This window comes from Phenylobacterium sp., from assembly GCF_004297125.1.
In the GTDB taxonomy this organism is placed as follows: Bacteria; Pseudomonadota; Alphaproteobacteria; order Caulobacterales; family Caulobacteraceae; genus Phenylobacterium.
In genome coordinates this window covers 1-90468 of record NZ_SCVD01000015.1, presented here as the reverse complement: position 1 = coordinate 90468, position 90468 = coordinate 1, and the positions used below count along the sequence as shown (strand labels likewise).

Genomic DNA, 90468 nt, shown 5'->3' with positions numbered 1-90468 from the left:
GGCCGGCCGGCTGCGCAACTTGATCAGCTCCACCGCCCGGCCGCTACCGCCGGCGCTTGAGATCAGCTACCAACCCCCTGGGCTCTCATAATGATCGAGGGACCAAAGGGGGGCAGGTCATGCGCTATCCGTGGCAACGCGCAGAACTGCTTGTCTATCTCGAAGAACTGTCGGCCCAGATCCCCGGCAAGCGTGGGCGTCCGAGAGGCGGCAGGGCCAGATCGCTGGCATCGACGAGGTGATCCATTTCCTCTTCGACGACCACGACTTTGATGAGACGGAAGTTGGTGAATGTCTGTTGGATAAGAGCGAGGCGGCGTTAGTCCAGACGGTCAAACGTGAGCTTGATCGCATCATCCAGGAACTCCCAAAGGGAGGGGACGATGAGTACGTGGTCCATCCCAACTGGCCAACCGTCACCGCGGCTGCGGTTGCTGCACATTCAGCGATGAGCCGCCGCTGACGGAAAGGTCAGCTTTCCACCGAGGCTGTGTGAAAACCACGAAGCACCGTAGCCTTTGAGTAGGCTTCGGAGGCGGTGGATGGCGCGCTTCATCGAGGGTGAGGATCGGCGCCAGGGTGCGCTGCTTCCGGAATATCTGGACGATTACGTGTCGGAGGAGAACCCGGTCCGGGTGATCGACGTGTTCGTCGATGAGTTGGATCTGGCGGGGCTGGGGTTCGAGCGGGTGGTCGCAGCGGCGACGGGACGACCGGGCTACAATCCGGCGTCCATGCTGAAGCTCTACCTCTATGGCTATCTCAACCAGGTGGCGTCGAGCCGGCGGTTGGAGCGGGAGGCCCAGCGCAATACCGAGCTGATGTGGTTGCTGGGCAAGCTCGCCCCGGACTTCAAGACGATCGCCGACTTCCGGCGCGACAACGGCGAGGCGATCGGCGCCACATGCGCAGCGTTCGTGACGATCTGCCGGCAGGTCGGACTGCTGAGCGGCGGCGTGGTGGCGGTGGACGGCAGCCGCTTCAAGGCGGTGAACACCCGCGACAAGAACTTCACGCCAGGTGCGGTGCGCCGGCGGCTCGAACAGGCCGAGGCGGGCATCGAGCGGTATCTGCAAGCGCTCGACACGGCCGATCGGCAAGAGGGTGAGGAGGCGGCGTTCCGCAGCGATCGCATCCAGGCGCGGCTGGCGGCGCTGCGCCAGCAGGTCCGCGACCTGCGGCAGATGGAAGTCGCGCTCGCCGCCGCGCCCGACGGCCAGATCTCGCTCACCGACCCCGACGCCCGCGCCCTGGCGACCAACGGCAAGGGCACGGGGCTGGTCGGCTACAACGTCCAGGCCGCGGTCGATGCTGAGCATCACCTGGTGGTCGCCCACGAGGTGACCAACGAGGGCCACGACCGCTCGCAGCTCACCAACATGACGCGGCAGGCCAAGCGCGTCATGGCCGCCGACGATCTCAAGGTGCTGGCTGACCGCGGCTACTTCTCAAGCGAGGAGATCCTCGGCTGCGAGCAGGCCGGCGCGACGCCGTACGTGCCGCGGCCGCTGACGTCCGGGGCCAAGGCCGACGGCCGGTTCGGCAAGCAGGACTTCGTCTACATGCGCGAGCAGGACGCCTATCGCTGCCCCGCCGGCGAGGTGCTCGCCCGGCGCATGACGAGTATCGAGAAGGGCCTCACGCTGCACCGCTACTGGAACCTGTCCAGCTGTCGAAGCTGTGCGCTCAAGGCCCAGTGCACGCCGGCCAAGGAGCGGCGCGTCACCCGCTGGGAGCACGAAGACGTCCTCGAGGCGATGCAACACCGGCTGGATCGGGAGCCCCAAGCGATGCGCGTCCGACGCCAGACCGTCGAGCATGTCTTCGGGACGCTGAAGGCCTGGATGGGCGCCACCCACTTCAAGACCCGGAGGCTTCGCAACGTCGCCGCTGAGATGAGCCTCCAAGTACTCGCCTACAACCTGAAGCGCACGATCGCCATCGTCGGCGTCCGCCCCCTGATCGCGGCGATCCACGCCTGAGTGGCGCGCCTCATCGCAGCTCCTCCGATGCCCTCCCGCCAACGCGTTTCCACACAGCCTCCACCCATCTCTGAAGTTCGGAAGGTCTGTTTGTGGGTCTGGTGTATCCGTCAATGGCGATGGTTGATCGTGATCGAGATGCCGGCGAGCGATTCTAGAAGCTTGCCGTGATGTCCTGGTGTCCCAGCGTTTCCGACGGCGGACCGGCTGTCATGGACCGACTGGGCTTTGGCTGTCTTAGCGCCGATGCTGATCGCGAATCTCTATCGCCACGTACGTCAAGAGCGATATGCCGGAGATGCAGGCAACGTTGAAGACCCAGGTTTGATCTGCTCCGCCAACCAAACTGACGCCCAGCGCGATCACGCCGATGATAGGCACGATTAAGAGGGCGTCCCGTAGGCGAAGCGACATCAAGCGAGCTCCGGTGGCAATTCTTGTTAGCCGAACCGTCGCTAACGACCCGTAAGTGCGCCGCCACAAGAAGCGACCAGAAGTTGCTTAGGTCCAACAACCACCGTAGCTCTGACAAGCGGCGAAGTTTGGCCCGACAGCTAGCGCCGCTTGCTTGGACCCGCCTCCGGGTCTGCGCACCCGGCTCGGTGAGATCCGCCGAGCCGGGCAAGGCACACGATCAACGCCAGTGAGACGTTTCTTTCGGCCCTAGAAATGGAAATGGCGAAGGTCCGGCGGCGCCAAGTGGTCGATTTCGCCGTACATTCGCGCGAGCTTGGCTCTCACGCTCCAGTACCAGATCATGTCGCAGCCGTTGGGCAGCTGCGCGCCGCGCCGCCCGTTGCAATCGCGGTGTTTCAGAAGTCCGTTCCGCACGGTTTGGGCGCCGCCGAGATAGGCGGGGTCGTAGTGATCGAACGACGGCTGAAGCGGACTATTGGCAGGCACGTCTCCGTCGATGCTGACGGGAAGGCCGCAGCCGGCGCAGAGCCCGCCCTGCATTCGGTGCAGCACGCGCAGCAGCTTGGCGCGCCGTCGCCGCTCGCTGCGGAGGCTCATCGCTCTTCCCCGTCATCCTTCGGGAAGTAGGGGATCAGCCCTACGGCGCAGGCGCCGGCGAGGAGGCCACCGGCGCCCAGCCAGGCCCATCGCCAGTCGGTAGGCTGGTAGAGCACGAGGGTCATCGCCGACGTGCCGGTGGCGCCGCCGCCGATATAAGAGAGTGCGTAGAGGACGAAGCGGATCAGCCGTGTGCTGGCGCGACGGATGGCGGATGGTCCCGGCTGGGTATCGTGGGCCGTGTCGTCGCGGTGATCTGTGTCGGAAGGGGAAGGCAGTTGCACTGTGTGTTCCTTTGAAGCGCGTTCTCGCGCCCCCTCAGTCCCTTCCTTCCTCCTCTTCCTCCCGAGCATGGCCAGGACTCCGCGTCACCCGCCCATCTGCCAATCGCCACCCCGCTTCGGAACCCGCGCTCTCTCCCAACCTCGGTCGGCCCTGGACGGACGTTCAACCTGCCGCTGGAGGTCGAGAGCCGCCGACTTCTGGACGTCGCGATCGATAGCGCGAGGCAGGTCGTGAGCATCGTTGGTGTAGACGTACGCATGGAGCCGCGCCCGCGAGATCGCCACGTAGAAGGTGTCGCGAGCGGTGGTCTTGCGGTTGGTTTCGGCCTCGATCAGCACCCGGTCGACGGTGAGGCCCTGGCTGCTGTGCGCCGTGGTCGCATAGGCGCAGTCGATGTGAAGCGGCCGATCAAGCGGGAGCGTCACCTGCCGTTTGTCTGACTCGAGGACGACGGCGGCAGCGCTCACGTACGCCACGGTGAATCGGTCGCCATTCGCCAGATCCTTCGCCGCATCGTTGCGCGTGATGCGGACGACGTCGCCGCGCGCGAGCTCCTGCCGGACGGGCTCATACACGGAGACATTTCTCAGTTTGACCGGATCGATGCGGAGGCGATCGCCAGTCGCGCTTCGAAGCGTCAGCTTCTCGGCGACGGTGTCGACCACCGTGTAGACATCGCCCCGCTTCAGACCCAAGGCGCGATGGTCCTGCTCCGGCTGGATCCGGTCGCCGACATGGTAGTTCCGGGCGAACAGCCGCTCCTCCTGCGTGGTGTCGCGGCGGACCAGACACTCCAGCACCTTGCCCTGACCCGTCAGGCCCAGGGCCTCACGAACCCTGATGTTGATCTCGCGCCGCCCTTCATTCGTGTTGGAGATGAGAAGCGTCTCCGTCCGCGCCTCAGGAGAGAGGCGAACGTAGTCCTCGGCCATCGTGCGTCGCCGCGCCCCAGCGTCGCGGATTTCGATGACGTCGCCGAGTTTCTCGAGAGCGGCTTTGGTGGCGCCTTCGGCCGCCAGCCCCACAGCCTCGCGCAACAGCGGGTTGGATTGCCGCTGGATCTCCATCATCCCGGCCGTCGGCATGCCGGCGCGGACCAACTGATCGAAGGGCCGGCCGGCCTCAATGGCCTTGGTCTGCGCCCGGTCGCCGATCAGCACCACACGCGAGCCCGCCGCCTGGGCGGCCGCCAGCACCTTGGCCATCTGCCGTGCCGGGATCACGCCGGCTTCGTCGATCACCAGCACGGTTTTGTGGTCGAGGTTCGCGCGCTGGGAGCCCAGGAACGAGGCCACCGTCTTGGCCTCAAGCCCGAGCTCCCGCAGCGCCTTCACCTGTCCGCCATAAGGCGCGAGCATGCGCACCTTGTGGCCGGCATGTTCGACCTCGGCGCCCGCGGCCTTAAGCATGAAGCTCTTGCCGGTGCCAGCGAGCCCCTCGACGCCGACCACGCGGTTTGGGGTCGTCAAGATGACTCTGACCGCTTCCAATTGGCCCGCATTCAGCCGAGTCTGGAGCAGACGCCCGAGAGCGCTTTCGTCCTTGGCCAGCGGGGTGAGGGCGCCGCGTCCCTCCCGCTCAATCCGCAGTACCTTCTCTTCGCGCCCAATGGCCTGCGAGGTGGTGTAGCGTCGCGGGGCCTCGATGAGCCGGCCCGCCATGATGGCGTCCTGCACCAGCTCCAAGGCCACCGGCTCGCGCTGGCCCTCGGCCACCAGCTCGCGCACCAGATCATCGACTGTCCGAGCCGCTTCGGCCCGCTCGCCGGCGGCGAAGAAGCGCGGTGCTTCGGCGACAATCTCGCCATCCGCCACAGCCTCACGGATGGCGGCGAAGATCGCTCCCGGCCGCACCCCATCCATGCCGTACTCGAGCGCCTTGGCGACCAGGCGCTCGTTGGAGACGGCGGCGTCCCGCTCGCCGATGTGCCGCATGGCGGACGCCACGGCCAGACGCGCCTTGATGTGTTCAGCCACCTTGGCCGGCGACCAGAGACTCTGGACGATCTTGAAGAGGCCTCGGGCCCTCGGACCCGCCTGCAGGTCAAGCCCGACTTCACGGGCGCGTTCGCCCCACTCCGCATGGAGCTCGGCGCGGTCGAGATGGGGCTCTTTACGTCCCCGTGTCTCCATAGTCGCCGCTTGGCGCTCGGCTCTCGAAGCAGTTTCGCGGGTCAGGCCCTTGCGCGCCAGCTCCTCCTCGATCTCCCGGCTGCGCACGCTGAAGGCCTCGACCTGATTGCGGGAGAAGCGCGCCAGCTCGAACGTCCCCTGAGGCCCATACCGAAGCTCATGGCCGAGGTTCTCGAGTTCACGGGCGAGGTGCGCGCGGTACTCGGCGCCCATGTAGGCGGTGGCGCGGACGATCTCGTCGTTGTGCAGAGCCCGCCATTCGCCGTCCGCCCGACGGGTCAGGTTCATCACCACGGCGTGGGTGTGCAGGGCCGGGTCGTAGGCCCGTGTGGTCTCGTGGCGGAACTTGGCGATGATCAGGTTCCCGGTCGTCTCGACCTGCGAAATTCCATCGATCTTCTGCCGGGCCTGCGCACAGCGCTCCACGTCCTCCAGCGTTCGCGCCACGGCGCGGTCATGTGCTGCAACAACGGCGGTGTCACCGCCGATCAGCGCCAGCAACGACACGCTCTTGGGAGCCGAGAATGTCAGGTCGATGCCGATCCGGGTCTTGGCGTCGTCGCGGGTGGAGCGCCGGGCGGTCGACCCTGGATCGACCCGGCCCGCCAGGAGCTGGCGGAAACGGTCCGCCTCCACCTCGCCGACGAGACCTAGCAGCTCAGCGCCCTTGCCCTGCCAGACCTGCGCCTCACCCTCCTTGGCGTAGTAGTCGTCGGCGCCGTCGGCATAGTAGCTGGCGACGTCGCCGACGTCCTGCCGAGTGAGGACCTTGTGCGTCAGCATCAGCGGTCCTCCTTGGCGCGGCCCCAGACCCGAAGCCCGTGACGCTCGACGTCGCGCTGGGCCGCCTCCGTGTCTACGGGGCGACCGCGGCGCATGAAGCCCAGCACCTCGGCGACCATGCCCTGCAGCCTCAGCAGCCCATCGAGCACACGGTCGTCCGGTCGAGGACCATTTGCCCAGAAGAGAGCGAGCTCGGAGCGCAGGCCCTGCACCTGCAGATCGGCCCGATTGTAGTGCTCAAGCCGATGTCGGATTTCGTCGACGACGCTGCGTCCATTGGCCTGCGCGGTCGCACGGATTTCGGTGAGCAGCTCGCGCTCAAGGCGCACTTGGATGGGGTCTGCGAGGGGCATGGGGACCTGTATTGGGTCTGTACGTACAGACGTACGTTGAAAACGTTGGAGAAAATGACGTTCGCGCCGTAATGAGCGACTACGGTCTAGCCAGCCTCTGATCCGGCAAAGTGCCGCGAAATCAAAGGTCTACGCGCACCGCGAGGGTGCGTATGGTCTATCAGCCCATTTAAGGGCTTGGGCGAAGGTCAAGAGCGGGAAAGAGAGGCGTCCAGACCGGCCGACAGCCCTTGAGGGGTGTCGAATACGGGGAGGAGACGGTCGGAATACACCGAGGCGACAAGGGAGATACGGCCGGGATACGCCGAGGTGACACAATTGCACCAATGGGGCGAATGTTCGCGGTTCCAACCTGCGGATAGGTTGCATTGATAGCAACCGATCTACAATTGGCATCATGCGATCTACAGATCGCCACAGCTGATCTACAGATTGCCACAGCCGATCTACATTTGGTGGGGCCAGAGGCCGGCCCAGTGACGGGTGCCAAGGAGGCGGTCGGCCCTCTGCAGCGTCGGTCCCGTCCCGCTGGAGCGAGCCGAGGTACGAAGAAGCTACGATAAAGGTACGCACGAGCTACCCAGAAGTTAGCGCAATGGTGGGCCGCAGCCCGGCTGAACCGGGCCGTGGCCAATGGAAGTCCATGCATGGCCGTTCTCACAATGCGACAGCGTTGGGACGCGGCGGGAGCAGCCGCCGCGGCCGTCCCTGGCTGGTGTGCATTAGGCCTCGGCGCCGCCTCGAGAGGCGATCCAGTCGAGGATGTCAGCCAGACGCCAGGCGACGCGGCCGGGCGAGATCCGGATGGGGGCCGGCGCCTCTCCCGCTCGAACCAGGCGCCACCAGGTCGTGCGGCCGAGGTTGCCCACCATGGGGCGGAGGGTCTTCCAGCTGATCAGAGTATTGTTGGTGTAGTTCATTTTTGAACCTTGAAAGGCCACGAGGGCGCTGCATCGGTCATCGCCGACGGCCAATCATCTGAGGTTCGATTGAATTCACGCAAGTTCAGTAAGAACTGTGTGGGATAGAAATTAACGATACGTAGGATATCAAAATATCAATTTTGCGATTTTGATTGCGATGTATCCATTCGCGTGATGACCTGTGGGACAAATCAGCATCAACTGGCACGTGATTACGCCTGAGAAGAAATTGCAAGTCTTCCGGTCGGCGCGGAACCGGATGAACTTCACGGAGACGGCTTGAATTTACCTGCGACAGGCTGTCGCAATATTTTCTCGCTATTAGTTGTGTTTGCAAGTCCGCTTGCGCGGCGAAGTGATTCGTCAAGAGTGCTTCTGGTGAAACTTGATGGGCGAAGCGCTCGAGGGCGGTGGCCGCAAACGCGCAGCTTTGGCCCGCCCAGCTGGGCGGGCCTGCTCTGCCATCAGAGGCCGAGGTCCGGCTGATCTGACCCGGTTGCTGCCGTCTGCCGGCGATTGCCTCCAGCAGGGTTGGTGTCGCTGCCGCGGCGTTCGGAGCGACCGGCGAGGATCCTGACCTGACCGCCGGCGCGAGGCTGTACGACCACTTCGGTCGAGGTGCGTTCGGCGCCGTCGGCATCGGTCCACTTGCGAGTGCAGAGCCGACCCTCGATGAGGAGCATCGCGCCCTTAGTGGCGTGCGCCAGGTAGTTTGCCGAGCCATCGCCCCAGACGGTGACCCGGTGCCATTCGGTGCGCTCCTGGCGTTCGCCGGTCTCGCGATCCTTCCAGGTGTCGGTCGTGGCCAAGCGCAGGTTGGTGACCTTGGCGCCGTCGTTGAGGCTGCGGACTTCCGGGTCAGCGCCCAGGCGGCCGATCAGTTGGGTCTTGTTCAGCATGGTCTTGTCTCCGTTCCGAAGGCCGGGGAGCCCGGCCGCTCGCGGGGCCATCCCGCGATCACGGAGCCGTTGGACGCAGGGCAGGGCGGGACGCGAAATTCGAGCCCGGGGCGACCGGTCTGCAGGCCTGCGGCCGAAGATTGGTGGTTCCCGATCAGGCTCGCCTGCCGTGGCAGGTCGATTTCGCGCCAGGACCGCCCGCGTCAGGTTTCCGGGATCGATCGCGGGGGCCGCTTGCGGCTGGGCTTTCGCGATGTTGCATGGAGCGGCAAGGCCATGGACACGCGTCCTGATCGGTCGGTCCACCGTCGTCGGTTTCGGTCCCCGCACGATGGAGGCCCAAATGCGGCCGACCAAGTCCTCGGACCCTGCCGGTGAGCAGCGATAGAATTGCCGTTCAGCGAACGTGTTCGTTGTACATGCTGGGGCGCGGGCGGGGCGGGCCCCTGGACCCCGCAAGCGGGCTCGCTGGTTTCCTTCGTGATGGACTTCCTTGATGTGCCCGGCGCCTCCGGGACCCGCTATCGCTTCCGCCGGACCACTCTCGCAGAGTTGCCGGTCACCGCCGGCAACGTCATCGCCGTGAGTGGCTCACTGGGTAAGCCACCATATTTGCTGTGCGGAGCTGCGCGCAGCCTCAACCGGGCGGGGCCGGCCCTTATTGCCGCCATAGGTACCGCGCGCGGCCCGAAGCTCTTTATCCGGCTAAACGTCGCGGGCGTGGTTCGAGACGCCGAGCACGCCGACATCGTCGCGGCCGTCGAACCCGAGGCAGATCTGCCTAGACTCGACTAGAGCGCGCGTCGCGGCATCGGTGCGATCACGCAATAGGCTGTCAAGCGACCATCGCGCCGGTTCGTTGGTAGATCTGTGGGTACTTTGAGCCGAAGTCCGAGCCTACCGCGTAGGCCAGCATGGGTCCTGGCAGCTCCACCACAAGGACCGTCGCACTTGCGCTTGGCTTGGTTGAACGCTCGGACGCGTCGTCAACGTGGGAGGCGGCTTGCGACTTTCGCTACGCCGGCGCGTGCACAAACCTCATCCTTGTCGCCGCCTGGCGCGCCCCCGACGCCCAACGCGGCCACGATCGCCCCGTCCGCACGGAACGCGACCGCACCGGGCAGGGCCATGACGTTGCGCACCTGCGCGAGGCGGGGCGCATAGGGGTTGGTCTTCACGAGCTCGAACAGCGCGCCGGAGGTGTCGAAGCTGAACTCGGGGCCCAGCGTGATCACGGTGTAGGCCTTCTGGAAGCTCGACTCGCGGGTGTGGACCGTGGCGCCGTCGCCGCGGAGGACCACCTCGGGGATCCCATCCATATCCACGACCGTGGCCGTGACACGGTAGCCCTGGAGGCCGCACACCCGCACCGCTTCAGTGGCTGCTTCGAGCGCCAGGTTCAGGGGCAGGACGTAGTGATAGGCGCTCGTCGGTCGCGTATCGGACAGGGCCGGCGGGCTGAACGCCATCGCAGCGCAGAGGGCGCTCAAAGCAACCGTCGTCTTCATGTTTGATCCTTCGGCTGGAGGGCGGCGCCAATGGGCTCAGCCAGCGCCTTGGCTGCCTGGAGCAGATCCATTGGGTCGGTCTTTCGTTGGGCGAGGCGCGATCCTGTGCGCCGGACTATCGGGGCGGCAGATCGCCCAGATGGACGGCGAGCCGGTCTTCGACGTCGCCCGGCGCTTGGAAGCCCTTGTCGGTCAGCGCCTTGATCCCTTCCTGCGCGGCCGGGCGCCCCAACGAGGCGATGCAGGCCTCCCAGCCAGCGCCCAGTTCGACATCGGGCGATAGGCTGGTGTTCACCAGCCGCTTGGTCTGGGCGATCGCCCACTTGTCGAACCTGGCGATGCGGGTCGCGATCGCGTCGACGTGCGCCTCGAGCTCGGCGTCGGGAAGCGCCTTGTTGATGTACCCCCAGGCCTCGGCCTGATCGGCGCGGATGTCGTCCGAGGTGAGCAGCACCTCCATGGCGCGGTTGCGGCCGATGAGGCCGGGCAGGCGCGCCATCGGGCCGCCGCCGGCGACCATGCCGACGCCGACCTCCCATTGTGAGATGACAGCCTTCTCCTGGCTGGCGAACGCCATGTCGCAGGAGAGCACGATCTCGCTTCCGTTGCCGGTCGCCCGGCCTCGGATCAGTGCGATGGAGACGACCGGCGCGCGGGTCAGACGCACGAGGAAGTCCGGCCAGGGGGGCAGTCCCGTTGGGCCGGGCGGCAGGGCCAGCATGTCCTCGATCCGCGCCTTGAAATCGGAGTGGTTGAGGAAGAAGCCCTCGACGGCGCTGTCGAAGACCACGACGCGGAGCTGGGCGTCGGCCTCGATTGCGTCGATCAGAGCGCTGAACGCCTGGACCATGGGCGGCCCCATGACGTTGAGCGGCGGGTTGTCGAAGGTGATGCGCCAGTACGCCGGCGTGCGGCGCGCCACGCGGATCTGCGGCGTTGGGGTCTGGGCGTTCACGGAGAGGCCTTCCTGGCTACGAACTCGCGGGACATCCTTCAGATGTCATCCGGCCTCGGCGTGCGCGATTGGACGAAGGTATCGCTGATACCAAGGTGTCGGCCTTGAGGCGGAGGCGCCGCGCACAAGCGCGTCGGAGGGAAACGGGAGGTCTCAGACCACCGACCACACCTTGTAGACGGGACCCGATGGCGGCCGATGCCCGGCCCCGACGCCGACCAACTGGTTGAGCCAGGCGTAGCGAGGGTCAGCTGTCTCGAAGGTGGGCGTGATCCGGAAATAATACTCGGACGGATCGACGGGATCGCCCTGTGCGAGCCGATCCATCACATCGCCCGGCCCGTGGCGAAGCCCGCTGTACTGCATGCCTACAATCGCGCCGTCGTCGGTCTGTAGAACCAAGCGGCAATCGATGAGCCAGGCGCCGTCGCTCCGACGGAGCTGCCAGTCGGCGCCACCGTCCAGCACGTGTCCCGCGAAGCGATCCCCCTCGAAGCGCCCCCCGGTGACCACCCCGACCCTCCGCTCTCCGCCCGGGCCCGCACCAAAGCGTATCGGCGGGGCGACAATGAGCGTCATCGCCATCAGGGGCTCCAGTCGGAGCGTCTCCAGACCGGCGGGTAGGGCGATGGTCGACATCGAGGCGGTTCTCCCAGAGTACCTTGGCTGGATCCCGCGGGTGCGCCACGGGACGCTGTGGCGAGCGGGGGACTTCGCGGGACGAGCGAAACCATTCTGTGCTTTCTGCGACCCCGGAACCGCAGGGGCTCCTGCTCTAGGGTGGAAGGCGCGCCGTCGCCTTCAGGCCGACGATCGCCGCCGTCCGTCCCGGGGCGCCGCCGGGATTGGCGATGAGCTGGACATTGGGTTGCAGGGCCACGGCGCGGTTGAGCCGCACAGCGTAGAAGACCTCGCCGACGTACTCGGTCGCGATGCGGTCGGGCGTGAGGGCCCTCAGGCGGGGATTGCGCCGCGTGGCGCCCACCGCGATCCCCAGCTCGTCGCGTGGACGTCCTCCGAGCGGTCCGCGCCAGAACGCGCCGCCATAGACCTGCCGGTCGATCCGCGATGTGCGGCGATCCGCCTGGGCGGCGTTGAAGAACAACGTCACACCGGACCCGGCCTCGGCTGGCTCTGCAGGGCCCGTGACCTGCTGCTCGGCCATCACGTAGGCGCCTCCGCGGCCGTCCCCGTCTTTCGGGGCCTCGCCGGTGACGGCCCGCAGCTGGCCCTTCCGGTCGAGCATCAGGTCGGCGGCGCGCGAGGTGTCGTACCAGCCGCCGAGGCGGTAGCGCCCCGCGCGGCCATGGATCCGGGGCGTCCAGGCGGCCTCCACCGGGATCATCACGCCGGTCGCGCCCTTGAAGCGTCCGACCGTGAAGTCCTTCTCGAGATTGCGCGGATTCACCTCATAGAGGCCAAGCTGCACGTAGCCCCTGGCGCGTTTGTAGCGTCCGCGCGCGCCCCACTGGCTGACCGGCCAGTTGTACCAGTCGTCGCTCTCCATGTTGCCGGGCTGCGAGCCGCAGAACGTGAGGTTCTGGAAGGCGCATCGGAACGTCGCGAAGTCCTCGCCGAGCGTCAGCCGACCGACCTTGAGATCGGCGCCGCTGGAGCCGATCGCCTGCTGGTACCAGAGCTGGGTCAGCCGCCAGGTCTGGCCGCGCCCGTAGATCTCCTGGACTAGTTGTTGCGGTCGCAGGCCGGAGGCGGCGCCGAGGTCTTCGCCCCAGCGATAGGTGATGGTGGCCTGGACGGTCCCGCCCGTGACATCCAGCACCTCGCCGGCGTCGATCGTCGCGCCGAGATCGAACTGGCCGGCTTCCTTGGCGACACGGCGCCCGGGGCCGCTGACACTCCAGGCCGTCTCTGAGACGAGGCCGCCGGAGAGCGTGACGCCGTCCGGCAGGCGCGGGACCTCGGCGCAGGCCGCCGAACCCACGGCGGTCGCCGCGGCGGCGAGGGCTCCGCCGATCTGTCGAGGGGACATATTCGCGGTTCGACGTCCGCCGCAGCGCTAGGCGGACGGGCGCGCGTCGCGACGGGTCAGGGCCGCCCAGTCGGCGAACCCCTCGATCACCCGTTGCAGGAAGGCGCGCGCATCTGCGGTCGGCTTATCGCCGGGTCCGTCGAACATGGCCGCGGCGTCTCCGATGTAGGCCTCGGGCTGCTGCATGACCGGCATGTTGAGGAACACCAGGCTCTGGCGGATGTGATGGTTGGCCCCGAAGCCGCCGAGCTTGTAGGGCGACACGCTCACCACGGCGGTCGGCAGTCCGTCCCAGGGACTGGGATAATCAGGCCGCGACCCGACATCGATGGCGTTCTTGAGCCCGCCGGGGATGGAGCGGTTGTACTCCGGCGTGGTGATCAGCACCGCGTCAGCCGCGCGGATCTCGTCGCGGAAGCGGGTCCAGGCAGGCGGCGGCGCGGCGTCCAAGTCCTCGCTGTAAAGCGGCAGATCTCCGATCTCGACGATGCGGCATGCGAGACTGGGCGGCGCCAGGGCGATCAGGGCGCGGGCGATGCGCCGCGTTATGGAGGCCTTCCGGAGGCTTCCGACGAGTACGACGACATTCAGGGCGGCGGGCATGGGCGGTATCCCTTCTGAGGATGCTGGGGGCGAGGTGTGGGGAGGCCGCGGCGACCGCTGTGCGGCCCGGCTAGCTTGCGTTGGTGGGGGTTCGCGTCGGCATGATCCCTCTCCGGGCTCGGCCGACCCGGCGCGGCGCCGCTCGGTCTGAGGAGAGAGTTGGGCTGACGGGCGTCTGCTGAAATTGGACTTAGGTGTCGCCGACACCAAAGTCTCGGTCGGGCGTCGGAGGGTCAGCGGACGCGGCGCGCCCGCGCGGCGACACTGCCGACCAGCTCGATGAGGAGCGCCAACACGAGCGCCCCGCCGCCCACCAGGAAGAGCAGGGCGTAGTCGCCGCCCGATCGGCTGAGGAGCCAGGCCAGGCCGTAGGCGGCGGCCGCCTGCGCGGCGGCGAAGGCGGTGGTCGCCATGCGCCATGCCGATTTCTGCCCGGCCAGGCCTGGACCCGCGAGCTCATGCACCCGGCCCAGCACAAGCGGTACGATCCCGGGGGTGGCCGCGCCCATGAACAGGCTGGAGGCGATCAGCGCGGCCGGCGCGTGGGTGACCGCCGGCGCCAGGGTGGCCAGGGTTTCGAGCAGAAGCACGAGGCGCAAGGCGGGGCGATACCCGGCCCGGTCGGCCAGGTGTCCGCTGAGCAGGGGGCCGACCACCGCCCCCAGGCCGAAAACGATCCAGTAGACGGCGCCGGTCTGGACGCCCTGGCCCAGGCCGTGCGCCACGAACACCGACAGGAAGACCATATGTGGCACCAGCCCGATCGCGTTCAGGCCGTAGGTCGCGTGGAGCAGCCAGAGCTGCGGGCGGGGACGCCGCGCGCGTCGGAGCGTCGGCGACGCCTGGGCGGGGAGGCCGTGGGGCCATCCGGTCCAGGCGACGAGGGTCAGGATCGCGCTGGCGGTCGCAAGGCCGAGCCAGGCCGCCGTCAGGCCGTCGCTCAGCAGGAGCGGGACCAGCGTACCGGACGCTGCGACGCCCAGGCCGACCCCCATGAAGATGAAACCGCTGGCCAGGCCACGACGCGCGGGCGGCAGGTGGACCAGTATGGCCGGCGCCGCCAGGATCATGATCACCCCGCCACTCACCCCTGAGATCAGCCGCCAGGTGAAGAACCACGTGAAGCTGGCGGGGTAGGCGCAGGCAAACAGCGATGCCGTGCTCGCCGCCATCATCAGCCTCAGCGCCCAGGTGGGCGAGCGGCGGGCGGTCATGGGACCCGCGATGAGCACGCCGAGCAGGTAGCCGCCGAGGTTTGCGGCCGCGAGGTAGGTGGCCGCATCGGCGTCGAACCATCCCGCGGCAATCACGGCTGGCAGGAGGGGGGTGTAGGCGAAGCGCGCCAGGCCGATCCCAATCAGGCAGGCGCAGGCGCCGGAAAGGATCATTCGCCAGGCTGGCGGCGGCGCGTGCCCTCCCGCCGGCGCCGGTTCGGGCCGCAGGTGATCCCTGGAGGCTGGCGATGTCATGGAGGCGATCCGTACGTGGGGGCGGGCCTGAACCTGCGCGAGTGGGCTGGGAACCGGCGCACGGCAGGGGACGAGGGGCGAGGGTCCCGCGCAGCGCCGCCGATCAGTGGGGGAGGCGGTCCATGAATCCGAGGACCAGGACAGCGGCCTCGTCGAGGCGCTCATCCAGGGCGAAGTGGCCGGCGTCCAGGAGGTGTAGTTCCGCCTCGGGCAGGTCGCGCCGGTAGGCCTCGGCGCCGGGGACGGTGAAGGACGGGTCGTAGCGGCCCCAGAGCACGAGGGTCCTGGGCCGCTGAGCTCTCAGCCAGGCCTGCCAGGCAGGATAGGCCGCAACGTTCGTCTGGTAGTCGTAGAGGAGCGCGCCCTGAATCTCCCGGGCTCCGGGCCTCGACAACATGGCGAATTCGTCGGTCCACGCATCCGGGCTATAGCGCTCGGGGTTGGGGCTGCCGGCGACGTGTCGGAGCCGCGCGCCGTCCAGTGACATGAAGGCGTCGAGCTGATCCTGGTGGCCCGCGGGATCGCGCCAGAAGCTGGCGATCCCGGTCCACTTCGCGCCGAGGCCCTCGTCATAGGCGTTGGCGTTCTGCACGATCAGCGCCCGGACGCGGTCTGGCCGCGCGATCATCATGCGAAAGCCGACCGGTCCGCCATAGTCCTGAAGATAAAAGATGCATCGCTCGACGCCGAGCTGGTCGAGCAGCCCGCCCATGGTCCGGGCCAGGTGGTCGAAGGTGTAGGCGTAGCTCGATGGCGGCGGCGCCTCGCTGTGCCCGAAGCCCGGATAGTCCGGCGCGATGACGTGGTAGCGCACGGCCAGCAGGGGGATCAGTCCGTCGTACATCCGTGAGGACGAGGGGTAACCGTGCAGCAGCACGATGGTCGGCGCGTCCTTCGGCCCGGCCTCGCGGTAGAAGACGCTGACGCCGTCGACGCGCCTCTGGTGGTAGGTCGTGGTCGCCGAGGTAGACGGCTGAGGTCCCGGCCCCACCGCCGCAAGCGCGGCGGCCATGGCGATTGCGCTCAAGCTGGCCATCGGAGGACCTAAGGCTGCGGTTCGCGGTAGTCCGCGGCCCGCTCGTTGAGATGGTCCTCCAGGTCACCCGGCTTCTGCAGGCCGCGCGCCACCAGCGCGCCGACGCGCGCCTGGGCGGCCGGTCGCTGGACGGAGGTGATGAAGGCCTCCCAGCCCAGCCGGATTTCCTCGTCCGGCGGCAGGCTGGCCACGTCGACAAGCTGTTTGGTGTCGATGATCGCCTGATGGTCGAAGCCCGCGATGCGCGTCGCGAGACGATCGACGAACCCGTCGAGCTCGGCGTCGGGCAGGGCGCGGTTCACATAGCCGTACCGCTCGGCGAGGTCCCCGTTCAGGGCTTCGGCGCCGATGAGGATTTCGAGCGCGCGGCCCCGGCCGACGAGCCGGGGGAGGCGCGCCATCGGCCCGCCGCCCGGCGCGAAACCGGCGCCGACCTCGAACTGGGAAAGCATCGCCTTCTCGCGGCTCGCGAAGCGCATGTCGGTGGCCAGGACGATCTCACTGCCGATGCCGCTCGTGCGGCCGCGGATCGACGAGATGGTCACAGCCTTCAGCCGCGCGAGCCGCACCATGAAATCGGGCACCGGATGCATCCCGGTCGGCCCGGGGGCCATCCCCGTGGACTCCTCGAGCGGCTTCAGCAGGTCGTAGTGCGCCATGAAGTAGCCCGGGACCGCGCTGTCGAAGACCACGACCTTCACGCGTGGGTCCGCCTCGATCTGGTCGAGGATCTCGTCGAGCCGACGCATCTCGGCGGGCCCCACGATATTCAGAGGCGGGTTGGCGAAGGTGACCCGCCAGTAGGAGGGGGACCTGCGCGTCAGCCGGATGGTGTCGCTCGCCGACGGCGAGACGGCGCCCCCCGGCGAGGCGCCCTTGTCGGCGGCCAGGATCGGACCCGGCGCGCAAAGGGTCGCCGCCGCGAGGATCGCTGGAAATCGGAAGCTGGTTGAGGTGAGACCCATCGCGTCGCCTGCTGTCGGTGCGTCGGTTTTGACGCGGGCATCTGAGCCGACGAGCGGGCCGCGACCTATTGGACCTAGGTATCGGCGAGACCAAGGTGTCGGCCGCCCGGCCAGGCTTGCCGCCTTCGCGCCCGGCGGGCGGCACGAAATGCCCGGCTTCGGCGGGCGAGCGTGAGAACCCGCAAGCGATTCAGAAGCGATGTGAGGGCCTGAACCACGCCGCTCCGGATCGCCGGCGTTCGGCGGGCGCAATCGTAGCCCGAAAGGCCGAACGCAACGGAGCGACAGCTGGCTAGGGTTTGACGAGTCCCGCCAGGGCGAACTGGAAGACGGCGCCGGTCGGACTGTTCGGGGACACCCAGATGCGACCGCCATGCGCTTCAATGATCGATCGGCAGATCGACAGGCCCATACCCATGCCGGTTGGCTTGGTCGTGAAGAGCGGGTTGAAGATCTGCGCGAGGTGCTCCGCACCCACCCCGGCGCCGTTGTCGGAGACCGAAATACAGATCTCGTCGCCCTCATGGTTCTCCGAGCTGACCGTCAGCATCCGGGGCGCCGGGCGATTGGCCGTGGCTTCAGCCGCGTTCGTGAGGAGGTTCAGGAGGACCTGCTGGATCTGGGTCCGATCCCCGGCGACCTCGGCGGGATGGGCGTTGAGCGCCATCTCAACGCGGATATGTCGCCGTCGAAGGTCCCGGCGGATCAGGGCGACCGACTCAGCCGCGACCTGGTTCAGGTCGACGGCCGCCCCAGCGCGGCTGTCGCGCCTGAAGTTCGCCCGGATGCTGTCGATGATCGCACCTGCGCGGTGACCGTCGGCGGCGATCCGTCTCAGATCGCCCACTGCCTTGTCGACGTCCGGCGCGGGTCGGTCGAGCCGGCGAACGCCCGTGGCCGCCCGCATCACGATCGCCAGCAGCGGCTGCTTCAGCTCGTGCGCGATCATCGCCGCCAGGGCGTCCCCGGTGGCCAGCCGGGCTTCGCGTTCGTGCTGATGGGCGCGGACCGACTGCAGGAGGCGTCGGTAGAGGTTCGAGACCTCCACCAGAAGCACCGACAGGACCAGGCTGTTTGCGACAAGGTTCATGATCACGACGGTGTACCAGCCGACGCTGAAGCGGGCCGGAGAGCCGAAGAAGGAGATCGGAACGGCGGCGAGATGCACGGAAGCGACCACCAGCAGCCAGAGGCTGAGCACCGTGTTCCGAAGGGGCCAGAGCAGGATCACCGCAAGTCCATAGAGCGAGGCCATCGGCGCCCCGGCGTAGATGAGCCAGCCCGTGCTGAACCGCCGGCCGTCCGCCGCGACGATGGGCAGATGTCCGTCGCCCAGGATGCAGATGGCGCCCAGGACCAGCACCAGCGCGCACGTGCCCGCGATGCTCAGCAGAAGGCGGGAGTCGCCGGCAGGGGGCTGAGGGGCGGCCCTCTCACTCCGACTGAACAGCGCGAAGGCGACCAGGGACGCGGCGAGGCCGCAGTGCCTGAGGATATAGAGCCAGGCCGTGGTCTGCAGGCCGCCGATCAGCGCCCGGTCCGGCGCGAACACGCCGGGGAACGCCAGGAGGTAGGGGATGAGGATGAGCGCGGCGTAGAGGTAGCCGTTCGCGACCACCAGCAGGGGGCGACTGCGAAGGATGGAGTACTGGCAGAAGAACATCAGCGCCGTGACGAGATTGATCACGAACAGCGCCGATGTCTGGATCGGAACGAACGCCGGGGCCGGCGGCAGCTGCAGTTCGGCGAAGGGTCGCGTCAGCGCGAAAAGCGTCACCAGGATGCCCGGCACGACGGCGAACGCCGCGAGCCTGTGCCGCCGACCGGGGGCGGCGCTGGTCAGGACGAGAACATCTTCCGGGGGATCACTCGCGCCAGTCGCGTGCATGTCAGCCTTCGAAGGCGCCGCCGGGCGCAGACGAGGCTTCGGACGCGCCGTTCGTCGAACAACGTGGGCCTCCCGGCCATCATACGTATCTCACCCGTGGAATCGAGACGCCGCGTCAGGACGACGAGCGAGGACCTGTCCCGATGCGCGTGGCCTTGCCGAACGCCGATAGGGGCCGGCCACCCCAGCGCCACGGTAGAGCCCGCGCTCAGCCGGCGTTGTTCGGCCGGTTCAGGCCGAAGCGCGCGGCGGGCTGCGATCGCGAGAGGTTGGGGAAGAGCGCCTGGCGCGCGTCCTCATAGGCCTGCCAGTCCGCAGCGTCGGGCAGGGACGGCAGGGTGATGAGCTCGCCAAGGTCGAGACCCGCCAGTGCGGCGTCCACCGCGTCTTCGGGGCTCATCACGATCTCGGGCGGGAGATTGGCCAGCGGCGTCCCTGAGGCGGCCCAGAAGTCCGTGCCCACCGCCCCGGGCAGGACCGCCTGGACGCGCAGGCCCCGCGGCCCGAGCTCGTGGTGCAGCGATTGGGTGAGGGCGACTACGAAGGCCTTGGCGCCGCCGTAGACCCCGTTGAGGATCTCCGGGCCGATCGCCACGATCGACGCCATGTTGATGATCGTGCCGCCGCCGCGGGCGACGAAGGCGGGCGCCGCGGCATAGGTCAGGCGTGTCAGCGCCTCGACATTGAGGGCGATCATCCCGCGCATCACGCCGATGTCGGATTGCAGAAGCGGCGTGGCGGATCCGACGCCGGCGTTGTTGACGAGCATCGTGATGCGGCTGTCGGTCCGCAGCCTGGCCTCGATGTCGTCGACATGGTCGGCGCGCCGCAGGTCGCTGGTCAGCGTCTCCACCCGGCGCCCGGCGTCGAGGGCGATCCGCGCGGCCAGCGCCTCCAGCCGCGCGGAGTTGCGGGCGACGAGGATCAGGTCGAAGCCTCGGCGCGCCAGGCGGTCGGCGTAGATCGCCCCCATGCCTGCGGAGGCTCCAGTAACCAGCGCGACGCCCTTGGACGGGCTCGCAGTAGGCGAAGTGTGCAGCATCTCAGACCTTCACAGAGGGCGCGGGCCCGGGCCCGGTGTGGATCCAGAAGTGGCGCAGCCGCCGGCGCGCCGACATTGGACTTTGGTGTCGGCGATACCTTCGTCCTGATTGCCGCAGCGTCTCGCCGGACGAACCCTGGACCGGTGTTGCGCGGCGCGAACGACTGTCGCTCGCGGCGCAGCTCTACGGCGCGGGTCGGTGTCGCCCCACCTCTCGGGACACCGACGCAGGCCGGATCTGGCCGCGCCTCACAAGGAAGGTTCGAGACACATCATGTCCCAAGATACGAAGGTCGTCGTCATCACTGGCGCCTCCCAGGGCCTGGGCGCCGCGCTGCTGAAAGGCTACCGCGCCGAAGGCTGGAAGGTCGTCGCCAACTCGCGCTCGATCAAACCGTCGAGCGATCTCGACGTCGCCACGGTAGCCGGCGACATCGCCGACCCCGCCGTCGCCGAGCGCGTCGTCGCGACCGCCATCGAGAAGTTCGGCCGCATCGACACCCTGATCAACAACGCGGGCATCTTCACCGCCAAGCCGTTCACGGCCTTCACGCCCGAGGACTGGGCGGCCAATACCGGCACCAACCTCGCCGGCTTCTTCTTCGTCACCCAGGCGGCGATCCGCAGGATGGAACCGCAGGGGTCGGGCCACGTGGTCCAGATCTCGACGAGCCTGGTCGAGCAGCCGATCAAGGGCGTGCCCTCGGTGCTGGCCTCGCTCACCAAGGGCGGCCTCAACGCCGCCACCACGTCGCTGGCGATCGAGTACGCCGACAAGGGAATTCGCGTGAACGCGGTGGCGCTGGGCATCATCAAGACGCCGCTCCATCCGCCGGAGACCCACGCCGGCCTCGCGACCCTGCATCCGCTGGGCCGCCTCGGCGAAGTGGAGGAGGCGGTGCACGGCGTCCTCTACCTCGAGAACGCGGCGTTCGTGACGGGCGAGATCCTGCACGTCGATGGCGGCCAGTCCGCCGGCCACTGGTAACCTGGACGGCGGCCCGCACCGGCGGGCCTCCGCTCCCCCGGAAGGAGCGCCATCATGCCGATCGTCAACATCCTGCTGACCCGCGAGGGCTCGACCCCAGAGCGGGATTCCGTCACCCCAGAGGAGAAGGCCCGCCTGATCAAGGGGGTCAGCGACCTCCTGCTCGAGGTGCTGGGCAAGCCGCTCGAGTCCACCTTCGTGACCATCCAGGAGGTGGAGCTCGAAGGGTGGGGATGGGGCGGACTGCCGGCGCTGGAGTATCGCAAGCTGAGGGCGACGCCGCCGGGCGGCTAGGCGGCCGTGTCGCCTGAGGGCAGCGTTCGGGCCTCCGCCGCCAGTCCGACGAACGCGGACCGCAGGCGAGGCGCCGCGAAGTCCAGGAAGGCTCGCACCTTCGGCGAGGTCGCCCGCCCAGGTCGCCCAACGAGGTGGACGGGCAGGGGCTCCGGCTCGTCGCTAGCCAAGATGATCCGCAGCGCCCCGCGCCGAACCGCGTCCGCCACGTGATACGAGTAGAGCCGCGTCACGCCGAGCCCGGCCTCCGCCGACGCTGCGGCGGCCCGGACGCTGGTGACGAGCACCCTCGGCGTGAACGCTACGGTGCGCGGTGTCGTGGTCCCGGTCGCCGGCGGGAACACCCAACGGTCCTCACCGAAGTGGGACATGGCGACGATGTCGTGGTGCGCCAGGTCGGCTGGCCGCTCGATCTGCGAACGGGTCGCCAGGTAGCTGGGCGCGGCGACGACCACGCGACGAACGTCGGCCCCGACCCGGACCGCGACCAGGGAGGACGCGGCCAGGTCGCCGACCCTCAGGGCGAGGTCGATGCCTTCATCGACCAGACTGACCTGGCGATCGAAGAGCAGCAGCCGCGCGGACACCTGGGGATGGGCCAGCAGGAAAGCGTCCAGGATCGGCCTGAGGATTTCCTCTCCGCTGATCGGCGGCGCCGAGAGGGTCAGGACGCCGCGCGGCGTGGCGTCCCCAGCGGCCGCCTCGGCCGCCTCCAACTCGGCCAGCACGTGGCGGCAGACCGGCGCGTAACGCTCGCCGGCGTCGGTGAGCCGCATCGTGCGTGTCGTCCGGTGAAGGAGCGCCACGCCCACGTGCGATTCCAGGAAGGCGATGGCGCGGCTGACCGACGCCGGCGACCGCGTCATAACGCGGGCGGCGCCCGCGAGGCTGCCGGACTCGGCGGCGACCACGAAGACCTTCATGGCGTCCAGGCGATCCATCCCGACATCCCCTTCAGCGACGGGAAACAGCAGCGCGGGCGTCGGTGAGTTCGCGCGCCAGCGTCGCCATGAGATCGGCAGCCGGCAGGCCGCGTGCAAGCGGCGCGCCCTGGCCAGCCCACTGCGCGCCATAGCCGCCGTCGCCGCGCGCGCGGGCCGCCACGGCCAGCGCTTTTCCGGCGTCATAGGCGATCGGATAGTCGGGGATCGGCGTCTTCCCGGCCCCGCCCGCACTCAGGGCGGTGAACTGGTTCGGGAGACAGCGGGCCGGCCGGCCTGAGATCAGCGAGGTCATGACAGTGGCCGTCGCCCCGGGCCCGGCGAGGGCCGTCCGATGGAAGGGGTCGGCGCTGGATTCCGGGCAGAGGATGAAGGCCGTTCCCAGCTGCGCGGCCTGCGCCCCCAGCGCCAGCGCGGCGGCGACACCCGCGCCGTCCATCAGGCCGCCGGCCGCGATCACGGGAACGGTCAGGCGTTCGACAAGCAGGCGGGTCAGCGCAGCTGTGCCGAGCTGCGCATCGTCCGCGCCGGGGTCGAAGATTCCACGGTGCCCGCCGGCCTCCCAGCCCTGCGACACGACGGCGTCCACGCCAGCGGTGCACGCGGCTTCGGCTTCGGCAAGGGAGGTGGCGGTCGCGAAGAGGACGATGCCGGCCGCCTTCAACCGATCTATGGCCGTCTGCGGCGGTAGGCCGAAATGGAAGCTCACCACCGCCGGCCGGACCTCGAGCAGGAGCGCCAGCATCTCCGGATCGGCGACAAAGCTCGTGTAGATCTCCCGCAGGCGGTCAGGGGCCCGGCCGCCGTGCCGCGCGAACTCCGGCGCGAGGGCCTCCAGCCAGGCGGCTTCGCGTGCGGGGTCGGCGCGGGCGGGGCGGTGGCAGAACAGGTTGACGTTGAACGGACCGGGGGTCGCCTGCCGGACGGCCGCAATCATCTCGCGCGCCGCGGCCGCGCGCACAGCCCCGACGGCGATCGAACCGAGCCCGCCCGCATTGGTGACGGCGGCCGCCAGCTGCGGCGTCGACGTTCCCGCCATCGGGGCCTGGATGATCGGCAGGTCGACGCCGATCCTCTGCAGCAGCGGTGTCAAGAGCGGGCGTCGATAGGCGCGCGGAGGCGGGCGACGCTGCCGCGTTGACTGAACCACCACTCGACCGAGCCACCGAGCTCCATGGCCAGGGCCTGGACGAGGCTCACGCCGCGGCCCGGTTGGACCGCGCTCGCGGCCACGCCGTCGTCGCCGACGCTGCAGACCACCTCATCTCCCGCCAGCGCCACCTGCACGACGATGGCGCCGGCGCGGCCTCGAAGGCCGTGCCTCGCGGCGTTCCGCACGAGTTCGGCGACGGCCAGTCCGATGCGCCACGCACGGTCGGACGCCAGCCAGATGTCATCGGTTTCGACCGCGAGGCGGACCTGCCGGTCCGCCAGGGTCGCCTTGGAGAAGGCGCTGCAGAGGCGTCCGACGTGATCCGCCAGATTGACCTGGCCCTGGATCGGGGGAAGCAGCGCGCGATGGCTCTCGGCGTGCGCGTGCAGGCGCTCGGCCGCCGCGCGAAGCGCTTGCTTCACTTCGCAGCGCGGCGATCCGGCTGCGGCCAATGAGAGGCCCGCGATGGCCTCCGCGTATTCATTGGCGACCCGATGGCTGATCTCCTCGACGAGATGTAGCGGGAAGTCACGGCCGGTCGTCTCGGCGATATGGAATTCCGGCGTCATGGCGGGGCTCCCGAGGGCCGCGGGCGAAGACCGATCCGCGTGCTGGCGGGATGAGACGCCAAGGACCCTGGGCGCGCCATTGAACCAAGGTATCGCCGAGACCTTCGTAGGGTCAGGCCGCCGGGTGCAATCCCAGGCGCTCGCTCATCCGGACCAGGTCGGCAAGCGACCGGGCCTGCATCTTTTCCATCACCCGGCCGCGGTGAGCCTTCACCGTGATCTCGCTGATGCCGAGCTCACCGCCGACCTGCTTGTTGAGCAAGCCGGACACCACCAGGTCCATGACTTCGCATTCGCGTCGGCTCAGGGATGACCGGCGATCGCGGAGCGCCTGCAGGGCCGTCTGTTCCCCGAGGATCGCCTGGCTCCGCCGCAGCGCCGCATCGATCGCCGTCAACAGGACATCCTCGCCGAACGGCTTGGTCAGGAACTCGCGCGCGCCCGCCTTCATGGCGCGGACGGTAGACGGGACATCGCCGTGGCCGGTGATGAAGATGATCGGCATCTCGCCGCGTTCGCCGGCGATCCGATCCTGCAGGTCGAGCCCGTTGAGGTCGGGCAGGCCGACATCGAGCACAAGGCAGCTCGGACCTGCCCACGGCGCGCTGTCGAGGAAGGCCGTGGCGGAGGCGAAGGTCCGCACGTTCCAGCCCGAGATCTCGATCAGGCCTTCAAGGGATTCACGCACTGAGCAGTCGTCGTCGACGACATAGACCGTTGGGGCGGCGTCCGGCATGGGCGACCCTCCGTGGGAGGTTGCGGATTGGAAGATACGCTGGTCGGGCGGTGGCTGCATCGGAAAACCCTTCAGGCCTTTCCAAGCGTCGTGGTCACGGCGTCGACGATCGCCGCCTCCGTGAAGGGCTTGAGCAGGAAGGCCATGGCGCCGCGCTTGAGCACCTGGGTTTCCACCGTCGCATCGGCGTGGGCCGTGATGAACACGATTCCCATCGCGATCTGTCGCCGCGCGAGCTCGATCTGCAGTTCCGGTCCGGTCATTCCCGGCATGGATACGTCCAGCACGAGACATCCGGTCGAGGCGAAGTCGTCCGACTCGAGGAACGCCTCGGCCGAGTCGAAGGCGCGCGTGACGAAACCGTAGGAGGTCAGGAGGTCGGGAAGAGATTCCCGGACGGACTCGTCGTCATCGACCACGGACACCAGATTGCGCTGCGACATTACGCTGACCTTGAGGTTGCGGACGCGACCGATGGGGGGTCGCAGGGGATTGAGAATGTGAAGGTCGCACCGGGCCCCCCGTCGTTTGGGGCCGCCTTGAGCCGACCGCCATGGGCCTCGATGATCGAGCGACTGATCGACAGCCCGATGCCCATGCCGTTGGGCTTGGTGGTGTGGAAGGCCTGGAACAACTTGTCCGCGCCTTCCGGATCAAACCCGTGCCCGGAGTCGCGGACCACGAGCGACACCTCGCCTTCGGGCCCGTGCTCCGTGCCGACACTCAGTTCGCGGACGCGGTCCGTGACCTCGCTCATGGCGTCGGCCGCATTGAGGGCGAGGTTGAGGATAACCTGTTGCAGCTGGACACGATCCGCCGAGACGGTGGGGGCTCCGGCCCTGAACTCCGTCCTCACGATCACGCGCCGTCGCTGGAGCTCGCTCGCCAGCAGCGCGAGCACCTCCGTGGCGATTTCCTGCAGGTCTACGGTCTCGAAGGTCGGCGGGCGCCGGCCGTAGAGCGACCGCAGCCGCTTGATCACCTCAGACGCCCGGTTGCCGTCGCGCAGGTTGCGCTGAGCCGTGGCCAGGGCGCCGGCGACGTCCGGAGGGTCGGCCGCCAGCATGCGCAGGCAGGTGCTGGAGTTGGTGATGATGCCGGCCAGCGGCTGGCTGACCTCGTGGGCGATGGACGCGGTGAGGGTGCTGAGCGCCGTGATGCGGGCGACGTGCGCGAGATCCTCGCGAGCCCTGTTGAGGTCGTCCTCGGCGAGCTTGCGCGCGGTGATGTCCTGCAACGCGCCCATGAACACCGGCCGATCGGGGATCTGGTCGATGCGATGGCCGACCACGTGCGCGTAGCGAATTCCCCCGTCGGTATTGATGACCCGGAAGACGAGCTCGAAGTTCTCCCCGATCTGCGCGCCGCCGATGAGCGCCTCCACACCCGCCAGATCGTCGGGATGGATACCCTTCATCATCATGTCCATTGTGACCTTCGTCCCCGGCTCGAAACCGAAGACCCGGTAGTTCACCTCCGACCAATTGTGCTCGTCGGCATGGACGTCCCAGGTGAAGCTGCCTGTCTGGCTGAGCCGTTGCGCGGCGAGCAGGTAGGTGTTGGCGCGCGCGAGTTCCGCCTCCGCGAGCTTGGTGGCGGTCACGTCCTGGGTGCTGCCGATGTATACGAGCCGTTCAGAGATCTCCGGGACGCGCGAGGCGATGGTGTGGAGATGCTTTACGGCTCCGCTCTTGGTGACAATGCGATAAGAGATTTCGAAGTCCTGACCGCTCCGACGGCCTTCTGCGATCGCCTGTCCAGCGGCGCTCACGTCCTCAGGATGTATGACATCCAGGACCTTCGGCATCGTCGGCGCACTGGAAGGGTCGAATTCCCAGATCCTGAAGTTCTCGTCCGACCAATCCTGTGCGTCCGCCTCGACATCCCAGGTAAAGCTCCCGATCCGACTGAGGGCCTGGGCCCCCTTCAGGTATCGGTTCGCGCGCATCGCATCAGCTTCGCTAGCCCGCAGCGCGGCCTCAGCCAGCTTGCTCTGGGTCACATCCTGATGGCTGCCGATGTAGACGATATGGTCGGTGATCTCGGGAATCCGGGCGCCGATGCTGTAGAGGTGCTTGACGACGCCGCTGGAGGTCACGATGCGATAGACGACGTCAAAGTCGCGCCCGGATCTCCGGCCTTCTTCCAGGACCGCATTGACACGGTCGAGATCGTCCGGGTGGATGGCTCCGATGACCATGGCCACGGTCGGCGTGACGGCAGGATCAACCTCCCAGATCCGATAGTTCTCGTCAGACCAGTCGAGTTCGTCCGTTTCGACGTCCCAAGTGAAGCTACCGATCCGGCTCAACGTCTGCGCGGCCTTGAGATAGCGGTTGGCGCGTCGCAGCTGCGCCTCGCTCGTCCGCAGCGCTTCCTCCGCCCGGCGGCTGGCCGTGAGGTCCTGGGTGGCCCCGACATAGACGAGGCGATCGGTGATCTCGCTCAGCCGCTCGTTGACGGTGTGCAGATGCTTGGTCGCGCCGCTCGGGGTGATGATCCGGTATGAGACCTCATAGTCGGCGCCTGCTTCGAGCGCGGGGGCCATGATCGCTTCGACGGACTCCACATCCTCCGGGTGAACCACCGAGGCGTGCAGCGTCGGCACCGCGCGATCGTCCTCGGGTCCCATCTCCCAGATCCGGTGGAGTTCCTCGGACCAGTCCTGATCGTCCGTGGCGACATCCCAGGTGAAGCTGCCGGTCTTGCTCAGCCTCTGGGCCCCGGCGAGGTAGCGGTTCGCGCGCCGGAGTCCCGCCTCGCTGGCCATCAGCGCCGCTTCCGCCAGCTTCCCTTCGGTGACGTCCTGCGAACTGCCCAGATACATGACCCGGCCTGAGGCGTCGGGAATGATCTCCATGCGCGTATGCAGGTGCTTCACGCCGCCGATCGGGGTCACGATCCGGTAGAAGACCTCGAAACCCTCCCTGGCGCGGGTCGCCGATGCGAAGGTCTCCAGCATCTCGGCGCGATCCTCCGGATGGATGGCGGCTGCGACCATCTCCATCGTGGGCGGCACGCCCGGGTCGAACTCCCAGATCCGGAAATTCTCGTCGGACCAGACTTGCTCGTCTGTCGCCGTGTCCAGCGAGAAGCTGCCGGTCTTGCTCAACCGTTGTCCGCCCGTCAGGAAATGGTTCGCCTGGCGCAGCTTGGCTTCGCCCGCCTTCAGCGCAATGTCGGACCTGGCCCGCTCGATGGCGATGCCGGCGATGCGCGCGAAGCGATCAACCAACTCCTCGTCCTGGTCGGTGGGACCTTGGGGCAGGTGCTTGTAGATCGCGAAGATGCCGAGCACCGCGTTCTGGCTGTCGAAGATCGGGGCGGACCAGCAGGACGCCAGGCCGAACCCCGTGAGAAGCTGCGGCCAGGACGATGACGCCCACCGCGGGTCCCGTGGGGGATCGGCGGCGATGATCGTGGACCTCGAGACGACAGCCAGCGAACACGGGCCATAGCCGGGATCGATCTTCAGGCCGTCGAGGGCGGCGTTGTACTCCGCCGGCAGATTGGGTCCCGCGCCGACCCGGAACCGCTGCCCGTCCTCGTCGACGTAGAGAATGCTGCAGACGGACCCGGGGGAAAGAGCCTCCACCAACAGGCACAGCTCGTTGAGGACCCGGGACTGGGGCAGACCGCGGGCGACGAGTTCCAGGAGTTGCTTCTCAGCCGCGAGCTGCGCCTCGGCGCGCGTGCGGTCCTCGATGTCGGTGTTGGCGCCGCACCAACCGACCAGCTTTCCCGCGGCGTCCCTGAGCGGACGGGTCTGCAAGTTGAACCGCCTGTACACGCCGTCGAACCGGCGCATCCGGGCCACCACGTTGATCTCCTCCGGGAGGATCTCGCCCAGAGTCCGCTCCCATGCCGCCATCGCGGTCGCGACGTCATCGGGATGAAAGAGCGACGTCCAGCCCGCGGACGTGGCCTGCTCGAGAGTGAGTCCCGTGTACGCGCGCCAATGCCGATTGACGAAGTCACAGGTTCCATCGGGCCTGGCGGTCCAAACCATCCCCGGCAGTGCGTCCAGCAGGCGGGTCTGATCCGTCTCCATTCCTGACTTTCGCGGTGGCCCCGGTTGGTCAGGATGCGGACGATGGCCGCTTTGCGTCCATTGTACTTTGGTGTCGGTCTCGGGGATCTCCACAACCTGGAGCGGTGACCATGGCTCAGCCGAGTCTCAAAAGCGCCCCGAGATCGTCAGGCCGTAGGTCGCGGGCTGTCCGACAAATCGGGAGACCACGTTCGCGTTCAGGAAGACGTTGCTCCAGTAGTATTCGTTCGTGACGTTGCGACCCCAGATCCAGGCTCTTCGCCGGCCGTCGATGCTCTCGAGGCCGGCCCGAAGATCGAGAAGCGTGTAGGCTTCAATGCGCATCGGCGCAGGTGCGCCGACGCCGGCATAGGTCCGGCTGCGGGAGGTGAGCGTCCCACCGACGAAACCCTGGACTCCGTCGACGATCGGGAATTCGTAGTCGAGGTTGGCCACCGCCTGCCAGGTCGGCGAGAACGGAAAGGGCGTCCCGGCCTGGTCCCCGAACTGGGCGAGACCATCGACCCCGGTGAACCGATCGACGTTGGTGTGCAGCCAGGTCATCGCGGTGTCGAACGTCAGGCCGTCGATCGGGCGCGCGACGAGCTGGGCCTCGGCGCCCACCACATGTGACTTTGGGATCGACACGAGGGCCTCCAGCGGCCCGAAGATCTGATCCAGGTAGGCGCCGCGGAGCTGCTTGTCGCGATAGTCGTAGTAGAAGGCCGAGGCGTTGAGCTGGACGCGACGGTCGAGGAGCGCGGCCTTCACGCCGCCTTCGTAGGCGACCAGGCTCTCCTGCGGGATGGGATCGAACTGCGGGACCGTCGACACGGCGGCCACCGGCACGGCGCCGGCCTTATAGCCCCGGCTCACATTGGCGTAGGCCAGCAGGCCCGGGCGCGGCGTCCAGCTGACGCCGAAACGCCAGGAGAGGCTGTCCTCGTTGAGCCGGCTCCGCACGTTGTCGACCGGCCGCAGGCCGTTGGCGGGGTCGAGGACGAAGCAGTCCCCGACCTTCGTCGCCGGCGCGGCCCCGTTGCGGAAGAAATTCCAGAAGCGCGCGAAATGGTCGGTGGGCGCGAAAACGCAGCTGTCGAAGCGGCGGCGGTCGATGTTGTAGCGTCCGGCGGCCTCGACCATCAGGGTTTCGGAAACTCTGTATTCCAACCGGCCGAACGCGGCATAGGTGTTCACCCGCACGCGATTGGCTATCAGGTTGACATCCGCATAGGCCTGCGGATCGAGCGCCTCGTAGAGGTGCGCCAGGTCCACATCGCGGAAGGTCTGCAGCGGTTGATCCTTGGTCCGGTCGCGCGCGTAGTTCAGGCCTCCGAGCCAAGTCATCTTTCCGTGTTGTCCCGCAAGGCGGACCTCCTGGAAGATCGATGAGATCTTGCCGTCCATATCCACCACTTCGTTCAGGTCGAAGGGCGTGCCGTTGGCGTCCTGGCCGTAGGCGAGATCGAGGTAGGCGTAGGAGCTGAGCGCCGTGAGCGTGACGTCATCCCCCATCCGGTAATCGGTCCGCCAGCGCGCCTGAACGAAGGTGGTGTCGCTCGCGTACGGAAAGGGCGCGCCGGTGTCGACGCGCGTGAGGCTCCAGTCCGCGGCCCGAGGCTTGGACACCGTTGGGAATGTCAGCAGGCCCGGGACGGCGAGCGCGGGAATGACCGGTGCGGCCGCGAGGAATTGCCCGGCCGGACTCTCGCTGCCGTCGTGGGTTAAGGTGAGCGTGAGCCGGCTCGTCAGCCGCGCGGTCGGACGCCATTCGAGGGCGGCCCGGGCCTGAAGTTCCTCGATCTTGCCGAGGCGATCGCCCGGGCGGGTTATGCTCTTCTGCCAACCATCGCCCCAGCGTCCCTGGACGGCGACCCGCGCCAACAGCGCGTCGGTAATCGGGCCGGTCACGAAGCCGCCCACACGGATACGATCGAAGCGGCCGTAGGTCCCCTCGACGCCGACCTGCGTGGTGGGTCGCGGCGGCGCGGCGATGTAGTTGACCGCGCCGCCGGTGGCGTTCTGGCCGAACAGGGTGCCCTGCGGACCCTTGAGCACCTCGACCCGCTCCAGGTCGAAGGCCACCAGCCGGGTCATGGCCGGGTAGGGGAGGGGCGCCTCGTCGAGATAGACGGTCACCGCCGGCGGGGTGGCGAGATCGCTGTTGAAGAATCCGACACCCCTCAGGTTGAAGGAGGTCGACGCGAAATTGCTCTCCTGCAGCGTGAGGCCCGGGACTAGGCGTGGCAGGTCGGCGACCGCGTCGATCCCCCTCGTCCGGAGCGTTTCGCCGCTCGCGGCGGTGATCGCCATGCCGACGCTCTCGACCCGCTGCTCGCGCTTCTGCGCCGTCACCACGAGCTCCTGAAGGGGCGCGGCGGCCGCATCGTCGGCGCAGGCCGCGGCCGGTGCGGCCGCGACCGCCAAGGCCACCGCGCCGGCCCACGCGACGCTCGATCCCAGCATGCGATCTCCCCCTGAAACCAGGGCCAGGATCGGGCAGGGGGCCGTGCGCGGGCAATTGGACCAAGGTATCGGTGACACCTTCGTCCAATGGACCGCGGGGCCCGCCCGCCCATCTTGGCGGCAGAGGCGAAATCGGGGCGCAGTCCGTCGCGCACCGCCTCATCTCGCAGAGCAACAAGGAGCTGGCGAATGATCCGCAAGGCGCACGCAGTGTGGCGTGGAACCGGCCGTGACGGCGACGGAGCCCTGACGACGGACTCGGGGGTGTTGAAGGACAGCCCCTATTCCTATCGGACCCGGTTCGAGGGGCAGCCGGGCACCAACCCCGAAGAGCTGATCGCCGCCGCGCACGCCGGCTGCTTCACCATGGCCCTGGCGTTCCGGCTCCAGGTGGAAGGCTACACGCCCAGCGAGCTTGCCACAGAGGCGGCGGTTTCCCTGGACCAGGAGGGCGGCGGGTTCCGGATCTCCCGCTCGGCGCTCAGCGTACGCGCGGAGGTCCCCGGCCTGGACGAAGCGACCCTGGCCCGGATCGCCGCAGACGCGGAGCAGAACTGTCCCGTGTCGCGGGTCCTCAACGCCGAGATCACGCTGGACGCGCGTCTGGCCTGAGTTTCCCCGGACCCGCACGTCCCCCTCGGTCCTGGGGCGCGACCGCCGTCGGCGATGGCCGGTGGCGGTCGTATTCGTTCTGGTCGGCGCGCCGTGTCCAAGTCGCGATCCGCAAGGCCGGACCCTACGAAAGTATCGGCGATACCATCGTCCAATAGAGGGGGCATTCGATCGGGCCCAATTTCCTTCCTGTCATTCGAAGCGAAGCCGGTCACCGGCTCTCGGAAAGAGGAGGGGCTGATGTCCTTGGAATCTAACTTGACCACGCGGCGTCGTTTCATGGCCGCCTCGGCGACAGCCGGCGCGCTCGGCTTCGCCACGTCGGCCGTCGCCGGCGACGTTGTCGGCCTGGCGGCTGAAACCGCCGGCGGTGGCGGTGGTGGAAACGCCGTCCGCCCGTACCGCATCCAGATCCCGCAGGCCGCGCTCGACGACACCCGGCGGCGCATCCTCGCCACGCGCTGGCCGGAGAAGGAGACGGTCGCCGACGACACGCAGGGCGTTCAACTCGCGACCATGAAGTCGCTCGCCCACTACTGGGCCAATGGCTACGACTGGCGCAGCTGCGAGGCCTATCTCAACAAGCTGCCGAACTTCGTCACCGAGATCGACGGGCTCGATATCCACTTCCTGAACATCAAGTCCAAGCATGCGGACGCCCTGCCGATCATCATCACCCACGGCTGGCCAGGCTCGATCATCGAGCAGCTGAAGATCATCGGTCCCCTGACCGACCCGACGGCGCACGGCGGCTCCGCTGCGGACGCCTTCCACGTGGTGATCCCCTCGCTGCCCGGACACGGCTTCTCGGGCAAGCCCACAGCCACCGGCTGGGACCCGATCCGGATCGCCAGGGCCTGGTCTGTCCTGATGCAACGCCTCGGCTACGCCCGCTATGTTGCTCAGGGCGGCGACTGGGGGAACGCCGTCACCGAGCAGCTGGCGCTGCAGAAGCCCAAGGGCCTGCTGGGCATTCACACCAACATGCCCGCCACCGTGCCGGACGACGTGGCCAAGGCCCTGCAGTTCGGGACACCTGCGCCGGCCGGGATGTCGGCGGACGAGCGGCACGCTTTCGACCAGCTCGACAGCTTCTACAAGCACGGCCTGGGCTACGCCAACGAGATGGCGAACCGTCCACAGACGCTCTACGCGCTGGCGGATTCGCCGATCGGCCTGGCCGCCTGGATGCTGGACCACGACGCCAAGAGCCAGGAGCTGATCGCCCGGGTGTTCGCCGGCAAGACCGAAGGGCTGAGCCAGGAAGACGTCGTCGACAACGTCGCGCTCTACTGGCTGACCAATACGGCCGTCTCCTCGGCGCGCCTCTACTGGGAGAGCAAGCTCGCGTTCTTCGCGCCGAAGGGCGTGACCCTGCCGGTGGCGGTGAGCGCCTTCGCCGACGAGCTTTACCAGGCGCCCGAGAGCTGGGCTCGGCGGGCCTATCCGAACCTCATCTACTACAAGAAGCACGATCGCGGCGGCCACTTCGCCGCCTGGGAACAACCACAGGCCCTCACCGAGGATCTGCGGGCCGCGTTCCGGCCGCTGCGGAAGGCCTGAGGCCCCGCGCGCCGGACGAGCGGGTCGGTCCGCCTCCCCGAGCCGACCCGCTCCCCCTTTCACTCGCCCTGTCCGCAAGGCCGCCCCGATGCCCGCGCCCGCCATCCCGTCCTGTCCTCCGCTCAGCCGGCGGGCCGCCGCCCTGGGGCTGCTGGCCGCGCCGTTGGCCGCAGCGCCGGTGCTCGGGGGCGCCCTCGCGGCCTGTAGCGCGCCGGCGGACGGCGCCTACCGGGCGTTGCCGGGCGACGGCGCGTGGCTGAATGGACCGCCGCTGCGGCCCGCGGACCTCCTCGGCAAGGTCGTGCTGGTCAACTTCTGGACCTACACCTGCATCAACAGTCTGCGCCCGCTGCCCTATGTCCGCGCCTGGGCGGAGAAATACCGCGACCGAGGGCTGGTGGTGATCGGCGTCCATACGCCGGAGTTCAGCTTCGAGCATGAGCTGCCGCGGGTCCGCACGGCGGTCGAACAGCTTGGCCTTCGCTACCCGGTGACGCTCGACAACGACTTCCGGATCTGGCGGTCCTTCCGCAACAACGCCTGGCCGGGCTTCTACATCCTCGATACCGAGGGCCGGGTTCGCCACCAGCGGCTGGGGGAGGGCGACTACGACACCTCCGAGCGGGTGATCCAGACCCTGCTCGCCGACGGCTTCGGGGAGCAGGTCTCCGACCCCATCGCGCCGGTCATGGGGGTCGGGGCGCAAGCCGCGCCGGACTGGGATGACCTCGGGTCGCCGGAAACCTATGCGGGCTACGCCAAGGCGGAGAACTTCGCCGGCGCCCTGCGCCGGGACACGGCCCGGAGCTACGAAACCCCCACGCGGCTTCCGCTGAACGGCTGGGGCCTTGCCGGGACCTGGACCTCGCGGCCCGAGTTCGCGGAGCTGACCCGCGGCGCGGGGTCCATCGCCTACCGCTTCCACGCCCGCGACCTCCACCTCGTGATGGGGCCGGGCGCCGGCGACAACCCTGTCCGCTTCCGCGTGCGCCTGGACGGTGCGGATCCGGGCGTGGACCACGGGTCCGATACGGATCCCGGCGGATGGGGCGAGGTGCGCGAGGCGCGCATGTACCAGCTCGTCCGGCAGGCCGGGCCGGTCCGCGACCGGACCTGCGTCATCGAATTCCAGGCCGCCGGGCCGCGCGCCTACTGCTTCACCTTCGGATAGCGGAGACCCCGAATGCCCACGACCCTCGACCCCACGCGCCGCCGCCTCCTGGGCGCTGCCGTGATCTCCGCAGCGGCCCTGGGGCATACGCCGACCGCCGCCGCCGACGGCCGTCAGGCTTCGAAGTCCGCCGGACGCGGCGGTTCTCCGGCGCTGCGGACCGTGCAGGCAAACGGCCTGGAGATCGCCTACGCCGAGGTCGGGCCATCCAATGGTCCGCCCGTCATCCTCCTCCACGGCTGGCCGTACGACATCCATGCGTTCGAAGCCGTGGCGCCATTGCTCGTCGCTCAGGGCTACCGCGTCATCGCGCCCTACGTCCGGGGCTATGGACCGACCCGTTTCCTGTCAGCCGATACGGTCCGCAACGGCCAGCCGTCGGCCGTCGCGTTCGACACCGTCGCCATGATGGACGCGCTGCGGATCAAGAGCGCGATCCTGGGCGGGTTCGACTGGGGCGCCCGCAGCGCCGACATCATCGCGGCGCTCTGGCCGGAACGATGCAGAGGCCTGGTCTCGGTCAGCGGCTACCTGATCGGCAGCCAGGCGGCAGGGGCCAAGCCGCTGCCGCCCGCCGCCGAGTTTCAGTGGTGGTACCAGTTCTACTTCGCCACGGAGCGCGGCAGGGCCGGCTACGAGGCCAACCGACGCCCGTTCAACCGGCTGATTTGGCAGCTGGCGTCGCCCAAGTGGAGCTTCGACGACGCGACCTACGCGCGCTCGGCGGACGCTTTCGACAATCCCGACCACGTGGCAATCGTCATCCACAACTACCGCTGGCGAATGGGCCTGGCCGAGGGCGAGGCGCGCTACGACGTCTTCGAGGCGCAGCTGGCCACCGCGCCGACCATCGGCGTTCCGACCATCACCCTGGAGGGCGACGCCAACGGCGCGCCGCATCCCGATCCGTCGGCCTACGCCGCCAAGTTCACCGGGCCCTATGTCCACCGCCTGGTCGAGGGCGGCGTCGGCCATAACCTGCCGCAGGAAGCGCCGGGGCCGTTCGCCCAGGCCATCCTCGACGTCGCCCGTCTCTGATCCCCCGAAGGAGCCCCCCATGGAAGACAACGTCATCGTCGACACGAGCTTCACGGCCGTGATCAACGCCCCGATCGAGGCGGTCGACATTCCGGCCTGGTGCTTCGCGCTGCCCGACGCGGAATACCAGGGCTGCTCGCCCGCCCACGTGGCGGCCGGCGCAACGACCGACCGCGACGGCAAGCGGATGTCGATCAATGTCGAGGTCATCGGCGGCACGCCGATGGTGCAGCACTATGTGGAGCAGGTGGCGACGCCGCACCAGCTCGTCCTGAAGTCCGTCTCGGACCTCTTCACCGCCGCCGGCCGGACCACGATGGTGGTGGTCTGGGAACTCAGCGTGAAGCGCCTCGACGCGGGCCGGTGCGAGTTCACCAACCGCGTCCACACCTATCCCACCGAGGAGTTCCAGGCCTACCTGGACAAGCAGGGCATTCCCTTCGAGGTTTTCCGCGCGGGACGCGCGCCCTACAGCGCCGCCCACAACGCCGGCGAGACCCCGCTCTTCGCGGCCAGCCTCGAGCGGTTCGCCCTGCGTCACGCGGCTGCGGCCTGAGCCTTCCGCCATGGCCCATCCGTCAGAACCCACCGCCATCCTGCTCGTCGATCCCTACAACGACTTCCTCAGCGAGGGTGGGAAGTCCTGGCCGAAGCTGAAGGCGGTGGCCGAGGAGGTGGACCTGCTCTCGCACCTCCGCGCGGTCGTCGCCGCCGCCCGCGAAGCCGGCCTGAAGATCTTCTTCGTGCCGCACCATCGCTTCGAGGACGGGGACTACGCCCATTGGCGTCACACGACGCCCTATCAGCGGGCCGGCGCGCAACGCCGGATCTTCGAGAAGGGCAGCTGGGGTGGGACCTTCCACGACGACTTCCAACCGCAGGACGGAGACGTGGTGGTCCACGAACACTGGGGCACCAGCGGGTTCGCCAACACCGACCTCGACATGCAGCTGAAGCAGTATGGGATCGGCCGGGTGATCCTGATCGGGCTGATCGCCAACACCTGCCTCGAAGCGACGGGTCGTTTCGCCATGGAGCTCGGCTATCACGTCACCCTGGTGAAGGACGCGACCGCGGCCTTCAGCCCGGAGGCGATGCATGCGGCCCACGAGATCAATGGGCCCACCTACGCCCATGTGATCACGACGACCGCGGCGCTCATCGGCGAACTCGGGGAGACGGCAGCGTGAGCGCCGGCGCCTTCTTCGCCCTCGATCGGGCGACGCCCGGGATCTGGCGTGCCACCTTTTCGAACCCGCCGATCAACCTGCTGCCGCCGGCGGCGATCCTCGAGCTCCAGGGGCTGATCACCGCCGTGGAGGCCGACCCTTCCGCGAAGGTGCTGGTCTTCGACTCGGCCGATCCGGACTTCTTCATCGCGCACTTCGAGACGGCGAAGTCGGCGGAGATGCCCCGGGAGCCTGGGCCCAGCGGCTTCTCGCCCTGGATCGACGTCGTCGTCCGGCTCAGCCGTTCGCCGGTGATCAGCCTCGCCAAAATCCGCGGCCGGACGCGGGGCGTCGGCAGCGAATTCGTTCTGGCGTGCGACATGCGCTTCGCGAGCCGCCAGCGCGCCATCCTGGGCCAGCCGGAGGTGGGCGTCGGCCTGCCACCGGGCGGCGGCGCCCTCGAATGGTTGCCGCGCCTGGTCGGACGAAGCCGGGCGCTGGAGATCGTGCTGAGCGGCGACGACTTCGATGCCGATGTGGCCGAGCGCTACGGCTGGATCAACCGGGCGGTGGATGACGACCAGCTCGATTCCTTCGTGGATAATCTGGCCCGGCGGCTCGCCTCGTTCGACCGCGAGACGCTGGGCGCTCTCAAGGCGCTCGTGAATCGCGTGGGTGTCCCTGACGGCGACGCGATCGAGGCGAGCAACCAAGCGTTCTTCGCCGGCCTGAACCATCCCGCCGCCCGGGTGCGCCGGGAAGGGCTGGGCGCCCTCGGCTACGGCGAGCGATCGGATTTCGAACTCAACTTCGGCCGGCGTCTCGCCGACCTGCAGCCGGACAATGGCGTTGGCTGAACGGACGCCAAGTAGCACCAGACTCGTGGAGGCCCACCTCGGCGGGCACTGACGCCCCGGGGCTCCACACCCGACTTCGGCTCCCCCCAGCCGAAGCTTGCGCCGCGTCTCCAGCCATCCCCCGCCGGCTGGTGGCGCGGCGTCTTTGTTTCGACTTTGGTTCCCCGGAGGCTGTCCAGGCTCCGCCGTATCCGTCACTGCGGCCTGCTGCGTCGACCGCGGCGGGACGGAAGGGACGCCGACCCCGATGCAGCCAGCAAGGTTCAACCGGCATGGGCCGGCGACGGGCCTCGGAGCACAAGGGAAAGCAGCGCGATGCAGGGACCGCGCTGCGCAGGAGTAGCGGCCTTGGGGAAACGGCGCGGGCGCTCAGCGCCACCACCACCCACCGCCCCACGGACCCCAGTCCCACCGGTCCCAGTTCCAGGCGTTTTGGTAGGTGAGCGCGGTCAGTTGGGCTTGGTCCAACTGCCGCTGGGTCTGGAGGGTCCGCATGTAGGTCCCGTAGGCGGTCTGCGAGCCCACGTAGAGGCAATGGCACACCACCGGATCGGCATAGATGTAGTTGGTGGTGTCGCCATCGGTCTTCGGCATGAACCGGTTGGGGGGCAGGGTGGCGAGTTGCGCCTCGCGCGCAGGTGTGTTCGCCGGCAGGCGGGTGAAGCCCGCGGCCACCAGACTATCCTCCTTGCGGCTGATCTGCTGGGCCGTCGTCTGACAGCCGGCGGCGACGAGGGAGGCCCCGCCGAGGGCGGCGATCGCGAAGGCCCTCAGGGGTCGATGGGCGGACGAGCGACGCGGGGGTGGGATCGGCGCGCTAAGGTTCGCGGTGGTCATCTTCGGTCTCTCTGATGGTTCCGGTGTGATGACCGTCAGATGCGCCTCCCGCCGCCTCGCGGGGATTGGACGAAGGTGTCGCCGACACCAAAGTCCCATCGCGCCCCCCGCGGTCTCGCGCCAATTCTTCCAGGACGATGTCCCGTGACGGACGGAGGGATGGCGATGCTCATGACCCACCAGCGAGACCAGGACCGCTTCCATTTCATCCGGCCTGAGAACGTCGAGTGGCGCCCGTTTCCGGCGTTTCCGCCGGAGGCGCGCCTCGCCGTGCTGGTCGGAGACCCGTCCCAGGCGGGGCCCTATGTTATCCGCGTGAAGCTGCCGGCCGGCGTGCGCATGGCGCCGCATCGTCATCCGGAAGACCGGCTCTACACGGTCATATCGGGGGTCTTCCACATCGGTCTGGGCGAACGCTTCGATCCCGACAGCCTGCAGGCCTTCGGTCCCGGGAGTGTCGTCGTCCTGCCCGGCGGGCAGTCGCACTTCCATTGGGCGAAGGACGGCGAGTACGTCACCCAGGTCACCGCCCTTGGGCCCCTGGGCCTCGACTACGTCGAAGCCCGTGACGACCCACGACGCGGGCAGGCCGGCGCGACTTGAAGGGGGCGCTTGCCCGGCGCCTCGGTCGCTCCGGCGATACCTTGGTCCAATTGCAGACGGCGGGGGGGTGGCTAGCTTTCAGAGGCGCCACGCAGTGCGCGGGCGACTGCGGCGGGCCGCAGGGATCGTCGATCGAGCACCCCGAGGTGGGGGCCGGGTCGGCGACGATGGAGGTGGATGTGCTGCAGCCCAGGACACTCCAGATCAACGGTGAGGCGCGGACCGTGACGGCGCCCGACGACATGCCCCTGCTTTGGGTGCTGCGCGACATCCTGGGCCTGACGGGCACGAAGTTCGGGTGCGGCATCGCGCAGTGCGGGGCCTGCACGGTGCACGTCGGAGGCGCGGCTGTGCGGTCCTGCCTCCTTCCGGTGGGCTCGGTTGGGGCGCGGCCCGTCACCACCATCGAGCGTGTGGGGGAGACCGAGGCCGGTGCGCGTGTGCAGAACGCCTGGCTTGAGCTCGAGGTCGTCCAGTGCGGCTACTGCCAGTCCGGCCAGATCATGTCGGCCACCGCGCTGCTGAACAGGATCCCCCAGCCCGACGACGCTGACATCGATGCCGCGATGGCCGGCAACATCTGCCGCTGTGGCACCTACGATCGGATCCGCGACGCGATCAAACGCGCCGTCGCGGCGAGGGCGTAGCGATGGCGGGCGATACCTTGTCCCCCAGCGTCTCGCGCCGGGCTCTACTGGGCGCCGGCGTCGGTGGCGTGCTGCTGGTCGGCCTCCACCTGCCGCTGGGCGGGCGGAGCGCCGCGGCCCAGCCCGGCACGCCCTTCAACGCCTTCATCCGCATCGACCGCGAGGGCGCGGCGACGCTCGTGATGCCGCAGGTCGAGATGGGGCAGGGGGTCTACACGTCGATCTCGATGATCCTGGCCGAGGAGCTGGACGCCGATTTCGCTCGCGTCCGGGTCGAGCACGCTCCGCCCGACGAGGGCCACTACACAAATCCGATGCTCGGCGTGCAGGCGACCGGAAACTCGAACTCCATCCGAGCGTGGTGGACGCCGCTGCGCAAGGCGGGCGCCGGGACCCGCGCGGTCCTGGTCCAGGCGGCGGCTCAGCGTTGGGGCGTCGCCCCTAGCGCCTGCCGGACGGAAGTGGGCCAGGTGTTCCATCCGGAGAGCGATCGCCGCGTCGGCTATGGCGACCTCGTGGGGCGGGCGGCCGCGCTGAAGGTTCCCTCTGATCCGCCGCTGAAGACGCCGGGCGAGTTCCGCCTGATCGGCAAGCCGCTGAAGCGGCTCGACACGCCGGACAAGGTCAACGGCAAGACCGTCTACGGCATCGACGCGCGGCCGCCCGGCTGCCGATACGCCACCTTGATGGCCAGCCCCGTGAAGGGTGGCGCGGTCGCGGGCGTCGACGACACGGAGGCCCGCCTCGTGCCGGGCGTGCAGCAGGTCGTCGTGCTGGAGGACCTCGTCGCCGTGGTCGGTGAGCACATGTGGGCGGCCAAGCGGGGCCTAGAGGCGCTCAAGATCACCTGGAACGACGGTCCGAACGGCCAGGTCGATTCCGCCCAGGTCTGGGCGCAGATCCGCAAGGCGAGCGAGCGGGACGGCGTGGTCGCGAGACAGACAGGCGATGCGGACAAGGCGCTGGGCGGCGGTCAGGTCCTCACCGGCGAATTCGAGATGCCCTTCCTGGCGCATGCGGCCATGGAGCCGATGAACTGCACGGCGCATGTCACGCCCGCGGGCTGCGAACTCTGGCTGGGCACCCAGGCCATAACCCGTGTGCAGTCCCATGTGGCCCAGGCGCTCGGACTGCCGCCGGCGAAGGTGAAGATCAACCAGCACCTGCTGGGCGGCGGCTTCGGACGCCGGCTCGAGGCGGACATGGCGGTCAAGTCGGCCCGCATCGCGCAGAAGGTGGATGGCCCGGTGAAGGTCGTCTGGACCCGGGAAGAGGACATCCGCCAGGACATCGTGCGTCCCGTCTACCGCGACCGAATTTGGGCGAAGCTGTCGGGCGATCGCATCACTGCCTGGAAGTACCGGATCACCGGCTCGGCGGTGATCGCCCGCTGGCTGCCGCCCGGCTACCAGAAGGGCGTCGACCCAGATGCGGTGGATAGCGCCATCGACATCCCCTACGACATTCCCGACCTGCGCGTGGAGTATGTGCGCGACGAGCCGCCCGGGGTGTCGACCGGGTTCTGGCGGGGCGTGGGCCCGAACAACAACGTCTTCGCCATCGAGAGCTTCATCGACGAGCTCGCAATGAAGGCCGGCAAGGACCCCGTCGCGTTCCGCCGTGCGAACCTGGGAAAGAGCCCGCGGCTGCGCGCGGTTCTCGACCTGGCCGCCGAGCAGGCCGGTTGGGGCTCGCCATTGCCGCCGCGATCCGGGCGTGGGGTCGCCACGCAGGTCTCATTCGGGAGCTTCATCGCCACGGTGGTGGAGGTCGAGGTCGACGAGGATGGCGACGTGCATCTCAAGCGCGCGAACATCGCTGTCGACACCGGGATCGCGGTCAATCCCGACACCATCATCGCCCAGTTGCAGGGGGGCCTGGTCTTCGGCTTGACGGCGGCGCTCTACGGCGAGGTCACCCTGGACAAGGGGCGGATCCAGCAGAGCAACTTCCACGACTACCGGATGCTGCGGATCGACCAGGTCCCGCCGATCGCCGTGCACCTCATCAAGAGCGGCGAGCCGCCTGGCGGCATCGGCGAGGCGGGCACCACCGCGGCCTTCGCCTCGCTGCGCAACGCGATCTATGCGGCGACGGGCAAGCCGCTGCGGCGCATCCCCTTCAACCGCGGACTCCTGGCCAAAGGGGCGGTCGCATGAGCCTCCGTCGCCGCGCATCGCTCATCGTCCTGGCCGTGGTCGTGATCGTCGCTGGGCTGGGCGCTTGGCTGGCGCCGCCCACCCGTCCCATGGCGTTCGCCGGCGGATCGGCGGTCACTCTGGCCAACTACAGCGGCCCCGATCCCACCGGCGTCCCGTCGGAGCTGCGCGGGGCCGACCTGGTCACCCGCGGCCGCTATCTCGCCACAGCCGCGGATTGCGGGGTCTGTCACACCGCGCCCGGCGGCGCGGAGTTCGCCGGCGGGCTGCCGTTCAAGACCCCCTTCGGTACGCTCTACTCGCCCAACATAACGCCGGACCGCGAAACCGGCATCGGCGCCTGGAGCGAGGCGGATTTCCTGCGCGCCGTGCACAAGGGCGTGGCGAAGGACGGCTCGCGCCTCTATCCCGCGTTCCCTTACGAAGCCTACTCGCTGATGGCGGATGCCGATGTCCTGGCGATCCGCGCCTATCTGTTCAGCCTGGCGCCGGTGCGCAACACCCCGCCCGCCAACCGGCTCATGTTCCCGTTCAATCAGCGTCCGCTGATGGCGATCTGGGGCGCGCTCTACAATCCGGACCAGCGCTTCCGACCCCACACTGACCGCAGTCCGCAGTGGAACCGCGGCGCCTATCTGGTCGAAGCGCTGGCGCACTGCGGCGATTGCCACACGGCGCGCAACCTGGCCCAGGCGCCGGACAATCGGAAGAAGTTCGGCGGCGCGGTGATCCAAGGCTGGCGCGCCTACAACATCACCCAGGACCGCGCCTCCGGCGTCGGCGCCTGGACGGACGCGGAACTGGCGGCCTACCTTCGCGGGGGCCATGTGCTGGGCCGCGGCGCCGCGGCCGGGCCGATGGCCGAGGCGATCAACGCGAGCCTCTCGAGGCTGGCGCCCAGCGACACCCTCGCCATGGTCGCTTACCTCCGCACCATCCCCGCGGTCGGGTCACGCGACCTGCCGGCGCCCAAGACCGAACTGGCGTCGGACCTGCCGAAGGAGATGGCCGGCGGGGGCGATCGGCGGGGCCGGGAGGTGTTCGCCGGCGCTTGCGCCAGTTGCCACGGCTGGTCGGGCAAAAGCCCGCTCTTCCCGCACGCCAACCTGACCGGGGTCCGGGCGGTCAACGACCCGAGCGCCATCAACGTGGCGCAGGTGGTGATCAACGGCGCACGGCTTGAGCGGGCCGGCGGCGATGTGGTGATGCCGGCCTTCGGCCAGACCTACTCCAACGCGGAGATCGCGGCCGTCGCCAACTACGTGACCGCCCGCTTCGGGTCGGCCCGGTCGGAGATCACGGCGCGGGACGTCGCCAGGTTGAGATAGACGAACGGCCCATCGTCTGAGGCGGCGCCGGGACGGCTTGCACCCCTTCCTAAGTGTCATGCTCCTGGCTCGCCGTCGGGGCAGGCGACACCAAAGTCCAATCGAAGCGAGCGAGCCCAACCCCGATCTAGGGGGCGGCGCCGCGTCATGACGACGGCGAGCCAAGGAGGATCGAATGGGCTTGTTGGACGGAAAGATCGCGCTGATCACGGGCACGGCCGGCGGTCAGGGCCGGGTCGCTTGCCTCGCCTTCGCGCGGGAAGGCGCGAAGGTCGTTGGGTGCGACCTCCAGGACGCGGGCAACGCGGAGACGGTTCGTCTGGTGCGCGCCGCCGGGGGCGAGATGACCGGCTTCGCCCCGGTGGACCTCACCGATCCCGCCGCTGTCGAGCGGTTCGTCGCCAGCGCCGCGGCCTGCTATGGCGGATTCGACATCGTCTACAACAATGCGGGCGGCCCGCGGTTCGGCCCAATCTCCGGCATGTCCGTCGCCGATTGGCGGGTCACGATCGCCGTCGAGCTCGACACGGTCTTCTTCGTCACCCGGTTTGCCTGGTCGCATCTCGTGGCGCGCGGTGGCGGGGTCATCCTCAGCGTCGCCTCTGTCGCCGGGATGATCGGGTTTCCGCAGCCGCCCATGGCGGCCCATGTCGCCGCCAAGGCCGGCGTCATCGGGTTGACCCGCCAACTGGCGGTCGAAGGCGCGCCCGTCGGAATCCGGGCCGTGACCATCAGCCCAGGCGCGATCCTCTCCCGCGAAGGCGATCTCGATGCGGCCCAGCGCGACGCGGTGACTGACCGGACCCTGCTCAAGCGGTGGGGACGTCCGGAAGAGGTGGTCGAGGCCGCCGTGTTCCTGGCCTCGGCGCGCGCCTCGTACATCACCGGCGTCAATCTCCCCATCGAGGGGGGCGCAGCCGCCTGGTAGCCAGCGCGGGTCGGCTCGGCGACCTGGCGCCGAGACTTTGGTATCGCCGATACCTTCGCGCAATGGTCCCCCATCGGCGCGCGACCTAGGTGTCCCTGCGTTCCTTCGGAACCACGGGGAGGCCCACGTTTCGGCCCGCGCCACCGGGCGCCCGTGACGCCAGCCGGGGCGGCCGTTCGCGCCCCCCGGCGACAGACGGAGACCGCCGATGAAGATTCTGATGATCCTCACCTCGCACGACAAGCTGGGCGACACCGGCCGGAAGACCGGCTTCTGGCTCGAGGAGTTCGCCGCGCCCTACTATGTGTTCAAGGACGCCGGCGCCGAGGTGACCCTGGCCTCGCCCAAGGGCGGCCAGCCGCCCATCGACCCCAAGAGCGACGAGCCCGGCAACCAGACCGACGCCATGGCCCGCTTCAAGGCCGATCCCGAGACTCAAAAGGTGCTCGCCAACACCCGCCGGTTGGACGCGGTCTCCGCCGAAGACTTCGACACCATCTTCTATTCGGGCGGCCATGGCCCCATGTGGGACCTCGCCGACAACGCGACCTCCATCGCGCTGATCGAAGCCTTCTGGAAGGCGGGCAAGCCGGTGGCGGCCGTCTGTCACGCGCCGGCGGTCTTCCACAAGGTCACGATCGACGGGGAGCCGTTGGTGAAGGGCAGGCGGGTAACCGGCTTCACCAACACCGAGGAAGAAGCCGTCGAGCTGACGCATGTCGTCCCCTTCCTGGTGGAGGACGAACTGAAGCGCCTCGGCGGCCTCTACGAGAAGACCGACAACTGGCTGCCGTTCGCGGTGGTTGATGGCCTTCTGGTCACCGGCCAGAACCCGGCCTCTTCGACTGTCGGCGCCCAGGAGTTGCTCCGGCTCCTCAACGCCTGATCCAGGGACGATCCACACTAGCCGACGGCGGCGCGGGTTGTCCCCCAACCTGCGCCGTGCGCCCGCGGGAGGTTGGCGACTATCAGGGCGTTCGCCGCAGCGAGTGTCCCGAACGCGCCGCAGGCGATCACGCCGCCGTCGCGAGCTCCATCCGCCTGCGACCAAGGTATCGTCGATACCAAGGTCCAATGGTGGCGGACGGGCCTGGGTCCCAGGTTCAGAGGACCGCCGCCGAGGCCAAGCGCAAGGCGGCAAACCCGAACGTCGCAAGGAGTTCGCATGAGCCTCGCCGAGCCTGGGCCTCAGCCCACCACCACGCCGCTCCAGGTCCAGATGACGCTGGAGGTCGTGGTGATCCCCGTCTCCGATGTCGATCGCGCCAAGCGCTTCTATGGCGGGCTGGGTTGGCGTCTCGACATCGATTTCAGCGGGGCTGAAGACTACCGCGTGATCCAGTTCACGCCGCCCGGGTCCGGGTGTTCGATCATCTTCGGCCGCAATGTCACGGCCGCGGCGCCGGGCTCCGTGAAGGGCCTGCATCTCGTCGTGGCGGACATCGAGGTCGCCCGCGCAGAGCTTTTGCGCCGGGGCTTCGAGGTCGGCGAGTTGTTCCACGATCCGGGCGGGATCTTCCACCACGCCGACCAGGCGCACCTGTGCTCCGGCGCCAGTCCTGGCCGGAAGAGCTATGCGTCCTACGCGGCGTTCTGCGATCCCGACGGCAACAGCTGGGTGATGCAGGAGATCACCGCGCGACTGACGGGCCCGATGGCGCGCGGCGAGGATCGCTTCTCGCCCGAGCTGATCGCCGTCGTCGGATACGCCGCCGACTGATGGCCGCCCCACAAACCTGAGGGTCTGCTCGTGTCCACACATGGCGCTTGGCGAACCTTCATAGCGGGTTGCATGGGCCTGTTGGTACGCTTGTTGGTACTTGGCCGCGAAGTGCGCCAATTTCCTTTGGAAATTCGAATCCTGCCGGGCCCACCAGTAGCCGGTTTCAGCCGGTCTCGGAAAATCCGGCTAAAGACCGTTAACACATTGTTATACATGCAAAACCGGGCGCGCGACGGTGTTCATCCGCGACGATTCAGAGTTCCTTTCGATCGTCGGCCCGGAGCCGTTGACCGCCTTCCTGGCCCCGCCATCCGAAGAAGGAAATGTTCTTCGACTTGCCCGTGCGGGTGAGAACCTGCGGAAACTCGCCACGCTCAGAGCCCCGCCACCCGCGGCGCTCTCAACCCCTTGACCACGACTGTCCCGACCACCGATCCGCCGCCTGCGGGCGGCCGCCTAGAGACCCAGGCCATCTCGTCCAAAGGCCAAGGAGGGAACTCTCGCCAGATCTTCCCCCAACTAAATCAACAATATCGATGCAAATCGGACCCGACCGGCTCTGCGCTCAGATCCGGTATCGGACGGCGTGGCGGCGGCGTCGCAGGGCTGATCCCGCCAGGCCGAAGCCCGCCAGCATCATCCCCCAAACGGCTGGCTCCGGGACGGCGGACACCTGCGGACCGATCTCCGCCATCGCCGCGGCGCCCGCCGCCCCGGAGAGATTGGTGAACCGCGCGAGGACCTTCAGGTCGGCCGTGTTGTCGCTGAGGTTGGTGGAGTAGACGAGCCGGACCAGGTCCAATCCGGAGTTGAAGTAAAAGAAGAACCCCGCTCCGTCGACGGTGACGGCATCTGCGATCAGGTTCGCCGCCAGGCCCGCGGCCATCTGGTTCCCAGCCGCTACGGGGTCCGCGTCCAGGTCGCGCAGCACGACCAGGTTGAATCCGGCCGTCAGATCGGCCGCCAGGCCGTTGAAGGCCAGGATCGGCGGGGTCACTCCGAACACCGCAGGCGCGATCAGGATCTCGTCGGCTGTCGGATCGAAGACGAGGAAAGGCTCGCCGCCCACTATCTGCCTGCCCGGCGTGGTCAGTGCCGTCGATCCCGCGAAGGGATCCTCGTCGAAGGTAAAGGTTGCTGCGCCGGCGGAGCTGGCAACGGCCATTGCTGCGGCGACGATAATCATGGGGGGGAAACTGGTGGCCATACGGACCGACATGATGCGCTCCTTCCACGAGGTTCTGTAAGGAGTCACCCTACCGCGCTGAGCCGGGGAACGCGAGCCGTGCCGCGCCGGCCGACGCGACTCTTCGGGGCGATCGGAGGTCCGCTGGAGCGCTATTCGCTCCGATTGAATCGGAGCTGCGCTCCAGGTCTTTGCTTTGTCGCGCCTTCTGGCGGCGAACCGGTATCCACTTCGCCGGAAGGCGCTCGAGCTGGCAATAACCCAAACTCCGGGATTGGTGCGTTCCTGCCGCGCCGGTCGGTCCACAGCGATCGGCTAGGAAGCGGACATCACCGACGACAGAGCCGGGTCGAACCCCGTCTCGTGGGCCTCGCCGAAAGCCGACGCTCGCTGCCCGAGGCGCTCGAGGGACCTAGTTACTTCTTCTAGGTCGTCGCAGATCAGCCGCTCGGCCAGCGTCCCGAGGAACGCGGTCGCGATTGCCCGTAGGCTGCCGCGTCTCCGCGATGAGCGTCGCCGCCCGCCGGGGACGCGTCACTCCACCGCATACGGCGGACAGAATACCTGGGCGTTGTCCTTCCGGGCGCGGAGGACGATGCCGCGGGGGTTGGAGAATTCCCGGAAGCCGTCCACGCCATGGTGGCGACCCATGCCGCTCTCCCCGACGCCGCCGAAGCCAAGGGATGGGATCGCGCCATGCAGGGCGCAGCCGTTGATTACGCCGCCCCCCGAGCGGGTCCGGTCGAGGACTTGCAGCGCCGCCTTAGTGTCCCGCGCATAAACATAGACGCCGAGCGGATGGCTGCCACGATTGATGTGTTCGAGCGCCGCATCGACCGTGCGGTAGGGAAGGATCGCCAGGATGGGTCCGAATACCTCCTCGCGCATCAACCGAAGGTCGGCGGGCGGATCGACGACCAGCGTGAGCGGCATACGGCGGCGAACGTAGTCCGGTTCGGCCTCGGATTCGGTGGGAACGATGCGTGCGCCGGCGAGCCGCGCTTCTTCCAGCATGCCGCGCAGCCGGTCGAGGTGCCGTTCCGAGATGATGCCCGTGCAATTCGAGGTCTGGGAATATCCGGGGAGTTCGCGCGCCATGTAGTCGGCGACGATCTTCACGAAGGCCTCGACGTCGTCTTCGGGGACCAGGCAGTAGTCGATCGAGATGCACATCTGGCCGTTCTTGATCAGCTTGACCCCGATCAGTTGCTCCACGCCCTGCGTGTCCACTGCGCCCGGCAGGAACAGGGCCGGACACTTGCCGCCGAGTTCGAGCGTGACGGGCGTGAGGTTCTCCGCCGCCGCGCTCATCACCTTGCGGCCGATCCCGGGGCTGCCCGTGTAGAGCAGATGATCCCACGGCAGCTCGGGGAAGGCCTGGGCCAGCTGCAGGCCGCCGACGGCCACGTCCACCTCGGTGGGATCGAAGGTTTCGGCGATCATCTCCGCCAGCAGGGTCGCGGAGGCGGGCGTGTAGTCGGAGGGCTTGATGATGACGTTGTTGCCTGCCGCCAGCATGTCGACGAGCGGCCCGACGGCGATGTCGAAGGGGAAGTTCCAGGGCACGATGTTGCCTACCACCCCTTTGGGCGCCGGTCGGACATACGCCTTTCCATCACCGTACAGCGCCCCGTCCAGCTGGCGCGGCTCTTCGGACATCCAACGGTCGAGGTTGTCCAAGGCGTGCTGGGCGCGTGCGATGGGGCCGCTGACCTCGATGACGTCGGAGGCCCCGACGGGGTGCGACCCGAAGTCCGCCGCGAGGGCCTCGGCGATGCGGGCGCGGTGCCGTTCCATCATGGGCGGGATCGCCGCGATGCGCCGGCGGCGCACCGCGGCGGACGGATACGGCTGGAGGGCGAAGGCCGCCCGCTGGGCCGCGAAGGCTCGGCCCAGGCGCTGGATCGCCGCAAGGTCGGCGTCGTCGCGGACGATGGTTTCGGCTGGCAGAATGGACATGGGCTGTCTCCTGGCCGCTAGGGAGTTTGGAGGGTGAGGGCCAGGCCGAACGTGCGCGGCTGGCCGTTGTAGCGGAAGTAGCCGTCGATCACCCGGAACACGGTGTTCCAGTGGTACGCGTTCCCGGCGTTGCGCACGAAGGCGCTCAGCCGCCAGCGCCCGTCGTCGGCTTCGACGCCGGCGCGGAGGTCGACAAGGGCGTATTCCTTGATCGCGAATTCATCGGCGCGGACGGTGGCGGTGCGCAGGCTGGCGTTGTCGCCGCTGTGGTAGGTCCAGCCGGCGCCGACGAAACCGTTCAGGCCGTCACGGAGCGGCCATTCGTAGGCCGCATCTCCGGTGAGCTGCCAGTTCGGCGTGAACGGCAGCCGCGAGCCACGGGCGTTGAGCAGCACCCCATCCGAGGTGAAGGTCTCGAAGTCGCGGGTCACCTTGGTGTCGAGGACGACGAAGCCGCCGGTGAGCGTGAGGCCCCGCATGGGGCGCGCCGTCACCTCGGCCTCGAGCCCAAGCACCTCCGAACGCGGGATATTCAGTTCGCGCTCCAGCTTGCCGAACAGGGGATCGAGCACGGTCCCGCGGAACTGCTTGTCCTTGTAGTCGTAATAGAAGCCCGCGACGTTCAACTGGAGCCGGCGCTCCAGAAGCGAGGCCTTCACGCCCACCTCGTAGGCGTCGAGCCGCTCGGCCTGCGCCGGGTCGTACTGCGCGACGCGGGTGCCAGCGACGTTGGGGAAGATCCCGGCCTTGTACCCCCGGCTGTAGTTCGCGAAGGCAAGGATGTCCGGCGAGACGTTCCAGTCGACGCCGAAGCGCCATGACAGATTGTCGTCGTCCAGCTTGAGGTTGGCGGCGGAAGGCGTGCCGGCGGCGTCCAGGCTGAGGCAGCCGCCCGGCGGGACGGCTTGGGCGGTCCCGTCGATCAGCGTCTGCAGCACCTCAATCAACTGGCCGAGCTCGTTGCTGGCCTGGTCGTCGAAGGTGCAGCCGCGCCCGGAGCTTTTGGACGAGGAGTAACGCAGGCCGGCCCGCAGGCCGAGGCTCGGCGAAATCCGATAGTCGAGGTTGCCGAAGGCCGCCCAGCCGTCGCCGTCGGAGGTGAGCCGGGTCACCGCGTCCTTGTACGGCGGCACGAAGGGCAGCGGCTGGCGGTTGGAGACGAGGCGCTGGTCGTACCGGATCCGGTCGTCGGCCTCGAAGTCCTCGTAGCTGACGCCGACCAGCCAATTGAGGTCCCCGGTCTCGCCGCTCAGCCGCGCCTCGCCGCTGAAGCTCTCGACATAGCCCACGTCCTTCAGGTTCTGGTACGGCAAGGGAGTGCCGGAGAACGGCAGGTCCTGGTCGAGTTCCGCCCGCGCCTTGGAGACCAGCACCGTCAGGGTCGCCGCGTCCCCCAGGTCCTGCTCGGCCCGGATGGCAGCCTGCCAGAAGCTGTTGTCGATGCGCGGCTGGCCGGCGGGCCAGTCGGCGTCGTTCGGCTCGCGCGCGGTGTAGCTGTCCGCGAATCCGGGCGCGAGCAGCGCCGGGTTCAGCGGCTGGACCTGCAGCAGCGATGGGGCCAGCGGGTCCGAGCGGTCGATGAACCCGTTCACGTTGAGCCGTACGCGGGTGCCCTCCGCGGGCCGCCATTCGACCAACAGCCGGCCCTCGTAGAGGTCGGCGTCGCCGAGTTCGTCGTCGCGCGAGGTGCTCTTCTGCCAGGCGCCGCCCTGGACGACGCGGACGGCCAGCCGCGCGCCCAGCGTCTCCGACAGCGGTCCGCTGGCGAACCCGCTGGCGTCCACCTGGCCGAAGTGGTTCAGCTCCAGCTGTCCGCCGGCGCGGAAGTCGGGCGTGGGCTTGGCGGCGATGTAGTTCACCGCGCCACCGGTCGAGCTCTGGCCGAACAGCGTCCCTTGCGGCCCCTTCAGCACCTCCACGCGCTCGATGTCGAGGCTCGCCGCCTTGGTCATGATCGGAAAGGGCAGTGGGGCCTCGTCGACGTAGACGGTCACCGACGGCGCAGAGGCGAGACCCGAGTCGTAGAGGCCCACGCCCCGCAGGGTATAGACCGGCGTCGCATAGGGCGACGGGGTGGCGGTGAAGCCCGGCACGAGGCGCGCCAGGTCGGAAACATCCTTGATGCCCCGATTGGCCGCCTGTTCGGCGCTGATCGCCTGGACCGACAGGCCGACATCATCCACCGCTTGCGCCCGCTTCTGGGCTGTGACGACGACCTCGTCGATCTCGGCGCCGTCCTGCGCCCAGGCGGCGCTCCCTTGCAGGGCCACGGCCGCCACGCCCACGAGCAAGATCCTGTTACGCGATCGCTCCACGCTCTCTCCTCCCCAAGTGTTCTCGTTGCGGAGCAGGCTAGAGATCCGGTGGCAGCGGGCGCTATTCGTCACGGCGACCAGAATCGGGCCGGAACCCTCCTGGCAGGCGCACAAGGCGGTCGCGCTCGGCGGTGGCGGCCGGGATGGGACGGTCGCCGGCCGCGTCGCTTCGGAGGCCGCGTCCAGTTTTGCGTATCAGCGGGGCTTCAGGCCCAGGAGCATGAGCTCGGCGTGATTGTCGGCGATGGTGATTGGATCGCGGCCGGCGGTGAGGCTGCCCCACAGCGGAAGGTGATTGCGCAGCCCCGCACCCACCTGCTGCATGAAGAAGCTGTCGAGCTTGCGATAGGCGCCCGCGTCCATGCAGTCGGCGTAGCGTCCGCGGTTCTTCGACTCGATCGCGCGGTTCAGCGCCATCACCGCCTCACGGGCGTCGGGCGAGAGATAGTTGACGTTGTGGAACGTGCACTTGGGTCCGTAGGGGCTGGCGTGCAGGAGGTGGAAGGCCCGGTGCAGCTGGACCTCGGTTATCGCCGCTGTCGCGGCTGTGATCGGCGGACGTAGGTGGGCGTCGATCACCGCCTCCGCCACCGAGGTCTCGTGGGCGAACGCCCGCTCGAGGCAGAGGTAGAGCAGCGCGGCCTTGTCCTTGGCGTGGTAGTAGAAGGCGTTGCGGGACACGCCGGCGTCCCCCGCCAGCAACTCCATCGAGGTGCCCGCGACGCCGCGGGTGTTGAAGCTCTCGGTGGCGACTTGAAGCAATTGATCGCGCTTGAGCTCGCGTCGCCCCGCGGACGTATCCGGGAACAGCATGCTGAGGTCGGGGGGGGAAGGCCATGTCGGGACCTCGGCGTCACGGCGCAGCATGCCGTACGTCAGGAGGTCGTCGAGCATGTCGGCCGCGCCCTGGCGGGAATAGTAGTCCCGCTCGGAGTACCAGTAGGGCATCCAGTCCAGCACCGAGAACACGCCCACGCTGCAGAGGTAGGGGTCTGACGTGGCGATCTCGCCGGCGTCGACGCCGGCCTTGATGAGACCTGCGAGCGTGTCGACGTTGCGCTGCCGTGCGGCCATCACCATCCGACGATACGCAGGGGAGAGCGAGCCCAGGTCTGAGAAGCCGATCATCCGTGGTCGCGACGGGGCGAGCCGGTGGCGGATGAAGCGCCGCACCTTCTCGAGGGCGTCCACATCGTAGACGGCCGCATGCTCGAGTTCACGCGCGTACATGGCCAGGCCGCGCTGGTGGCAGCGGAAGACCAGCGTGTCCTTGTCGGGGAAGTGATAGTGAAGGGTGCTCGGTGTGATCTCGAGCGCCGCGGCGATCGCCTCCATCGTCATGCCGGCGAAGGTGTGGCGGTTGAACAGGCGGGTCGCCGCCGAGAGGATCTGCTCGACCCGCGGCGTATGTCGGCCGACAACATCCTCGGCGCCATCGCGGACACCCCCCTGCAGTGTCACATCCGATGGCCGCGCCGCCATGTCCCCGAGGGGCGCTCCGCTCATCTCTGCCCTCCTGATCCGGTTCTGGCTTGCGGGCGTGGGCGCGAACCGTCCCGCGCGACGCGAGCCCATCTGCCAGGGCCCCTACCGCATACGACGGACTGTCAGAAGCTTACGCACGTTTTCACTTGCTTTGCTTCAGGCGAGACCGTGATTCGACATCAGCTGGATTGCGGAAGGTCGCGAGACTTTCGAGGGTCCGACGCCGAACCCATGCGGCGGTGGTCGCCGTCTTTATCCGCGTCCGCCTTCCCTACCTGCGCCAAGTTCCGCAACCGGCGCCCTACGGCCCTCTCGTTGGAAGCTCCGGGGGCCGCCTAGGGAGCTTCAGCCCGCCAGGACCGAGCGAGGAACTCAACGATGCGCTGGATGGCCTCATCGGCTTGCGGAAGGGTCCCAGCGAACATCTGCCAGACGTGGATCATGTCGGGCCAGATTTCCAGCTGGGTGCGGACGCCCGCGGCTTGTGCGCCTTTGCCCAGCGCGATGGCGTCGTCCAACAGAACTTCGTCAGCGCCGACCTGGATCAGCAGCGGCGGCAGACCCGACAGATCGGCGCCCGCAGGAGACGCGAATGGGGAACGGGGATCGCGGCCGCCAAGGTACTGGTCGGCCATCTCAAGGAGGACGTCCCGCGTGAGCAGGGGGTCGCGGGCGGCGCGGGTGTCGTAGGAGTCGCCGGCGCACGTCAGGTCGACCCAGGGGCTCATGACGACGGCGCAGGCCGGCAGGGGCAGCCCAGCGTCGCGGATCGCCAGCAACAGGGCGACCGTCAGTCCGCCGCCGGCGGACTCGCCACCGATGGCGACGCGCCCGGAGGGGGCGCCCTGCGCCAGCACGTCGGCGTAGGCCGCCAGCGCGTCGTCGACGGCCGCAGGGAACGGGTGGTCGGGCGCGAGCCGGTAGTCGAGGCTGACCACGCGGGCCCGGGTGGCCAGGGCGAGCGCGGTGGTGAAACCCCGACTGCCGCCCGGGTCGCCCATGACGTAGCCGCCCCCGTGCAGGTGCAGGAACAGGTGGGGTTTGGCGTCCTCCTCGACCTCGATCGTCTCGGCCGGCACGCCGCCCAGGACGGTTGGGGCTATCCGCAGCCCCGGCGGCGGCGGTGGCTGGCTGGCGGCGAAGAGCGCGGCCTGCGCCCGCCGATGGGCGATGGAGGCGTCGGGCCCGCCGAGCAGCGACGTGAGCATAGCGCGGACCACGTCGATGGGCCGTTCGCCCAGCTCGGTCATCGGTTCGGGACCGCGTCGAGGCGGAAGCCCTCGTAGCCGCGCGCGGCGACCTCCAGGCAGCGCTTGCGATAGGTGGCGAACCCACCGACGTAGACGCCGAAGCTGCGGGGCTTCCCGGGAATGTTGGCGCCGAAATACCAGGAGTTGGCCTTGGGATAGAGCGTGTGGGCCACGACGGCGTCCGACTCGGCTGACCAGGCCGCCTCGGCGCTCTCGGTGGCCTCCACCGTGGCGATGCCGCGCTCGCGCATGTGGACCAGGCAGTCGGCGATCCAGTCCACGTGTTGCTCCACCGCCGTCGGCATGTTGGCGAGCACCGAGGGACTCAGCGGGCCCGTGACGGTGAAGAGGTTGGGGAAGCCCGCGACGCCCAGGCCCAGGTAGGTTTTCGGCCCTTCGGACCAGCGGTCGGCCAACCGCACGCCGTCGCGCCCGCGCGCGTCCATGGCCAGCAGCGCCCCGGTGATGGCGTCGAAGCCGGTGGCGACCACGAGGTCGTCCAGTTCGTACTCCGCCTCGGCAGTACGCAAGGTCCGACCGGAGATCCGGAGGATGGGCGCGCTGCGCACATCGGCCAGGGCCACATTCGGACGATTGAACGTCTCGTAGTAATCGTCGTCGAGGGGCGGACGCTTCACACCGATCGGATGGTCGTTGGGGATCAGGCGTCGCGCGGTGTCGGGGTCGCGGACCGTCCGCAGGATGTGCTCGCGCACGAAGGCCTGGGCGGTCGCATTCGCACTCTCGTCGGTGAAGAGGTCGGTGAAGGCGGTGAAGAACCGCATGCCGCCCTGGTCCCAGAACCGCTGGTAGACCGCCTGCCGCTCCTCGTCGCTGACAGCCAGGGCCGAACGGTCCGGCGTATCGAATGGCACGGCGCCGCCGGAAGCCAGGCAGCGGGCGCGGATGTCGTCGTAGTTGACCTTCACCCAGGCCTCGAATCCGGGATCGGTCGCGTGGTTCCACGCGGGCAGCACCCAGTTGGCGGTGCGCTGGAAGACGGTGAGATGCGCCGCCTGATCCGCGATGCGGGGGATGGCCTGCACCGCAGAGGCGCCGGTGCCGATCACGCCGACGCGGCGGCCGGATAAGTCGACCGGCTCGTGCGGCCACTGGGCGGTGTGCAGCAGGCGTCCCTGGAAGTCGCGGAGGCCCGGGATGTCGGGCCAGTTGACCTGCGACAGGCAACCCATGGCGGTGACCAGGACCCGCGTGGTGGCCTCGAAGCCGTCGGCCGTACGGACGCGCCAACCGCCTAGCGCCGCGTCGAAATGGGCGGCGGTCACCCTGGACGAGAACCGATAGCGCCGACGCAGGTCGAAGCGGTCGGCCACGTGACCGAGGTAGCGCAGGATTTCGGGTTGTTCGGAGTAGCGCAGGCTCCACGACCAGTCCTGCTGCAGCGCCGCGTCGAAGGAGTAGCTGTAGTAGTAGCTCTCGCAGTCGCAGCGGGCGCCGGGATAGCGGTTCCAGTACCAGACGCCGCCTACGTCGTCGGCTTGCTCAAGGCCCAGGACGTTCAGGCCTCGCTCCGCGAAGCGGTGGACGGCGTAGAGGCCGCCGAAGCCGGCTCCGATGACGAGGACGTCGTACTGCAGCTCTGCCCCCATGGCTCTCGCTCCCGATTGCATAACATTTGTTATGGTGACGCTATCGACAAGCCAGGGCCTATGTAAAGATAACGATCGTTACGAGGGGAGCGCGATGGGGCGGATGGCGGGAAAGGTGGCGCTGGTCACCGGAGCGGCTGGCGGGATCGGACGCGCCTGCGCACTGACGTTGGCGCGTGAAGGGGCGCGGGTCTTCGCCGCTGACGTGGACCTGGATGGCCTGGCCGAGACTTGTGCGCTGGCCGAAGCCGCTGGGCCCCTTGAGAAGGTTCCCTTGGACGTCACCTCCGAGGCCGACTGGGTCGCGGTGATGGCCCAGGTCGAGCGGGACGCCGGGGCGCTGCATGCCCTGGTCAACAACGCCGGCCTCTGCATTAGCGCGCCCCTTCTGGAGACGACGAACGAGATTTGGCGTCGGCAGCAGTCGGTGAACCTGGATGGCGTCTTCTTCGGCACGCGGGCCGCCATGCCGCTGCTGGCGCGGGCCGGCGGCGCCTCGATTGTCAATGTCTCGTCGGTGGCGGGGCTGACCGGCGTGCCGGGACTGTCGGCCTATTGCGCCACCAAGGGCGGCGTGCGGCTCTTCAGCAAGGCCGTCGCGCTTGAGTGCGCGGCGGCGCGCAACGGCGTGCGGGTGAACTCGGTTCACCCCGGCGCCATCGAGACCGCCATCTGGGTCAAGATGCAGAACGACGGCCGCCTCGGTCCCAGGTCGAACTCGGCGGAGGAACTGATGGACGGCGCGCGCAAGGCGTCGGTCGCCGCCACGCCGATGGGTTTTCCGGGCGCACCGGAAGACATTGCCGAGGGTGTGCTCTACCTGTGCACGGACGCCGCGCGCTTCGTCACCGGCGCCGAGCTGGTGATCGACGGCGGCGTCCACGCGGCGTGAAAACATAACGAGCGTGTTCCAATCGCCAAGCGTGTGGTAACGCGCCTGCCTCGTAAGGCGAGGAGCGATGCGTATGGCCCGTCAGGCCGACCACGAGCAGAGGAGGCGGCAGTTCGCCGCCGCCGCGCTGGCCGTCATCTCGCGCGAGGGGCTGGAAGGCCTGACCATGCGCAACGTGGCGAAGGAGGCCGGCTTCACCACCGGCGCCCTGACCCACTACTTCCAGTCCAAGGACGAGGTGCTGATCGCGGTCTCCGAGCACGGCGCCGAGCTGGTCCGGCCGATGATGGACGAGGCGGCGACGGGCATGTCCGCCCGCGAAGCGCTGCGCGACCTGCTGCACACCATCCTCCCAACCTCGACGGCGATGAAGGCGCAGTGGCGGTGCTGGCTGGCGTTCTGGGAGCGGGGCGCGCACAGCCCCCAGGTCCAGCGCGTGATGCGCGAGCGCTACTTCGAGTACATGAACCGGGTGTCGACGGTGATCCGGCGCGCCCAGGAGCAGGGCGAGGCGCCGCGCGATCTCGACGTCGCGCACGTGGCCCGTGAGATCGTCGCGCTGATCGACGGCTTGGGCGTGCAGGTGCTGCTGGGCGCCGGCAAGTTCACGAGCGTCGCTCAGCGGCAGTTCGTCGACTCGCTGTTGGACGCCCGACTGGGCGCCGTTCTCGATAGCGGCCGCAAACCGTCACGCGCAGCGAGCTGACCGTCATTCGTAACGCCTGTTACGTCATAGCTGGGGTCGCCCATGTGGCCCTCACGGCAATGCGTTGCGTGCCCTCCTGCTTGGCGCGCCATGACTTGTTTCCAGAACGGTCGTTATAATTCCGCTTTACGAACCACGCACAACGGGCGTTATGTTTATCCCATAAGATGAGCTTTGAACGGTCGCGCAGTCGGCGCGCCGCCGGGGCCGTGCAGGGGAGGATGTGGACGTGTCCGAGTCGGCGTGGGCGCTGTCGCGCCTCTATCACACCGTCATCAATTGCCGGGACCTCGACGAGTCGGTGGCGTTCTATCGGCTGCTGGGTTTCGAGATCCTGAACGACCGGCGCAACGTCGTATGGCCCGAGTTCGTGGCCGGCATCTTCGGCCTAGGCAAGGCGCAGGGCCGCGGCGTGCTGATGGTGCTGCCGACAGATCCCGACGGGCCGATGATGGACCTGATCGAATGGGTCGAGCCCAGGGCGACCTTTCCCGATCCAGGCGCGCGCAAGCAGACGGTGCCGCGGATCATCGCCTTCCGGACGCAGAATGTGCACGGCGCCTACCAGGCCCTGACCAAGGCGGGCGTCGTCTTCACCCAGCCGCCCCATACGCCGGACGCCGCTCTGGGCATCGTGGGCACGGCCTGCTGCTACGACCCCAACGGCAACATCATCGAGATGATCGAGCTCCAGCCCGGCGTGCGCCATTCGCGCGCCAACGAGGCGCTGGGCGGCGACAAGTCCCACTGACACGGGCGGCCTCGCGCGCCGGGGCCGAAGCGACAACGACAGATCGAGGAGGGTTCGGCAGATGGCCAGGATGTTCGGGCGCCAGGCGCGCCTTCTGGGGGGCGTCGCCGCGGCGGCGCTGTCGGTAAGCGCGGCGCAGGCCGCAGAGCCGGTCGAAAGCGCGGTCAGCGAGGTCGTGGTCACCGCCCAGTTCCGGGAGGAGAACGTCCAGCGCGTCCCGATCCCGATCACCGCGGTGGGCGGCGAGGATCTGGCAAAGCAGGGTGTGATCGGCTTCAAGGAGCTGGGCGCGCGCGTGCCGTCGCTGCGGTTCGGCGCCGGCGTCACCGGCGGCGAGAACGTCATCACCATGCGGGGTCTGGGCAGCCAGAACACCACGCCCGGCGGCGACTCGCCGGTGGCCTACAATATCGACGGCGTCTACGTGCAGCGCACCACGTCCATCGACCCAGAATTCTACGACATCGCCCGGGTCGAGGTTCTGCGCGGACCGCAGGGCACGCTCTATGGTCGCAACTCGGTGGGCGGCTCGATCAACATCATCACCAACAAGCCGACGGGCGAGTTCGGCGCCGGCGTCGACGCCATACTGGGCAACTACGACGCGCGCACCTTCCGGGGCTTCGTCAATGTGCCACTGGTCACGGACGGCGACATGCAGATCGCCGCGCGCCTGACCGCGGTGTCGGCCGAGCACGATCCCTACACCAAGAACCTCTCGGCCAAGCCCACGGCGACCAAGCAGCTCGACCGGCTGGACTACCAGATGATCCGCGCCCAGCTCGCGATCGACTTCAACCCGCAAGCGCGCCTGCTGCTGGCGGCGCACCGCACCTGGAGCGAGGGCGTGGCGGCCACCGCGACCGCGTGGTGGCAGACGCCAGCCCGCTACACCACCCCGCCGCTGGGCGTCCCGATCGGCTCGCCATGCGACTTCAGCACGGCGGCGAAGTTCAATCCCCGCCGGGTTTGCCACGACTATCCGGACGTCGGGAGCAATGACACCCAGCTGTATTCGGGCACGTTGGAATACGAGATGCCGTTCGCCAACTTCACCTCGGTCACCGCCTACGGCAAAAGCCATGTGGACCAGATCAGCGATGGCGACGGTTCGGACCTGCCGCTCTCCTTCGGCTCGGCCTGGCGGCTGGACGCCAAGCAGTTCTCGCAGGAGGTCCGTTTCACCTCGAACGGCGAGGGACCCCTGACCTGGCTGGTCGGTGGCATCTACTTTTACGGAAAGAACTTCCAGGACTTCGCCTATAGCGACACCGGCTACAACGACTCGGGCCCGACCGCGCCGTTCAACCGCTTCAACTTCCTGAGCTCTGGGACCAGTAAGACCAAGGCTTTGGCCGCGTTCGGCCAGTTCGACTACGATTTTGGCAATACTAGCGCCGAGCTGCCGCTGATCCTCACCGTCGGCCTGCGCTACACGCGTGACAAGAAGACCGGCTTCAACGCGCTGGACTACCAGCTCCCGATCGCTTGCGGCGGCAGCTGTGGCGTCACGGCCGGCCCGTTCAGCGAGACGTGGAACCGGGTCACCGGCAAGCTGGGCCTGAGCTACCAAGTCAACGAGAAGACCATGGTCTTCGCTTCCGTGGCGCGCGGCTACCTGGCTGGCGGCAACATTACGGGCTTGGGCAACATCTACGATCCCGAGACCCTCACGTCGTTCGACGTGGGCCTGAAATCGAGGTTCTTCGACGACCGGGTCCAGCTGAATGTCGCGGCCTATCACCAGGAGATCAAGAACCTTCAGGTGTTCATCCAGAGCGCAACCCAATCGGGCATCAACAACGTCGACGGCAAGACGGACGTGAACGGGCTGGAGGTGGAGCTGTCGGCCGTGCCCGTCGACAACCTCCGCCTCAATGCCACTGCGACTCTGACGGACGCGGAGTACGGTCGCTACATCACCACGGCCGCGCGCTTCGGCGGGCCGGGCCCCGGTTGCGATCCGGTCACCCGGCTGTGCAATTTCAAGGGCAACAACCTGAACCAGACGCCGCCCTACACGGTCAACCTGGGCGCGGAGTACCGGTTCGAGACCGCGTTCGGCGCGATTACGCCGCGGATCGACGCCTACTTCTCGGGCCGCGTGGACTTCCTGGCCGACAATTACATCACCTCGCGCCAGAAATCCTACCATACGACCAATGCGCGGGTGACGTGGGAGAGCGTGGATCGGCGGTATCGGATCGAGGCGTTCGTCGCCAACATCGAGGACGACGACATCATCTCGAACGACGGCCTGCAGTCGATCTCGCTGGGCCAGCAGGCGATCCAGCCCGACAACTTCGTCTACTACCCGCCCCGGACCTATGGCGTGCGGCTGGGCGTTAACTTCTAGGAGGGCCGGGCGGGCCGCGCCCGGCTTCGTTGCTCCCATGTCCATGGAATGGCCCGTGCGTGGCGACTGGCTGGCCCAGGTGCGCGAGGCTCCGCTGGAGCCCGGGCTGCCGATCATCGACGCCCACCACCACCTCTGGCGGCTGCCCCACGACACCTATCTCCTGGACGACTTCCTGGCCGACGCCGATCCCGCCCGCGGCGGCCACAATATCGTCGCCAGCGTCTTCGCCGAGTGCGGGGCGATGTACCGGCCGGACGGCCCGGCCGAGCTGCGCTCGATCGGGGAGGTGGAGTTCGCCAATGGGGTGGGCGCGCAGGCGGCCAGCGGCGCCTTCGGGTCGGTGCGGGCCTGCGCGGCGATCTTCGGCTCGGCCGACCTCATGCTGGGGGAGCGGGTCGGCGAGGTGCTGGACCTCCACATCGCGCGCGCGCCGGAGCGCTATCGCGGGATCCGTCCCATCGTCTGCGCCGATCCCCACGGCGCGCTCGACCCCTGGCCCAGCGCGCCGCCCGACATGATGGAAAGCGCCGCCTTCCGCGCCGGCGCGCGCGAGCTGGAGCGGCGCGGGTTGTCGCTCGACATCTGGGTGTTCCACCACCAGCTCGATCAGGTCGCGAAGCTGGCCGCCGCGCTGCCCGGTCTAACCCTCGTCCTCGACCATATCGGCACGCCACTCGGCATGGGCTGGTATGCGGACCGGCGGGTGGAGGTGTTCGCGGCCTGGCAAGCGGGCCTTGCGACAGTGGCCCAGCAGCCCAACGTGATGCTGAAGCTGGGCGGCCTAAACATGCACTTCAACGGCTTTGCCTGGCATGGCCGATCCCTGCCACCGACCTCCGATGAGCTCGCGGCGGCCAACGAGCCCTACTACGCCGCCGCCATCGAGCTGTTCGGCCCGGCGCGCTGCATGTTCGAGAGCAACTTCCCGATGGACAAGCGCGCCTGCAGCTACGGCGTGCTCTGGAACGCCCACAAGAAGATGGCCGCGGGGTTCAGCGACGAGGAGAAGCGGCTGATGTTCCACGACGTCGCGGCGCGCGCTTACCGCATCCAGGGCCTGGCGGAGGCCGCGACGTGATTGGCATATCAAACGTTATGTAAGAAGGGCCGGAAACGGCCGTCCTTCGGCCCGGTCACGATTGACTTCGATCCGCGCGGACCATTACATAACAAGTGTTATAAAATTGATGCATTGAAAGGCGCGAGGCGTGAAGTTCGATATCTTCTGCGAGATCCAGCGGGCCTTCCCCTGGCACGGCGAGGATGAGGCCAGCCTCTTCCGCGAAATCCTGGACCAGGCCCGCGCGGCCGACGACGCCGGGTTCACCGCGTGGTGGCAGGTGGAGCACCACGGCGCCCCGGAGTTCAGCTACTCCGCCGCGCCCGAACTGGTTCTGACCGCCATCGCCATGACCACCAAGCGTCTGCGGGTGGGCCATGCCGGCGTACTGGCGCCGTTCGCCATCAACTCGCCGCTGCGGGTGGCGGAGCGCGGCGCCACGCTGGACGTGCTGTCGGGCGGCCGCTTCGAGATGGGGCTCGCCAAGTCGGGCGGCAAGGAATGGGAGACCTTCGGCGTCGATCCCGAGAAGGCGCGCGACCAGGTGCGCGACGCCATGCACATCATCCCGCGCATCTGGACCGAGCCTGAGTTCTCGTGGGACGGCCCGGACTACAAGGTGCCCCCGCGCGAGATCGTGCCGAAGCCGTTGCAGAGGCCGCATCCGCCGCTCTGGCAGACCTGCGGCTCGCCCGAGAGCTTCTACATGGCTGGCGAGATGGGGGTCGGCGCTCTGGGCACCACGCTGCTCAGCCCGGTGAAGTTCCTGGGCGAGATGCTGCGCGAGCACGACCGGGGCCTCTCGGCCTGTAAGGCGCCGGCCGGCCGGTTCATCAACCGGCAGAAGGGCTGCTTCACCTTCGTCCACGTGGCCGAGACGCGCGAGGAAGCCATAGCCAACGGCGCCGCCTGGTCGGCGCTGTGGTACGTCAACGCCGCGCCGCGCGTGTTCAAGGTGCCGCGACGGGTCTGGTACGACATGATCAAGGCGGGCCTCCATCCGAACTCAGCGCGCGACACGGCGGCGCTGGCGCGGCTCGATCCCGATGAGACGGTGATCCACGACGACGATCCACCGGTGCTGGTGCTGCTCAAGCGCATGGCCCAGGGCGAAGAGATCACGTTCAAGGAGGCGCACGACATCCTTGAGCCGCTGGACTGTGTCGTGATCGGCGACGCCCCGCACTGCGCCGAGAAGCTCAAGGGCTACCAGGCGATCGGCGCGGACCGCATGATGTGCATGATGCAGTTCGGATCCATCCCGCACGCCGCGGTGCTGAAGAGCATCGAACTGGCCGGCCGGCTGCTCGTCCCGGCCTTTGCCCGCGCGGCGTGAGTTGGGTGACGCCGGCTCATTCATCGCTGTGGTTGGCTCCCTGACCGGCTGTACGTCCGCAACGGGATCCATTTGTTTTTCGGACATCGGCGCGAGCGGGCCGCGAAGCGCAGCTGTCGGCCTGGACCCGAATGTCTCCCGACTGGGGCACGGCAGTCCTACTCATCTCAAAATGAACTGAGAGTGTCGCCGCGCTTTCGGCGAAACCACCTCGCCCGATCAGCGCTTTCAGCGTCCGCCATCTCGGATGTCCCGGCTGAAGCGCGGTCCGCGAGTGCGGGCGAGAGGCGCATCCGCACGTAGCCCAAACGGCGGTCGAGTTTCATCGGCGCGCACGTTTGCCCCCGGATCTCGCCGCCGTCGTTCCGCAATCCAACATGTGGCCGTCGCGGTCCTTCAACTTGAGACTTGACCAAAAGCCCGGCCATCGTGTTGTTGGTAACAAATTACCAATGAGCTCCGGTTCACCGGGCGCCGGGAGCGACATGGCTAGCGACACATCGGGGGAAGCTGCGGGGCGAGCCGGCGAGGTCGATCGGCTGCCGTTCGTCACCAAGCTCAGCTACGGGCTCGGCGAGACGGCGGAGGGAGTGAAGAGCGCCGCGCTGGAGACGTTCCTCTTCTTCTATTACGTTCAGGTCGTAGGGCTATCGGGCTCGATGACGGGGCTGGCGCTGCTGATCGCGCTGCTGTTCGATGGACTATCGGACCCCATTATCGGCAATGTTTCGGACAATCTCCGCTCGCGCCTGGGGCGGCGGCACCCGTTCCTGTACCTGGCTCCCATCCCGCTGGCGGTGTGCCTCTACCTGCTGTTCAGCCCGCCGGCCGGCGCGGGAGACTGGATCCTGTTCGCCTGGCTGTTGGGGTTCACGGCCCTGGGCCGGCTGATGCAGTCCTTCTATTTCGTGCCGCACATGGCCCTTGGCGCCGAGCTCAGCACGGACTTCCGGGAGCGGGTTTCGGTCAGCGGGTTCCGCGCCCTGTTCGCCTATGTCGGGCGGCTGCTGGTGCTCGCGCTGGCGTTCAGCCTGTTCTTCCGGTCCACGACGGGCTTCCCGGACGGGCAGCTCAACCCGGCCGCCTACCAGCCCCTGGCCCTGGCCTGCGGGGCCATCGTCGTGGTGGTGATCTTCACCTCGGCCCTGGGCACACAGCGCCGGGCGCAGCAGGTATATGCCACAGGTAATGTGGACGGCAGCCTGTCGGCCGGCAGCGGGGGGCTAATCCGCAACCTGCTCACCGCCTTCCGGCTGAAGGCGTTCTCGATCTACTTCGCGGCGATCCTGATCTCGTACGTGCTGGGCGGAGTCCAGGCGGCCCTGAGCATCCACGTGAACACCTACTTTTGGCGACTGCCGCCATCGGGCGTGCAGTTCGTGTTGCTGGCCAATGTCGTGGGCTTCATGGCGGGCTTCTTCCTGGCGCGCGGGCTGGCGCATCGCTTCGACAAGAAGCCGGTCTACGTCACCAGCGTGGTGATCTCCGTGAGCATCACGGCGGTGGTCATCCTGCTGGCGCTGGCCGGGGTCATGCCGCTGGACAACAAGCCCCTGCTCACCTGGTTGCTGGCCGTCAGCACCTTCCTGACCGGCGTGGCGGGCGGGCCGGCGACGGTGGTGGCCGGGGCGATGCTGGCCGATGTCGCGGACGCCTATCACCATCGGTTCGGCGGCCGGTCGGAAGGGTTTCTGTTCGGAGCCAGCGCCTTCACCCGCAAGGCCTCGCTGGGCGCCGGCGGGGCCATCGCCGGCGTCGCGCTGGACCTGATCCATTTTCCGCGCGGCGTGCCGGTGGACGCCATCCCGCGGGACGCCACGGTTCAGCTCGCGGTCCTGTTCGGGCCGGCGATGCTGATCTTCACCTGCATCTCCATGAGCATCATGTGGGCTTATCCCCTCAGCCGGGAGCGGCATGCGGAGATCCAGGCGGACCTGCGTCGGCGCGAAGTCACGGCGCGCGGCGCGCGCTGACATTACTCCTTCCCGTATCGAGCCGAGATATCCATGCAGAAGCTGCTGATCGCCAACCGCGGTGAGATCGCCGTCCGCATCGCGCGCACGGCCGCGCTCCTGGGGCTGCCCACGGTCGCGGTGCATTCCGAGGACGACGCGGCGAGCCTGCACGTGCGCCGCTGCGACGCGGCCGTCGCGCTCGCCGGCGTGGGGCCCGCCGCCTACCTGGACGGCGCGGCGATCGTGGCGGCGGCCTTGAAGTCCGGCGCCGACGCGGTGCATCCGGGCTACGGATTCCTCAGCGAGTCCGGGGCGTTTGCCGCGCAGTGCGCCGCAGCCGGTCTGACATTCGTCGGACCGACGCCCGAGACGCTGACTGCGTTCGGCGACAAGGCCATGGCGCGGTCAATCGCCCAACGCTGCGGCGTACCGACCCTGGAGGGGTTGAACGGGGCGACCAGCCTGGCCGACGCAGAGGCCTTCTTCCGTGACCTGGGGCCGGGTGGGGCGGTCATGGTCAAGGCCATCGCCGGCGGCGGGGGACGTGGGATGCGGCCGGTGACCCGGATCGAAGACCTGGGCGGCGCCTACGCGCGCTGTGCGTCCGAGGCTGCGGCGGCGTTTGGCTCGGGCGACCTCTACGTCGAGCGCCTCCTGCCGCGCGCGCGCCATATCGAGGTGCAGATCCTGGGAGATGGTACGGGCGAGGTGGTCCATCTGTGGGACCGCGACTGCAGCGTCCAGCGCCAGCGGCAGAAGGTCGTCGAGTTCGCCCCGGCGCTGTGGCTGGATTCGGAGGTGCGCGAAGGCTTGCTCACGGCGGCGGTCGAGCTGGGCCGGGCCGTCGCCTATCGCGGCGTCGGCACAATCGAGTTCCTGGTCGACGCCGACGGCGCGGGCGCCTACGCCTTCATCGAGGCGAATGCCCGGCTCCAGGTGGAGCATACCGTGACCGAGGCGATCACCGGCCTGGATCTGGTCGAGCTTCAGCTGGAGGTCGCCGGCGGCCGGACGCTCTCCGACCTGAGACTGGCCGAGGGGCCGCCGCCGGCGCGCGGGGTCGCCCTTCAGGCGCGGGTCAATCTGGAGCGCATGGGCGAGGATGGGGCAGCGCGGCCGGCCAGCGGACATCTGTCCGCCTACGAGCCGCCGTCCGGAGCGGGGGTCCGCGTCGATGGCTTCGGCTACGCGGGCTACGACACCAGTGTCCGCTTCGACTCCCTGCTGGCCAAGGTGATCGTCCATGTCGAGCGGGGCGGCGTGAGCGGCCTGCTGCGCGCTGCGGATCGCGCGCTGGCCGAATTCCGCATCGAGGGCGCGCCCACCAACATCCCGTTCCTCCGCGCGGTGCTCGCCGACGGGGCGCTGGAGGCCGGCGCCTGGAACACGACCCGCGTCGAGGAACGGGGTGGCGAGCTCCACAGGGCGGCGCTGGACCTGACGCCGGCGGCCGGGGTCGAGGCCGCCGGATCCGCGCCCGGCGGGAAGGCCAAAGGGGAGGTCGTCGGGCCGGCGGGAACGACCACCATCGGCGCGCCGCTGCAAGGCACAGTGGTTGGCCTGGCGGTGAAGATCGGCGACCCGGTCCGGGCCAACGAGCCGGTCGCGGTGCTGGAGGCCATGAAGATGGAACATCTGGTGTCGGCGGGTGTGGACGGGTTCGTCCGGCAATATGCGGTGGCGGCGGGCGAGACCGTGGCCGAGGGCCAGGCGCTGGCCTTCATCGAGGCGGCCGACCTGGGCGAGACGACCGTCGGCGACGAGGACGACATCGACCTGGACCATGTCCGGCCCGACCTGCGCGAGGTGCTGGACCGTCACGATCTGCTGCTGGACGCCGCGCGCCCGGAGGCTGTGGCGAAGCGGCGGCGGTTCGGCTACCGGACCGCCCGGGAGAATATAGACGACCTCTGCGATGCCGGGTCCTTCGTGGAGTACGGTGGACTAGTGATCGCCGGGCGGCGCCTGCGCCAGCCGGTGGAGGAGTTGATCCGTACGACGCCCGCCGATGGGATGGTGACCGGCCTCGGCCGAGTGAACGGCGAGGCGTTCGGCGCCGAGGCCTCGCGCTGCGTGGTGATGTCCTACGACTACATGGTGCTGGCGGGCACCCAGGGCCTGAAGAACCACGAGAAGACCGACCGGCTCTTCGAGCTGGCTGAGAAGTGGCAACTGCCGGTGATCTATTTCGCCGAGAGCGGCGGCGGACGACCCGGCGACACCGACCGGGTCTCCGGCGGCGGCATCTTCAACGTCCGCGCCTTCATGCTGCAGGGGCGGCTGAGCGCCCTGGTTCCGCAGATCGGGATCACCAACGGCCGGTGCTTCGCGGGCGCCGCGGTGCTGCTGGGCTGCTGCGACGTGATCATCGCAACGGAGGGCTCGACCATCGGCGTGGGTGGGCCCGCCGTCATCGAAGGCGGCGGCTTGGGAATCTACACGCCGGACGAGGTTGGCCCGCTCTCGACACAGGCGCCTGGCGGCGTCGTCGACATCGTGGTGAAGGACGAGGCGGCAGCGGTCGCGGCGGCCAAGCAGTACCTGTCCTACTTCCAGGGCGCCCTTCCCGGCTGGACCAGCCCCGATCAACGGCGGCTGCGCCACCTGATCCCGGAGAACCGGGTGCGGGTCTACGACGTGAGAGAAGTGATCGAGACCCTGGCGGACGAGGGGTCGGTGCTGGAACTGCGCAGGGCGTTCGGCCTGGGCATGGTCACGGCCCTGGCGCGGATCGAAGGCCGGCCGGTCGGCATCATCGCCAACAATCCCGGGCATCTGGGCGGGGCGGTCGATTCCGACGCGGCCGACAAGGCCGCGCGGTTCATGCAGCTTTGCGACGCGTTCGACATCCCGATCGTCGTGCTGGCCGACACCCCCGGCAACATGGTCGGGCCGGAGGCGGAGAAAACCGGCCTGATCCGCCATTGCTGCCGGATGTTCGTGACGGGGCCGAACCTGACGGTGCCGGTCTTCACCATCGTGCTGCGCAAGGGCTATGGCCTGGGCATCCTGGCGATGGCGGGTGGGTGTTCCCACGCATCCTTCTTCACCGTGGCCTGGCCGACCGGCGAGTTCGGGGGGATGAACCTGGAGGGTTCGGTGAAGCTTGGCTACCGCAAGGAGCTGGAGGCGATCGAGGATCCCGTCGAGCGGGAGGCCGTCTATCAGCGGATGGTCGCCGAGGCCTACCAGAGCGGCAAGGCCCTCAACGTCGCCATGGGCTTCGACTTCGACGACGTCATCGACCCGGCGGACACCCGCAAGTGGATCGTGGCCGGGCTGGAGAGCACGCCGATGCCCAAGCGCAAGGGCAAGAAGCGTCCGTACATCGATACCTGGTGAGGCGGCCTAGCGCGGGACCTCGATGCCGGCGGCCTCGCGGTCCCAGGTGCGGGGGCCGACGCCGTCGTCACGCAAGACCTTCTTGCGCACCTTCTGCGTCGGCGTGAGCGGCAGGGCGTCGATGAACTCGACATAGCGCGGGACCATGAAGCGCGGCATCTGAGGGATCAGCCACCGGATCAGGGTCTCCGCGTCCAGGGCCTCGCCGGGCAGGCGTTCCACGACGATCTTGATCTCCTCGCTGGCGCCGGCGTGCGCCGAGGCCTTCACCGCGACCGCAGCCGACAGGGCGACGGCCGGATGAGCGTTCACATAGGCCTCGACCTCGAAGCTGGAGATGTTCTCGCCGTGGCGTCGGATGGAATCCTTCAGCCGGTCGAGGAAGAAGAAATTGCCCGCCGTGTCACGGACGAACGCGTCGCCGGTATGGAACCAGCCGTTGCGCCACGCCTCGGCCGTGGCCTCGGGGTTGTTGAGATAGCCGGCGTTCAGCACCCAGGGGCGGTCGGCGCGGATGATCAACTCGCCGACCTCGCCGTCCGGCACCGGCTGGTCGTTCGCATCCACGACCCGCGCCTCGTAGCCGTCGCGCACGACGCCGCAGCTCATCCGGCCGGCGGCGTCGTAGACGACCGCGTCCCAGTCCCGGAACTGGATGGGGCAACTAACCTCGGTCATGTTGAACACGCCGAAGCGCCGGCCGCCGAACCGGGCGACGAAGGGCTCCGCCGCCGGATCGCGGTAGGGCGTGAGCAGGAACCGAAGCGGGCGAGTCGCGTCGTCCGCCTGGGGAGGCTGGTCCAGCCAGTCGGCGACGACGCCGCCGACCGTGACGCCGAACCTCAAATACTCCTCGGCCACGGCCGAGCGGCTGATGAAGGGCCGCATCAGGTGCCGGCCACCCACCAGTCCCGCCATGTAGGGGAACACCTTCGCGCCGACGTGATAGGTCGGGCCGGCGTTGTAGATCACCTCGTCATGGCCAAAGTCCTCCAGCTTGAAGCTGCCGGTGACCATGGCGTGCATCTGGGCCCAGGGGATCCGCACGGCCTTGGACGGTCCGGTCGTTCCTGAGGTGAACAGGACCGCCATGATGTCCCACGGCGCCGGCGCGCGAAGGTCGGTGGCCGGGTCCAGGTTCTCCAGGAACGCCGCGCCCGAGAGGGTTTGATAGGCGCCGCCCGCGGGCCGGTCTCCATCCAGCACGATCAGGGTGCGCAGATGCTGCAGGTCCCCAGAGACCTCGGCGACGCGATCTGCGAACCGGTCCAGGACCAGCATCGTCGGCGCCCGGGTCAGGTTGAGCGCGTGGGCCAGCAGCGGCCCACGATAGTCGCTGTTGATCGGGGCCTCCACCGCGCCGAGCCATGCCAGGCCCAGCCAGCCGAGCAGGGATTCCAGTGTATTGTGCTGCATGGTCACCACGTGCTCGCCCGGCTGCACGCCGGCGCGGCGATAGGCGGCGGCCCACAGGCGAGCCCCAGCCACGGTCTCGGCATAGCTGAGGCTGCGGCCGTCGATGCTGGTGACGTAGGTCTTATCCGGCGTGTGACGGGCTTGATCCAGCAGGGTCGCGATCAGGCTGACGTCGGGGGTCCGGTCGTGACTTTCGGCCTTGACTGCCGGCATGGGCGCTCCTTCGTGATCTCGGCTGGAAAGCGGCCTGGATCGTCTTGCAGGCTCGAGAATAACGCGTTACCTTCGAAAAATAAAACACGTTACCACGCAATCCACCGCCGACGCCGACAGGCGCCCGGCGGCGGCAAGCGGGAACGCCCCAGGGGGAGACGCTACAGAATGCTGTCCAGGAAATTCGTGCTGCATTGCGGGTCCGGCGTGAGCGCATTGCTCGCAAGCCTCGCGGCCGCGCCCGCGCTTGCCCAGACCGCCCCCGCGGCTGCCGAGCGTTCGGCAGGGACGGCGCTGGAGGAGGTGATCGTCACCGCCCGGCGCCGTGAGGAAAACCTTCAGGACGTGCCCGCCGCGGTGTCCGCCGTCAGCGGCCAAGCCCTGCAGGACCGCCAGATCACCAATCCCAGCGACCTGCAGACGGTCATCCCGTCCCTGTCGATCGGCGGCGCCAACTCGGTCTTCAGCCGCAGCGCCGCGAACTATTCCATCCGCGGCGTCGGGCAGGGGCTGTTCGGCGGCGGGTCTGTGACCTCGTACTTCGCCGAAGCGCCGTTCGGCCCGACCGGCCCGTCGATGCCCTTCTTCGACATCGGCTCGATCCAGGTGCTGAAGGGCCCGCAAGGGACGCTGTTCGGCCGGGCGACGGCCGGCGGCGCCGTGCTGGTCGGCCCGAACGCGCCGACGGCCGACACCTTCCACGGCCTAGTGAACGGCCGCTTCGGCAACCTGTCGCGCAGCGACCTGAACGCCGTCGTCAACGTGCCCATCATCGAGGATCAACTGGCGCTGCGGGTGGCCGTCAACCGCACCCATCGCCGAGGCTATGTGAAGAATCTGGTCACCGGCCAGCACATGGACGGCGACGACAGCCGGTCGGTTCGCGCCAGCCTGCTGTTCGAGCCGGCGGACTGGTTCAAGAACACGATCTTCTACAATTACTACGACTTCGACGCGACGACGGCGGCGCGCGTGACGATCGGCGCGAACCTGGGCCTTGCGAACCTCAATCGCAACGCCGCGGCGTTCGCGACCGTGTGTGGCCAGGCGGTGGGCTTCGGCTTCGCGACGGATGTGGCCAGTTGCCAGGCCCAGCGCGTCCAGATCCTGGCCGACATCCGCAGCGCGCTGGTGACCGAGGTCAACGCCAGCGCCCAGGGCGGCAAGAACCTTCGCCGGATGACGACGGGCACGGCCTACGGCAACGTCGAGAACATCAACCGCCACGACATCTTCAACACGACGGAGATCAAGCTGCCCGACGTCGGGCCGATGAGCCTGGGGGTGAAGAACATCTTCAGCTTCCAGCAGGCGCGGAACCGGGTCTCCGGGAACTTCTCGGCGACGCCGTTCGACCTCAACGCCTCGGCCTACGGGACCTCTGCCCAGTCGCAGTGGATCAACGGCCAGGTGGTTGGCGACACGGGCAAGTTCAACAAGACCTTCACCAACGAGTTCCAGGTCAACGGTTCGGTCTACGACGACGCACTGATCTGGATCGCCGGCTACTACTATCAGAACCAGCCGGTGTCCGAGGGGCTGCGCGGCAGCAGCAACCTGAACCGGACGTTTGGCGGCGTCGGCACGCCGAACCTGGGGCCGATCTCCGCGACGCCTATGGCCCTGGCGGGCCACAGCCGCGAAACCGCGTACTTCGGGCAGTTCACGGCGGACCTGGACCGGGTCGGCCTGGATGGGCTGAAGTTCACGGCGGGCTACCGCAAGACCAATACCGAGGTCACCGCCATCAACGCCGCGGCGGTTGTGAACTACCCGTCGGGCCTGATCACGCCGGGCGCCATCAGTCGGTCGGTCACCAAGGGCAGCGGCCCCGGCTACACGTTCGCGCTGGACTGGGCGGTCAACAAGGACCTGCTGGTCTATGTGACCCGCCGGCGCGGCTACAAGCCAGGCGGCCTGAACACGATCCAGGGCGCCTCGGCGGTTCCGGGCTTCGTGAGCGAGTACTCGTCAGAATCGGTGATCGACACTGAAGCGGGCGCCAAGTGGGACTTCTACCTGGGCGACGCGCGCGGCCGGCTGAACGTCGCGGCGTTCAAGGACGACTACAAGAACATCCAGCGGGGCGTGAACGCCATCACGCCGGCGGGCCAGAACATCGCCTTCACCGCCAACGTGGCGGCGGCGACGATCAAGGGCTTCGAGGCCGAAGGCTTCCTGGTCTTCGATCGCTGGAGCCTGATCGGGACCTACAGCTACACCGACGCGGCCTACACGACCTGGACGGGGGCGGACCCGCTGGGCGCGGCGCCGGCCGGAACCAACATCGACCTGTCGAACAACCCCTTCGCGAACACGCCGAAGTCCAAGCTGAGCCTTACCGTGCAGTATGACCTGCCGGTCGCCGAGGAACTCGGCGAGGTCAGGGGCTCGCTCACGGTCTCGGCGCAGACACGTTCGTGGCTGAGCGACCAGGCCCAGCGTTACATCGAGGTCTATTCCAACAACCCATCGGTGATCATTGCCGAAAGCTCCCTCAAGAACGTCGTGTCCGAGCCGGGCTTCGTGGTGGCCAACGCGCGGATCGACTGGAAGGGCGTGATGGGCCGGGAAGAACTGGATGCGGGCTTCTATGTGAAGAACCTGACGGACAAGACCTACGCCTATGCCGGCGCTCTCGCGCTGCAGAGCCTGGGCGTCGCCCAGAAGCTGTACGCCGAGCCGCGGACCTTCGGCGTGGAGCTGACCTACCGCTTCGGGGCCAACTGATCCTCCCTAACTCGGGGCCGTGGCCGAAGTCGGTCGCGGCCCGTTTTCTTAGCGAAGAGATGTCCCATGAGAATTTCCGACCAGGGCGCGTCGCCTCATGCCGACGCCATCATGAAGGAGATCGCCCGCTACGATCTCTTCGAGAATGTCGTGGAGCTGGAGGCCTATGGCCTGACCGTGGTGCCGCCGGAGAAGCTGCGGACGGCCGAGGGGTTCATCGAGCGCCTGCGCGACGCGATGATCACCACCTGCGAGAAGCGCAACGGCATCCCGATCGGCGACCGCCTGACCGCCTCGCCGCCCAAGGAGGCGGTCGATCCCAACAAGTGGGACGTGCTGGAGGAGGACGAGGTCTTCGTCGAGGCCGCGACAAATCCGGCGATGCTGGCGTTGGTCCGCTGGCTCTGCGGGGAGAGCGCGGTGCTGGCCGGCCAGACCTGGATCATCAAGGGGCGGGAAGGGCGGACTCACGCCCTGCACAGCGACTCACATGGCATCCCGCCCGGCGGGGGCAGCATCGCCCACATGTGCAACGCGTCGTGGATCTGCACGGACTACGCCAGCGTGGACGACGGCCCGACCGTCTTCGCGCCCGGCACCCATAAGTTCGGCCGCGCGACGCTGCCGCACGAGGCAGACCTGGCGATGACGGCGATTCCGACCATCCCGCTGATCGCCAAGGCCGGCTCGCTGGCGATATGGAACGGGGCGACCTGGCATGCCTCGCTGCCGCGCAACAAGGACGGCCTGCGCATCACGCTCGTGCAGAACTACATGCGCAGCTACATGCGGCCGCAGGTGCTCTACGACCGTACAGTGTCGCCGCAGCTTCGGCAGAAGTTCCCGGAACTGGACCGCGTGGTCGGCAGGCCGCTGTACCCCTACATCGACAGCCAGAACGTCGATGGCTCGCGCGTCGCGCCGTTCATCGCCACCGGCACCGATCCCTACGCCTGAGCGACCCGCGTCCCCGCTGCGGCGGGGACGCCCAGGATCTTCGCCGTGTGCTCGCCGAGCAGCGGCGCAGCCGTCCGCAGCGAGGGCCGCACGCCGTCGATGCGATAGGGCGGCGCCAACATCATGTGCCGACCGACATGCGCCCGCGTCAGCCACCCCCAGGTTCCATTGGCCTTCAGGTGCGGGTCGTCCGCCAGATCGTGCGCCGCCAGCACCGGCGCGGCGGGAACGCCGGCCGCCTGCAGGGTCTGGGCGGCGGCGCGTGGATCACGGCGCGAGGCCCACCGGCGGATGACGTCCTCGATCTCGTGGGCGCGGCGATTGCGGCCCGCGACCGTGGCCAGCTCGCAGTCCGCCAGCCAGTCGGCGCGGCCCAGCACCTGGGTCAGGGCCCGCCACGACGGCTCGTCGGGGCAGGCGATCGTCAACCAGCTGTCTTCGCCGGCCGCGGCGGCCACGCAGCGCGGGGCCATGTCCAGGCTGCGGCTGCCGGTCCGGGGACGCGGGCCCGTCGCCTGCATCATCACCAGCGCCTCGGCGCCCAGCTGGAACAGGCACTCGACCTGCGAGAGGTCGATGTCGCCGCCGCCCAGCCGCTCACGTCCCATGAGCGCGGCGAGCACGGCGGCCGCCGCGTAAACGCCGGCCACGGGATCTCCGTAGGCGAGGTGCTGCAGGCTGGGCGGCCAGTCCGCCTCGCCGTTGAAGAACGGCATTCCGCTGGCGTGCTCGACCGTCGACCCATAGGCGCGGAAGCCGCTCCACGGGCCATAGGCGCCGAAGGCCGCCATTGAGACGAAGATCAGCCCGGGACGCAGGGACCGCAGCGTCTCCCGGGACAGGCCCAGCTTGTCCATCACCCCCGGGCCGAAGTTCTCGATCACCATGTCGGCGCCCGACACCAGCGCCTTGGCCTGGGCGGCGTCGGCGGGATCGGAGAGGTTCAGCGCCACGGCCCGCTTGTTGCGGTTCATCAAGTTGAAGGCCGACGCGATTTCGTGGGCCGGCGGGTTGGAGCCCGGAACCGCGGTCCAGCCGCGGGCCCAGTCGAAGTGATCCTCGGTCTCGACCTTGATCACGTCCACCCCGAGGTCGGCGAGATGGCGGGTGGCCAGCGGGCCGGCCCACCCCATGGAGAAATCGATGAGCCGCAGGCCGGCGAGGGGGCCGGGGCCGCGGCCGGGCCGGGGCGGTTCGGCGTGGCCGTCGAACGTCGAGCGCATCGGCAGGCGCGGCGCCCAGACGCCGGGTGCGCCGGCCAGTTCGGCGAAGCTCTGGCGCAGGCGCCAGTGCGGGTTGGCGATCAGGGCTTCCGGATCCTGGACGGGCGCCATCGGGATGCGCAGGCGCTGACCCTCCGTCAGCCAGTGTTCCGTCGATGCGCCGGCGAACACCGGCTCAAGCTCGGCATCCAGCGCCAGGGCGTTGAGCACCCGGTCCGGACCGCTGGCGAAGCGGGGATCGGCGGGCAGGTCGGGCCGCTCCACCAGGCCGCACAGCGCGCGCCATTGCTGTGGCGTATGGGCGGTGACGCCGATCCAGCCGTCCGAGGATCGGTAGGCGACGGTAGGGTAGCCCGCGCCATACCGGTTCAGGCCGTTGCGCGCCGACTTCCCGCCGCTGACCTCGAGCGCCGGCGGGCCGTGTTCGGTGAAGCAGAGCGCCGACTCCAGGATATCGACGTCGACCCGCCGGGACTCGCGGCCAGTCTTGCGGCCCCAGAGCGCGGCAAGGCCCGCCAGGAAGAGCGTCGCGCCGCCGAGGATCTGGGGAGCCCGGCCCTGGGCCAGGATAGGCGGACCGTCGGCGGCGCCAAACCCGTACGCAGCCCCGCACAGGGACAGGATCAGCGCATCGTCGCCCGCCCAATCGGCGTAAGGACCCTTGCCTGCGAACCAGGTGAGGTTGAGGCGGAGCACATCGGAACCGGCGGCGCGAAGGGCTGCGTCGGCGCGGGCAACTGCGTGGCGGTCCTGGCCCGCGATCGCGAACATCGGATCCGCGCCACCCGCCGTGATCGCCTGTTCCGCATCCGCGATGGACGTCGCGCCGATCTTGCCCTCGTCCAGCCACAGGTCGAAAGCGCTGCGTGGCGGCGCGCCATCCGGTTCGATCCGCACGACGCGACCGCCGAGCGTGGCGAACAGCCGACCACAATACCGCGCGCCGATGTCGTCCGACGTCTCGATCACACCCAGTCCGGCCAGCGGCAGTCCTTCGCGCAGCGTGTTCACGGCATCCTCCCGAGGGTGACGGCCGTCTGCTTGACGCCGCCTGTTTTGAGGATGATAACGCGTTACCACGCCAATGCAACGCGTGCTCTGCACGATGCGCCAGATGAGCCCGGAGTTTTGAAATCATGCCTCTCGACGTGGCCAAGGATCCATACGCGATCCCCGAATATCTGACCGCGCGGATCGACGACCTCGGGCTCCACGACAACGTCCGCGATCTAGTGAATCACGGCTACACGGTGATCCAGGATCCGGTCGCGCACGCGCTGACCGACCGGGTGCGGGAAGCGATCCTGCGCCTTGCCGACGACACCGCCGAGCCACGGAAGGGCCAGAGCGCCGCGCTGCTGCTGGGCCGCGATCCGGTGTTCGCCGAGGCGGTGCTGGTCCCGCGGCTGCTGACGCTGGTGGAATTCCTGGTTGGTCGCGGCGCGATCCTCAGCCAGCTTACCAGCTCGGTGCGAGGAGAGGGCGCCGCGCCCCTGGCCCTGCACGCGGACAACAGCTGGTTTCCCGCCCCATTCCCCAGCTGGGAGATCATGGCGACGGCCTGCTGGGTTACGGACGAATTCACCAAGGAAGGCGGCTGTACGGCGGTCGTTCCGGGCACCCATGTGCTCAAGCGCCATCCCAATCAGCAGGAATGCGCCGAGCTGAACGGCTTGCAGCCCATCATCGCGGCGAAGGGCTCGCTGTGCCTGTGGGACGGCTCGGTCTGGCACGGCAACTATCCGCGTCAGATCCCGGGCAAGCGGGTGGTTATGCACATGACCTATACCCGCGCGGGGTTCGCCCCCGTCGAGGACTACGGCCATCTCGACGACGCCTGGCTGGAGGGACAGCCGCCGGAACTGCGTGACCTGCTGGGTCGCAACATCTTCCTGGGAAGCACGACGATCGCGAGCGGCGGCCCCGATCCGGCGAAGCTGATGCACACGCAGCGACTGGCCCGCAGTCAGCGGGCCTGACGCCACGGGTTAGGCGGTGAGCACCGCCAGCCTGTTGTGCAGTTCGGACAGGTAGCGGGGCGCCCTGGACCAGTCGCCCTGCTGAGCCTTCAGCTCGCCGCGCTCGCGCTTGGCCTTCCGCTCCGCGAGGATCTCGGGCGTATAGACTTGGCGCGCGACCGGCAGAGTCTCGACATAGTCGCCCGTCACCGTGGCGTCGGCGTCGGCGATCTCGCCTGGCCCGACCTCTGCCGAGGCGCCGTCGATGCGGAAGTACCAGGCGGCCACGCCGGAGCTGGCGATATCCGGCGGCGCATCGGTGAAGCGCTCGCACAGGCTGAAGCGATCGCCGGGCTGGCCATGGCGGGTCGTGAGGTCCTGCAGGATCTCACGCGCCGCCGCGATCCATTCGGGACCGGCAAACGTCAACTTCGGTGCGCTAGCTTCGCTCATGCTGTGCTGTCCTCCAGGGCGGCTGGCCACTGTACTTTCGCTTGTACTTTTGCGTGATAACGCGTTACCAACCGACGTCAACCCTATGGGCGCCCCGAACCCAAGCCAAGGTTGCGACGCGCGGCCCCCGGTGGCATAGCGGCGTTTCGACAGCGGCAGGGTGCGGTGCGGCAGCCGTCGATCGAGAAGACGTCATGGACCCTCAATCCAAATCGACCGCCGACAGAACGGCGCGACTTCTCAAGGTCGCGCGTGAGATCATCCGTGAGAACGGCGGATTCGAACTGCCCATGCGCGACCTGGCTGCACGGGGCCAGGTCAGCTTGCGCACGCCCTATGAGATGTTCGGCTCGAAGGTCGGCATCATCCGCGCGCTGCTGAAGGAAGAGCAGGACATCTTCCAGTCGCGGCTCTGGCCGATCGGCGACAGCGACGTGTTCGACTACTTCTTCGCCACCCTGACGGTCGGGGTCGCATTCTACGCCGAGAACCAGGCGTTTTACCGCGCGCTCTTCCGCGCGACGCAGGGCTATTCGGGCGGCTCCGAGACCGAGCCCGGTCGCGAGAATCCGGAACGCTTCGAGGCGGCCATGCGCCGGGCGATGCGGGCCGGGATGCTGGACCCGGACATCGACGTGAAGGTGCTGTCGGAGGCGCTGCTGGACATATTCGCCGCCAATACCCGGACCTGGGCAAGCAGCAGCTACGACATCAGCTTCGTGGAACCGCGCATCGGTTTCGGGTGGGCCAGCCTGCTGGCGGGGGTTGCGGTGGAGCCGCACGCCGCGCGGCTGCGCCAGCGGGCCAAGGTCTATCAGGACCAGCTTCGCGGCTTCGACGCGACAAACCCGCCGGCCGCGAGCGACGGCGGCCGCTGACCGCCCCGTCGCGCCGGCCCCCTACTCGGCCCGGGCGCTCAGACCCGGAAGCTGGGTCCGTGGACGTCGTCGTAGGTCTTCTTGAGCAGCTCGCGATCGTTCTGCTTCCAGCCGTGACGGCGGCCGAGGAAGTTATGGCGTCCCAGCAGCCGGGGAAGGGAAGGGTCCTTGCCCTCGAACCACGCGTCGTCGAGGTGATCGTAGGTCTCGATCGGCTGCATGCCGAGGCGGGTGTACGTCATGTGCAGCACGACCCGTTCGCCGGGCAGCTGGCGCGGATAGTTGCCGTGCCAGACGGATCCGTTCCAGAGGCAGATGGAGCCCTTCGGCGCGACGATCGGCACCGCGCCCTCCAGGTTCTCGCGGGTCATCTTCGGTGGATGATCCTTGAGCTTGTGGGTTCCCGGGATCACCAGGGTCGCGCCCGATTCCTCCGTGAACTCGTCGGTTACGAAGCAGCCGGTGCACATGATCTCCCATTCGGGAAACGGCGCGGGGAACCAGCTGTTGTCCGCGTGCAGGCCCAGGGCCTGCGGACCGGGGCGGCGGCGAGAGCCCGACAGTTGCGAGAACAGCGCGCCGCGACCAAGGAGGAACTCCACCAACGCCAGCAGCTTGGGCGTGGTGACGGCGGTGGCGAACACCGGCTCCTGATCCAGCAGAGTGAACCGGGTCGGCGCCTTGGCCTCGGGCTTGGCCGGGACGCAGCGGATAATCGCCTCGCGCACTTCGTCGGCGATGGCGATGGCCTTGGGATCGCGGATGACCGTGTAGCCCTCGTCGATCAGCTCGACGATGTTACGCCGCAGGTCCAGAGCATCGATCCGCGCCGCGAGGTCGTCCGGCACGGCGTAGGGATCAAGCTCACCAGGTGCAGACATCGCAGAGCTCCAACATTGCGTCGGTAACACATTACCATTACGACTTGGCGTGTAAAGCGGGGCGAATGGCGTCGCCCCCGCACAGCGCGATGAGGAGGGCTGATGGATCGGCTGCTGCAGGGTCTGGCGGTGCTGGAAGCCACCCGCGGCGTTGCCGCCCGCTACTGCGGCCGATTGTTCGCCCAACCGGGCGCACCGAACGATTCTGTTGGTAGATCTGCGGGCGCCGGCCGGTCCTCGGTGTTCCGGCTGGCTCGGTGACATGGGTCCCGGGAGCCTACCAGCGCCGCCTTTCAGCGGGTCTCAGCCTGCTTACCGTGGAGTCCGAACTCGAGCGCACCGTTCAGGTCGATTCGGCATGAGTGGTGGGGGCAGTGGTAAGGGCGGTCTTGGCGGCGAGTTCGGCCTTGGCGGCCTCGTACTCATCGGAGAGGCGGCCCACCAGTTCCGCGGCGGTCGGCACCTGCTTCACCGCGCCGATGCCTTGGCCGCAGCCCCAGATGTCGCGCCAGGCCTTGGCCTTGCTGTTGCCGCCGGAACCGAAGTTCATCGCCGAGGCGGCCGAGGTCGGCAGGTCGTTGGGGACCATGCCGGCGGCGATGATCGACGGCGCTAGGTAGTTGCCGTGCACGCCGGTGAACAGGTTAGAGTAGACGATGTCCTCGCCGGTCGATCTTACAATCATTTCCTTGTAGCGGGGGTCGGCGTTGGCCTCCTGCGGCGCGATGAAGGCCGAGCCCACATAGGCCAGGTCGGCGCCCATGGCCTGGGCGCCCAGCACCGGGTGGCCGTTGGCGATCGAGCCCGACAGCGCAATCGGCCCGTCGAACCATTCCCGCAGCGCGTGGATCAGCGCAAACGGTGACAGGGTCCCCGCCTGGCCGCCGGCGCCGGCGTGATCAACGCCTTTGACACGGCGCCGGGGTTCGCGAAGGCCAACGGCTACCTGCCGACCATCGCCGATCCGTTCGGTCGCCAGGTCTACCTCCGGGTCGCGGCCCGGTTCTGACCCTTCCGCACTGGTCGGTCCACACCGGCTAGTGCGGTCTCGGTCGTAGGCTCCTCAACGCCGGTCAGCCATCGCCAGCCGCGGAACGTCAGCATCGGCGGCCTGGCCGCGACCCCTGGCGAGCACGCCGGCCGGCCGCAGTTCAACGCCGCCCGCTCGTCGGCGGGACGCTCGATCCTAGAACTTCATCCGCACACCCGCCTTGTACTCGCGGCCCGCCAGGTTGAACGTCGTCAGGGTGATCGCGTTCAGGGCCCCGCTGGTGGGATATGGCGGGGGCTTCTGGTCCAGGAGGTTGCGGATCGTGGCGAAGAGTTGCACCCGCTTTCCAGGCTGGTCGATCACCGTATAGGCGGCCGAGGCGTGCAGCAGGAACTGGCTCGGCACCGAGCTGTCGTTGATGTCAAACTCGCCGTATTCGCCGTCGTAGGCGCCGCCGCCGATGTACTGGGCCTGCAGGTAGGTGGAGAGCGGACCGTAGTCGTAGGTGCCGGTCACCTGCCCCTTCCAGTGGGGGTCGGTGGCGTCGCCGGCCCGGTCGAGGCGCACGATGCCGTCGTCGGTGATCATGTCGCGCACATAGGTCGCCAGGACACGCAGGCCGGCCCGACCCTGCCACGACGGCACGAAGTCCGACACGTCCCGGCTGTAGCTGAGTTCGAAATCGACGCCCGAGGTCGCCAACTCCGCCAGGTTGACCTGCTTGCGGGTGACCGTCTGCACCACACCGGCGGCGTCGCGCTCGATGAAGCCGCACAGGTCGGCGTTGCCGGCGAAACACCGGTTGAGGATCTCCTGGGCGCTGACCGTGGAGATCACGTCCTCGACCTTGATGTCATAGACGTCCACCGACGCGCGGAGCCCCGGCGCCCAGCCGGGCTGGTAGACCACGCCGAAGGTGGTGGTGTCGGCGCGTTCCGGAACCAGGTCCGTATTGCCCTGCGACGGCGCGCCCACCCGCAGGTTGGTGCCCTTCACCGGGTCGTTCACCTGCGAGAAGGTCAGCACATAGGACGAGTAGAGTTCACCGATATTCGGCGCCCGGATGTCGCGCGAGCGGGTGAAGCGAAAGCGCAGGTCGTCGGTGACGTCGTAGGTCAGGCCGGCCTTCCACGAGGTCACGGTGCCGCTGGTGGAATAGTGGGTGACCCGAATGGCGCCGTTGAAGTCGAGAGACTTCGCCAGCGGCGCGTCCTTCAACAGCGGGACGACCGTTTCCACGTAGCCCTCGGTCACATTGAACGAGCCTTCCAGCGGCTTGGGGTTGCCGATGGCGAAGGCGCTGGCCAGCGACAGGGGGTCGACCTCCTGGTCGACCGCTTCGCGGCGCCATTCGACGCCGGCGGCCAGCGACACCTTGCCCGCCCAAAGCTCCAGCGGCTCGCCCTCGATGTTCGCGGCGGCGGCGTCTTCCTTCACGTGGGCCAGCAGCACCTGGGTCCCGCGCACATAGGCCAGCGCCTCGGCGGACGGGCTGCCCTCGCCGAAGATGTTCATCGGCACGCAGCCGTTGTTCGGCGCGGTCAGGGTGGACCGGCAGACGATCTGCCCCGCGGCGTTGCGGACCGCGTCGATGGCCAGGGTGTAGTTGGTGTTGATCCGGTTCTCGAAGACGCGGTTGCTGTAGCGCGTCTTGCCGTGCTCGTAGTGGGCGTTCCAGGTCCAGTCGCCGAACGCCTTGCCGGTGAAGCCGCCGATGTAACGCTCGGTGCCGTTCTTGTTGTCGGTGACGTTCATCCCGGTGTCCGGGCTGAGCCGACCCATGGTGAAGGTCTGCAGGTTGTTCGCGGCCATCAGGGCCACGACGCTCGCGGGCAGGTAAGGGTTGTCGCGGCGGATGGTGATCGCCGCCAGGTCCCGGTGCGCCGACAGCGGGAACTTGGTCCGCGAGTAGGCGTAGGAGACCTCGAGGAAGGCCTCGATGTCCTCGGTCATGTCGAAGGTGGCGCGGGTGTAGATGCTGCCACGCTTGAGCGGCGTGGACAGCGGGGTCTGCTCGGCGCCGATGTTGACGCCGTCGCCGCCGACCATCGCCGTCGTGCCGACATAGGTCCCGTACTGGTACTGGCGCGTCTGGCCATTGGGCAGGAATTGGAGCCCCTTCAGCGGGCCGCTCGTGATCAGGCCGCCCAGCGCAGCGGTGGACAGCACCACGTTGTTGGCGATCAGCAGCCGGTCCTGGCCGTTGCCGACGGCGTAGAGCGGGTTCAGCACCAGGCCATAGCGCCGCTGCACCCACTCGCGCTTGGAGTCGGTGTCCAGCCCCTTGTTGTCGGCATACTCTAGCGCGGCGGTGACGTGCCCGCGACCGCCCGCGAAGGTGCGGCCATAGGCGCCGCTGACCTTGTAGTTCTCCCCGTCCTTGTACTTGGTCTGGCCGCCTTCGAGACTGAGCTCCAGGCCCTCGAGATCCTTCTTCAGGATGATGTTCACGACGCCGGCGACCGCGTCGGATCCCCAGGCCGCGGACGCCCCGCCGGTCACCACCTCGATGCGCTCCACGAGGCTGGAGGGCACCACATTGGTGTCGATCAGGCCGCTAGCCGCGGTGGGCACATGCCGCCGGCCGTCCACCAGCACCAGGGTGCGGTTGGTGCCGATGCCGCGCAGGTTCAGGAAGTTGCCGCCGGCGTTCTGGGTGCTGCGCACCGACTGCTGCGGCGTCACGCCCCCCGAGAACGCGGGCAGGGTGTTGAGATAGTCGGCCACGTTCGCGGAGCCGGTCTTCTGGATCTCCTCCCGGGTGGAGACCGTCGTGGGCGTCGGAGCTTCAAAGCCGTCACGCGAGATCCGCGAGGCCGTGACGACGACCTCCTCGACGCTTTCGACAGCCTGCGCGTTGGCCGCTTCCACCGTCCCGCCCAGGGCGAGCGCGCTGGCCGACATGAGCATGGCCAGGCGAGACCGGGCGCCGCGCGCCCCTTTGAATTCCGACGACACCAGCCAACCCCCGTTGCTACCGCAGCACGCCTTCGACGGCGCTTCCGTCCCTTCGGCCTTGTCGTGGACGGCGTGCGCCGCGGGTGGCCGTATCGTCCGCGCCGTGGGCCCGTCGCGGGCCTGCCAACGCGACGTCGCCAGAGTGTCATGGTCGATGGCGGCGGCCTCGTTCCAAGGCTTCAGCGGTCCATAACCCCCGTCTATTCACGGCCCGCCCGCTACTCCACCGGGGCGCTCCGGAAGCGCTCCACGTCGATCTCCCCGGCCCAGCGGGCTATCACTGTGGCGTTGGCGAGGTTGCCGACCACGTTGGGCACGGTGCGCATCATGTCGAGCAGACGGTCGAAGGGCAGGATGAAGCCGATGATCAGCGCCGACTGGGCGTCGCTGATGCCGACCACCGACAGGACGGCGGCCATCATGAACAGGGCCGCCGACGGGGCCGGCGGCGCGCTGACCGCCAGCAGGGTCGAGATCACCACCACCAGCACCAGGTCGAAGCCGGTCACCGAAATGCCCAGGGCCTGGATGGCGAACATGGAGAGCAGGGCCACGTACATGGCTGTGCCGTCGCGGCCGATGCTGACGCCGACCGGCAGGACGGTGGAGAGGATCGGCTTGCGGATGCCCAGGTTCTTCTCGGCGACCGACATCTCCACGGGCAGGCTGGCGGAGCTGGACGAGGTGGAGAAGGCCACCAGCATGGCGTCGACCACCCCGCGCAGGAAGGCGAACGCCGGGAGGTTGGCGGCCAGCCGCACCACCGCCGCCTGAACCACCAGGGTCTGGATGAGGCAGCCCAGCAGGGTGCCCAGGGCCAGCAGGGAGACGTTGACGAACACGCCCGGGCCGTTGGCCCCGACCGCCGCGGCGATCAGGCCGAAGACGCCGAACGGCGCCGCCTCGATGACGAAGCGGATCAGCGTCAGCATCACCTCCGAGGCGGCGGAGAGGAGGTCCGCCACCGGCCGCGCCCGCTCGCCCAGCGCCAGCACGCCGGCCGCGAAGACGATGGCGAAGAAGATGATCGCCAGCATCTCGCCCTCCACCATGGCCTGGACCGGGTTGATCGGAATGATGCCCATCAGCTGCTCGGCGATGGTCTTGCTGGCCTTGATGGCCTGGGGCGTCGCGCCGGTGACGCTGACCCCCACGCCCGGCTGCAGCAGCAGCCCCAGCAGCAGGCCGACCGCGGCGGCGGTCGCCGCCGTGCAGACGAAGAGGCCGATCGACCGCGCCCCCAGCGACCCCAGCCGTTTGGGGTCGCCCAGGCCGAGGACGCCGGCGGCGATGGTCAGGAACACCAACGGCACGATCAGCATGCGGGTCAGGCGCACGAAGACGTCGCCGATCCACTTGAGCTGCACGGCCCCCTCGCCCCACAGCAGGCCCACCGCGACCCCCAGCACCAGGGCCGGGAGGATCCGCTGCCAGAGGGGGATATCGAACCAGCAGCGCTGCAGAATCGAGCGCCTTGCGGCGTCGGCGGGCGGCGACGAGACCATGGGATGTCCTAAGCGGCGTGGCCGGCGGCGGCGTGGCCTGAGGACCGGAAGATGCTGCGAAACTCGCCGTGCTCGCGCCTATCGACTGTTTGCCCGCTCATAACCCGCGGCTATCCGCGGGGCGGGATCACGCGCCGGCGACCAAGCGCAGACCCGAGCTCGCCGGCGCCTCGCCGCGGGGCAGGTGCTGGTTGGTGGTCAGGGCCGACAGCACGCTGATGAAGGGCTGCATCAGCCGCGGGATCGGGCGGTCCGCCAGATAGATGCAGTGGACTCCGAAGCGCAGCGGGGGATCGAGCGGCCGGTATTCAAGCTCCGGGTCCAGATAGGCCCGGGCCGTGAAATCATCCACCACCGCCATGCCCACGCCCTGACGGACCAGCGCCACGGCGACGTACAGCGTGCTGATCGTCACGGTCTCGGTAAGCTCCAGATTGAGGCGCGCGACCTCCTTGTTGAACAGGGTGCCCATGGGGCCGCTGTGGGCGAGGCTGACGAACTCGCGGCCTTCCAGGACGCTCAGCTTCAGGCGCGCCGGCGCGTCGGGCAGATCCTGCCGCCGGTAGAGGATCCCCAACTCGCCCGAGCCGATCTGGGTGTGGGCGAGCTTGGGGTGCGGGGGCGCCTCGTAGCCGATGGCGAGGTCGCAGTGGCGCTCCTGCAGCGTGCGCAGGATGTCGGCATGGTGCAGCGTCTGGATGTCGAAGCTGACGTTCGGATGCCGGGCGCGGAACTGGGCCACGGCGTTGGGCGCCACCCCCAGGCCGAAGCCCGGCAAGACCGCCAGGCGGATGTGACCCTCGTCGCCGCGGCGGATGTTCTTCGCGGTCTGGCGCAGGGAGCCAACGCGCTCGTAGATCTCGTCAACCTCGCGGAACAGCGCGTGCGCCTCTTCCGTCGCCGTCAGCTTGCCCTTGGCCCGGTTGAACAAGAGGAAGCCTAGCCGGATCTCGGCGTGGCGCAGCACCTTGCTGACTGAGGGCTGGGAGACGTTGAGGGCGCGGGCGGCGCCGCTCACCGAACCGTTCAGGTAGACGGCGTGGAATACTTCGATGTGACGCAGGTTCATCATGGTCTTGTCGCCCGGCTGGGGGCGGCGTGGCGAAGCCCTCCAGACAGACAGTTGAGCCCGGCCTCCGCGTTCCCGCAAGTCGCGGCGGCTTGTGCGCATAGGAGATCCGCGGCCTGCCCATTGCGGCGGCGCTCCGGGAATTCGCCGATGAAAGACCCGGCGGCCATTTACTCGGATGTTCTTAGGTTTTCGAAAGACAATCAGAGGTCGTATTCTTGCGGATCCTCGCGATCATCCAGAGAGGCCGTCGCCAAGCCTCGGCTCAGCGGCTTCCGCCCCAGAGCGCGCCGTCCGGCGCCGTCAGCACTGCTTCGGTCAGCCGGACTCCTCCATCGCGGTCCTTCGCCAGCCAAATCGGCCCGTCGAGGTCCACGAAGTCGGACTGTTCCGCGACCTGGAAGGCGGGCGCCACCGAGAGCGAGGTGCATATCATGCAGCCGGTCATGACGATCAGGCCGTGCGCCCGGGCCGCCGCCAGCAGGTCCAGCGCCGCGGTCAGCCCACCCGTCTTGTCGAGCTTGATGTTCACCGCCTGGTACCGGTCGGCCAGGCCCGGCACGTCCTCCGCCAGGTGGCAGGATTCGTCCGCGCAGATCGGCACCAGCGGCCGGAAGCCGGCCAGGGCGGCGTCCTCGGCGGCCGGCAGCGGCTGTTCCAGCAAGGCGACGCGCGCCGCGGCCAGGTGCGGCTGCATGGCCCGCACCAGGTCCGTGTCCCAGGCTTCGTTGGCGTCGACGATCAGGACGGCGTCCGGCGCGGCCGCGCGCACGGCGGCGATCTGGGCGGCGGGGTCGTCGGCGTTCACCTTCACCTTGATCAGTGGATAGTCCGCGAGCTTCGCGGCTGCGGCGCCCATCTCCTCCGGCGCCCCCAGGCCGACCGTGAGCGCCGTGGTCACCGTCCCGCGCGCGACACGGCCGATCAGGTCCGCGACCGAGCGTCCGGCCCGCCGCGCCTCAAGGTCCCAGAGCGCGCAGTCGAGGGCATTGCGGGCCGCGCCCGGGGGCAGGGCCTCGATCAGTTCGCGGCGCGTCAGACCGGCGGCGACCCGTGGCGCCAGGGCCTGGAGCTGCGCGACGCAGCTCTCCACCGTGTCGCCATAGCGCGGGATGGGAGCCCCTTCGCCACGGCCGACTGCGCCGCCGTGCGCCACCTCGACCACCACCAGGTCCGCCTGGGTGCGGGCCCCGCGCGAGATGCGGAACGGGGTCGTCAGCGGCCAGTGTTCGCCAGCGGCCTTGAGAGTCCGAAACATTCGTCCAACCGATCGATGATGAGGTCCACGCCCATGCTGAAGGGGTCCTGGCAGGGCAGGTCCAGCGCCTCCGCGGTCGCCGCGCAGACATCCCTCGCGGCCTCCGGATCGAGCTTGGAGGTGTTCAGCGCCACCCCCACCGCGATGACGCCCGGATTGGTCAGCCGGGCCGCCTCGAGATTGGCCTCAAGGCAGGTCTTCAGGTCCGGCAGGCTACGCCCGGGCAGGCCCCGCATGCTGGTCCGTCCGGGCTCGTGGCAGAGCACCAGGGCATCCGGCTGGGCGCCGTGCAGCAGGCCCAGGGACACCCCCGCGTAGGAGGGGTGGAACAGTGAGCCCTGGCCCTCGATCAGGTCCCATCCGTCGTCGTCCCGCGCGGGCGACACCATCTCGACAGAGCCGGAGATGAAGTCGGCCACGACCGCGTCGACCGGCACGCCAGCGCCGGCGACCAGGATCCCCGTCTGACCGGTGGCGCGGAAGTCGGCCGGCGCCCCGCGCCCGGCCAGGGCCCGGGCGAGCGCGAGCGTCGTGTACATCTTACCCACTGAGCAGTCGGTGCCCACGGTCAGCAGCCGGCGTCCGCGGCGGGGCGCGCCCGTGCCCACGCGCAGGTAGGCCGGGGGCTCGCGCACGTCGAAGAGCTGGCGGCCCGCGCGCTCGGCCGCGGCGCGGATGCGCGGCTGGGCGTTCAGCCGGTCGTGCAGCCCGGCGGCGACGTTCAGCCCCGCCTCCAGCGCCGCGACGACGTCCTCGACGGCCTCGTCGCCCAGGATGCCGCCCGCATTGGCGACGCCGAGTATCAACGTCCGGGCGCCGGCCGCCGCCGCCTCGGCGAACGACATCTGCGGCAGGCCCAGCGTCACGGCCTCGCGCGAGCGGCGATACTCTCCGAGGCTGAGGTCCGGCCGAAAGACCGCCACGCCGCGCGAGGTCTTGACGGAGATCTCGTCTCGCGCGTCGCCGAGATAGAGCAGGTAGGGCCCCGGGATGGTCATCGGCATTCCTGTGAAGGTGGCCCGCTCGCGGCGCCTTCGAGGGCGCGCCAATGAGCTTGCAACCGGATTAGCGGGCCGCCCGACGGCTGGAAAATGCCAAGCCGGCGGCGCCTCATAGCGGCTGTCTATGGTCGGGCATGCGGCCCCGGCCGGGCGGCTCAGGGACAGCCGGCCGGGGTCTTCCGGGGAAGGCCGCGGCCGGCCAGAATCCCCGACGGGACCCCGCCTTCCAGCTCAACCTTGCCGTTGACGACCGCCACCTCGACCCCGGTGGACAGCAGCGTGGGGCGCACATAGTCCGCCTTGGGCTGGTAGTTCGCGAGGTCGATCACGACGATGTCGGCGAAGTAGCCAGGCTTCAGATAGCCGCGCCCCTCGATCCCCAGGGTGTCGGCCACCAGGCCGGTGGACTTGTGGACGAACTCCACGGGGGTGATGACCTTCTCCTCCACGACGTACTTCGTGTAGAGCCGCGGATAGCTGGCGTGCCCGCGCGGGTGGCCGCTAGGGCTGCCGTCGGTGGAGAACATGTTCCACGGCTGTTTCATCAGCAGTCGGATGTCGGGCTCGGTGATCGCGAAGGTGGCCACGCTTGCGGAGCCCTTCCGGAGGATGCGGATGGTGGCCTCGGCCTCGTCGACGCCCCAAGCCTCGGCGATCTCCGAGATCCGCTTGCCCACCAATTCCGGCTGGCTGGCGGAGCCGTTGATCAGCACGTTCTGCGCGCCGCCGCGCTCCTTGTAGAACACCAGGGCCTGGGCCTTGATCTTCGCCAGGTCGGAGGGATCGTCGAACCGCTTCAGCATCGCCGCCCGGCCGCCATCCTGCGCCCAGCGCGCGATGGCCAGGGCCGACAGCCCGGTGTTCGAGGCCGACCAGGGATACTGGTCCGACGTCACCTTCTGGCCCGCCGCCCGCGCGGCCTCCACCACCTTGATCAGCGCCGCCATCGACTGGCCGTCAGGCTTCGCGCCGGAGGAAACCTTGAAATGGCCGAGGTGCAGGGTCGCGCCACTCTCGCGGCCGATGCGGATCTGCTCCTCGGTGGACGCCGCCACGCCAATCGAGGTGGTGCCCTCGTCGCGCTGGTGGGTGTCATAGAGCCCGCCGCGGCTGCCCGCCTCCTTGGCGACCGCGATGACCTCCTCGGTCTTGGCGAAACTCTGCGGCGGATAGAAGAGGCCGGACGAGAGGCCGAGAGCGCCCTCGCACATGCCCTTCTTGGCCAGGCCCTTCATGACCTCCAGCTCGGCCGGGGTCGGCGCGCGGGCGTCGTTCTGCAGGACCCGCTCGCGGATGGCGCCGAAGCCCACGTAGGCGGCGAAGTTGTTGCCCACGCCGGCGGCGTTCGCCTTGGCCATGTAGTCCGCGATCTCGGGATCGCCCGCGCCGTCGACGCCGATGACGCTGGTGGTGACGCCCTGGGTGAGCTGGCGCAGCAAGAGGCGCGCCTTGGGATCCTGGGAGGCCAGTTCGCCGGTGGCGTGGGTGTGGGCGTCGATGAAGCCGGGCGCCACCATCCGGCCCTTGGCCTCAATGGTCTTGGCGGCGGTGACCCCGGCCTTGCCCGCGTCGCCGACGAAGACGATCCGGTCGCCCTTGACGCCGACATCGGCGACGGAAGGGGCCGAGAGGTCGCCCGTATAGACCTGCCCGCCTCGGATCAGCAGGTCGACCGGCCCGGCGCCCTGGGCGGAGCCGCTCCCGCCGACGCCGGAAGCCAACAGCACGGCGCCTGTGGCCGCCACGATCCGAACACCTGCACGCCCCACCGGAACCTCCTGATCGTCGTCGGCGGCCACCGGCCGCGGCGCCTTCCCCGCCACCATGCGGCCCACAGCGCCGCCTGACCAAGATCGAACCGTCGGCCATGTATAGCCGGGCGCTATGTGTCGCCGAGCCGGGGCGCCGCTCGCGCTTCAAGACGTTTCGCGGCGTTTCGTTCGCCGAGCGCCCGACATCTGTCGCGGTCCATCGGTATCCTGCCAGAGCCCCAGGACTGAACATTTCTCAATCTTCGCCGATTGTCGGGTGAGACTGTCTTTGCTCTGTCATGTCCATGGGGCAATGGCTTCGGCGTTCCGGAGGATGACTCGTGTTGCGCCTGTTGGCCCTGTGTCTTGCCCTGTTCGTTCCGACTGGCGCGTGGAGCGCCGCGCCGCTGGGATCGGCGCAGAACCCGTTGCGCGTGGTGCTGATTCCGGCGGACGGGGGAACCGAGGACGGCACACGGGCCGACTTCCAGCCCGTGTTCAACGCCCTCACGCGGACCTCAGGCCTGCACTTCACCCTGCGGGTGGGGCAGTCGTACAACGCGGTGGTCGAGGCCATGTGCAACGGCGGCGCCGAGGTCGCGTTCTTCGGGCCCGTCGCCTACGTTCAGGCCCGCAAGCGGGGCTGCGCGGAGCTGCTGGCCGTGTCCGTCGAAAACGGCCGGTCGACCTACTACGCGGGGATCTTCGCCCGCGCGAAGGGTCCCGTGCGCCGGCTTTCCGACCTCAAGGGGCGGCGCGTGGCGTTTGGCGACCTCAACTCGGCGTCGTCGTTCGTGGCGCCGGTGGCGATGCTGCTGGACGCGCGGATCGACCCGGTGCGCGATCTCGGGGCCGTCCGACTCACCGGCAGCCACGCCAACAGCCTCGCCGCCCTGATGCAGGGGCAGGCGGATGCCGCGGCCCTGTCCTTCGACTCGTTCGAAAAGGCCGTGAACCAGGGGGTGGTGTCCGGGCGTGAGCTGAGCGTCGTGGCGCGCAGCGCCCCAATCCCCAACCCGCCGCTGGGCATGAGCACCCGCCTGCCGCCGGCGATGAAGGCCCGGCTGAGGCGCGCCTTCGCCACGGTCGCCAAGGCGCCCGGCGTGACCCCCGATATGATCCGCGGCTATGGCGGCAAGCGCGTCGACGGCTACGACACGGCCTATTCCGAGCGGAACTATGCGGCCGCCGCGGCCATGCTGGCCCGTGTGGACGATCCGCTGAAGGCCGCAATGCTCAAGAAGGCGGCCGCCCGATGAGCGCCCAGCCCCACCTGGCCTTCGCCGGGGCCTCGAAGCGGTTCGCGGACGGGACCCAGGCGCTCGCCGACATCACCTTCGCCGTGCCGCGCGGCCAGGTCTGCGCCCTGGTCGGACCCTCG

73 protein-coding genes and 1 pseudogene are annotated in these 90468 nt (G+C 68.6%); 33 read left to right on the top strand and 41 right to left on the bottom strand.

Annotation, left to right across the window (positions count from 1 at the left end):
• Window positions 1-130: 130 nt before the first annotated feature.
• Together EPO51_RS07860 and EPO51_RS07855 are read left to right on the top strand one after the other, a co-directional pair.
• On the top strand, window positions 131-463 hold the full coding sequence (locus EPO51_RS07860; RefSeq protein WP_465246596.1) for an SCO4402 family protein: 333 nt from the start codon (window positions 131-133) through the stop codon (window positions 461-463).
• 79 nt (window positions 464-542) lie between these two features.
• Window positions 543-1982, top strand: a complete 1440-nt coding sequence (locus EPO51_RS07855) for an IS1182 family transposase (protein WP_293348357.1) — start codon at window positions 543-545, stop codon at window positions 1980-1982.
• 663 nt (window positions 1983-2645) lie between these two features.
• Here the strand turns inward: EPO51_RS07855 and EPO51_RS07850 are convergent.
• From EPO51_RS07850 to EPO51_RS07825, 6 genes are all read right to left on the bottom strand, one after another.
• The gene (locus EPO51_RS07850) at window positions 2646-2996 is read right to left on the bottom strand and encodes a hypothetical protein (RefSeq protein ID WP_293348354.1); all 351 of its coding nucleotides are present in this window, start codon (window positions 2994-2996) and stop codon (window positions 2646-2648) included.
• Window positions 2993-3280 carry a hypothetical protein gene (locus tag EPO51_RS07845; protein WP_293348351.1) on the bottom strand — a complete coding sequence of 96 codons (288 nt, stop codon included), beginning with the start codon at window positions 3278-3280 and terminating at the stop codon, window positions 2993-2995. Before EPO51_RS07845 ends, EPO51_RS07850 begins: the two co-directional genes overlap by 4 nt.
• Before the next feature lie 84 nt (window positions 3281-3364).
• Window positions 3365-6196, bottom strand: coding sequence for a MobF family relaxase (gene mobF, locus EPO51_RS07840; protein WP_293348348.1), 2832 nt, complete (start codon window positions 6194-6196; stop codon window positions 3365-3367).
• Window positions 6196-6549: an Arc family DNA-binding protein gene (locus tag EPO51_RS07835; RefSeq protein ID WP_293348345.1), complete on the bottom strand. Its 354-nt coding sequence runs from the start codon at window positions 6547-6549 to the stop codon at window positions 6196-6198. Before EPO51_RS07835 ends, mobF begins: the two co-directional genes overlap by 1 nt.
• A gap of 722 nt (window positions 6550-7271) precedes the next feature.
• A complete protein-coding gene (locus tag EPO51_RS07830; RefSeq protein WP_293348342.1) occupies window positions 7272-7469 on the bottom strand; it encodes a helix-turn-helix transcriptional regulator in 198 nt (65 codons plus the stop codon).
• Between the two features lie 467 nt (window positions 7470-7936).
• On the bottom strand, window positions 7937-8371 hold the full coding sequence (locus tag EPO51_RS07825; protein ID WP_293348339.1) for a single-stranded DNA-binding protein: 435 nt from the start codon (window positions 8369-8371) through the stop codon (window positions 7937-7939).
• A gap of 390 nt (window positions 8372-8761) precedes the next feature.
• On the opposite strand from EPO51_RS07825, the gene EPO51_RS07820 reads away from it, so the two are divergent.
• Window positions 8762-9166, top strand: coding sequence for a hypothetical protein (locus tag EPO51_RS07820; protein ID WP_293348336.1), 405 nt, complete (start codon window positions 8762-8764; stop codon window positions 9164-9166).
• Window positions 9167-9357: 191 nt separating this feature from the next.
• On the opposite strand, the gene EPO51_RS07815 is transcribed toward EPO51_RS07820, so the two are convergent.
• From EPO51_RS07815 to EPO51_RS07770, 10 genes are all read right to left on the bottom strand, one after another.
• Window positions 9358-9879: a GlcG/HbpS family heme-binding protein gene (locus tag EPO51_RS07815; protein ID WP_293348333.1), complete on the bottom strand. Its 522-nt coding sequence runs from the start codon at window positions 9877-9879 to the stop codon at window positions 9358-9360.
• A 115-nt stretch (window positions 9880-9994) separates the two neighbouring features.
• Window positions 9995-10834: an enoyl-CoA hydratase/isomerase family protein gene (locus EPO51_RS07810; protein WP_293348330.1), complete on the bottom strand. Its 840-nt coding sequence runs from the start codon at window positions 10832-10834 to the stop codon at window positions 9995-9997.
• 153 nt (window positions 10835-10987) lie between these two features.
• The gene (locus EPO51_RS07805) at window positions 10988-11473 is read right to left on the bottom strand and encodes a DUF3237 domain-containing protein (protein WP_293348327.1); all 486 of its coding nucleotides are present in this window, start codon (window positions 11471-11473) and stop codon (window positions 10988-10990) included.
• A 136-nt stretch (window positions 11474-11609) separates the two neighbouring features.
• Entirely contained in the window at window positions 11610-12824 is a 1215-nt protein-coding gene (locus EPO51_RS07800) for a carbohydrate porin (protein ID WP_293348324.1), read from the bottom strand.
• Between the two features lie 27 nt (window positions 12825-12851).
• Entirely contained in the window at window positions 12852-13427 is a 576-nt protein-coding gene (locus EPO51_RS07795) for an NADPH-dependent FMN reductase (protein WP_293348321.1), read from the bottom strand.
• Window positions 13428-13660: 233 nt separating this feature from the next.
• Window positions 13661-14815, bottom strand: a complete 1155-nt coding sequence (locus EPO51_RS07790; protein WP_293348318.1) for a YbfB/YjiJ family MFS transporter — start codon at window positions 14813-14815, stop codon at window positions 13661-13663.
• A gap of 184 nt (window positions 14816-14999) precedes the next feature.
• Window positions 15000-15908: an alpha/beta fold hydrolase gene (locus EPO51_RS07785; protein ID WP_293348315.1), complete on the bottom strand. Its 909-nt coding sequence runs from the start codon at window positions 15906-15908 to the stop codon at window positions 15000-15002.
• A 32-nt stretch (window positions 15909-15940) separates the two neighbouring features.
• Window positions 15941-16897 (bottom strand): enoyl-CoA hydratase/isomerase family protein, encoded by a 957-nt coding sequence (locus tag EPO51_RS07780; protein ID WP_293348312.1) that lies wholly within the window; start codon window positions 16895-16897, stop codon window positions 15941-15943.
• A 292-nt stretch (window positions 16898-17189) separates the two neighbouring features.
• A complete protein-coding gene (locus tag EPO51_RS07775; RefSeq protein WP_293348309.1) occupies window positions 17190-18785 on the bottom strand; it encodes an MASE4 domain-containing protein in 1596 nt (531 codons plus the stop codon).
• 208 nt (window positions 18786-18993) lie between these two features.
• The gene (locus EPO51_RS07770; protein WP_293348306.1) at window positions 18994-19827 is read right to left on the bottom strand and encodes an SDR family NAD(P)-dependent oxidoreductase; all 834 of its coding nucleotides are present in this window, start codon (window positions 19825-19827) and stop codon (window positions 18994-18996) included.
• A 274-nt stretch (window positions 19828-20101) separates the two neighbouring features.
• Between EPO51_RS07770 and EPO51_RS07765 the strand changes: the two genes are divergently transcribed.
• Both EPO51_RS07765 and EPO51_RS07760 read left to right on the top strand, forming a co-directional pair.
• Window positions 20102-20815, top strand: coding sequence for an SDR family NAD(P)-dependent oxidoreductase (locus tag EPO51_RS07765; RefSeq protein ID WP_293348303.1), 714 nt, complete (start codon window positions 20102-20104; stop codon window positions 20813-20815).
• Between the two features lie 54 nt (window positions 20816-20869).
• On the top strand, window positions 20870-21109 hold the full coding sequence (locus EPO51_RS07760; RefSeq protein WP_293348300.1) for a tautomerase family protein: 240 nt from the start codon (window positions 20870-20872) through the stop codon (window positions 21107-21109).
• Here EPO51_RS07760 and EPO51_RS07755 read toward each other — a convergent pair.
• From EPO51_RS07755 to EPO51_RS07725, 7 genes are all read right to left on the bottom strand, one after another.
• Entirely contained in the window at window positions 21106-22050 is a 945-nt protein-coding gene (locus EPO51_RS07755; RefSeq protein WP_293348297.1) for a LysR family transcriptional regulator, read from the bottom strand. The two genes, EPO51_RS07760 and EPO51_RS07755, sit on opposite strands and share 4 nt — an antisense overlap.
• A 13-nt stretch (window positions 22051-22063) precedes the next feature.
• Window positions 22064-23143, bottom strand: a complete 1080-nt coding sequence (locus tag EPO51_RS07750; protein ID WP_293348294.1) for an NAD(P)H-dependent flavin oxidoreductase — start codon at window positions 23141-23143, stop codon at window positions 22064-22066.
• On the bottom strand, window positions 23140-23772 hold the full coding sequence (locus EPO51_RS07745) for an ATP-binding protein (RefSeq protein WP_293348291.1): 633 nt from the start codon (window positions 23770-23772) through the stop codon (window positions 23140-23142). Before EPO51_RS07745 ends, EPO51_RS07750 begins: the two co-directional genes overlap by 4 nt.
• Before the next feature lie 112 nt (window positions 23773-23884).
• Window positions 23885-24508 (bottom strand): response regulator transcription factor, encoded by a 624-nt coding sequence (locus tag EPO51_RS07740; protein WP_293348288.1) that lies wholly within the window; start codon window positions 24506-24508, stop codon window positions 23885-23887.
• 71 nt (window positions 24509-24579) lie between these two features.
• Entirely contained in the window at window positions 24580-24927 is a 348-nt protein-coding gene (locus EPO51_RS07735; protein ID WP_293348285.1) for a response regulator, read from the bottom strand.
• Between the two features lie 23 nt (window positions 24928-24950).
• Complete coding sequence (locus EPO51_RS07730) at window positions 24951-28559, bottom strand: PAS domain-containing protein (RefSeq protein WP_293348282.1); 3609 nt, start codon at window positions 28557-28559, stop codon at window positions 24951-24953.
• 126 nt (window positions 28560-28685) lie between these two features.
• Window positions 28686-31004 (bottom strand): TonB-dependent receptor, encoded by a 2319-nt coding sequence (locus EPO51_RS07725; protein WP_293348279.1) that lies wholly within the window; start codon window positions 31002-31004, stop codon window positions 28686-28688.
• A gap of 189 nt (window positions 31005-31193) precedes the next feature.
• On the opposite strand from EPO51_RS07725, the gene EPO51_RS07720 reads away from it, so the two are divergent.
• The 7 genes from EPO51_RS07720 (at window position 31194) to EPO51_RS07690 (ending at window position 37414) form a co-directional block, all read left to right on the top strand.
• Window positions 31194-31616: an OsmC family protein gene (locus EPO51_RS07720; protein ID WP_293348276.1), complete on the top strand. Its 423-nt coding sequence runs from the start codon at window positions 31194-31196 to the stop codon at window positions 31614-31616.
• A gap of 240 nt (window positions 31617-31856) precedes the next feature.
• Window positions 31857-33179: an epoxide hydrolase family protein gene (locus EPO51_RS07715; protein ID WP_293348273.1), complete on the top strand. Its 1323-nt coding sequence runs from the start codon at window positions 31857-31859 to the stop codon at window positions 33177-33179.
• Between the two features lie 88 nt (window positions 33180-33267).
• Complete coding sequence (locus EPO51_RS07710) at window positions 33268-34350, top strand: redoxin domain-containing protein (RefSeq protein WP_293348271.1); 1083 nt, start codon at window positions 33268-33270, stop codon at window positions 34348-34350.
• 12 nt (window positions 34351-34362) lie between these two features.
• Window positions 34363-35388: an alpha/beta fold hydrolase gene (locus EPO51_RS07705; RefSeq protein WP_293348268.1), complete on the top strand. Its 1026-nt coding sequence runs from the start codon at window positions 34363-34365 to the stop codon at window positions 35386-35388.
• A gap of 19 nt (window positions 35389-35407) precedes the next feature.
• Complete coding sequence (locus EPO51_RS07700) at window positions 35408-35944, top strand: hypothetical protein (RefSeq protein ID WP_293348265.1); 537 nt, start codon at window positions 35408-35410, stop codon at window positions 35942-35944.
• Window positions 35945-35954: 10 nt separating this feature from the next.
• A complete protein-coding gene (locus EPO51_RS07695; RefSeq protein ID WP_293348262.1) occupies window positions 35955-36578 on the top strand; it encodes a cysteine hydrolase family protein in 624 nt (207 codons plus the stop codon).
• Window positions 36575-37414 carry an enoyl-CoA hydratase/isomerase family protein gene (locus tag EPO51_RS07690; protein ID WP_293348259.1) on the top strand — a complete coding sequence of 280 codons (840 nt, stop codon included), beginning with the start codon at window positions 36575-36577 and terminating at the stop codon, window positions 37412-37414. The genes EPO51_RS07695 and EPO51_RS07690 overlap by 4 nt, the downstream gene beginning before the upstream one ends.
• A gap of 369 nt (window positions 37415-37783) precedes the next feature.
• Here EPO51_RS07690 and EPO51_RS07685 read toward each other — a convergent pair whose 3' ends face one another.
• Window positions 37784-38251: a hypothetical protein gene (locus EPO51_RS07685; protein WP_293348256.1), complete on the bottom strand. Its 468-nt coding sequence runs from the start codon at window positions 38249-38251 to the stop codon at window positions 37784-37786.
• A 171-nt stretch (window positions 38252-38422) separates the two neighbouring features.
• On the opposite strand from EPO51_RS07685, the gene EPO51_RS07680 reads away from it, so the two are divergent.
• The 7 genes from EPO51_RS07680 to EPO51_RS07650 all read left to right on the top strand — a co-directional run bounded on the left by EPO51_RS07680 (window position 38423) and on the right by EPO51_RS07650 (window position 45636).
• Window positions 38423-38854 (top strand): cupin domain-containing protein, encoded by a 432-nt coding sequence (locus EPO51_RS07680; RefSeq protein WP_293348253.1) that lies wholly within the window; start codon window positions 38423-38425, stop codon window positions 38852-38854.
• A gap of 179 nt (window positions 38855-39033) precedes the next feature.
• Window positions 39034-39501 (top strand): (2Fe-2S)-binding protein, encoded by a 468-nt coding sequence (locus EPO51_RS07675; RefSeq protein ID WP_293348250.1) that lies wholly within the window; start codon window positions 39034-39036, stop codon window positions 39499-39501.
• Window positions 39502-39503: 2 nt separating this feature from the next.
• Complete coding sequence (locus EPO51_RS07670) at window positions 39504-41660, top strand: xanthine dehydrogenase family protein molybdopterin-binding subunit (RefSeq protein ID WP_293348247.1); 2157 nt, start codon at window positions 39504-39506, stop codon at window positions 41658-41660.
• Entirely contained in the window at window positions 41657-42988 is a 1332-nt protein-coding gene (locus EPO51_RS07665) for a c-type cytochrome (RefSeq protein ID WP_293348244.1), read from the top strand. The genes EPO51_RS07670 and EPO51_RS07665 overlap by 4 nt, the downstream gene beginning before the upstream one ends.
• A gap of 175 nt (window positions 42989-43163) precedes the next feature.
• Window positions 43164-43916, top strand: coding sequence for an SDR family NAD(P)-dependent oxidoreductase (locus EPO51_RS07660; protein ID WP_293348241.1), 753 nt, complete (start codon window positions 43164-43166; stop codon window positions 43914-43916).
• Window positions 43917-44124: 208 nt separating this feature from the next.
• A complete protein-coding gene (locus EPO51_RS07655) occupies window positions 44125-44802 on the top strand; it encodes a type 1 glutamine amidotransferase domain-containing protein (RefSeq protein WP_293348238.1) in 678 nt (225 codons plus the stop codon).
• 279 nt (window positions 44803-45081) lie between these two features.
• Window positions 45082-45636: a VOC family protein gene (locus EPO51_RS07650; RefSeq protein WP_293348235.1), complete on the top strand. Its 555-nt coding sequence runs from the start codon at window positions 45082-45084 to the stop codon at window positions 45634-45636.
• Between the two features lie 568 nt (window positions 45637-46204).
• On the opposite strand, the gene EPO51_RS07645 is transcribed toward EPO51_RS07650, so the two are convergent.
• The 6 genes from EPO51_RS07645 to EPO51_RS07620 all read right to left on the bottom strand — a co-directional run bounded on the left by EPO51_RS07645 (window position 46205) and on the right by EPO51_RS07620 (window position 55444).
• Entirely contained in the window at window positions 46205-46825 is a 621-nt protein-coding gene (locus EPO51_RS07645) for a PEPxxWA-CTERM sorting domain-containing protein (RefSeq protein WP_293348232.1), read from the bottom strand.
• 534 nt (window positions 46826-47359) lie between these two features.
• Window positions 47360-48784 (bottom strand): aldehyde dehydrogenase family protein, encoded by a 1425-nt coding sequence (locus EPO51_RS07640; RefSeq protein WP_293348229.1) that lies wholly within the window; start codon window positions 48782-48784, stop codon window positions 47360-47362.
• 17 nt (window positions 48785-48801) lie between these two features.
• Window positions 48802-51099: a TonB-dependent receptor gene (locus EPO51_RS07635; RefSeq protein ID WP_293348226.1), complete on the bottom strand. Its 2298-nt coding sequence runs from the start codon at window positions 51097-51099 to the stop codon at window positions 48802-48804.
• Between the two features lie 195 nt (window positions 51100-51294).
• Window positions 51295-52605: a TetR/AcrR family transcriptional regulator gene (locus EPO51_RS07630; RefSeq protein ID WP_293348223.1), complete on the bottom strand. Its 1311-nt coding sequence runs from the start codon at window positions 52603-52605 to the stop codon at window positions 51295-51297.
• A gap of 314 nt (window positions 52606-52919) precedes the next feature.
• On the bottom strand, window positions 52920-53834 hold the full coding sequence (locus tag EPO51_RS07625; RefSeq protein ID WP_293348220.1) for an alpha/beta hydrolase: 915 nt from the start codon (window positions 53832-53834) through the stop codon (window positions 52920-52922).
• A complete protein-coding gene (locus EPO51_RS07620) occupies window positions 53831-55444 on the bottom strand; it encodes a flavin-containing monooxygenase (protein ID WP_293348217.1) in 1614 nt (537 codons plus the stop codon). Before EPO51_RS07620 ends, EPO51_RS07625 begins: the two co-directional genes overlap by 4 nt.
• Window positions 55445-55538: 94 nt before the next feature.
• Between EPO51_RS07620 and EPO51_RS07615 the strand changes: the two genes are divergently transcribed.
• From EPO51_RS07615 to EPO51_RS07580, 8 genes are all read left to right on the top strand, one after another.
• Entirely contained in the window at window positions 55539-56336 is a 798-nt protein-coding gene (locus EPO51_RS07615; protein WP_293348214.1) for an SDR family NAD(P)-dependent oxidoreductase, read from the top strand.
• A 67-nt stretch (window positions 56337-56403) separates the two neighbouring features.
• Window positions 56404-57042 carry a TetR/AcrR family transcriptional regulator gene (locus tag EPO51_RS07610; RefSeq protein ID WP_293348211.1) on the top strand — a complete coding sequence of 213 codons (639 nt, stop codon included), beginning with the start codon at window positions 56404-56406 and terminating at the stop codon, window positions 57040-57042.
• 229 nt (window positions 57043-57271) lie between these two features.
• Complete coding sequence (locus EPO51_RS07605) at window positions 57272-57793, top strand: VOC family protein (protein WP_293348208.1); 522 nt, start codon at window positions 57272-57274, stop codon at window positions 57791-57793.
• A gap of 61 nt (window positions 57794-57854) precedes the next feature.
• Window positions 57855-60149 carry a TonB-dependent receptor gene (locus tag EPO51_RS07600; RefSeq protein ID WP_293348205.1) on the top strand — a complete coding sequence of 765 codons (2295 nt, stop codon included), beginning with the start codon at window positions 57855-57857 and terminating at the stop codon, window positions 60147-60149.
• Between the two features lie 55 nt (window positions 60150-60204).
• Window positions 60205-61230, top strand: a complete 1026-nt coding sequence (locus EPO51_RS07595) for an amidohydrolase family protein (protein WP_293348203.1) — start codon at window positions 60205-60207, stop codon at window positions 61228-61230.
• 130 nt (window positions 61231-61360) lie between these two features.
• The gene (locus EPO51_RS07590; RefSeq protein ID WP_293348200.1) at window positions 61361-62548 is read left to right on the top strand and encodes an LLM class flavin-dependent oxidoreductase; all 1188 of its coding nucleotides are present in this window, start codon (window positions 61361-61363) and stop codon (window positions 62546-62548) included.
• Between the two features lie 485 nt (window positions 62549-63033).
• A complete protein-coding gene (locus EPO51_RS07585) occupies window positions 63034-64521 on the top strand; it encodes an MFS transporter (protein WP_293348197.1) in 1488 nt (495 codons plus the stop codon).
• A gap of 33 nt (window positions 64522-64554) precedes the next feature.
• The gene (locus tag EPO51_RS07580; protein WP_293348194.1) at window positions 64555-67845 is read left to right on the top strand and encodes an acetyl-CoA carboxylase family protein; all 3291 of its coding nucleotides are present in this window, start codon (window positions 64555-64557) and stop codon (window positions 67843-67845) included.
• 6 nt (window positions 67846-67851) lie between these two features.
• Here EPO51_RS07580 and EPO51_RS07575 read toward each other — a convergent pair whose 3' ends face one another.
• On the bottom strand, window positions 67852-69474 hold the full coding sequence (locus EPO51_RS07575; protein ID WP_293348191.1) for an AMP-binding protein: 1623 nt from the start codon (window positions 69472-69474) through the stop codon (window positions 67852-67854).
• 168 nt (window positions 69475-69642) lie between these two features.
• On the opposite strand from EPO51_RS07575, the gene EPO51_RS07570 reads away from it, so the two are divergent.
• Window positions 69643-72204 carry a TonB-dependent receptor gene (locus EPO51_RS07570; protein ID WP_293348188.1) on the top strand — a complete coding sequence of 854 codons (2562 nt, stop codon included), beginning with the start codon at window positions 69643-69645 and terminating at the stop codon, window positions 72202-72204.
• A gap of 66 nt (window positions 72205-72270) precedes the next feature.
• Window positions 72271-73161, top strand: coding sequence for a phytanoyl-CoA dioxygenase family protein (locus tag EPO51_RS07565; protein ID WP_293348185.1), 891 nt, complete (start codon window positions 72271-72273; stop codon window positions 73159-73161).
• Here the strand turns inward: EPO51_RS07565 and EPO51_RS07560 are convergent.
• The gene (locus EPO51_RS07560; protein WP_293348182.1) at window positions 73152-75395 is read right to left on the bottom strand and encodes a CaiB/BaiF CoA-transferase family protein; all 2244 of its coding nucleotides are present in this window, start codon (window positions 75393-75395) and stop codon (window positions 73152-73154) included. The genes EPO51_RS07565 and EPO51_RS07560 overlap by 10 nt on opposite strands.
• Window positions 75396-75520: 125 nt before the next feature.
• On the opposite strand from EPO51_RS07560, the gene EPO51_RS07555 reads away from it, so the two are divergent.
• The gene (locus tag EPO51_RS07555) at window positions 75521-76363 is read left to right on the top strand and encodes a phytanoyl-CoA dioxygenase family protein (RefSeq protein ID WP_293348179.1); all 843 of its coding nucleotides are present in this window, start codon (window positions 75521-75523) and stop codon (window positions 76361-76363) included.
• 9 nt (window positions 76364-76372) lie between these two features.
• On the opposite strand, the gene EPO51_RS07550 is transcribed toward EPO51_RS07555, so the two are convergent.
• Window positions 76373-76795 carry a hypothetical protein gene (locus EPO51_RS07550; protein ID WP_293348176.1) on the bottom strand — a complete coding sequence of 141 codons (423 nt, stop codon included), beginning with the start codon at window positions 76793-76795 and terminating at the stop codon, window positions 76373-76375.
• Between the two features lie 194 nt (window positions 76796-76989).
• Between EPO51_RS07550 and EPO51_RS07545 the strand changes: the two genes are divergently transcribed.
• Complete coding sequence (locus tag EPO51_RS07545; RefSeq protein ID WP_293348173.1) at window positions 76990-77673, top strand: TetR/AcrR family transcriptional regulator; 684 nt, start codon at window positions 76990-76992, stop codon at window positions 77671-77673.
• A gap of 38 nt (window positions 77674-77711) precedes the next feature.
• Here EPO51_RS07545 and EPO51_RS07540 read toward each other — a convergent pair whose 3' ends face one another.
• Entirely contained in the window at window positions 77712-78554 is an 843-nt protein-coding gene (locus EPO51_RS07540) for a phytanoyl-CoA dioxygenase family protein (protein ID WP_293348170.1), read from the bottom strand.
• Window positions 78555-78656: 102 nt separating this feature from the next.
• Here EPO51_RS07540 and EPO51_RS07535 point away from each other — a divergent pair, with 102 nt between their 5' ends.
• A complete protein-coding gene (locus EPO51_RS07535) occupies window positions 78657-78815 on the top strand; it encodes a hypothetical protein (protein ID WP_293348167.1) in 159 nt (52 codons plus the stop codon).
• An 82-nt stretch (window positions 78816-78897) separates the two neighbouring features.
• Here EPO51_RS07535 and EPO51_RS07530 read toward each other — a convergent pair.
• The 7 genes and pseudogenes from EPO51_RS07530 to EPO51_RS07500 all read right to left on the bottom strand — a co-directional run.
• A pseudogene (locus EPO51_RS07530) lies at window positions 78898-79449 on the bottom strand (NAD(P)H-dependent flavin oxidoreductase); the annotation flags it as partial.
• 291 nt (window positions 79450-79740) lie between these two features.
• Entirely contained in the window at window positions 79741-82449 is a 2709-nt protein-coding gene (locus EPO51_RS07525) for a TonB-dependent receptor (RefSeq protein ID WP_293348164.1), read from the bottom strand.
• A 272-nt stretch (window positions 82450-82721) separates the two neighbouring features.
• The gene (locus tag EPO51_RS07520) at window positions 82722-84008 is read right to left on the bottom strand and encodes a dicarboxylate/amino acid:cation symporter (protein ID WP_293348161.1); all 1287 of its coding nucleotides are present in this window, start codon (window positions 84006-84008) and stop codon (window positions 82722-82724) included.
• Window positions 84009-84135: 127 nt separating this feature from the next.
• Entirely contained in the window at window positions 84136-85080 is a 945-nt protein-coding gene (locus EPO51_RS07515; protein WP_293348158.1) for a LysR family transcriptional regulator, read from the bottom strand.
• A 262-nt stretch (window positions 85081-85342) separates the two neighbouring features.
• Window positions 85343-86335: an N-acetyl-D-Glu racemase DgcA gene (gene dgcA / locus EPO51_RS07510; protein WP_293348156.1), complete on the bottom strand. Its 993-nt coding sequence runs from the start codon at window positions 86333-86335 to the stop codon at window positions 85343-85345.
• Window positions 86293-87333, bottom strand: a complete 1041-nt coding sequence (dgcN, locus tag EPO51_RS07505; RefSeq protein WP_293348153.1) for an N-acetyltransferase DgcN — start codon at window positions 87331-87333, stop codon at window positions 86293-86295. The genes dgcA and dgcN overlap by 43 nt, the downstream gene beginning before the upstream one ends.
• Before the next feature lie 158 nt (window positions 87334-87491).
• Complete coding sequence (locus tag EPO51_RS07500; protein ID WP_293348363.1) at window positions 87492-89162, bottom strand: N-acyl-D-amino-acid deacylase family protein; 1671 nt, start codon at window positions 89160-89162, stop codon at window positions 87492-87494.
• A gap of 266 nt (window positions 89163-89428) precedes the next feature.
• Here EPO51_RS07500 and EPO51_RS07495 point away from each other — a divergent pair, with 266 nt between their 5' ends.
• Complete coding sequence (locus EPO51_RS07495; RefSeq protein WP_293348150.1) at window positions 89429-90346, top strand: phosphate/phosphite/phosphonate ABC transporter substrate-binding protein; 918 nt, start codon at window positions 89429-89431, stop codon at window positions 90344-90346.
• The last annotated feature ends 122 nt before the right edge of the window (window positions 90347-90468 follow it).

Bases quoted from the DNA above. Each gene is read 5' to 3' on its own strand.
- EPO51_RS07855 (WP_293348357.1), top strand. From the start codon at position 543: ATGGCGCGCTTCATCGAGGGTGAGGATCGGCGCCAGGGTGCGCTGCTT.
- EPO51_RS07850 (WP_293348354.1), bottom strand. From the start codon at position 2,996: ATGAGCCTCCGCAGCGAGCGGCGACGGCGCGCCAAGCTGCTGCGCGTG.
- mobF (WP_293348348.1), bottom strand. From the start codon at position 6,196: ATGCTGACGCACAAGGTCCTCACTCGGCAGGACGTCGGCGACGTCGCC.
- EPO51_RS07835 (WP_293348345.1), bottom strand. From the start codon at position 6,549: ATGCCCCTCGCAGACCCCATCCAAGTGCGCCTTGAGCGCGAGCTGCTC.
- EPO51_RS07830 (WP_293348342.1), bottom strand. From the start codon at position 7,469: ATGAACTACACCAACAATACTCTGATCAGCTGGAAGACCCTCCGCCCC.
- EPO51_RS07825 (WP_293348339.1), bottom strand. From the start codon at position 8,371: ATGCTGAACAAGACCCAACTGATCGGCCGCCTGGGCGCTGACCCGGAA.
- EPO51_RS07815 (WP_293348333.1), bottom strand. From the start codon at position 9,879: ATGAAGACGACGGTTGCTTTGAGCGCCCTCTGCGCTGCGATGGCGTTC.
- EPO51_RS07805 (WP_293348327.1), bottom strand. From the start codon at position 11,473: ATGTCGACCATCGCCCTACCCGCCGGTCTGGAGACGCTCCGACTGGAG.
- EPO51_RS07800 (WP_293348324.1), bottom strand. From the start codon at position 12,824: ATGTCCCCTCGACAGATCGGCGGAGCCCTCGCCGCCGCGGCGACCGCC.
- EPO51_RS07795 (WP_293348321.1), bottom strand. From the start codon at position 13,427: ATGCCCGCCGCCCTGAATGTCGTCGTACTCGTCGGAAGCCTCCGGAAG.
- EPO51_RS07790 (WP_293348318.1), bottom strand. From the start codon at position 14,815: ATGATCCTTTCCGGCGCCTGCGCCTGCCTGATTGGGATCGGCCTGGCG.
- EPO51_RS07785 (WP_293348315.1), bottom strand. From the start codon at position 15,908: ATGGCCGCCGCGCTTGCGGCGGTGGGGCCGGGACCTCAGCCGTCTACC.
- EPO51_RS07780 (WP_293348312.1), bottom strand. From the start codon at position 16,897: ATGGGTCTCACCTCAACCAGCTTCCGATTTCCAGCGATCCTCGCGGCG.
- EPO51_RS07775 (WP_293348309.1), bottom strand. From the start codon at position 18,785: ATGCACGCGACTGGCGCGAGTGATCCCCCGGAAGATGTTCTCGTCCTG.
- EPO51_RS07770 (WP_293348306.1), bottom strand. From the start codon at position 19,827: ATGCTGCACACTTCGCCTACTGCGAGCCCGTCCAAGGGCGTCGCGCTG.
- EPO51_RS07765 (WP_293348303.1), top strand. From the start codon at position 20,102: ATGTCCCAAGATACGAAGGTCGTCGTCATCACTGGCGCCTCCCAGGGC.
- EPO51_RS07760 (WP_293348300.1), top strand. From the start codon at position 20,870: ATGCCGATCGTCAACATCCTGCTGACCCGCGAGGGCTCGACCCCAGAG.
- EPO51_RS07755 (WP_293348297.1), bottom strand. From the start codon at position 22,050: ATGGATCGCCTGGACGCCATGAAGGTCTTCGTGGTCGCCGCCGAGTCC.
- EPO51_RS07745 (WP_293348291.1), bottom strand. From the start codon at position 23,772: ATGACGCCGGAATTCCATATCGCCGAGACGACCGGCCGTGACTTCCCG.
- EPO51_RS07740 (WP_293348288.1), bottom strand. From the start codon at position 24,508: ATGCCGGACGCCGCCCCAACGGTCTATGTCGTCGACGACGACTGCTCA.
- EPO51_RS07730 (WP_293348282.1), bottom strand. From the start codon at position 28,559: ATGGAGACGGATCAGACCCGCCTGCTGGACGCACTGCCGGGGATGGTT.
- EPO51_RS07725 (WP_293348279.1), bottom strand. From the start codon at position 31,004: ATGCTGGGATCGAGCGTCGCGTGGGCCGGCGCGGTGGCCTTGGCGGTC.
- EPO51_RS07720 (WP_293348276.1), top strand. From the start codon at position 31,194: ATGATCCGCAAGGCGCACGCAGTGTGGCGTGGAACCGGCCGTGACGGC.
- EPO51_RS07715 (WP_293348273.1), top strand. From the start codon at position 31,857: ATGTCCTTGGAATCTAACTTGACCACGCGGCGTCGTTTCATGGCCGCC.
- EPO51_RS07710 (WP_293348271.1), top strand. From the start codon at position 33,268: ATGCCCGCGCCCGCCATCCCGTCCTGTCCTCCGCTCAGCCGGCGGGCC.
- EPO51_RS07705 (WP_293348268.1), top strand. From the start codon at position 34,363: ATGCCCACGACCCTCGACCCCACGCGCCGCCGCCTCCTGGGCGCTGCC.
- EPO51_RS07700 (WP_293348265.1), top strand. From the start codon at position 35,408: ATGGAAGACAACGTCATCGTCGACACGAGCTTCACGGCCGTGATCAAC.
- EPO51_RS07695 (WP_293348262.1), top strand. From the start codon at position 35,955: ATGGCCCATCCGTCAGAACCCACCGCCATCCTGCTCGTCGATCCCTAC.
- EPO51_RS07685 (WP_293348256.1), bottom strand. From the start codon at position 38,251: ATGACCACCGCGAACCTTAGCGCGCCGATCCCACCCCCGCGTCGCTCG.
- EPO51_RS07680 (WP_293348253.1), top strand. From the start codon at position 38,423: ATGACCCACCAGCGAGACCAGGACCGCTTCCATTTCATCCGGCCTGAG.
- EPO51_RS07670 (WP_293348247.1), top strand. From the start codon at position 39,504: ATGGCGGGCGATACCTTGTCCCCCAGCGTCTCGCGCCGGGCTCTACTG.
- EPO51_RS07665 (WP_293348244.1), top strand. From the start codon at position 41,657: ATGAGCCTCCGTCGCCGCGCATCGCTCATCGTCCTGGCCGTGGTCGTG.
- EPO51_RS07660 (WP_293348241.1), top strand. From the start codon at position 43,164: ATGGGCTTGTTGGACGGAAAGATCGCGCTGATCACGGGCACGGCCGGC.
- EPO51_RS07655 (WP_293348238.1), top strand. From the start codon at position 44,125: ATGAAGATTCTGATGATCCTCACCTCGCACGACAAGCTGGGCGACACC.
- EPO51_RS07650 (WP_293348235.1), top strand. From the start codon at position 45,082: ATGAGCCTCGCCGAGCCTGGGCCTCAGCCCACCACCACGCCGCTCCAG.
- EPO51_RS07645 (WP_293348232.1), bottom strand. From the start codon at position 46,825: ATGATTATCGTCGCCGCAGCAATGGCCGTTGCCAGCTCCGCCGGCGCA.
- EPO51_RS07640 (WP_293348229.1), bottom strand. From the start codon at position 48,784: ATGTCCATTCTGCCAGCCGAAACCATCGTCCGCGACGACGCCGACCTT.
- EPO51_RS07630 (WP_293348223.1), bottom strand. From the start codon at position 52,605: ATGAGCGGAGCGCCCCTCGGGGACATGGCGGCGCGGCCATCGGATGTG.
- EPO51_RS07625 (WP_293348220.1), bottom strand. From the start codon at position 53,834: ATGACCGAGCTGGGCGAACGGCCCATCGACGTGGTCCGCGCTATGCTC.
- EPO51_RS07620 (WP_293348217.1), bottom strand. From the start codon at position 55,444: ATGGGGGCAGAGCTGCAGTACGACGTCCTCGTCATCGGAGCCGGCTTC.
- EPO51_RS07615 (WP_293348214.1), top strand. From the start codon at position 55,539: ATGGGGCGGATGGCGGGAAAGGTGGCGCTGGTCACCGGAGCGGCTGGC.
- EPO51_RS07610 (WP_293348211.1), top strand. From the start codon at position 56,404: ATGCGTATGGCCCGTCAGGCCGACCACGAGCAGAGGAGGCGGCAGTTC.
- EPO51_RS07600 (WP_293348205.1), top strand. From the start codon at position 57,855: ATGGCCAGGATGTTCGGGCGCCAGGCGCGCCTTCTGGGGGGCGTCGCC.
- EPO51_RS07585 (WP_293348197.1), top strand. From the start codon at position 63,034: ATGGCTAGCGACACATCGGGGGAAGCTGCGGGGCGAGCCGGCGAGGTC.
- EPO51_RS07580 (WP_293348194.1), top strand. From the start codon at position 64,555: ATGCAGAAGCTGCTGATCGCCAACCGCGGTGAGATCGCCGTCCGCATC.
- EPO51_RS07575 (WP_293348191.1), bottom strand. From the start codon at position 69,474: ATGCCGGCAGTCAAGGCCGAAAGTCACGACCGGACCCCCGACGTCAGC.
- EPO51_RS07570 (WP_293348188.1), top strand. From the start codon at position 69,643: ATGCTGTCCAGGAAATTCGTGCTGCATTGCGGGTCCGGCGTGAGCGCA.
- EPO51_RS07565 (WP_293348185.1), top strand. From the start codon at position 72,271: ATGAGAATTTCCGACCAGGGCGCGTCGCCTCATGCCGACGCCATCATG.
- EPO51_RS07555 (WP_293348179.1), top strand. From the start codon at position 75,521: ATGCCTCTCGACGTGGCCAAGGATCCATACGCGATCCCCGAATATCTG.
- EPO51_RS07550 (WP_293348176.1), bottom strand. From the start codon at position 76,795: ATGAGCGAAGCTAGCGCACCGAAGTTGACGTTTGCCGGTCCCGAATGG.
- EPO51_RS07545 (WP_293348173.1), top strand. From the start codon at position 76,990: ATGGACCCTCAATCCAAATCGACCGCCGACAGAACGGCGCGACTTCTC.
- EPO51_RS07540 (WP_293348170.1), bottom strand. From the start codon at position 78,554: ATGTCTGCACCTGGTGAGCTTGATCCCTACGCCGTGCCGGACGACCTC.
- EPO51_RS07535 (WP_293348167.1), top strand. From the start codon at position 78,657: ATGGATCGGCTGCTGCAGGGTCTGGCGGTGCTGGAAGCCACCCGCGGC.
- EPO51_RS07525 (WP_293348164.1), bottom strand. From the start codon at position 82,449: ATGTCGGCCAGCGCGCTCGCCCTGGGCGGGACGGTGGAAGCGGCCAAC.
- EPO51_RS07520 (WP_293348161.1), bottom strand. From the start codon at position 84,008: ATGGTCTCGTCGCCGCCCGCCGACGCCGCAAGGCGCTCGATTCTGCAG.
- EPO51_RS07515 (WP_293348158.1), bottom strand. From the start codon at position 85,080: ATGATGAACCTGCGTCACATCGAAGTATTCCACGCCGTCTACCTGAAC.
- dgcA (WP_293348156.1), bottom strand. From the start codon at position 86,335: ATGTTTCGGACTCTCAAGGCCGCTGGCGAACACTGGCCGCTGACGACC.
- dgcN (WP_293348153.1), bottom strand. From the start codon at position 87,333: ATGACCATCCCGGGGCCCTACCTGCTCTATCTCGGCGACGCGCGAGAC.
- EPO51_RS07500 (WP_293348363.1), bottom strand. From the start codon at position 89,162: ATGGTGGCGGGGAAGGCGCCGCGGCCGGTGGCCGCCGACGACGATCAG.